The organism is Grimontia sp. SpTr1, from assembly GCF_947387585.1.
In the GTDB taxonomy this organism is placed as follows: Bacteria; Pseudomonadota; Gammaproteobacteria; order Enterobacterales; family Vibrionaceae; genus Enterovibrio; species Enterovibrio indicus.
The window spans coordinates 1-115,343 of sequence record NZ_CANDOD010000001.1 but is presented as its reverse complement, the minus strand read 5'-3'; the positions used below and the strand labels follow the sequence as shown (position 1 = coordinate 115,343).

General features: G+C 48.7%; 110 protein-coding genes and 2 pseudogenes (1 of these 112 running past the window's edge). 49 read left to right on the top strand and 63 right to left on the bottom strand.

Annotation, left to right across the window (positions count from 1 at the left end; genetic code table 11):
• Positions 1-1,354, bottom strand: the 5' portion of a protein-coding gene (locus tag QL223_RS00560; RefSeq protein ID WP_281543545.1) for a prolyl oligopeptidase family serine peptidase. 695 nt of this gene lie to the left of the window's left edge; only the first 1,354 of its 2,049 coding nucleotides appear in the window; the start codon lies at positions 1,352-1,354; its stop codon lies off the left edge, out of view.
• A gap of 294 nt (positions 1,355-1,648) precedes the next feature.
• Between QL223_RS00560 and QL223_RS00555 the strand changes: the two genes are divergently transcribed.
• The 3 genes from QL223_RS00555 to QL223_RS00545 are packed head-to-tail and all read left to right on the top strand — an operon-like array spanning position 1,649 to position 3,813.
• Positions 1,649-2,065 (top strand): DUF350 domain-containing protein, encoded by a 417-nt coding sequence (locus tag QL223_RS00555; RefSeq protein WP_281543544.1) that lies wholly within the window; start codon positions 1,649-1,651, stop codon positions 2,063-2,065.
• A gap of 11 nt (positions 2,066-2,076) precedes the next feature.
• Positions 2,077-2,646 carry a DUF1190 domain-containing protein gene (locus QL223_RS00550; protein ID WP_281543543.1) on the top strand — a complete coding sequence of 190 codons (570 nt, stop codon included), beginning with the start codon at positions 2,077-2,079 and terminating at the stop codon, positions 2,644-2,646.
• Positions 2,647-2,649: 3 nt separating this feature from the next.
• Positions 2,650-3,813: a glutathionylspermidine synthase family protein gene (locus QL223_RS00545; protein WP_281543542.1), complete on the top strand. Its 1,164-nt coding sequence runs from the start codon at positions 2,650-2,652 to the stop codon at positions 3,811-3,813.
• Between the two features lie 342 nt (positions 3,814-4,155).
• Here the strand turns inward: QL223_RS00545 and QL223_RS00540 are convergent, their stop codons facing one another.
• Positions 4,156-5,601 (bottom strand): glyceraldehyde-3-phosphate dehydrogenase, encoded by a 1,446-nt coding sequence (locus QL223_RS00540; RefSeq protein WP_281543541.1) that lies wholly within the window; start codon positions 5,599-5,601, stop codon positions 4,156-4,158.
• Between the two features lie 570 nt (positions 5,602-6,171).
• On the opposite strand from QL223_RS00540, the gene ectA reads away from it, so the two are divergent.
• The 4 genes from ectA to QL223_RS00520 all read left to right on the top strand — a co-directional run bounded on the left by ectA (position 6,172) and on the right by QL223_RS00520 (position 9,895).
• The gene (gene ectA, locus QL223_RS00535) at positions 6,172-6,708 is read left to right on the top strand and encodes a diaminobutyrate acetyltransferase (RefSeq protein WP_046303713.1); all 537 of its coding nucleotides are present in this window, start codon (positions 6,172-6,174) and stop codon (positions 6,706-6,708) included.
• Between the two features lie 32 nt (positions 6,709-6,740).
• Positions 6,741-8,006, top strand: coding sequence for a diaminobutyrate--2-oxoglutarate transaminase (gene ectB, locus QL223_RS00530; protein WP_281543540.1), 1,266 nt, complete (start codon positions 6,741-6,743; stop codon positions 8,004-8,006).
• A gap of 14 nt (positions 8,007-8,020) precedes the next feature.
• Positions 8,021-8,407: an ectoine synthase gene (locus QL223_RS00525; protein WP_281543539.1), complete on the top strand. Its 387-nt coding sequence runs from the start codon at positions 8,021-8,023 to the stop codon at positions 8,405-8,407.
• Positions 8,408-8,476: 69 nt separating this feature from the next.
• Positions 8,477-9,895 (top strand): aspartate kinase, encoded by a 1,419-nt coding sequence (locus QL223_RS00520; RefSeq protein ID WP_281543538.1) that lies wholly within the window; start codon positions 8,477-8,479, stop codon positions 9,893-9,895.
• Positions 9,896-10,116: 221 nt separating this feature from the next.
• Here QL223_RS00520 and QL223_RS00515 read toward each other — a convergent pair whose 3' ends face one another.
• On the bottom strand, positions 10,117-10,989 hold the full coding sequence (locus tag QL223_RS00515; protein ID WP_281543537.1) for an NAD(P)-dependent oxidoreductase: 873 nt from the start codon (positions 10,987-10,989) through the stop codon (positions 10,117-10,119).
• A gap of 186 nt (positions 10,990-11,175) precedes the next feature.
• Between QL223_RS00515 and QL223_RS00510 the strand changes: the two genes are divergently transcribed.
• Together QL223_RS00510 and QL223_RS00505 are read left to right on the top strand one after the other, a co-directional pair.
• Positions 11,176-12,519, top strand: a complete 1,344-nt coding sequence (locus QL223_RS00510) for a PLP-dependent aminotransferase family protein (RefSeq protein ID WP_281543536.1) — start codon at positions 11,176-11,178, stop codon at positions 12,517-12,519.
• A gap of 72 nt (positions 12,520-12,591) precedes the next feature.
• Complete coding sequence (locus QL223_RS00505; RefSeq protein WP_002538220.1) at positions 12,592-12,945, top strand: DUF2750 domain-containing protein; 354 nt, start codon at positions 12,592-12,594, stop codon at positions 12,943-12,945.
• A 49-nt stretch (positions 12,946-12,994) separates the two neighbouring features.
• Here QL223_RS00505 and QL223_RS00500 read toward each other — a convergent pair whose 3' ends face one another.
• The 5 genes from QL223_RS00500 to QL223_RS00480 form a co-directional block, all read right to left on the bottom strand.
• A complete protein-coding gene (locus QL223_RS00500; protein WP_281543535.1) occupies positions 12,995-13,681 on the bottom strand; it encodes an MOSC domain-containing protein in 687 nt (228 codons plus the stop codon).
• A gap of 12 nt (positions 13,682-13,693) precedes the next feature.
• Positions 13,694-14,695, bottom strand: coding sequence for a cytochrome c peroxidase (locus QL223_RS00495; RefSeq protein ID WP_281543534.1), 1,002 nt, complete (start codon positions 14,693-14,695; stop codon positions 13,694-13,696).
• Positions 14,696-14,928: 233 nt separating this feature from the next.
• The gene (gene grxB / locus QL223_RS00490) at positions 14,929-15,600 is read right to left on the bottom strand and encodes a glutaredoxin 2 (RefSeq protein WP_281543533.1); all 672 of its coding nucleotides are present in this window, start codon (positions 15,598-15,600) and stop codon (positions 14,929-14,931) included.
• A 177-nt stretch (positions 15,601-15,777) separates the two neighbouring features.
• Entirely contained in the window at positions 15,778-15,927 is a 150-nt protein-coding gene (locus QL223_RS00485; RefSeq protein WP_002538214.1) for a hypothetical protein, read from the bottom strand.
• A gap of 95 nt (positions 15,928-16,022) precedes the next feature.
• A complete protein-coding gene (locus tag QL223_RS00480; protein ID WP_002538212.1) occupies positions 16,023-17,192 on the bottom strand; it encodes an MFS transporter in 1,170 nt (389 codons plus the stop codon).
• 276 nt (positions 17,193-17,468) lie between these two features.
• On the opposite strand from QL223_RS00480, the gene QL223_RS00475 reads away from it, so the two are divergent.
• The 5 genes from QL223_RS00475 (at position 17,469) to QL223_RS00455 (ending at position 22,793) form a co-directional block, all read left to right on the top strand.
• The gene (locus QL223_RS00475; protein WP_281543532.1) at positions 17,469-18,218 is read left to right on the top strand and encodes a calcium-binding protein; all 750 of its coding nucleotides are present in this window, start codon (positions 17,469-17,471) and stop codon (positions 18,216-18,218) included.
• Between the two features lie 451 nt (positions 18,219-18,669).
• Complete coding sequence (locus QL223_RS00470) at positions 18,670-19,749, top strand: ROK family transcriptional regulator (protein ID WP_281543531.1); 1,080 nt, start codon at positions 18,670-18,672, stop codon at positions 19,747-19,749.
• A gap of 21 nt (positions 19,750-19,770) precedes the next feature.
• Positions 19,771-21,558: a beta-N-acetylhexosaminidase gene (locus QL223_RS00465; RefSeq protein WP_281543530.1), complete on the top strand. Its 1,788-nt coding sequence runs from the start codon at positions 19,771-19,773 to the stop codon at positions 21,556-21,558.
• Complete coding sequence (locus tag QL223_RS00460; protein ID WP_281543529.1) at positions 21,555-22,352, top strand: AAC(3) family N-acetyltransferase; 798 nt, start codon at positions 21,555-21,557, stop codon at positions 22,350-22,352. The genes QL223_RS00465 and QL223_RS00460 overlap by 4 nt, the downstream gene beginning before the upstream one ends.
• Positions 22,353-22,553: 201 nt before the next feature.
• A complete protein-coding gene (locus QL223_RS00455) occupies positions 22,554-22,793 on the top strand; it encodes a hypothetical protein (RefSeq protein ID WP_281543528.1) in 240 nt (79 codons plus the stop codon).
• Between the two features lie 52 nt (positions 22,794-22,845).
• Here QL223_RS00455 and QL223_RS00450 read toward each other — a convergent pair whose 3' ends face one another.
• From QL223_RS00450 to QL223_RS00410, 9 genes are all read right to left on the bottom strand, one after another.
• Positions 22,846-23,244 carry a GFA family protein gene (locus QL223_RS00450; protein WP_002538202.1) on the bottom strand — a complete coding sequence of 133 codons (399 nt, stop codon included), beginning with the start codon at positions 23,242-23,244 and terminating at the stop codon, positions 22,846-22,848.
• Between the two features lie 142 nt (positions 23,245-23,386).
• Positions 23,387-23,935: a hypothetical protein gene (locus QL223_RS00445; protein ID WP_002538201.1), complete on the bottom strand. Its 549-nt coding sequence runs from the start codon at positions 23,933-23,935 to the stop codon at positions 23,387-23,389.
• A 216-nt stretch (positions 23,936-24,151) separates the two neighbouring features.
• Complete coding sequence (locus tag QL223_RS00440) at positions 24,152-25,336, bottom strand: tetratricopeptide repeat protein (protein ID WP_281543527.1); 1,185 nt, start codon at positions 25,334-25,336, stop codon at positions 24,152-24,154.
• A complete protein-coding gene (locus QL223_RS00435) occupies positions 25,333-25,992 on the bottom strand; it encodes an energy transducer TonB (RefSeq protein ID WP_002538198.1) in 660 nt (219 codons plus the stop codon). The genes QL223_RS00440 and QL223_RS00435 overlap by 4 nt, the downstream gene beginning before the upstream one ends.
• Positions 25,992-26,396: a biopolymer transporter ExbD gene (locus tag QL223_RS00430; protein ID WP_281543526.1), complete on the bottom strand. Its 405-nt coding sequence runs from the start codon at positions 26,394-26,396 to the stop codon at positions 25,992-25,994. The genes QL223_RS00435 and QL223_RS00430 overlap by 1 nt, the downstream gene beginning before the upstream one ends.
• A complete protein-coding gene (locus tag QL223_RS00425) occupies positions 26,393-26,944 on the bottom strand; it encodes a MotA/TolQ/ExbB proton channel family protein (RefSeq protein WP_046304216.1) in 552 nt (183 codons plus the stop codon). Before QL223_RS00425 ends, QL223_RS00430 begins: the two co-directional genes overlap by 4 nt.
• Positions 26,941-28,275: a MotA/TolQ/ExbB proton channel family protein gene (locus tag QL223_RS00420; protein ID WP_281543525.1), complete on the bottom strand. Its 1,335-nt coding sequence runs from the start codon at positions 28,273-28,275 to the stop codon at positions 26,941-26,943. The genes QL223_RS00425 and QL223_RS00420 overlap by 4 nt, the downstream gene beginning before the upstream one ends.
• Positions 28,272-29,042 (bottom strand): DUF3450 domain-containing protein, encoded by a 771-nt coding sequence (locus tag QL223_RS00415; RefSeq protein WP_281543524.1) that lies wholly within the window; start codon positions 29,040-29,042, stop codon positions 28,272-28,274. The genes QL223_RS00420 and QL223_RS00415 overlap by 4 nt, the downstream gene beginning before the upstream one ends.
• Before the next feature lie 130 nt (positions 29,043-29,172).
• On the bottom strand, positions 29,173-29,550 hold the full coding sequence (locus QL223_RS00410) for a DNA-binding response regulator (RefSeq protein ID WP_281543523.1): 378 nt from the start codon (positions 29,548-29,550) through the stop codon (positions 29,173-29,175).
• 251 nt (positions 29,551-29,801) lie between these two features.
• Between QL223_RS00410 and QL223_RS00405 the strand changes: the two genes are divergently transcribed.
• Together QL223_RS00405 and QL223_RS00400 are read left to right on the top strand one after the other, a co-directional pair.
• Positions 29,802-30,131: a hypothetical protein gene (locus QL223_RS00405; RefSeq protein ID WP_281543522.1), complete on the top strand. Its 330-nt coding sequence runs from the start codon at positions 29,802-29,804 to the stop codon at positions 30,129-30,131.
• Positions 30,132-30,249: 118 nt separating this feature from the next.
• Positions 30,250-30,531, top strand: coding sequence for a VF530 family protein (locus QL223_RS00400; protein WP_281543521.1), 282 nt, complete (start codon positions 30,250-30,252; stop codon positions 30,529-30,531).
• A 219-nt stretch (positions 30,532-30,750) separates the two neighbouring features.
• Here the strand turns inward: QL223_RS00400 and QL223_RS00395 are convergent, their stop codons facing one another.
• On the bottom strand, positions 30,751-30,879 hold the full coding sequence (locus tag QL223_RS00395; RefSeq protein WP_281543520.1) for a hypothetical protein: 129 nt from the start codon (positions 30,877-30,879) through the stop codon (positions 30,751-30,753).
• Positions 30,880-31,006: 127 nt separating this feature from the next.
• On the opposite strand from QL223_RS00395, the gene QL223_RS00390 reads away from it, so the two are divergent.
• The 4 genes from QL223_RS00390 (at position 31,007) to QL223_RS00375 (ending at position 34,848) form a co-directional block, all read left to right on the top strand.
• Complete coding sequence (locus QL223_RS00390; RefSeq protein WP_281543519.1) at positions 31,007-32,281, top strand: amino acid deaminase; 1,275 nt, start codon at positions 31,007-31,009, stop codon at positions 32,279-32,281.
• Positions 32,282-32,500: 219 nt separating this feature from the next.
• On the top strand, positions 32,501-33,811 hold the full coding sequence (locus QL223_RS00385) for a molybdopterin-dependent oxidoreductase (protein ID WP_281543518.1): 1,311 nt from the start codon (positions 32,501-32,503) through the stop codon (positions 33,809-33,811).
• Positions 33,812-33,815: 4 nt separating this feature from the next.
• Positions 33,816-34,475, top strand: a complete 660-nt coding sequence (locus QL223_RS00380; RefSeq protein ID WP_281543517.1) for a c-type cytochrome — start codon at positions 33,816-33,818, stop codon at positions 34,473-34,475.
• 193 nt (positions 34,476-34,668) lie between these two features.
• Positions 34,669-34,848: a hypothetical protein gene (locus tag QL223_RS00375; protein WP_281543516.1), complete on the top strand. Its 180-nt coding sequence runs from the start codon at positions 34,669-34,671 to the stop codon at positions 34,846-34,848.
• 300 nt (positions 34,849-35,148) lie between these two features.
• Here QL223_RS00375 and QL223_RS00370 read toward each other — a convergent pair whose 3' ends face one another.
• The gene (locus tag QL223_RS00370) at positions 35,149-36,681 is read right to left on the bottom strand and encodes a cytochrome c peroxidase (protein ID WP_281543515.1); all 1,533 of its coding nucleotides are present in this window, start codon (positions 36,679-36,681) and stop codon (positions 35,149-35,151) included.
• A 158-nt stretch (positions 36,682-36,839) separates the two neighbouring features.
• Here QL223_RS00370 and QL223_RS00365 point away from each other — a divergent pair, with 158 nt between their 5' ends.
• The 3 genes from QL223_RS00365 (at position 36,840) to QL223_RS00355 (ending at position 39,978) form a co-directional block, all read left to right on the top strand.
• Entirely contained in the window at positions 36,840-38,336 is a 1,497-nt protein-coding gene (locus QL223_RS00365) for an ATP-binding protein (protein WP_281543514.1), read from the top strand.
• Positions 38,329-39,000, top strand: coding sequence for a response regulator (locus QL223_RS00360; protein WP_002538178.1), 672 nt, complete (start codon positions 38,329-38,331; stop codon positions 38,998-39,000). Before QL223_RS00365 ends, QL223_RS00360 begins: the two co-directional genes overlap by 8 nt.
• A 510-nt stretch (positions 39,001-39,510) precedes the next feature.
• Positions 39,511-39,978 carry a DUF302 domain-containing protein gene (locus QL223_RS00355; protein ID WP_281543513.1) on the top strand — a complete coding sequence of 156 codons (468 nt, stop codon included), beginning with the start codon at positions 39,511-39,513 and terminating at the stop codon, positions 39,976-39,978.
• 71 nt (positions 39,979-40,049) lie between these two features.
• Here QL223_RS00355 and fusA read toward each other — a convergent pair whose 3' ends face one another.
• Positions 40,050-42,137: an elongation factor G gene (fusA, locus tag QL223_RS00350; RefSeq protein ID WP_002538175.1), complete on the bottom strand. Its 2,088-nt coding sequence runs from the start codon at positions 42,135-42,137 to the stop codon at positions 40,050-40,052.
• Positions 42,138-42,603: 466 nt separating this feature from the next.
• On the opposite strand from fusA, the gene QL223_RS00345 reads away from it, so the two are divergent.
• On the top strand, positions 42,604-43,683 hold the full coding sequence (locus QL223_RS00345) for an acyltransferase family protein (RefSeq protein WP_281543512.1): 1,080 nt from the start codon (positions 42,604-42,606) through the stop codon (positions 43,681-43,683).
• A gap of 26 nt (positions 43,684-43,709) precedes the next feature.
• On the opposite strand, the gene QL223_RS00340 is transcribed toward QL223_RS00345, so the two are convergent.
• The 6 genes from QL223_RS00340 to QL223_RS00315 form a co-directional block, all read right to left on the bottom strand.
• Positions 43,710-43,985 carry a DUF3081 domain-containing protein gene (locus tag QL223_RS00340; RefSeq protein WP_002538173.1) on the bottom strand — a complete coding sequence of 92 codons (276 nt, stop codon included), beginning with the start codon at positions 43,983-43,985 and terminating at the stop codon, positions 43,710-43,712.
• A gap of 153 nt (positions 43,986-44,138) precedes the next feature.
• A complete protein-coding gene (locus QL223_RS00335; RefSeq protein ID WP_002538172.1) occupies positions 44,139-44,924 on the bottom strand; it encodes an FCD domain-containing protein in 786 nt (261 codons plus the stop codon).
• Positions 44,896-45,849 carry an oligopeptide/dipeptide ABC transporter ATP-binding protein gene (locus tag QL223_RS00330; protein WP_281543511.1) on the bottom strand — a complete coding sequence of 318 codons (954 nt, stop codon included), beginning with the start codon at positions 45,847-45,849 and terminating at the stop codon, positions 44,896-44,898. Before QL223_RS00330 ends, QL223_RS00335 begins: the two co-directional genes overlap by 29 nt.
• Positions 45,846-47,723, bottom strand: a complete 1,878-nt coding sequence (locus QL223_RS00325) for a dipeptide/oligopeptide/nickel ABC transporter permease/ATP-binding protein (protein ID WP_281543510.1) — start codon at positions 47,721-47,723, stop codon at positions 45,846-45,848. Before QL223_RS00325 ends, QL223_RS00330 begins: the two co-directional genes overlap by 4 nt.
• Entirely contained in the window at positions 47,720-48,667 is a 948-nt protein-coding gene (locus QL223_RS00320) for an ABC transporter permease (protein ID WP_281543509.1), read from the bottom strand. The genes QL223_RS00325 and QL223_RS00320 overlap by 4 nt, the downstream gene beginning before the upstream one ends.
• Before the next feature lie 69 nt (positions 48,668-48,736).
• Positions 48,737-50,320: an ABC transporter substrate-binding protein gene (locus QL223_RS00315; RefSeq protein ID WP_281543508.1), complete on the bottom strand. Its 1,584-nt coding sequence runs from the start codon at positions 50,318-50,320 to the stop codon at positions 48,737-48,739.
• Between the two features lie 160 nt (positions 50,321-50,480).
• Here QL223_RS00315 and QL223_RS00310 point away from each other — a divergent pair, with 160 nt between their 5' ends.
• The 3 genes from QL223_RS00310 to QL223_RS00300 all read left to right on the top strand — a co-directional run bounded on the left by QL223_RS00310 (position 50,481) and on the right by QL223_RS00300 (position 53,180).
• Positions 50,481-51,134 (top strand): DUF1028 domain-containing protein, encoded by a 654-nt coding sequence (locus tag QL223_RS00310; protein ID WP_281543507.1) that lies wholly within the window; start codon positions 50,481-50,483, stop codon positions 51,132-51,134.
• A 3-nt stretch (positions 51,135-51,137) separates the two neighbouring features.
• A complete protein-coding gene (locus tag QL223_RS00305) occupies positions 51,138-52,361 on the top strand; it encodes a M20 family metallo-hydrolase (RefSeq protein WP_281543506.1) in 1,224 nt (407 codons plus the stop codon).
• A 279-nt stretch (positions 52,362-52,640) separates the two neighbouring features.
• Positions 52,641-53,180 (top strand): hypothetical protein, encoded by a 540-nt coding sequence (locus QL223_RS00300; protein WP_281543505.1) that lies wholly within the window; start codon positions 52,641-52,643, stop codon positions 53,178-53,180.
• Positions 53,181-53,319: 139 nt separating this feature from the next.
• Here the strand turns inward: QL223_RS00300 and QL223_RS00295 are convergent, their stop codons facing one another.
• Positions 53,320-53,856 carry a DUF924 family protein gene (locus QL223_RS00295; protein ID WP_281543985.1) on the bottom strand — a complete coding sequence of 179 codons (537 nt, stop codon included), beginning with the start codon at positions 53,854-53,856 and terminating at the stop codon, positions 53,320-53,322.
• Positions 53,857-54,111: 255 nt separating this feature from the next.
• On the opposite strand from QL223_RS00295, the gene QL223_RS00290 reads away from it, so the two are divergent.
• Positions 54,112-55,632: an FMN-binding glutamate synthase family protein gene (locus tag QL223_RS00290; RefSeq protein WP_281543504.1), complete on the top strand. Its 1,521-nt coding sequence runs from the start codon at positions 54,112-54,114 to the stop codon at positions 55,630-55,632.
• 155 nt (positions 55,633-55,787) lie between these two features.
• Here QL223_RS00290 and QL223_RS00285 read toward each other — a convergent pair whose 3' ends face one another.
• The 3 genes from QL223_RS00285 to QL223_RS00275 form a co-directional block, all read right to left on the bottom strand.
• Positions 55,788-55,991, bottom strand: coding sequence for a hypothetical protein (locus tag QL223_RS00285; RefSeq protein ID WP_002538157.1), 204 nt, complete (start codon positions 55,989-55,991; stop codon positions 55,788-55,790).
• Between the two features lie 564 nt (positions 55,992-56,555).
• Positions 56,556-57,389 (bottom strand): hypothetical protein, encoded by an 834-nt coding sequence (locus tag QL223_RS00280; protein WP_002538155.1) that lies wholly within the window; start codon positions 57,387-57,389, stop codon positions 56,556-56,558.
• 285 nt (positions 57,390-57,674) lie between these two features.
• The gene (locus tag QL223_RS00275; protein ID WP_281543503.1) at positions 57,675-58,931 is read right to left on the bottom strand and encodes a hypothetical protein; all 1,257 of its coding nucleotides are present in this window, start codon (positions 58,929-58,931) and stop codon (positions 57,675-57,677) included.
• Between the two features lie 385 nt (positions 58,932-59,316).
• Here QL223_RS00275 and QL223_RS00270 point away from each other — a divergent pair, with 385 nt between their 5' ends.
• Complete coding sequence (locus tag QL223_RS00270; protein WP_281543502.1) at positions 59,317-61,431, top strand: methyl-accepting chemotaxis protein; 2,115 nt, start codon at positions 59,317-59,319, stop codon at positions 61,429-61,431.
• Positions 61,432-61,436: 5 nt separating this feature from the next.
• Positions 61,437-61,595, top strand: a pseudogene (locus tag QL223_RS00265) (alkyl sulfatase C-terminal domain-containing protein); the annotation flags it as partial.
• Positions 61,596-61,780: 185 nt separating this feature from the next.
• On the opposite strand, the gene QL223_RS00260 reads toward QL223_RS00265, so the two are convergent.
• A complete protein-coding gene (locus QL223_RS00260) occupies positions 61,781-62,773 on the bottom strand; it encodes a nitrilase family protein (protein WP_046304190.1) in 993 nt (330 codons plus the stop codon).
• Positions 62,774-62,835: 62 nt separating this feature from the next.
• Between QL223_RS00260 and QL223_RS00255 the strand changes: the two genes are divergently transcribed.
• The 4 genes from QL223_RS00255 (at position 62,836) to QL223_RS00240 (ending at position 67,085) form a co-directional block, all read left to right on the top strand.
• Positions 62,836-63,714 (top strand): LysR family transcriptional regulator, encoded by an 879-nt coding sequence (locus QL223_RS00255; protein ID WP_002538149.1) that lies wholly within the window; start codon positions 62,836-62,838, stop codon positions 63,712-63,714.
• A 387-nt stretch (positions 63,715-64,101) separates the two neighbouring features.
• A complete protein-coding gene (gene opgC, locus QL223_RS00250; protein ID WP_281543501.1) occupies positions 64,102-65,652 on the top strand; it encodes an OpgC domain-containing protein in 1,551 nt (516 codons plus the stop codon).
• Between the two features lie 146 nt (positions 65,653-65,798).
• A complete protein-coding gene (locus tag QL223_RS00245; protein ID WP_002538147.1) occupies positions 65,799-66,113 on the top strand; it encodes a hypothetical protein in 315 nt (104 codons plus the stop codon).
• Between the two features lie 282 nt (positions 66,114-66,395).
• A complete protein-coding gene (locus QL223_RS00240) occupies positions 66,396-67,085 on the top strand; it encodes a YadA C-terminal domain-containing protein (RefSeq protein ID WP_002538146.1) in 690 nt (229 codons plus the stop codon).
• Positions 67,086-67,144: 59 nt separating this feature from the next.
• Here the strand turns inward: QL223_RS00240 and QL223_RS00235 are convergent, their stop codons facing one another.
• Complete coding sequence (locus QL223_RS00235) at positions 67,145-68,527, bottom strand: DUF2314 domain-containing protein (protein WP_002538145.1); 1,383 nt, start codon at positions 68,525-68,527, stop codon at positions 67,145-67,147.
• A gap of 325 nt (positions 68,528-68,852) precedes the next feature.
• On the opposite strand from QL223_RS00235, the gene QL223_RS00230 reads away from it, so the two are divergent.
• A complete protein-coding gene (locus QL223_RS00230) occupies positions 68,853-69,362 on the top strand; it encodes a MerR family transcriptional regulator (protein ID WP_281543500.1) in 510 nt (169 codons plus the stop codon).
• A 38-nt stretch (positions 69,363-69,400) separates the two neighbouring features.
• Here the strand turns inward: QL223_RS00230 and QL223_RS00225 are convergent, their stop codons facing one another.
• The 9 genes from QL223_RS00225 to QL223_RS00185 all read right to left on the bottom strand — a co-directional run bounded on the left by QL223_RS00225 (position 69,401) and on the right by QL223_RS00185 (position 75,873).
• Positions 69,401-70,150, bottom strand: coding sequence for a class I SAM-dependent methyltransferase (locus QL223_RS00225; protein WP_002538142.1), 750 nt, complete (start codon positions 70,148-70,150; stop codon positions 69,401-69,403).
• Positions 70,151-70,162: 12 nt separating this feature from the next.
• Positions 70,163-70,801, bottom strand: a complete 639-nt coding sequence (locus QL223_RS00220; RefSeq protein ID WP_281543499.1) for a glutathione S-transferase family protein — start codon at positions 70,799-70,801, stop codon at positions 70,163-70,165.
• 140 nt (positions 70,802-70,941) lie between these two features.
• The gene (locus tag QL223_RS00215) at positions 70,942-71,469 is read right to left on the bottom strand and encodes a hypothetical protein (protein ID WP_002538139.1); all 528 of its coding nucleotides are present in this window, start codon (positions 71,467-71,469) and stop codon (positions 70,942-70,944) included.
• Between the two features lie 214 nt (positions 71,470-71,683).
• Entirely contained in the window at positions 71,684-71,821 is a 138-nt protein-coding gene (locus tag QL223_RS00210; protein WP_002538138.1) for a hypothetical protein, read from the bottom strand.
• A gap of 93 nt (positions 71,822-71,914) precedes the next feature.
• A complete protein-coding gene (locus tag QL223_RS00205) occupies positions 71,915-72,847 on the bottom strand; it encodes an alpha/beta fold hydrolase (protein ID WP_002538136.1) in 933 nt (310 codons plus the stop codon).
• 54 nt (positions 72,848-72,901) lie between these two features.
• Complete coding sequence (locus tag QL223_RS00200) at positions 72,902-73,405, bottom strand: anthrone oxygenase family protein (protein ID WP_002538135.1); 504 nt, start codon at positions 73,403-73,405, stop codon at positions 72,902-72,904.
• A gap of 129 nt (positions 73,406-73,534) precedes the next feature.
• Positions 73,535-73,975 carry a peptide-methionine (R)-S-oxide reductase MsrB gene (gene msrB / locus QL223_RS00195; protein WP_002538134.1) on the bottom strand — a complete coding sequence of 147 codons (441 nt, stop codon included), beginning with the start codon at positions 73,973-73,975 and terminating at the stop codon, positions 73,535-73,537.
• A gap of 442 nt (positions 73,976-74,417) precedes the next feature.
• Positions 74,418-74,864 carry a pyridoxamine 5'-phosphate oxidase family protein gene (locus tag QL223_RS00190; RefSeq protein WP_002538133.1) on the bottom strand — a complete coding sequence of 149 codons (447 nt, stop codon included), beginning with the start codon at positions 74,862-74,864 and terminating at the stop codon, positions 74,418-74,420.
• A gap of 160 nt (positions 74,865-75,024) precedes the next feature.
• The gene (locus tag QL223_RS00185) at positions 75,025-75,873 is read right to left on the bottom strand and encodes an AraC family transcriptional regulator (RefSeq protein WP_002538132.1); all 849 of its coding nucleotides are present in this window, start codon (positions 75,871-75,873) and stop codon (positions 75,025-75,027) included.
• A gap of 109 nt (positions 75,874-75,982) precedes the next feature.
• Between QL223_RS00185 and grxC the strand changes: the two genes are divergently transcribed.
• Positions 75,983-76,252: a glutaredoxin 3 gene (gene grxC / locus QL223_RS00180; RefSeq protein ID WP_002538131.1), complete on the top strand. Its 270-nt coding sequence runs from the start codon at positions 75,983-75,985 to the stop codon at positions 76,250-76,252.
• 42 nt (positions 76,253-76,294) lie between these two features.
• On the top strand, positions 76,295-76,792 hold the full coding sequence (locus QL223_RS00175; RefSeq protein ID WP_002538130.1) for a DUF417 family protein: 498 nt from the start codon (positions 76,295-76,297) through the stop codon (positions 76,790-76,792).
• A 45-nt stretch (positions 76,793-76,837) separates the two neighbouring features.
• Here the strand turns inward: QL223_RS00175 and QL223_RS00170 are convergent, their stop codons facing one another.
• Entirely contained in the window at positions 76,838-77,611 is a 774-nt protein-coding gene (locus QL223_RS00170; RefSeq protein WP_281543498.1) for a hypothetical protein, read from the bottom strand.
• A gap of 295 nt (positions 77,612-77,906) precedes the next feature.
• Here QL223_RS00170 and creD point away from each other — a divergent pair, with 295 nt between their 5' ends.
• Complete coding sequence (creD, locus tag QL223_RS00165) at positions 77,907-79,358, top strand: cell envelope integrity protein CreD (protein WP_281543497.1); 1,452 nt, start codon at positions 77,907-77,909, stop codon at positions 79,356-79,358.
• 31 nt (positions 79,359-79,389) lie between these two features.
• On the opposite strand, the gene QL223_RS00160 is transcribed toward creD, so the two are convergent.
• Together QL223_RS00160 and QL223_RS00155 are read right to left on the bottom strand one after the other, a co-directional pair.
• Complete coding sequence (locus QL223_RS00160; protein ID WP_281543496.1) at positions 79,390-80,136, bottom strand: phosphoglycolate phosphatase; 747 nt, start codon at positions 80,134-80,136, stop codon at positions 79,390-79,392.
• Between the two features lie 507 nt (positions 80,137-80,643).
• Positions 80,644-81,003, bottom strand: a complete 360-nt coding sequence (locus QL223_RS00155) for a hypothetical protein (RefSeq protein WP_281543495.1) — start codon at positions 81,001-81,003, stop codon at positions 80,644-80,646.
• Positions 81,004-81,269: 266 nt separating this feature from the next.
• Here QL223_RS00155 and yegD point away from each other — a divergent pair, with 266 nt between their 5' ends.
• The gene (yegD, locus tag QL223_RS00150; RefSeq protein ID WP_046304169.1) at positions 81,270-82,622 is read left to right on the top strand and encodes a molecular chaperone; all 1,353 of its coding nucleotides are present in this window, start codon (positions 81,270-81,272) and stop codon (positions 82,620-82,622) included.
• 63 nt (positions 82,623-82,685) lie between these two features.
• On the opposite strand, the gene QL223_RS00145 is transcribed toward yegD, so the two are convergent.
• Genes QL223_RS00145 through QL223_RS00110 form a run of 8 tightly spaced genes read right to left on the bottom strand, consistent with a single transcriptional unit; the run spans position 82,686 to position 90,661 of the window.
• A complete protein-coding gene (locus QL223_RS00145; RefSeq protein ID WP_281543494.1) occupies positions 82,686-83,486 on the bottom strand; it encodes an outer membrane lipoprotein-sorting protein in 801 nt (266 codons plus the stop codon).
• A 1-nt stretch (position 83,487) separates the two neighbouring features.
• Positions 83,488-85,842 carry an MMPL family transporter gene (locus tag QL223_RS00140; protein WP_281543493.1) on the bottom strand — a complete coding sequence of 785 codons (2,355 nt, stop codon included), beginning with the start codon at positions 85,840-85,842 and terminating at the stop codon, positions 83,488-83,490.
• Entirely contained in the window at positions 85,835-86,935 is a 1,101-nt protein-coding gene (locus tag QL223_RS00135; protein WP_281543492.1) for an NAD-dependent epimerase/dehydratase family protein, read from the bottom strand. Before QL223_RS00135 ends, QL223_RS00140 begins: the two co-directional genes overlap by 8 nt.
• A gap of 56 nt (positions 86,936-86,991) precedes the next feature.
• Positions 86,992-87,798, bottom strand: a complete 807-nt coding sequence (locus QL223_RS00130; RefSeq protein WP_281543491.1) for a ferritin-like domain-containing protein — start codon at positions 87,796-87,798, stop codon at positions 86,992-86,994.
• 12 nt (positions 87,799-87,810) lie between these two features.
• On the bottom strand, positions 87,811-88,275 hold the full coding sequence (locus QL223_RS00125) for an OsmC family protein (RefSeq protein WP_002538119.1): 465 nt from the start codon (positions 88,273-88,275) through the stop codon (positions 87,811-87,813).
• Positions 88,266-89,114: an ATP-binding cassette domain-containing protein gene (locus QL223_RS00120; protein ID WP_281543490.1), complete on the bottom strand. Its 849-nt coding sequence runs from the start codon at positions 89,112-89,114 to the stop codon at positions 88,266-88,268. The genes QL223_RS00125 and QL223_RS00120 overlap by 10 nt, the downstream gene beginning before the upstream one ends.
• Positions 89,115-89,128: 14 nt before the next feature.
• Positions 89,129-89,968, bottom strand: coding sequence for a transporter substrate-binding domain-containing protein (locus QL223_RS00115; protein WP_281543489.1), 840 nt, complete (start codon positions 89,966-89,968; stop codon positions 89,129-89,131).
• Between the two features lie 9 nt (positions 89,969-89,977).
• Positions 89,978-90,661, bottom strand: a complete 684-nt coding sequence (locus tag QL223_RS00110) for a hypothetical protein (protein WP_002538116.1) — start codon at positions 90,659-90,661, stop codon at positions 89,978-89,980.
• Positions 90,662-91,124: 463 nt separating this feature from the next.
• Between QL223_RS00110 and QL223_RS00105 the strand changes: the two genes are divergently transcribed.
• A complete protein-coding gene (locus tag QL223_RS00105) occupies positions 91,125-91,469 on the top strand; it encodes a metalloregulator ArsR/SmtB family transcription factor (protein WP_046308477.1) in 345 nt (114 codons plus the stop codon).
• Here QL223_RS00105 and QL223_RS00100 read toward each other — a convergent pair.
• Both QL223_RS00100 and QL223_RS00095 read right to left on the bottom strand, forming a co-directional pair.
• Positions 91,453-92,175 carry a hypothetical protein gene (locus QL223_RS00100; RefSeq protein WP_281543488.1) on the bottom strand — a complete coding sequence of 241 codons (723 nt, stop codon included), beginning with the start codon at positions 92,173-92,175 and terminating at the stop codon, positions 91,453-91,455. The genes QL223_RS00105 and QL223_RS00100 overlap by 17 nt on opposite strands.
• 15 nt (positions 92,176-92,190) lie before the next feature.
• Entirely contained in the window at positions 92,191-93,216 is a 1,026-nt protein-coding gene (locus tag QL223_RS00095) for a permease (protein WP_281543487.1), read from the bottom strand.
• An 88-nt stretch (positions 93,217-93,304) separates the two neighbouring features.
• Here QL223_RS00095 and QL223_RS00090 point away from each other — a divergent pair, with 88 nt between their 5' ends.
• Positions 93,305-94,540, top strand: a complete 1,236-nt coding sequence (locus QL223_RS00090) for a hypothetical protein (RefSeq protein WP_281543486.1) — start codon at positions 93,305-93,307, stop codon at positions 94,538-94,540.
• Positions 94,541-94,821: 281 nt separating this feature from the next.
• Here the strand turns inward: QL223_RS00090 and QL223_RS00085 are convergent, their stop codons facing one another.
• Complete coding sequence (locus tag QL223_RS00085) at positions 94,822-95,886, bottom strand: DUF3541 domain-containing protein (protein WP_281543485.1); 1,065 nt, start codon at positions 95,884-95,886, stop codon at positions 94,822-94,824.
• Between the two features lie 284 nt (positions 95,887-96,170).
• Here QL223_RS00085 and QL223_RS00080 point away from each other — a divergent pair, with 284 nt between their 5' ends.
• From QL223_RS00080 to QL223_RS00065, 4 genes are all read left to right on the top strand, one after another.
• Complete coding sequence (locus QL223_RS00080; protein ID WP_281543484.1) at positions 96,171-97,853, top strand: methyl-accepting chemotaxis protein; 1,683 nt, start codon at positions 96,171-96,173, stop codon at positions 97,851-97,853.
• A gap of 908 nt (positions 97,854-98,761) precedes the next feature.
• Positions 98,762-99,700 (top strand): glycosyltransferase, encoded by a 939-nt coding sequence (locus QL223_RS00075; RefSeq protein ID WP_281543483.1) that lies wholly within the window; start codon positions 98,762-98,764, stop codon positions 99,698-99,700.
• Between the two features lie 10 nt (positions 99,701-99,710).
• Positions 99,711-100,379 carry an acyltransferase gene (locus tag QL223_RS00070; protein WP_281543482.1) on the top strand — a complete coding sequence of 223 codons (669 nt, stop codon included), beginning with the start codon at positions 99,711-99,713 and terminating at the stop codon, positions 100,377-100,379.
• Between the two features lie 84 nt (positions 100,380-100,463).
• Positions 100,464-101,855: an MATE family efflux transporter gene (locus QL223_RS00065; RefSeq protein WP_281543481.1), complete on the top strand. Its 1,392-nt coding sequence runs from the start codon at positions 100,464-100,466 to the stop codon at positions 101,853-101,855.
• A 39-nt stretch (positions 101,856-101,894) separates the two neighbouring features.
• Here the strand turns inward: QL223_RS00065 and QL223_RS00060 are convergent, their stop codons facing one another.
• A complete protein-coding gene (locus QL223_RS00060; RefSeq protein ID WP_281543480.1) occupies positions 101,895-103,229 on the bottom strand; it encodes a DEAD/DEAH box helicase in 1,335 nt (444 codons plus the stop codon).
• 115 nt (positions 103,230-103,344) lie between these two features.
• Positions 103,345-104,544, bottom strand: a complete 1,200-nt coding sequence (locus QL223_RS00055) for an iron-containing alcohol dehydrogenase (protein ID WP_281543479.1) — start codon at positions 104,542-104,544, stop codon at positions 103,345-103,347.
• Positions 104,545-104,745: 201 nt separating this feature from the next.
• Here QL223_RS00055 and QL223_RS00050 point away from each other — a divergent pair, with 201 nt between their 5' ends.
• Complete coding sequence (locus tag QL223_RS00050; RefSeq protein ID WP_281543478.1) at positions 104,746-105,312, top strand: pyridoxamine 5'-phosphate oxidase family protein; 567 nt, start codon at positions 104,746-104,748, stop codon at positions 105,310-105,312.
• Between the two features lie 230 nt (positions 105,313-105,542).
• On the top strand, positions 105,543-106,505 hold the full coding sequence (locus tag QL223_RS00045; protein WP_281543477.1) for a nucleoside hydrolase: 963 nt from the start codon (positions 105,543-105,545) through the stop codon (positions 106,503-106,505).
• A gap of 107 nt (positions 106,506-106,612) precedes the next feature.
• Here QL223_RS00045 and galM read toward each other — a convergent pair whose 3' ends face one another.
• From galM to QL223_RS00030, 3 genes are read right to left on the bottom strand one after another with little or no spacing between them, the layout of a single operon-like run.
• Complete coding sequence (gene galM, locus QL223_RS00040) at positions 106,613-107,683, bottom strand: galactose-1-epimerase (RefSeq protein WP_281543476.1); 1,071 nt, start codon at positions 107,681-107,683, stop codon at positions 106,613-106,615.
• Positions 107,684-107,694: 11 nt separating this feature from the next.
• Entirely contained in the window at positions 107,695-108,852 is a 1,158-nt protein-coding gene (gene galK / locus QL223_RS00035) for a galactokinase (protein WP_281543475.1), read from the bottom strand.
• Positions 108,849-109,925 carry a UDP-glucose--hexose-1-phosphate uridylyltransferase gene (locus tag QL223_RS00030; protein WP_281543474.1) on the bottom strand — a complete coding sequence of 359 codons (1,077 nt, stop codon included), beginning with the start codon at positions 109,923-109,925 and terminating at the stop codon, positions 108,849-108,851. Before QL223_RS00030 ends, galK begins: the two co-directional genes overlap by 4 nt.
• A gap of 750 nt (positions 109,926-110,675) precedes the next feature.
• Between QL223_RS00030 and QL223_RS00025 the strand changes: the two genes are divergently transcribed.
• Positions 110,676-111,503, top strand: a complete 828-nt coding sequence (locus tag QL223_RS00025) for a hypothetical protein (RefSeq protein WP_281543473.1) — start codon at positions 110,676-110,678, stop codon at positions 111,501-111,503.
• A 44-nt stretch (positions 111,504-111,547) separates the two neighbouring features.
• Here the strand turns inward: QL223_RS00025 and QL223_RS00020 are convergent.
• Positions 111,548-111,923, bottom strand: a pseudogene (locus tag QL223_RS00020) (nuclear transport factor 2 family protein).
• A 24-nt stretch (positions 111,924-111,947) separates the two neighbouring features.
• Positions 111,948-112,163, bottom strand: coding sequence for a DUF3820 family protein (locus QL223_RS00015; RefSeq protein ID WP_002542846.1), 216 nt, complete (start codon positions 112,161-112,163; stop codon positions 111,948-111,950).
• 208 nt (positions 112,164-112,371) lie between these two features.
• On the opposite strand from QL223_RS00015, the gene QL223_RS00010 reads away from it, so the two are divergent.
• Entirely contained in the window at positions 112,372-114,618 is a 2,247-nt protein-coding gene (locus QL223_RS00010; RefSeq protein ID WP_281543472.1) for a DNA/RNA non-specific endonuclease, read from the top strand.
• A 59-nt stretch (positions 114,619-114,677) separates the two neighbouring features.
• On the opposite strand, the gene QL223_RS00005 is transcribed toward QL223_RS00010, so the two are convergent.
• Positions 114,678-115,205 (bottom strand): DUF4395 domain-containing protein, encoded by a 528-nt coding sequence (locus QL223_RS00005; RefSeq protein WP_281543471.1) that lies wholly within the window; start codon positions 115,203-115,205, stop codon positions 114,678-114,680.
• Between the last annotated feature and the right edge of the window lie 138 nt (positions 115,206-115,343).

Here is a 115,343-nt window from a genome sequence, read left to right as displayed (position 1 = left end):
CATAAAGAATGGTTGGATGTGAACCATCGAGCTCGATGCCTTTGCGGTAGCAAATGGTCATCGGTACTTTGGTGCCATCTTTGGAGGTATAAAACACCTGACGGGATTCAAGCTTCTCACTGTCTATGGTGCAGGCGCTTTGACGATAAAGTGCTGTCTCACCGGTGACAGGATCAAAGCGGTAAGTGTCTGCTGCTGTGGTGTAATTGGTGAAGGTGAAATACAACGTTTTGTCTTTTTCTCGACCTGAGAAGCCAGATGCCGTACCTACACCAGGCAGAACCACATCACGCACCTTCTCGCCACTCAGGCGATACTGCTTAACCTGGGTCTGAACATCGACGAGGTAGCTGGCGAACAAGTAGCCCGAACCCGTTGAGATGCTAAGTTCATGTTCAGTTTCCGCAATCAAATCTTCCCAATTTGTCTGCTGCGGATTTGCAACGTCCACCGCCACAATACGCCCCATCGGTGCGTGCCAATTCGTGTAGATAAGGAGTTTGCCGTCGTGATGATCGATAACATCACTGTCTGCGCTGTCATCGTCAGTCAGGCACACGCGTTCACCACTGCCTTTCAGGTCTTGAACATAAAGCATATTTCCTGAGGTGGCATTAGCACCAGAGATCACCAAATAGCGGTCATCCTCAGTGGTGTAGCCGCCAACATAACGGAACTGCGGATCATCATCTCCACCAAACACCAACACATCGTCCGTCTGTGCGGTGCCTAAAGTGTGGAAGTAAAGCTTATGGTGTTCAGTTCTGGCTGAAAGCTCACTACCTTCTGGCTTGTCATAGGTCGAGTAGTAGAAACCCTCACTGCCACGCCATTCGATACCAGAAAACTTCACGTTCTCGATTTTGTCAGTCAGCAACTCGCCGGTTTTTGCATCCATCACATAGATGGTTCGCCAGTCGCTGCCGCCTTCAGAGGTCGAATAGGCAATGAATTTGTCGTCGCGGGAAAAGCGCAGTTGGTCAAGTGATGTGGTGCCCTCTTCACTCCAGCTATTTGGGTCAAGAAACACCTCGGCGTCCGCACCCTCTCCGCTGGTACGATACACCACTGACTGGTTCTGCAGGCCGTCGTTGCGATAGAAATAGGTGTAATCACCGCGATCGAATGGTGCAGATTCTTTCACATAATTGTTAGCCGCTTCGAGTCGCTCACGAATGGCATGACGGAAGGGAATATTGTGCAAACAACCAAAGGTGACCGCATTCTGGGCTTCTACCCATTGCGCGGTTTCGTCACTTAAATCATCTTCCAGCCAACGGTAAGGGTCGGCCACTTTCTCGGAGAAATATGTATCGACGATCGTATCTTTGCGTGTTTTTGGGTAATCAAACATGACTTCTCCATCCATGGTTTGGGTCTAAATGAGCGAATTATAGAAAGTGGGCTTTAATGAGACCTTGGTCATACAATATTTTTCATAGGTCGCTCGCAAACTCACTCATAGGAACGTTGTAAACCAATAATTCCAGCAATAACTGAGTGTCTTTAACTTTGAGACGATTTACCTCGCAAAGTCGTGATAGCTTAAGGCCGTTTTTCGCTAACAAACATAAGCTTATACTTATCGACCCCAGCAAGCCTACAGCTTAAGTGGGGATAATGATTAAAGGACTGACAGGATACCACTATGGATATGCTCGCCGGACTGCTTTCAGGTCTGCCAAACTTCATCATCTATTTTGCTGCTTCGCTGGCATTTGTGCTGATTTTTAAGTTCATCTACATCCGCATTACGCCTTACGACGAGTGGTCACTGATCAAAGATAAGCAAAGCGTAACAGCAGCAGTTGCTCTTGGTGGTGCATTCTTGGGTTACTGCATTGCCATTGCAGGTGCGGCGCAGAACTCCGTCGACATTGTCGACTTTATGGTGTGGGGCGTGATCGCCATGTTAGCGCAGTTCATTGCCTTCGCCATCGTTCGTTTTGTCATGCTAAAAGAGCTGACTACTCGCATTGAAAACGACGAATTGCCTGCCGGTATTATTTTGGCAGTCGTTTCTGTTTCCATCGGCGTACTGAACGCTGCGTGTCTGACCTACTAACGGAGGCAGTCATGAAACGGAGTCAAAACGTTATTCGTCCAACCATGGACAAAGCCGCCAAAGTGATCCCTTTTGCGTTTGTCGGAGGTATCTCAGGTTGTTTCTTCGAACCTGAAACTGAAGGTTTCGTGTTCCAGTCTGCACAAGATTGTGCGCGCTCTTTTCCAGATCAAATTGAAGAGTGTCGTATCGCCTATCAGGATGCACTGGCGGATGCAGCGCAATCTGCACCCCGTTATAACAATGAATATGAGTGCGAAGCCGACTTTTTAGATGGCTGTGATCGTTACAACAACTGGTACATTCCAGCGATGGCAGGCTTTTTCTTCGCCAACATGCTGGATGACGACTACTTCAAGAAAAAGAAGAAACGTTACTATTCCAGGCCACTGTATGGCTATCGTGGCAAGTATTATTCTGGCGATGGTAACTTCTATAGCTCATCGAGCAACAAATCGGTGAAGGTCTCTACCAGCTCAATCACCAAACCAAAATCCAGCGGCACCATCGGACAGGTCATGTCTCGCGGCGGCTTTGGTAAATCCGTCTCTCGCGCATCTTCTTCACGTAGCGGCGGTTAGAACATGTTCCGGCGGGATATCCCTGAGCGCCCTCACTGGCGCGAACTGGCAAAGCAATACGGGTTTGGATTTCATACCATGTATGGCGAACCTTACTGGGATGAAACCGCCTACTATCAATTCAACCTCAAGCAAATTGAGGAAGATCTGGAAAAACCTACCGAAGAGATCCATCAGATGTGTCTTGATGTGGTAGAGCGTGTCACCCGAAGTGATGAACTGCTGACCAAGTTCGGCATTCCCGAAACCATGTGGGATTTGGTCGCAGGTTCCTGGCGACGCCGGGATCCATCGCTGTATGCCCGTCTGGATTTCACCTACGACGGCGTGGGTCCTGCCAAGCTTTATGAAAACAACGCTGATACCCCCACTTCTTTGTTTGAAACCGGCTTCTGGCAATGGGTATGGCTGGAAGATGTGGTGAACAGCGGGCGCATCCACCAAAGTGCCGACCAGTTCAATATCCTCCAAGATTACATCATGGAGCGCTTTGTCGAGCTTGCTAAACGCCAGCCTGGTCAGACGCTTTATTTCAGTTGCTGTAAGGATACAGAGGAAGACCGCGCGACGGTTCAGTACCTTGAAGACTGCGCCAAAGAGGCTGGATTACACACGGGCTTTGTCTACGTTGAAGACATTGGTGTGAATGATGGCGGCGAATTTGTCGACATGAATGGACGGGTCATTCGCTGGATGTTCAAGCTCTATCCATGGGAGTTCATGTTCGATGAGGAATATGCCCAATTCCTGGGGAACGCGACCATTAATTGGCTGGAGCCGATGTGGAAGTCTGTGCTTTCCAACAAAGCACTGCTTCCGATGCTTTGGCAGCTTCACCCGAATCATCCCAACCTGCTGCCTGCCTACTTCGCGGATGATCCTAAAGCCTCTTCGCTTGCTGACTATGTGGTGAAGCCGTTGTTTTCACGCGAGGGCGCCAACATCGAAATCGTCAGAAATGGCGCGTCGACCTTTAAAACTGATGGGCCTTATGATATTTCCCAAGCTATCGTCCAGCAGTACCAACCACTGCCAAAATTCGGCGACAACTTCACCCTGATAGGCAGCTGGCTGGTCAACGATCGCGCTGCTGGGATTTCGATTCGCGAAGATGCCTCCCTCATTACACAGGATCTTGCCCGTTATCTGCCTCATATTATTCTCTAGGGTCTGTTGATCTTTGGTGATGATTTTTGCAGCAGTTTGTGGGGACTTTATGCAAGGCAGAGGCTTCGATGTGTAGCTAGCCTACATGAGAAGCTGATAACGCAGCAGAAATTCCCCACAAACGCTGCCCGAAGGGTTCAGCTCTAAGCGTTTTATGCTTTGTTGAGGTGTATTTGCTTAGAATGACTAGGCGGCACACACCTCGCCGCGCCTAAAACGCTTATAGCCAGAACAAAATTTAACCACCAAAGGTCAACAGACCCTAAGGTCTGTTGCTCTTGGATATAAAAAAAGCGACTCAGATGAGTCGCTTTGGCTTAGGGGGATGTTTTCTTTAAATGATTACTGCTGATTTACCGCAGGGATCACTGGATATTGGACGCCCGCCATCTGCTCTATGCAGTGAATCACCTGACAGCTGTAACCGAATTCATTGTCATACCAAATGTAGAGCACGCAGCGATTACCGTCGGCGATAGTCGCTTCGCTGTCTACCACACCCGCATAACGAGAACCTACGATGTCTGAAGAGACGATTTCAGTGGATTGGGTGTAATCAATCTGACCCGCCAGTGGTGACATCAGCGCCGTCTCACGCAGGTAGGTATTCAGTGAATCGCGGTCCACGTCTTTGCCCAAGTTCAGGTTGGCAATCGCCATCGAGACGTTGGGGGTTGGAACGCGGATAGCATTACCCGTCAGCTTTCCTTTTAATTCAGGTAAAGCTTTCGCAACGGCTTTTGCAGCACCTGTTGATGTCAGCACCATGTTTAATGAAGCTGCACGTCCACGGCGATCACCGTTGTGGAAATTATCAATCAGATTTTGATCGTTGGTGAATGAGTGTACCGTCTCGATGTGACCCGACTCCACGCCATAACGATCGTTCATCGCTTTCAGCACAGGTGTAATTGCGTTAGTAGTACAGCTTGCCGCTGACACTATGGTATCGCTGTCTTTGATGTCACCGTGGTTAACACCAAATACGATGTTCTTGATGTCACCCTTACCTGGTGCGGTCAGCAACACTTTACCTGCGCCTTTGGCGGTCAGATGATTACTCAGGCCAGCAACATCGCGCCACATGCCTGTGTTATCAACGACAACGGCATTATTGATACCATGCGCTTCATAGTCCACTTCAGAAGGATGGTTCGCGTAGATGATCTGAATGTAGTTACCATTCACGATCAGAGCGTTACGGGCATGGTCTACCAAAATGGAACCGTTAAAAGGCCCGTGAACAGAATCACGACGCAGTAAGCTGGCGCGCTTTTCAAGATCGCCATCTTTACCGCCACGTACAACAATCGCGCGTAGACGCAGTGGGTAGCCTGGTCCGCTTTTTTCTACCATCAGGCGCGTTACCAAGCGCCCAATTCGGCCAAAGCCATACAACACGATATCTCTGGGCTCCTTAAGACTCGTGGACGGCGGCAGGTCTGCGATTGCTGTTTTGAGGAAATCATCTAGTTGGGCTAAATCTTCATGGTCACGCCAGTAAACGTTCGCAAGACGACCAATGTCGATTCGGCAAGGAGAAAGTGGCATTTGTGCCAATGCTTCCAGAATAGGGAGTGTGTGTGCGGTAGTGACTTCCTGTCCTGTGTACCAGCGCGCTACACGGTGTGACTTCAGCAGATCAATCGTACTAGCGTTAATCACAGCACGACCATAAATTTGAATTTCGACGCCCTTCTCACGGTACAGCTTGCTAATGAGAGGTGACATGGTTTCTGCGTCGGCCTGACTTTGTTGCCATTGGGTAAGATGTTGTTCTGGACTCATCGTGACTTTCTTTGCCTTTTTGGGATTTAGGGTATAAAAGTGTAATCAGTAACTGTTTTTATTATTTTGGCGACGAGTCTAACGGCCAGATTATTATTAACCTAGCAAAAATAAGTCATTGTTTATCTCATTAAAATTCAGCCAGTTACTCCTCTTTCTGTTAAAATATTACAAGTGTAAAACGCTTTCATTTTCTTTCTCTTAAAATCTGATTGAAAGTTTACTACGTAAACCTTTCAGTTCTTTCCTCCAAATCAACTTAATATGCCTCACTAAAAAACGACAGACCCCAGAGCCTGTTGATCTTTGCTCAGCGAAACAACAACAGTTAACACGGGATCTGTCGCTGTATTCGGTTTTCACCTCTTATCGATACAGAATGATTAACTTAAAGCACATTGATTACACATCTAAATGTTTCAATTTTGCGTCATTTTTATTGAGCACATATAAAACAGCAAGTTATAGACATAAATATGCTTATTTGTGACTCAGACTTGATAAAAATTCCATCAGATGTATCATTTAAAGGGCTTAAATGCTTAGACCTCTAAAGGATTAATTGAAACAATGAGTACCGAGACGATACACCAGAGCGCGACATTGACGCGTTTGAGGACGGAAAACGACGCCTGGGTATTTCGCACTCCGCGAATCGAAGATGGCATCAGGATCCACGAGCTTATCGCCAGTTGTCCCCCACTCGATGAAAACTCCTCGTACTGCAACTTTCTCCAATCTTCCCACTTTAATAAGACCTGCATCCTCGCAGAGCACAAGGGTTCCGTAGCCGGATTCATTTCTGGATACCTAAAGCCAGAAGCCCCTAATGAGCTGTTTGTCTGGCAAGTCGCTGTTTCTCCGGAAGCACGCGGAAAAGGTCTCGCTTTTCAAATGCTGCAAGAGCTTTTGATGCGCGATCACCTCTCAGACGTCAATGTTGTAGAAACCACTATCACTGGATCCAACAAAGGCTCCTGGAGCTTATTCCGCAAGCTCGACGCCGCACATGGTGAAAATGGTGAAGTCACAGTGTTTCTCGACGAAAAACAGCATTTCAAAGGAAAACACGACACGGAGTTTTTGTTCCGCATTCCTTTGAAATAAAACCATTCTTAAAAATATAAAATGGATTCCAAATGGAAATTTTTAACAAGCAAGAGTCAAACGTTAAGTCATATTGCAATAGCTTCCCTGTTGTCTTTACCTCGGCAAAAGGGTGCTGGCTGACCACAGACTCAGGAGCACGCTACATTGATTTTCTGGCCGGCGCAGGTTCGCTGAACTACGGCCATAACAACCCAATTCTGAAAGAAGCCTTGGTCGAATACATTTCCAACGACGGCATTACCCATGGCCTGGATATGTTTACCGAAGCCAAAGCTGCTTTCCTAACCGCACTCCGTAATCACATCTTCGCGCCACGAAATCTTGATTACAAAGTGCAGTTCACCGGCCCAACCGGTACGAATGCAGTAGAAGCAGCGATGAAGTTGGCTCGCAAAGTGACGGGCCGAACCAACATCGTGACTTTCACCAACGGTTTCCATGGGTGCACCATGGGCGCACTCACGGCTACCGGTAACCAACACCACCGTGGTGGTGCCGGCACTCCGTTGTTTGGCACTTCCCGCATTCCTTATGAAGACTACGCTGGCATTGATGGCCTTGCGCTGTTCGAAGCCATGCTGAACGACAACTCTAGTGGTCTTGATAAACCTGCAGCAGTGTTGCTGGAAACCCTACAAGGTGAAGGTGGTCTGAATGTCGCTTCAAACGAGTGGCTACAGAAGCTGAGTAAAATCTGTAAAGCCCACGGCATTCTGTTAATCGTTGATGATATTCAGGCTGGTTGTGGCCGTACTGGCACCTTCTTCAGCTTCGAACCTTCTGGTATCAATCCAGACATTGTGACCCTGTCTAAGTCTATCGGCGGATACGGTCTGCCAATGGCGCTGGTGCTGCTGAAACCTGAGTTGGACAAATGGCTTCCAGGTGAACACAACGGTACTTTCCGTGGTAACAACCACGCCTTCGTTACGGCAACAAAAGCGATTGAGCATTACTGGCAGAATGATGATTTTGAAGGCCATATTGCCGAGCGCAGCCAACAGGTCTCCAAGACTATCGACCGCTCGCTGAAGCAACTTTCTTCGCTGTTCGTTCGCGCAAAAGGCCGCGGCATGATGCAAGGTATTGAGTGTAAAAGCGGTGACATCGCCAGCGCGATTTCGCGTCGTTGCTTTGAGAAAGGCATGATCATTGAAACCGCAGGTCCTGACGATGAAGTCGTGAAGTTCTTCTGTCCGCTGACAATCAGTGAGTCAGAGCTTGAGCAAGGTCTGCACATCTTTGAAAAAGCAGCTCAGGAAGTTGCTAATGAACTTACCCGCAAAGCGTCTTAAGGGAAATAAGAAACATGATCGTAAGAACTCTGGAAGAGTGTAGAAACAGCGAGCGCCGCGTAGCATCCAAAACCTGGGAAAGTGTTCGTATGTTACTGAAAGATGACCAGATGGGGTTTTCATTCCACATCACGACCATCTTTAAAGGCACTGAAACCCACATTCACTACAAAAACCACTTGGAGTCTGTTTACTGCATGTCTGGTGAAGGTGAAATTGAAGTGGTAGGTGGCGAAACTTACCCAATCAAACCGGGCACACTTTACATTCTGGACAAACACGATGAACACTTCCTTCGCGCTTACGAAGGTGCGGACATGGTAATGGCATGTGTATTTAACCCACCAATTACCGGACAAGAAGTTCACGATGAAAACGGCGTTTATCCGCTGGTAGATTAATAAAAATTAGCATCTTTTGGGGGCCATTTGCCCCCTTTTTTCTATTTACGACAGACAAGGATTGCAATTATGACTTACACCGTTGAGAAAATCGGCGGCACGTCTATGTCGGCATTTGATGCCGTATTGGACAACATTTTCCTTCGCCCCAAGAATCCGTATAACCGTGTATTTGTGGTTTCAGCCTATGGTGGTATTACCGACGCGCTTCTTGAGAGCAAGCGTTCTGGCGAGCCAGGCATCTACCAACTGGTTGCCAAGCGTGATGAACAATGGGCCGATGCCATCGATGCGCTCGAAGTGCGTTTGAAAATGATCAATGAAAACCTGTTTGCAGATCCGCTTAACCGAGCCCGTGCAGACAACTTCATTGCTGAGCGTCTGAAAGATGCCAAAGACTGTATTTCAAACATTCTGGCGACCTGCAGCTATGGTCAGTTCACGCTGCGCCAATACTTGCCACAGATCCGAGAGTTTTTATCTTCAATCGGCGAAGCCCACAGCGCTTACAACACTGCTCTGAAGCTAAGAACTCTTGGTGTAAATGCCAAGTTTGTGGATCTCTCAGGATGGGACAACAAGCTTTCCGGCACGCTGGATGAAGTGATTGTTGAAGCGTTTAAAGAGATTGATGTCACTACCGAGCTGCCAATTGTGACTGGCTATGCCTACTGCGACGAAGGCCTGATGAAGACCTACGATCGCGGTTACAGCGAAATGACCTTCAGCCGCATTGCCTGCCAAACCTCTGCAGATCTGGCGATTATCCATAAGGAATATCACCTCAGCAGCGCAGATCCTCGCATTGCAGGCCCAGAAAACGTTTTGCCAATCGGCCAAAGTAATTTTGATGTCGCCGACCAGCTAGCCAACCTCGGCATGGAAGCCATCCACCCGAATGCAGCTTCCGGTCTTCGTAAACAAGAAATTCCGCTACAGATCAAAAACACCTTTGAGCCAGAGCACAAAGGCACGTTGATCTCTCAGGCTTACCAGCCAGATTCCGAAAAGATCGAAATCATTGCAGGTCGCGACAAGGTTTTCGCCCTGCACATTTTTGATCAGGCGATGGTGGGTAACGTCGATAACGTCGGTTATGAACTGATGGAGATGATCGCTGACGAAAGCGTGAATCTGGTCGGTAAGGAGATGAGTGCCAACTCTCTTACTTACTACCTCAGCGGCGTCGCCAAGAACCTGAACAAGCTACTTTACCGTGCGGAAAAACGCTTCCCTGACTCGACAATCACGAGCCACATGGTTGCTCTAATTTCCGCGATTGGTTCACAGATCAATACCAACACTACCTTGAGCAAAGGTGTCCTGGCGCTGATGAACAGCGATATTTCACCGATTGCTGTTCACTCTTCAATGCGCAACGTCAACGTGCAGTTTGTGGTAAAAGACGAGATGTATGAAGGTGCTATTCGCGCATTGCACGACGAGTTTTTTGTGCAAGCAGCGAAGAAAGACAAGCAAGTCGCTTAATACCAATCACAGTAGGTAGATGGTCAGAAATAGCGCAGGAAAAATGCTCGAGAACAAGGCGAAAAATTTCGATAAGTAGTATTCTACAATCAAATTTTTCAACGCAGTTATCGAGCATTTTAACAAGCTAGGATGAGCAGATATTTACGACGATTGGTATAACACTCAAAGCAACTAAAAAAGGCCAGAGCAATCGCTCTGGCCTTTTGTGTTTTCAGTTCTTATTTCTGGCTGGCTTTAATCAGCACCGAGGTATCCATTCTTCCAAGCCCTTGCGCTTGAAGGCTGGCGTATTTTTCATCTACCTCTTTGGTGAGTGGTAATTCAATACCCTTGCCAGTGGCCTCATCCAAACATATCCCCAAGTCTTTACGCATCCAGTCGATAGCAAATCCAAAATCGAATTTGTCCTGCGCCATGGTGACAGCACGGTTTTCCATCTGCCACGAACCCGCTGCGCCATGCTTAAGCACGTTGACCATTTGTTCGATATCCAAACCCGATGCTTGCGCCAGAATTAATGCTTCACTTAATCCTTGCAAGATACCCGTGATGCAAATTTGATTGGCCATTTTACAGCGCTGACCCTGACCATTTTTACCCATCAAAACGGCTTGTTTGGCGTAAGCATCAATCACAGGCTTCACCGCATCAAATACTGTCTGGTCGCCGCCACACATCACGGTTAATACACCGTTTTCTGCACCTGCCTGACCGCCTGAGACTGGCGCGTCAATAAAGTGCACTTTTTTCTCCTGACACGCTTCGGCGAGTTCTTCAGCCAATGCCGCGGATGTGGTGGTGTGATCAACCAGCACACTCCCTGCTTTCATACTGGCCAGTACGCCATCATCACCATAAATCACACTGCGGACATCATCATCATTGCCAACACACACAAAGACCACATCACAGCCTTGTGCCGCCTCACATGGCGTAACGGCAAAGTCACCTTTGTATTCATCTGCCCAGGCTTGAGCTTTTGCAGTGGTACGGTTGAAAACGGTGGTGTTGAACCCAGCATTTTTGAGATGGCCAGCCATCGGATAGCCCATAACACCGAGACCGATAAATGCGACTTTTTCCTGAGCCATGATGACTTCTCCTTTTGGTATTCGTTGATGTCCGTAATGGAGGTTGTTTAACTATCTCTTGAGCGACTATAATTGCATCAATTGACATATGTCAATTTTAAATAATGACATAATTAAGTTATTTCAATTATTCGTACCTTTGGTCATAATTTAGTCCATGCCGCGAGCAGACACAGGGAAGACCTTTTGAGTGAAACCAAATTCAAAGACATTGCCAATCAGATAACCTCTCGAATCGAGCAAGGTATTTACGCTGCTGGGGCCAAACTACCGCCTCACAGGGAATTGGCCAATGAACTTGGCACCACGCCAGCCACTGTTTCAAAAGCCTATAAGCTGCTGGCGGAGTTAGGGCGCGTTGAATCATTTGTTGGGCGTGGTACTTTCGTTCGGGACAAGTCTGCTCTTAGTCAGGTTATCCAACCTCAGCATCAGGAATTAGATTTTAACTTTTCTATTCTCCAGCCCTGTTTGGGTTTGAACCTCAATGCACTTACTCAGGCATACTCCCGGGCAGCTGAAACCCTTTCACCAACGTTACTCGCGTATGCTGATGACTCAGGCCATTCTTCCCACCGGGCGGCCGGAGCAATCTGGTTACAGAAACATGGCCTTCAATCTGCAAGCTCCGAAAATGTACTGCTAACAAACGGTGCGCAGCACGCATTGTCGCTCTTAGTTGAAACCCTGACAGAGCCAGGGGACACCATCGCGGTCGAAGCCCTGACATATCCTGGCATTCTGGCGATTGCCAATCTCGCTGGCCGAGAGGTTGTCGGTGTTAACCTTGATGAAGATGGCCTCTGTCCCAAACATTTGAGGAAGGTGATCAAGCAGCACTCTCCGAAGCTGGTTATCTGCATTCCCTCACACCAAAACCCGACTGGCATCACCATGTCTGTTTCAAGACGTCAGGCAATCGCCGACGTCATCAAAGCCTCTTCAACTTATCTGGTCGAAGATGACATCTATGCCTTCCTGAATAATGCTCCTATCCCGGCTATTTCTGACCTGCTGCCGCAGCAAAGCATCTATATCACCAGTTTGTCGAAAGCCGTCAGTCCGGCGATGCGCTGCGGTTATATCAAAGCACCGGATACCTTGCTGCCTGTTCTGGCCGCTCATATCCGCGCGAACATCTGGCTGGCTTCTCCCATTAATTTCGCCGCTGCGACAGACCTGATAGAACAAGGCACCGCCTTTGAACTGGCCAGCGCACAACTTCGCGAGGCTGAGTATCGCCAAACCGTGACAGCAAATATCCTCAAAGACTTCTACGAAACAGCGTCGGGTTTTCATATCTGGCTGAAGTTGCCGGAGCATTGGCGAGTAGACAGATTGGTAGAAGAAGCGAAAAAGAGAGCGATTCTTGTCAGTCACGGCGGGTATTTTTCAGTCGGTGACACCCCTAATTGCGTCCGACTGTCGCTGATGGCTATCAGCTCAAGAGATCGGTTTGAAGAAGGGCTGGGCCAATTCGCAGAATTATTGGCCAGTAAGCCTATGCCATTCAGTGATTTCCTGAATTAACGACACGGGAATAAAGCACCTTTGGAATGAAAGTGTTACTCTAACTGCGAAATTTCCCATGAGAATTGAAAAATGAGCAAACTAACTGCAGACGTTCAGGCAAATCTGATGTTGTTCGTTGAAGAAACCAAGCGTACTAACGTGGTTTGGGGTCTGAAAAACGAAGAGGAAGGCTGGCTAGCTTGTGACTCGAGCGAGTTCGAAGAAAGCGAAGTGATGCCATTCTGGTCTTCAAAAGAAGACGCTGCGCAACACAACGTCGATGAGTGGGCTGATTTCGAAATCACTGAAATTCCACTGGATGTGTTCGTTGAAGACTGGCTTATCACGCTGGATGAAGACGGCGTGCTGGTTGGTACCAACTGGAATGCAGAGTTGGAAGGCAAAGAAGTCGAGCCTTCTGAGCTGGCGAAGATGTACCTGTAAAGGTCATTACTTCCAAAAAAAGCCGCGACCATGTTCGCGGCTTTTTTGTTTAGGCGAAAATGCCTTTCAGCCTTGGCGTCCAGTCTTCTACTTGCTGCGTTTCCATGCGTTTGTGGACGGTACGCGTCCAGCTAGCGGACAACCCTTCCTGTGCGGCAATTAATCTCAAGCCTTCCAGGTTTAGTGGATCACCAAAGTAGTAATCGCAGGTTTGTTTGATGGTCAAAGCGTTTTCGGCGCGCTCAATCAAAATCAGTGGCTCCGCAGCACTGACAAACCCGGGCGTGATCACACGGTACAACCAGCCGCATTTGGCTGTTTCCTGCATCACCTCTGAAAACGTCTCTACATCCCAACGCTTGTTGAGCTTGTAACAAGGTGACCGGGGCTGACTTACCTGAATTACGGCTTTACCCCACTGATATTTATCACCAATGCAGACATCGTCTTCTGTCATGCCTTCAGTGCTGACGTTTTCACCCATCCCTGCAGGCTGCCAGTCGGCCTTATCACCAAACTTCGTGCGCCAAAAGTCATAATGCTCAGAAGGATATTGATGCAATGCCCTTTCAACACCACCATGGTGTTTATCCGACGCGCACTCATCCCCTTGAAGCCCCAGCGCGGATAGGAATATTTCCCCTTCGATCGGTTGCTTTCCCATGGCGGTCATCATGCCAAACTGACTTTTCACTTTTCCGGTAAAGACCTTGGTGATGGGATACATTTTTTGCATCGTCCTTCCCTGTTATTCGTGATTCAAGAATTCGATTTTCTTTTTATTGTCGAGCGATCGCAGAAATGCTGTCATGTCGTCAACATCCTGCTCATTGAGTTTGACACCCAGTTGATGCCACGCCGTATCACGCACAGCCTGTTCCAGCGAAAATACTGCGCCATCGTGGAAGTAGGGTGAAGTCTGACCGACATTTCGCATCGTGGGAACTTTGAAGATGAAATTATCTGCGCTGTTTCCAGTCACTGACGCTCTTCCCTTGTCGATTTCATTGGGATATGGATTCACCAACCCCATTTTCATAAAGAGTTGGCCTCCCATCAAAGGGCCATTGTGGCATGCATGACATCCCACTGTAATAAACCGCTTCATTCCCCGCTTTTCCTGCGCTGAGAGTGCGGTGTCGTCACCCATCAGCCATTCATCAAATCTGTCTTGCGTCACCAATGTACGTTGGAACGCCGCTAAAGCTTGCGTGATGTTATTGAACACCAGTGGGTTTTCATCCTGAGGGAAAGCAAGGTCGAACTTGGGCTGGTAGCCTTTCTCTTTCAGTTTTCGCACTGCTTCTTCCTCGGAAGAAAGCGCCATTTCAACCGGGTTCAGAATTGGGCTTCTTGCCTGCTCACGCAACGTTTTCGCTCTGCCGTCCCAAAATTGTACGAATTGGAAACCTGCATTCCAGGTAGTGAGGCTATTACGGCTACCCTGCTTCCCTAATGCCCCTACAGACACCGATAACGGCTCTGTACCCGAGCCAGATTTATCCAGATCATGGCAACTGTTACACGACTGACTGTTATTGCCTGAGAGCGCGGTTTCAAAGTAAAGAGTCTTTCCCAAGGCAACTTGTTCTGAAGTGTCTTTCTCACTACCGGGCATAGCAGTCGGCATGACGCCAAACACACTTAAGCCCAATTGCCGCAGATCTTCTGATGCCATGACATCCAACGAAAACAACCACCCAACTGCCAACGCAGCTTTGCTTAACCTTGCCAAACTGTTTCTTTTCATGTGTTTTTTCCTTTCGCTGAGGATAGAAAAGACTTAACACATGGTTTCGACTCAATACAATTAATTTATCCGATAGCCATCCTCGGAATTATCAATGAAGATGATTCGCATCAATTTTGGACTGTTCTAGTTCATTGATTAAAAAGAAATATCGATGAGAAGTGCAGAATAGGCGGAAGAAAGGTCAAAAAAGAAGGAGCGCTATTTCGCCCCTCTTTTCTCAATTTTGCTAGTTAGGCTGTCGCGACCGGCGCCCCAACTGCCACACTGTCGAACAGCGCAACCCCCGTCAGTTTGGACACTTCATCCAAGTACTGACGAACATTGCCTGGATAGCGCAAACCTTTCGTCACTGTGTAGTTTCGAAGGAATGGGAATATATTGATGTCGTCATAGGTCAGCACGTTGTTGCGCTGTGAAGGTGGGACCAACCAATCAAGTTTCAGCAGTTCAACATTCAGCTTAGCAATGTACTCTTCGCTGTTAGCAAACGCCTCATCGAAAGACATTTTGATCATGGCTGATTTGTTTTTAGTAAACCAGGCTTTCGCTTCTTCACTCTGGAATTCCGGCAACTCAATCATCGTCCAACGCGGATAAATCAGGCGTGAGCCGAACTGGCCAGCAATGTTCATCCAAGCTGAAATACGCTCATCCATTGTACCCTCAGCAATCGCTGGATTACCGTCGAGATTGTCGAGGTATGAGGCGATATCCAGACTCTCTGCCATGTAGCTACCGTCTTCTTTTTGAAGGATCGGAACCAGGTTGGCGCCGACTTTTTCGATACGGGCGTCGACGTCGTGGTTTTGAAGATAAACCAGTTCCAGGTCTATCTTCCTCAAGCCTGCAACCATCATCGCTTTCACGCAGAACGGGCAGTGGTCAAACACAAACAGTTTCATGAGACATCCTTTTTGAAACAGGTGCGCCTACACTCTTGTGGCACAAATATGACGCGCAGATTGTAGAGCGTTTTCTCTCAAAGGAAAATGATGATGTTTCAAGGAGGATCACACCGCGATTAATTCGCGAACAAAATCTCATCGTCACAAAAAAGCCCCTTGTCGGGGCTTTTCAGATTATTCGAGTGGCTCTGTGGGAATCCAGCAGTTTTCAGCGTCATCGTTGGCATCTGACAACACCACCAGAAGCCCCATATCAACCATTTCTTTAAGCGTTAGGTCGTCGGCAAGATGCATGGTTTCTCCACGCTCGTTTTCCAGTTCCATATCACTCACTCCTCAACGGTGATTCACTAAAGATAGCAGTCGAAAGCCACTGAAAGCGGGTTTTCTGAACCCGAAAAACTGAGTAAAAGCGGAGTCTAAGCCTCCACTTTTTTCGGGGTTCGTGTAAACAACAGATAAATAAGAGGAACCGCACAAACAAAAGGCAGCATCACCAAATTCAGGGTCTGCCAACCTAAGTTCACCTCAAGGTTACCGGCCATCAATGCTGTCAGCGTGACGCTACCAAACACGGCAAATTCGTTGATTGCCTGGGCACGTGGCTTGTCTTGAGGCAGGTAAGTTTGGGTCAGTTGACTGGTCGCGCCGATGAACATGAAATTCCACCCGACGCCCAGCAATACCAGTGCAATACGGAAATGCCATTCAGAGACGCCGTTAAGGTTCACCAGAATACAGCCAACGAAAAACAGACTTCCAAGAAGTATCGTCATGCGTGCACCAATTTTTCCGATAATACTGCCGGTAAAGAAAGAGGGTACAAACATCCCCAGTACGTGCCATTCAATGACTAAGGCCGCCTGCTCAAAATGGAAACCGTGTTTATGCATGGCAATCGGTGTCACTGTCATCAACAGATTCATGACCGCATAAGCGACAACGGCTGCGATAACAGCCACTAGGTAACCCGGCGCTTTAAGAATTTGACCCACTGGGCTCTGGGCTGGTTGGTCTTGTGACGGTACAGCTGCGGGTAAGGCAATAAAATTCAATACCAGTAAAGAGAGAATATAAAGGACAGTGATTCCGATAAAAGCGCCACTGAAATGGGTACCAGGTAGCCAATGTTGGCTGGCAATAGCAAGGTTAGGTCCAAGAATCGCTGCTAACACGCCACCTGCCATGGACAGAGAAATCGCCTTGTCACGGCTTTCCGGGTCGCTCACTTCTATCGCTGCAAAACGATACAAGGTGCCAAAGCCAATGCCGATACCTAGTAACAAGGTACTAAAGCAAAACAGCCAAAACGCCCCTTGTTGCAGGGCATAGACACAAAGTAGCGCCCCGAAAATACCGATGATATTGCCCAGTCGGAAGCCATTCTTGCGTCCAATTTTCGCCATGATAAGAGACGCAGGAATCGTCGCCATCATCAGGCCGACAAACTGGGTTGAAACCGGCAGCGTCACCCAAGTGTCGCTGGGTGAGAGTTGTTGGCCTATCAATCCGTTTACAGATATCAGCACAATGTTGCCGCTCATTAACAGCGCCTGACAAAGTGCCAACAACCAAACATTTCTATTCATTCCATGAAATTCCTGAAAAGGCGGGACGAAGTTTCGAGTATCCCGCAGCATGTGATATACAGCAACCTCTTGGCCTGACTTTATCGACACTGAAAACCATAGCTTCCAACAATATAGTCATCCGGAAAATCTGCGAATCCGCTCAAACCCGCGCTCTACTTGGTGTAAGGAGTTCTAACACGCCTGTCTCGAAATTAGTTCATGCAAATCCGACAATTTGTGTGAATCTGTATGTGGTAGGAATTCACTATCAAATCAACAAGGAAGGTGCTGAACATGTCGGTGATTTCGAATGAGCCAGTTGAGATTTATGGCGAGTCTGATGTCGATTTCCTTTACGGGTCAATCCAGCGCGATTATTTCAACTTGGAACAAGACACTGATGATATCACTGTCATTGCTTACAATGGCGATGACGATATCTTTGGAAGCTACGGCGACGACCTGCTCGTTGGCGGCGCTGGTAATGACTTCATCTATTCTCGCTATGGTAGCAACGTCATGCGCGGAGGCTCGGGCGACGATCAACTGCTGAGTAAAAACCACCCCAGCGATGATCGTGGTGAATACCGTGATGTGCTTTCAGGTGGCTCAGGTAACGATGTGCTGTCATCAGAAAGTTCACAAAACTGCACCATGGATGGCGGCTCAGGCGACGACATTTTCTCCTTCCGCGATTTAGGGGCGGCGCAGTCTGGCGTCAGCTTTTGTATTGGTGGAGAAGGTGCGGACATATTCCGGTTCTACGAATTCGAAGCCCATGAAGATATCGACCCGACTAACTCAGTGGTTCGCATCAAAGACTTTGAAGTCGGTGTCGACAGCCTCAACTTCCACTATTACAGCGATGAATACCGCACGGATGAGGATACCTCCTACATCATCAAACAAATGGGTTCTAATATGGTCATCGACTTTGAGGACAAAGTGACCATTATGCTGCACGGTGTTGATAGCAATGCCGTTACCATGAGCGATCTCTTCGCCAACAACCAACCCGACCCAATAGACCCGATTTTGTATTGAATAGAAACAACAAGAAAGCATCGCTCAGGCGATGCTTTCTTGTTTGGTGACTGCGAAAAAAAACCTCAGCGCAAAGAGGCTGAGGCCATGGTCTGTGACCGTGGTGTTCAATGCCCTTTTCAGGAACATAACCAGAGAGTGAATGATGTATCGGAAAGCAGGGGTATCTTGATGCTCCCATGTTTCAGTGACATGAAAATAGAGTCACTGTTTCATGACACTGGCGCCCACGAACGCGCCTAATTTTCCCATTAACATTTGGTTGCATCCTAAGATGTCACCACTCGAAGGTATTTGATATTCAACTCGCTTATTTCAAAATCAATTCGACTCACTTCAATCTATTGAATTTATGTAGTGAAACACGCCGTGAATTCTGGGCATTTCGTTGTTTTTTTAAACACCACCAATAACATATTCGATAGTTAAGTTGTTTTTGGAAACTAAAGCCTTGTCGATCAAGTTAAGCCGCACGACAAATACGGCTGGCATTATCAATTCCCTTTGGCAATCTCCGGGCGTCTCACGCATTGATGTCGCAGCCAAGCTGGGGTTGGATAAATCCACCGTCACCAAAACCGTCAATCACCTGCTGGATATCGGGATGATCCTCGAGCAACCGCAAATGGTAACGGGTAAAGGCGGTCGCCCTAAGGTTTCCCTCGTCTTCAACCCCGACTTTGGTGTGCTCATCGGTGTAGATGTTAACTCTGACACGTTGAAAGTTTCCGTCGTCAACTTGCTAGGCCAAGTCGTTTATCACGACATGTTACCCATAGACACTCAGGCTTCTATCGATAAGGCCCTGTTGGATGTCCTCGTTCCCTGTGTCGATACCATACAAAAACTGTTTCCGCGGATTCTCGCCATCGGTATTGGCATGCCGGGCGTGATCGACCCCGATAAGAGCCAGCTGTTGGTTTCCCATGCACTGACTGCCCGTACTAACATTAACTTCGCCAATCAGTTCAAACGCCTGTTCCCCTACCCTGTTTTTCTCGACAATGACGCCAATTGCGGAGCCTGGGGCGAATTGATGCAACAACGCAGCCTGCCTTACGATCATTTCCTCTATGTGCTGCTTTCTACCCACCATGCCCGGGAGCTTTACCATCGTCTTGGCATTGGTGTTGGCGTTATCCTCAACCGCCAACTCTTCTACGGTGAGAACTATATGGCGGGCCAGTTCAATAGCCAGCAGCTAATGCGCGGCGCAGAGCCAACACCCACGGTGATCATTGAAGAGTTCTCTTCCCTTGCTGTAAACCTTTGCAGCTTGATGAGCATCCGCCGCATTGTTATTGGCGGCAATGGCCTCTCTTTCGGTTCTGAGCTGGCGTCTTCCCTTCGCAAACACAGCGACGCATTGACCGGCTCTCTGATCGTGAAACCCAATATTGAATTTTCGTTGCTGGGGCCACAGGCCGCAGCGATGGGCGCGGCCTCAATGGCCTGGCAAAAGTTGCTTACACCAGAACTAAAACTGGCAGAGAGCCTAAGTCTCAAACAGAACGGTAATCTTTCAATTTAGGGTTAATGACAAGGACGTCTGATGGTAACCATATTTCCTGCACCAAAACGTTATATCGCTGGATATGCCAGTAAGCGTATTTGTGTTTCAAGTTTTTTGACGACTTGCCCGGTTAATTTTGGCGCAAAATTGCATCATGCAGCGCTCACTTACCGACACGACCCTTCTTTACAGGAACAAGGTTTTAGAATCAGCTTTGCTGACAACAGTGTTTTAATTGAATACAGCGATCTCGAAGGTATTCGTTACGCACACCTTGCGGTCAACCAATTGATAGAGACACAAGCGGTCGTCAGAGAAGACGCGGTCATTGAAGATTGGCCCGATTTCCCAACACGCTCAGTATTGCTGGACATCAGTCGGGATCGCGTTCCAACCATGGAGACGCTGAAAAGGTTGATTGATTACTTCAGTGCCCTACGCTTCAACCAATTCCAACTCTATACCGAGCACACATTTGCCTACCAAAAGCATGAAACGGTATGGCGCAACTATTCGCCGATGACAGCGGAAGAAATCCGGGAAATCGATGCTTACTGCCACCAGCAAGGCATCGAGCTGGTGGCAAATCAGGCGACGTTCGGGCATATGGAAAAGTGGCTGTGTCACCCTGAGTATCAACATCTGGCAGAGCAAACCAGCGGCTTTTTGGATCAACGCGGTGACTTCAGGGCCGGTGCCTTTGGCTTAAACCCCATCAGCGAACAAACCGCAGAATTTGTGGACGGATTACTCTCAGAGCTCACGCCCAATTTTTCCAGTGATATCCTGAACATTAACTTCGATGAAACCATGGATTTGGGGATTGGCGCGAGCAAATCCGCCTGCGAGATTTTCGGCAAAGGAAAAGTATTCCTAAACTATCTCAACACGGTGCTCAAAATCGCCGAATCAAAGGGAAAGCAATGTCAGATTTTTAGCGACATGCTTTTCCGCTACCCAAACCTTATCGATCAGTTGCCCAGCAATCTCACTTTACTGAACTGGGGCTACGAAGCAGACCACCCCTTCGATGCAGAGCACAAGCAGTTGGCGCTGTTCAGATACCCATTCCACGTCGTGGTTTCCACAGACTGCTTTGCTTCTGTGGCAGGCAGATGGGACGCCGCCACGACACATATGCGTCGCGCCGCTAAATCTGCAAAACGGTATGGGGCAGAAGGCTACATGGTGACCGAATGGGGTGACATGGGACACGGCCAACAGCATGCCATGCCGATTCCTGCCTATGCTTTCGGCGCTGCCATGGCATGGGGGGAAGAGCAGCAAACTGACAGTGATATGATTATTCCACTCAGTTGGTATTACCCTGACGCGTCTGAGATTGAATTGAATGCGTTGACTGCACTGCAAGATATTTACCGAACCACCGGGATTGAAACACCTAACTGTGCCTTTTTTGGTCCCGTATTGTTTGACCAGCAATCAGGACGCCATATTAAGCGGATGAAGGGGCTCAGCACCCATAATCTTGATCACTCACTCGCTGAACTGAACAGCTGGAAGGCACGGCTCGGCCCACTCCCAGATAACGAACTGAGAAAAGACCTTCTTTGGACTATTGATGCGTTAGAGATGGCATGTCTCATTGTGAAAGGGTATACAGAGGAAGAGCATCGCCTTACACAGAATTTCAGTGATGAACGCAAACAGATGTTGCAGGCGAGTTTGCAGCCGTTGATTCAGCGTTATCGCGAACTTTGGCAAGAACATTACCGACCCGGAGGCATGATGCAAAGTAGCAGTCGTCTTGAGTATTTGTCTTCGCTTCTGACGATCAAAGAAACTGATAAGGAAACCTCCCTGTGAGTACCACAGTGAATGACATAAAGACGGCAATCGAAGCACTTAATCTTTCAGGCAAAGTCGTTTTTGCACATTGCGCAATGCGTTCGTTTGGCGGATTTGAAGGCGGCGCAGAGTGGCTGCTGGAGACTTTTCTCTCTGCCGGTTGCACCGTGGTCGCGCCGACATTTACCTATTTTCCTATGTGTCTGTCACCCGATGGTGTCGAATACTCGCAAAATGGTTATCGTGGAGAACTTGAAACAGATCCCTCTCCTTACGACGCCGATGCTAATGACATTGAGCCTTCAATGGGCGCTTTTGCCAAAGCGGTACTTAACCACCCCAAACGCTTCAGAACTGAGCATCCGATGAATAGCTATGCGGCAGTGGGTCCGCTCGCTCAAGCAGTGCTCGCACCCCAAGACGATTTCAATGTCTACGGTGTTTACCAATCTCCTCAAGCCAGAAATGCCGTTGTGCTTTCAATAGGAGTCACCCCAAACAGCATTACACCTATTCATTATGCAGAGCAATTGGCTGGAAAAGCGCTGTTCCGTCGCTGGGCGCAAACAGCCCATCGGGGCGTCGTTGAGACATGCGTAGGGTCATGTTCTGAAGGGTTTACCCATCTTCAGCCTTACCTATCAACAATCCAGTCTGAAAAACTGGTAGGGGAAAGCACTTGGACAGCATATCCACTCGAAGCGTTACTCGACGTATGTACTCAGGCATTTCGCACGAGTCCCTCCATAACACGTTGTTCTGATGATTGTCCGAGATGTGAAGATATGGCACTTGGTGGAGTTAGAATCTAAAACTACCCCCCGGGAATCAGAACCTGAACCTCCTTATTTCTGCCCTTAGCCCGAAGAGCGTGACACTGTCACCTTTTGGTTTTTTTTATGCAGTTAGTTCAAGTGAATGCATATACCAGCACTTATACTGAAAGAACTTTGACGACCTCAACTTTTATGTCTACTTTGTTAAACAAATGTAACAATAAAAGGACAAAGAGCATGAAAGGAACGCACAATAATATCAGTTACATAGTGAAGGTTAACGAAAGGGAAGATCTGGGAGGGTTCGCTGCCTCATTTTCTTTCACTTCATCTTCAGGACAAGGTGAAGCCGAATCAAAAGCCTATGAGCTCATGAACTCTGATAAATCACTATCAATATTCAAGAGTCAGGAAGATGCGACCAAGGCTGCAGAGCGCTGCGTGAGAATTTGTATCGATGATGGCTTTGTCCGATAAGCCTAAACCCAAACAACATGAAGCTAAAAAAGCACCTTTCGGTGCTTTTTTGTTATCGGCCAGGCTGCCACTCATCATATTGTGGCATGTCGTGTTCATAACTCAGCCAACTGACTTCATCTGACTTCCATATGCGAAGCTCTGGGATCTGCCCAGGATCTTCATCCAGCGATGCAACCCGCAGTGCGTGAAAGGCACCGCCCTTTTTCATTTTCACCAGTGGACTGCCGCACACCGAACAAAAGTGGCGTTTTGTGCCCGGTGAGGATTCAAACTGAGAGACTTTCTCTTCACCTTTCAACCATTGAAAATCTTCTGGAAGAACCGCCGCCGCGGTGTTAAACGCAGCCCCGTTAGATTTTCGGCAGGCACTGCACGAACAGTGCGTAATGGGTGAACTTAACTTTTTAACTTCATATTGAACAGCACCACAAAGACAGCTTCCTTTCATCGCTTCTCCTTATTGAGTCATTACCTTTCTACTGCTCCGGTAATCTTTTTATAATTCAGGCAACAATCTCATCGTTTTATTGATAAATCAACAGCATAAAAAAGGCATCTCTATGAGATGCCTTTTTTACACTTCTATCAGTTTATGCCGCTTCGGCCGTTTCCAGTTTCTGCGATTTATCAAACATCAGCTTGTAACTCATGATGCCGATAACCAGCGCCTTGATGATCATCATCTGCGGGTTGCCATAGTAAGCCGCCATACCAATAAAGCCAGATAGCAGCATCAACTTGCGATAGTTGGTTAGCGTAGTCATGTAGAGTGCTAACAAAATGATACCTAGGTCAGCGAACTGCAGTGCCACTGGCAATGTCGGATCGGCAATAAAAGCGGTAACCGCCACATAAGCAATATAAAGGATACCCGCTGCCATCACGCCACCTAACGCCAATATCACTGTCTTAGAGGCATTGGTGAAATCTTTCGCATAGCGGTAAGTGTTCAGTGAAGCAACTGAAAGGTTCAGAATAACTTTCGGCCACCAACCCATAAGAAATGCCCACAGCGTGTCATTTGCCGCCGAGCCGAACGCGGCAAAGCGGGTGAATTTCATGCTGTTGAAAATCGTGATACCAATATAAAAAGCGACAGAGGTCCATCCTAGGATTTCTGTGATGAGGTCTAACGTCATTCAGGGTACTTCTCTTACAGGCGAGCGGTTTGCTCTGGGGTGTGTTTTCCATAACCGACAGATAATCATGCCGAATCTTTAACCAATCATTAACACATTTACAGAGTGTTATCAGGCCGAAGCCTGATAATAAAGTGATATTGATGTACTAATCAACGAGTATTTTGGAATTTGTAGTGTGGTGGTGGGAAGGCTTGATGCCCAGTTAAATCAAGCCTATTTCGTTTTCTGGCTAAGGTACTGAATCCACGAATGGCTTTGCGATGATGGTTTAAGCGCATCGGCTCTTTTCGCATGGAGGAGTGCTTTATCGAGCTCATCAAGCTTGTCGTAGGCCAGCGCGCGGGCAAGCTCTACGTCTGAGGCTTTTTCGGGATTGTCGACTTTATCAAGCAGCGATAACGCCTTTCGATAGTGGCCATGTTGAAGCGACAACTGCGCAGCGACCCAGTAATACTTGGGGGCATCTGTAGCAGCACGTTCCCAGGCACCAATCGCCTTATCCCACTCTTTGGCTTGCTGCCAATAAGATGCTTCCATCACAAGGCGCGTCGTATCTTCACCGCCTTGATTCACTATCGCCATGACTGCGGCAGCTTTCTCCGGCACGCCCTGTTGCTGATAAAGCTGTGCCATCATCATCTTTTCAGAGTCGGACAGCTTTATACCTTCGCGCGTTGCCAGCACCAGAGTATTGAGCATCTGATTTTTGTCGTTCAAGCGTTGGTAACTACCCACCAGCTGTATCCACCAGGTTTTCTTGCCCGGTTCAATCGCGATCAATTGCTTAAGCGTGCGGGTCGAACCTTTCCAGTGTTTAAGCTTCAGTTGCGAACCTAATTTCAACGACAAAGAAGAGGGCTTAGCAGATGCTAGCTTCAAGTGGGCATTGATACCTTTAAGCGCTTTACTGTACTGCTCATCCTGATAATGGGCCTGAGCGATACGCAGCCATATCTCGCCATGGTCTTTGCGGGACAGTTCCGGTGTTTCTGACAGCGGATAGTAAAGCTTGAGTGCATCCTGGTAACGCGATTGAGTCATTAGCAAATCTGCCAACATACGTTCAGAATCTTGCTGCGCTTCTGCTTCCAGCACATGACTGTTCACCGCCGCATAGAGGGCATTGATGGCTTTGAGTGTCTCGCCTTTTTGCCAATAAACCACCCCGAGCATACGATTTACGAAGGCGTTGTCATAGTCGGTGGGTTTCGCTGCGCTCTCCAATGCCTCAGCGGCTTGTTGCCACTGTTCTTCCGCTTGGAATTCGAGCGCCTTCTGCAATTGCCTCGCCGTCACAGCGGATAGCTCAGCGGCATTGGAAGAAGGTAAGAACAATACGCCCACCAGCAAAATAAGCACTGAGCGACGACTCACTAATTGTTGGATGAAACGCTTCATTTTGTGAGTGCAAACTCCAGTTTTACTGTCTGACCCGGCTGAGGAACAGGTTTTCCTTCAACCAACAACGGCGAGTATTTCCATTTTTTCAGTGCCTGCAGCGCCTCTCGGTCAAAGATGCGTTTTGGAGACGCCTCGATGATTTTCAAGCCGGTGGGGCGGCCTTCTTCATCAATCGTAAAACTCACCACCACATAACCTTCAATACCGCGGCGTAAGGCTTTGGCAGGATAGCTAGGTTGAACACGCACCAGTGGCATCGCGGCCTGATTACCCTGTCCAAATGACGGCGTTAATTCGCCAACGGCTGGTGCAGGCGCAGCTTTTATCGCAGGCATGTTAATGTTCATACCATCGACCTGAATATCCATCGCAATATCCGGCATCACTGCCTGAATGGAAGGGGTGGTCGCTGCCGCTGTAGGCGCGCTCATTTGCATACTTGGCGGTGGAGGTGGAACGTCAGGCTTAGGCGGTGCAACGCGGTCACGGCGTTCTATCTCACTTTCCGGTTCAGTCATGAAAACGTCGAAAGCAAATGGCAAATCTTCGTCTTTTGAGGAACCAGAAGGTGCAGCAACCATGGTAGCCATGAGCGCGAAAAGACCAAACGCGCTCAGCAACCCCATCGGCATTGCTAATAGCATTCGCAGCATTAGGGTTTCTCCGCTGCCAACGCAATCTTCACGATGCCTGCACCTTTCGCTGCATCAATCACTTTCACAACCGTACCGCTGTAAGCGTGCTTGTCCGCCTGAATCACCAGTGATGCTTCAGGTTGCTCGCTCACCAAACGGGTCAATGTTGCCTCAACACGTTCTTCATCGACACGTGTTTTGTCGATGTAGATATCATTGTTTGCCGTTACCGCCACATAAATGCCAACGCTTTTTTGTGCGGTCGCATTGCTCGCTGTTGGGCGGTTCACATCCACCCCGGATTCACGTACAAAGGTGCTGGTGACGATAAAGAAGATCAGCATAATGAAGACGATATCTAACATCGACGTCAGATCGATTTGTGCATCTTCACGCTGTTTTTGATGACGTTGAAATCTCATGCCTGACTCCTTAGTGCCTGAGCCAATGAAGCCTCACGGCGTTCACAGGTTTTCTGCAAACGGGCATGGGCAAATAACCCTGCCAATGCGATGACCATACCTGCCATGGTGGGCAAAGTCGCCAGTGAAATCCCCGCTGCCATTGAACGGGGCTCTCCCGTCCCTTCCAGCGCCATTAAGTCAAACACAGATATCATCCCTGTCACTGTGCCCAGCAAGCCAAGCATGGGGCAAATTGCCACCAGCGCTTTCAGGAAATTAAGATTACGATAAAGCTGGGTATGAGCTTCAAACAACCAGCTTTCACGCATAGAACGCGAAACCCAGGAAGTTTTGTCTTCCCTTGATTGCCACTTAGCAATGGTTTGTTTCTTCAAGCCAGGATAAGCGGCAATCAGAAACAAAAGGCGCTCAAAGACCAACAACCAACTCAAGGCCGCCACCAAGGCTAAGCCCCATAGCACTGGGCCGCCTTGCGTCATAAAATCATTCAGAGAGAGCCACCAATCTTGAACGCTCGGCAGCTCCAGAAACGTCACTTCTGTCATGCCAGCTTCACTATTGGTCGAACGTTATTCGAGGTTTCAGATTGCTCCGCTACAAGGCTAACACCCACTTTTTCCAGCGTGCCACGCAGCGTATCTGCCTGAGTGCTTAAAATGTTGTGAGCAAGCAGAAGCGGGATAGCCGCGACCAGACCCAATACCGTTGTCACCAATGCCATCGAGATGCCGCCCGCCATAATTGTTGGGTCGCCATTACCGTACTGAGTGATCACCTGGAAGGTTTCAATCATCCCTGTCACTGTGCCAAGAAGCCCCAGCATTGGCGCCAGTGCTGCCAGCAGTTTCAGCATGGATAAGCCTTTCTCGAAATGTTGCTGTTCATCCATGATGGCTTCCATCAGGCGAAGCTCCAGCGTGTCGAGTGAGCGATCTGGCTCATTTCGGTACACATTAAGAATACGGCCTAGCGGGTTGTTACCTGGCTGCATTGGCGTTCTGATTTGTTTGGTGATGGCAATACGCGCACGGAACATGCTGAAGCCACGCACCAGTGCGATGATGAGTCCTACCGCCAACAGCGCTGCGATGATTTTCCCAACGACACCACCTTGATCAAATCGGTCTGCCAATGACGGTGTGTTTGCTAACTGTTTGATCACAGTGCCACGGGTGGGATCCACCAGTGCAAGTTCTCCACTTGGCAATGAAGAAACCGACGCGCTGTTCAGCCCCCCATCTACAACTGGAAGCTCATTAGCTTGCTGGCGGGTGCTGTCCCACTCCAGATAACCGTCATTGTTAATAAGGCCAACATTACCGAGGCGCAGCACCTCCTGAGGCGTTACCACACCGCTACCGTCACGTACACTGACGGTTTCAGACCCAATCTCACCACTGTTTTTAAGCTCTTGCAGCATGCCTTTCCAGAAAGCCCTTAACGTAGGTAAAGAAGGTAAAGATTTCGCATCGGAGATGGCATCCAACGCCTTGTCCATGTCAGGTTGATTGATGGTTGCCGGGGCATTATAACGCTCAGCATTCACTTCACGGCCCGCTTGACGCACCACGCCAAACACTTCGCCTAAGCTGCCGGTTTCCAATCGCAGTGTTTCTTCCAACGCTGCCAGCGTTTCTTCATTGGTACTGAACGTTTTGCTCAGTTGTTCCGCTTCTGTTTCCAATGCAGTTTGCTGGGCTTGCAGCTCTGCAAGTTTGGTTTTCAGTGCTTGCTCGGCCGCGTTGAATCCGGCTTCACGGACAACATTGTGCTGTTTTGATTCAGCTTGAGCGGCTTTAGTGTCACTCACCAGATTCGCCGAAGCAGGTGAACTCAGAAGTAATGCACTCAGCACCAATATGGAGAAGTTTTTCATTGTGCTGCCTCCTTCACCATAGAAATAGACAATGGCAAGGCCATCAGTGTAGGAGGCTTCTTTTTATTGGCGACATCAAACGCTTGTTGAATGGCTTCGTAAGCTCGCTTATCAACCGGTAGCCATTTAGTGGTCGACTGATCGTAGAACCAGAAAGCATCACCATTGAGACTTCTCGCCACGAGAGACAGACGCCCAAGGTGCAAAATGTCGACATCTCTTTCGACACCATCCAGAGGCAGCGTTTCCTGATAGATGCCAAGCTTAGCGCCGTAATCCAGTTCGATTTGGTAGGCTTCGAGAATGCGACGGAATTTTTCCGCATCTGCCACATCGGCGCGTGTCATCAGGGTTTTCAGACCATCCACGCGGTTTTGGCGCTGTGCTGATTTAATAGGAAGATCCTGACTGACCCAGACATCGAGATCATCAATCATGCGATACATCAGAGGGACAATACCCTGACGTGTCTGAGCGATCTCTTCCAACTGCTGGTTAAGGCTTGCCTGTTCCTGTTCCTGATTTTCAACCAAGGATTTAAGATGATTGCGGTAAAGCGTGAGATTCTCAATTTCACGCTTCAGCTTTTCAATTTCCGCTTTGGTTGATTGGGCTTGCTCATCGCTGACATCAATACGTTGTTGCGAGGCCGCTGCCGCTTTCACCGTTTGGGTTTCAATAGCAGCCGCTTTATCAATGTCCGTTGCTTGGGCAAGTAAGGGCAGGCTTAACAAGGTCACAGCGCCGAAGCGCTTTACAGCATTCATGAAGTTGTGTCTCTCTGGGCGTAAAGCATAGTGTAAAACAGCACACATATTTCAGGGTTAATTGCCAAACGGATTTTAATCCACCCGGCAACTGGCGTCAGAACTATGTGCGTCAGATACCCTCACTCCGTCAGACATCGACAGGCTTAGGCGGTGTATTGTCATAAGCAGTTTTAGCGGTTTCCCATAACTCATCTCGGGATGACGTTGCGCTGACCAAGCCGTTAACCCCCGCATAATGCAGTGTTGATAAATCCTCAGCACTGGTCTGCGGCAGCATCACGACCAAAGGCAAAGACGTTGACTGACGAAGCCTTTTTACATCGGTCACGCAAGGCAAAGCACCTTCTCCTGCCAACAGGATCATATCGAACCGGGTCTGGCTCAGCGCCCGCTCGGCCTGTTTAACATGAAGCACTCTTGTGACCTTACAGCCATGCTCGGCAAGTACACTTTTCATCCAGCCACAAGGCGACAGCACATTTTCGATAAGCAGCAGTTCACGCATTGCATTCAAAACCGCTAATGATATTCATTCTCATTACTATCTCACATCCCAAGTCACAAATACAACTCAATTTATTTGGACTATTCCCCTATTTCTCTCTGATTAAGAGTAACTTACTGTTTTTAGATCTTGGTCTCATATTTTCGCTATTTATAAATTTGAAACTATTGATAACACAATGCCCAGAAGCGTAGACTTTACGCATTAATAATTAGAAACTTAATTTCACTTCAGTTGGTATGAATAGCGCTATGTCTAACAACAAACCTTTAATTATTGCCACCGCAGTGTTGCTGGTTGCGATGATTGCTCTGACACTTTCTTCCATCACCTATTCCAGCAAAATCTACACAATCCAGATTCAGAAGCAGCATGAGAAACTGCTAAAAGATCCTGAAGATGCAAAGATTGCCGATCTGATCGGTCTGGCAGACATTTGTGAAGACATCCGCTTCAGCGGTACGCTTTCTCTGCACATGAATGACGAAGATACCTTTAGTATTCAACGTGCCTGTGAAGACATCAAAACCCGTCTTCGCATGAACCAATTCAGCGACCAAAGCCTTTCAATGCGTCGCTAAGTTCAGCCCCGCTGAAACATAAAAACTTAGACAGAGGCTTCCGAGCCTCTGTTTTTCGTTGAACAGCCCCACTCATTGTGGCACATTCGCCGCTGTCATTACCTATTCAAGCAGTATTATGGACCATCAACCAAACAACCCGCTTCATGGCGTGAAACTCGAACAAATCATCAACAAGCTGGTGGAACACTATGGTTGGCAGGCACTTGGCAATGAAATCGCCATCAACTGCTTCCGAAGCGATCCTTCGGTGAAATCCAGTCTGAAATTTCTGCGCAAAACACCTTGGGCGCGTGAGAAGGTCGAGCAACTCTATGTCGACACCTTCGCTGGCAACGCAACGACCGAAAAAGCCGATCCTTGGGCTGCCGCACTCAAAAAACTAGATAGCGACGCCTAGGTTCTATTAGCCTTGGTGGCTAAGTTTTGTGCTTGCAAAAAGCACTTTTAGCAGAATGCTATGGGAAGCGCTGATCCCTCAGTTGCCCAAAAGCACAGTCGTCACTACTAGACTGATCTTTGGCAAACATTCCGGTTGGCGGATCACATTGTATCATCGTGAATGTGAACATCGATAAAGCCGGGAGCCAGCACCAAACCTTTCCCGTTTATCTGCTTCTCAGCGGAGAGAGCCCGGGCTGCTGATGGCTTCTTTCCGGTCATCCTTCACTGCCACATCGGCCTCAAAGGCTGGCTTACCTGAACCGTCAATTAGATTTACTCGACTTACCACAACATCGAATTCCATCGATCTGTCCTTGTTGCTTGTCGAATTGGGAGAGATTTGCTGTAGCCAGCACCGCATCGAAGCCTTAGTATTTTGAGTACTTATCAGCCAGCGCGATGGCATACAGTGGATGTTAGGAGAATAAGGAATGAGTCACTCTGCGGAACAACCTATTGATAACTATCAAGTGTCACTCCAAAAAAACTTCCCGTCGGGTACAAAAGGTATTTGGGCTGAACAGAAAGACGATGGATGTTACAGCCTGACTTTGGAAGAGATCAGCCTACCCGCAGCCGTCATATTGCAAAGCGCGGTCGATAGCAATATCCAGTGGATGCAAGCGTTCGCTGATCAGCATCAGGTTAAATTATGTCCTCATGGTAAAACCTCCATGACACCTTACCTCTTCAAGCGCCAACTTGAACAAGGCGCCTGGGGCATGACAATCGCCACACCAGCTCACGCAGAAGTTGCAGCCATGACAGGCGCACAAAACATCATCATGGCCAACCAGTTGGTGGGGAAAGCCAACATGGCCGAGGTTGCCAGACTCCAATCCTGCTTCGATGTGAATTTCTACTGCAGCGTTGATTCAACATTGAATGTGGAGCAGCTATCGAGCTTCTTCGCAGAACGTGGCCAGCAAGTGAATGTTTTTATTGAGTTGGGTGTCGCTGGCGGACGGTGTGGGGTGCGGGGAATTGAAGCAGCGACTGAGCTTGCTAAATGTATTCATCAATTACCTGGTACAGCCCTCGCAGGCGTCGAAGTCTATGAAGGCGTCATTTCAGGTGACGATGCCGAAGCGCGTGTCCGTGCCTTCATTGCCGAAACTGCTGAACTTGCGAAATCCCTCAAAGATCAGGGGCTGATTGACACCAAAGATGCCATCGTCACTGGTGCAGGTTCGGCTTGGTATGATGTGGTGGCAGAGACCTTCTCCCAATGTAACGACTTACTCCCTGTTATCCGCCCCGGCTGTTATCTCACCCACGACACCGGTATTTACGATGTTGCGCAGAAGAAGGTGATGGCCCGTGCAGAGAAAAATCAGGGAGTCGCTTGCCGCTTGGGTGGCGATTTGAAGAACGCGCTGGAGGTATGGGCTTGCGTGGTTTCTACTCCAGAGCCGGGCAAGGCAGTGATTGGTATGGGCAAACGTGATGCCTCCTATGATGCAGGATTACCTATTGCAGAGCGCGGCTTCCGAAACGGCTCGCCAATTGATATCAAAGGGTTGACGGCTACCGCCGTGATGGATCAGCACACCTTTGTCGATGTCCCAGAAGAATGCGATTTACAGGTAGGTGATGTCATCGCTTTTTCCACGTCACATCCTTGCCTGACTTTCGATAAGTGGCGCTATATTGCGTTAGCTGATGACGACTTTACTGTTGAGCATTGGTTACCCACCCAATTTTAACTTCCTAAGATGCTCACATCGGTGAGCATTTTTTTGTCTCTATACGCATCTAACGACTTTCTTCCACCGTCCCTTTGTTTGTACCTCACTGTTTTATCGGTTCCGAGAGATCCGTCTCTCCAGGTGCTGACTACGCTTTTTGCAGCACATTTAAAACGGGCTTGTAGATGAGTAACTGACACTAGTTACCGGGATGTTGGCTAAAAGAAGGAACGCAGCATGAAAGAAGACAAAAACGCACCAAAAGGTATCTACGAGTACTACGAAAAAAATCCAGAAACAGCGGATGGCAAAGTGTTCGGAAGGGTTAGTTACCCAGACAGACGAGGCTTTTTGAAAGGCGCAGGGTTAGCCACTATGGCAGCCGTGTTGGGAGGAGCTATTCCCTTTCACCGAAATATGCCTGCGGGCATGATTCCCGCCGCTTTTGCAGAAGGCCTTGAAGATGTGGTGATTGAGGGAAAAGACGGTTTGACCGTTTTAAACGACAGACCCATGAATGCAGAAACGCCACCTCACCTTTTGAACGATGACATCACACCCACCACACGACACTTTATCCGTAATAATGGTATTCCCCCAACAGATGTCGATGCAGATAGCTGGACACTGACCATTGATGGTCTGGTTGATAAGCCGATGACGTTGACCATTGGGGATCTTAAGAAAAACTTCGATGTGGTTGAACAGCAACTCGTGGTGGAATGTGGAGGCAATGGCCGCGCTTTCTTTGAGCCCAAAGCCAAAGGCAACCAGTGGACTTACGGTGCCGTGGCATGCTCAAACTGGACAGGCGTTAGGCTCGCAGATGTGCTCAAAGCCGCGGGTGTTCAGGACGGCGCCGTATACACCGCACACTACAGCGCTGACAAACACCTTTCAGGGAAAGCAGATAAGCTCCCTATCTCCCGAGGATTACCCATTGCTAAAGCGATGGGTGGAGAAAATCTGATAGCCTTTGAACAAAATGGCGAACCGCTTCACCCAATGAACGGCGCACCACTTCGTCTGGTGGTCCCAGGATGGCCAGGCTCCTGTTCACAAAAATGGCTAACACGCATTCAGGTAAGGGATCAGGTTCATGACGGCCCGAAAATGACGGGCAAGGCTTACCGCGTTCCCAACCGTCCTGTCGCACCGGGCGAGAAAGTGGCGAAAGAAGATTTCGTCATCATTGAGCGCATGCCAGTGAAGTCGCTCATCACATCACCACAAACCAACACTGAAATCAGTGGTAACGAGTTAATGGTGAAAGGCCACGCCTGGTCAGGAGACCGCAAAGTAGACAGCGTACAACTCTCCACAGACTTCGGAGCAACATGGATGGATGCGGATTTATCAGATCCGGCAAATGAAGGCGCATGGCAAACCTTCAATGCTAAGGTGCAATTCCCCCAACCTGGCTACTACGAAGTGTGGGCAAAAGCCACTGACGACCAAGGCGTCAGCCAGCCCTTCGCCATTGCATGGAACCCCAAAGGCTATCTCAACAACAGCTTTCACCGTGTTGCAGTTGTTGTGAAGGGGTAAGTGGATGCATGGATTCAACATCATTGAGCGGTTTAATCCGCTCTCTCTATCATTGCTTTTTATCTTCAGTACTGCGCTTTTCGCCAATGAAGAATTGATAGCGTCAGGAGAACAGCAAGCGCTGGTTTGCAAAGCCTGTCATCAGGTAGGGCCTGATGGTGTTGCGGTTGTCGGCCCGCCCCTGTGGGGGTTGGCGGACCGTAATATCGCCTCTTTTGAAGGGTTCAACTACAGCGGCGGGCTCATAAAGCATCAAGGGCAATGGGACGCAGAAAAGCTTGATGCCTTTTTGCAGTCTCCAGCAACATTCGCTCCGGGTACCAATATGGTGTTTCCCGGTGTTGAAGACCCGGGTGCAAGGGCTGCCATTATTGCCTGGCTTGCCAGTAAAAATCCGAATCCTCCACTATGGACAACCGCTGCCGCGGGAGCTCCTGTGAAGTCTGTTGGAGACGGTATTCTGAAACCCGGAGAAAACATGGCACTGGTTGCTGCTGTTTGTTCAGCCTGCCACTCACTTCATCTTGTCGTCCAGCAAGGTTTGAGCAAAGACAGCTGGGATGAAACCCTCGAATGGATGGTGGATGAGCAAGGCATGGACGAATTAGATCCTGATGATCACGAAGCAGTACTGGTTTATCTCTCTACGTACTACGGTTTATAAATCCCACCGCTGGAGACGTTTGTCATTATTGGCAGACGTTTCTATTTTCCAATTCAAATCTCACCTCCCGCAGCCTTGAATACTTCAACTTACATAGCAACGTTATTTGCCTCAAAAAAGCCAACAGTTTGCTAGATGCTGGCCACCTTTGCGTATATACATTGTATATCTAATGGCGATACGGATTTTGTACATGGCCAGTAAAAAGAAAAGCGACACCAACAGAAAAGACAGCCAACTCATCATCCGGATCAATGGCCAACAAAGGGATGAATTCGTGTCGCTCTGTGAAGAACTGGACAGTTCGGCGGCACGGGAAATTCGCAAGTTTATTAAACAGTTCCTAAAGGAAAATGGGTCAAATGGCCTTTAACAGGAGTTCTTCGGATTAAGTTGTACCTAAGGGCTTCATTTAAGAAATAAATGGAGATTGCATCATGGCAAAGTCAAAGAAAGAACTGAAAAAATCACTGAAGAAAGCAAAAGCGAAAGTGAAGAAAATCAAAAAAGCGCTTAAGAAAGCCTAAGCTTTTTCTCGCTCAAGAAAAAATGCCCCATTCGGGGCATTTTTTGTTTCTGCGGTCACCCTTGGCGTTGAAGGTCAAAGTTCCTTTTTCCAGAACAATAACCTGGTCAAGAGAGAATCTTGCCAATTCGGGGCAGTATTTAAACACTATAGTGGCGACCCAAACTGGTCAGTCGCAATCAGTACATTATCATCGGGGTTATCCACCACTTCATCTGCAATCCACGGGCTCATGCAGTCCCTGTCCCTCACGCAGGGATCGGTCAGCGCATTCAGAAACGCTTCGAGTTGGTTTCTCTCGTTGCCGTTAATATTAATGTTGCCAAAAAGCGATGTACCTTCATCCTGCTCATCATCCAACTTGTTCAATGCGCGGAATGAATTCTGGCGGGCATCGGGGTATAGACTGGTGCAACCCGATACATTTTCAAACTGCGGTAAATCGCATAATTCACCGTCATCAAAGAAGTCATCGACGGTATTTCTGGGGTTATTGTAGTGACGAAGCACATCATTCAAATCAGCATACGCGCCAGCATGACCATAAGGCGCGGTCACTGCGACGTTTAATAATGAGGGTGTACGGTAGCGATACCTGTCGTCACGATCTCCAGTGATGGACTCACGGCCAAAATCGTCATCATTCCCTACTCCTTTGCCTGGGCCAATTTGCGGAAAGCCAATGGTGTGCTGTTGACCATCACTAAACAGCGACCCACTGTGGCAGTTTACACAGCCTCCGCCATCGTCGTTTGTTGAGGTATAAAACAGAATGGCTCCTTCAATGGCATCATCACTTAACGCGCTGGTATCTCCATCGAGATAGTTCTGCCAAGGCGAATTCACAAATACCATGGAGCGTTGATACTCAGACAGAGCCAAAGCAATGTTGTCGAAAGTAATCAGTGTTGCTGCGCCATCACTGCTGCTAAAAGCAACCTGAAAAGCCGTCAGCCATTCGTTAGTAACAAGTTCGCCAACACCTTCACCGTAGTCGCCGATCCGTGCGGCAAGGTGGTCGCGAATTGAATCATTGGTTTCCCCAGACTCAAAGGTGGTGTCTTTCATCTCTTCATCGGATGTCACTGGAAATCTAGCCTGTGCCATAACAAGGTTGTTACCCGCATTGGTATCTGCAACACCAAAACCGGAATCCGGCGTACTGATGCCAGAGACTGAACCATTTTGCCCAGCCTCTTTGCCTAGACTTTCGACACGAGAATCCCAAAACAAGCTGGTATCCCAAAGCGCGACATTGAAAACGGTTGGGCTATTTCTCGGAACATCTGGCAGATTGTCCCCATCTACCCGACCCTCTCCCATGACCTCCGGCTGTATCGCATTGACACCAACAGGAAGGCTCAGTCCATCAGCACCACCCAACATGGGGTGATGGCAGCTTGCACATGCTACGTCCTGATCGCCGCTCAAGCTTTTACTGAAGAACAGCTTTTTACCGAGCTGAGGAAGCGGATCACTGATATTAGGAAATGTCCTGCCCGACAATGGGCTCTCCGCTAATCCCAGACTCTCGATTATCCCCGCCAGTTCAGTTTGTTCTGCTGTCTGCATCGTTTGGGCACTGACTTCATCACCGCCCTCGCCGCCACACCCTATCAACGCACTACTACATAACATCAGTGCAGCCCAATGACTGTTATTATTTGCTGCAATTTCCATTGTCTTTCCCCTAAACACACCTGTGCTTTCTTAGGTTACAAAGGAAAAGTGCAGGCCTTGTGCAAGAAATGTGGATCAATTGTGCAAGTTGGCCACGAGGTATTCGCAGCGACACCACTCAACTTATACTCTTGTTAAGTCAAAGAATTGGAGTTTTCATGTCACTGTTTGTCCGCTTATGGCTTAGTTTTCTCATTACGTTGGGTGCGATTCTCATGCTGCTCTACATCGCTATTCAATGGAGCTTCGACCAAGGTTTAATCCGCTATATTAATCAACGTGAAGCCGTCGTTTTCCAAACATTGGCTGACAACATCAAGCACTTCCATGAGTTAAATGGCAACCTTTCCCTCATTGAGGAAGAACCCTATTACTGGCACCAACTTGTGGAGAGTTCAAAGCAAGGTGAAACCCTCACCGATGAGTTGATGGCCAGCTGGGTGATGAGCATGCTTTTTGAGCCAGATAACGCTCGACGGCCGCCACCAAGGAGCAGAGAGTTTGGCAGCAAACCACCGCCACCTCACGAGAGGAAGCGGGGTCGACATCCTCCCCCACAAGATCAACTTCGTGTCTCTCTGCTCAATGAAGATCACGTCCCCGTCAAAGGACCTTATAAGAAAGACTTCTCAACATTACCCATCACTGCCGATGGCACCCTAATCGCTTACCTTGCCTGGCCGCCATCCAAGGTGCCGGAAGCTTCTTATGACGTAGCTTTCGCAGAAAGCCAGAAACATGCATTTCTTTTGTTAGCTCTGGTTGCGCTTTTGTTGGGTGCCATTGCTGCTCTGTTCTTCTCAAGAGCTTTTATTCGACCTGTCACCCAGATCGCCTCGACCACAGGGGAGATCGCAAAAGGTAACTATACTGCCCGCACGAAGGTTTATGGAAAAGACGAAGTGGCCAAGTTAGCGGCTGACATTAATACGCTCGCAGCCACACTAGAGTCCGCAGAAAGTGCCCGCAAAGAGTGGTTAGCCAGTACAGCTCATGAACTCAGGACGCCTCTATCCATCATCAAAGGAGAATTCGAAGCAATCATTGACGGAATCCGACCTGCGAACCAAAAAACGTTAGCCTCTATTGAAGAAGAGATCGTTCATCTACAGAAATTGATCGAGGACTTGTATGAGCTGACAAATGCAGACATAGGCGCGTATCGCTACAAAATGTCTGACTTGGATATCAGCGAACTGGTGAAAGAATCCTGTCGGCGACGCGCGCTTCAAATGCAAAAGCTTGGGCTAAATCTGGAATGGGAAGTAGGCGATGAATCAATCTGGATTGACGGTGACGAGACTCGAATACAACAGCTTATTGAGAACCTGCTGAGCAATAGCGAGAAATATACCGATTCTCCGGGCACTGTTCGATTATCTCTGGCAAGAGAACATAACCTAGTTAGTCTGATCGTCGAAGACTCCGCACCCGGCGTACCAAATGAATCTTTACCCCGTTTATTCGAAAAACTCTACCGGGTAGAAAGCTCAAGAAACCGGGAAAAAGGCGGTTCAGGCCTTGGGCTCGCTATCGTGCATAAAATTGCCGAAGCGCATGCTGGAAGTATTCAGGCCAGCCACTCACCATTAGGCGGGTTAAGGATTACCGTGAATTTACCCAATGCCTTTAACTCAGGAAAAGAGCATGGCTAAGATACTTGTTGTTGAAGACGAACCTAAAATTTCTCAACTGATCACAGACTATCTCCTTCAAGCAGGCCACGACGTTACCCAACAGTTTACTGGTGCTGAAGCGGTAGATTGGGAGCAAGTTCATCGGCCGGATTTGATTTTGTTGGATCTGATGCTGCCAGAGAAAGACGGACTGACTGTATGCCGTGAAATCCGACAGCAAAGTGATGTTCCCATTATCATGATTACCGCCAAAGTCGAAGAGATTGATCGGTTACTCGGATTGGAGTTGGGTGCCGATGACTATATCTGTAAACCTTTCTCCCCCAGAGAGGTGGTTGCCAGAGTAAAAACCGTGCTTCGTCGCCTTGGAAATCAGACGAACCAACAAGAAACCCCAAGTAATCTGGAGCTCGACGAGTCACGTTACATCGTGACGTTCAAACAACAGGAAGTGGCATTAACTGCCATCGAGTTCAACCTGTTGAATCTTCTATACAGCGACCCTGGGCGGGTATTTTCACGACAGCAACTTATCGATAATATTTATCAAGATCATAGAGTTGTCAGCGAAAGAACCGTTGATAGTCATATCAAAAAGCTGCGCAAAAAACTCAATGCTATCAGTGCTGAAGACGAAGTCGTGCAATCCGTCTACAGCGTCGGCTATAAGCTGGTACTTTAAACACCTTGCGTAGGGGCTGTTGACCTTTGGTGGTTGAATTTTGTTCTAGCCCTAAGCGTTTTAGGCGCGGCGAGGTTTATGCCGCCTAGTAATTCTAAGCAAATCCACCTCAACAAAGCATAAAACGCTTAGGGAAGAACCCTTCGGGCAGCGTTTGTGGGGACTTTCTCCTGCGTTATCGGCTTCTCATGTAGGCCTGCTACATTTCGAAGCCTCTGCCTTGCATAAAATCCCCACAAACTGCTGCAAAAACCATCACCAAAGAACAACAGCCCCTAGAATCCAACATTTGATTCTCAGTCATTTAAGTGACTTCTAAAACAATTTGCTAGTCTTTATGTGTCGGCATGCAGTTCTACTTCATCCATTTAAACGTGATGAATGGTGTCTTCTGCATACCTAACTATTCATTAACACTGATTTATTGGCATTTACCCATTGATGACAGTGCACATGAGGGGTTAGGTATTGGCGATTATTCAATTTGGTATTCGTAAAAAGGATTCAGCTATGAAATTGAACATCCGACTTTTTGCGTTCATTGCTGCCTTCGTTAGCCTGCCTTCAACGGCGCTGGAAGGAATGGTTCAGGTACAAAGCCAATACGATGTACGAACCACTGCAGACCGTCTTATAGCGGCAGTAAGAGCGCATGGTTTGAATGTGATAGGCCGTATTGACCACGAAGATGGTGCGCGAGAAACAGGCAGAGACTTGCGTCCTACGGAATTGGTCATTTTTGGGAACCCTAACGTCGGTAGCTCTCTGATCGAGTGTAATCAGACCGCTGGTATTGACCTGCCGCAAAAAGCCCTGATATGGGAAGACGATGATGGAACTGTCTGGCTTGGTTATAACAACCCCGCCTATGTCGTTAAACGCCATAGGTTGGATAAATGCGATTTGGCGGTGAGGAAAGTAGAGAAAGCGTTGGTGACTCTAGCAAGATTGGCCACGCAACCAACGCCTCAGCAATAAAAAGGCGTTCTTCAGGCAAACAAAAACCCCGCAGCAAGCTGCGGGTTTTTCTTTTAGAAAGTCGTTAAGAATTACTTCTTAGCGTTACGCTCTTTAACTTCAGCGATAACTTTCTCAGCAACGTTTGCTGGACATGGTGCGTAGTGTGCGAACTCCATAGAGAACTGACCACGACCTGAAGTCATAGTACGCAGGGTACCGATGTAACCGAACATTTCTGACAGTGGTACATCACCCTTGATGCGAACGCCAGTTGCGCCAGCTTGTTGGTCTTTGATCATACCACGACGACGGTTCAGGTCACCGATTACGTCACCAACGTGATCTTCTGGAGTGAATACGTCAACTTTCATGATTGGCTCAAGAAGCTGTGGACCAGCTTTTGGCATAGATTGACGGAATGCACCTTTCGCTGCGATTTCGAACGCGATTGCTGATGAGTCAACTGCGTGGAAGCCACCGTCGAACAGCTCAACTTCAACGTCCAGCGTTGGGAAGCCAGCCAGAACACCCGTTTCCATCATGCCCGCGAAGCCTTTCTCGATTGCTGGCCAGAATTCCTTAGGAACGTTACCACCAACAACAGTAGAAGTGAAAGTGAAGCCTGAGTTTGGCTCACCTGGCTTGATACGGTAGTCGATCTTACCGAACTGACCAGAACCACCAGACTGCTTCTTGTGAGTGAAGCTGTCTTCAACTGGCTGAGTGATAGTTTCACGGTAAGCAACCTGTGGTTGACCAACGATCAGGTCTACACCGTAAGTACGCTTCAGGATGTCAACTTTGATATCCAGGTGAAGTTCACCCATACCTTTCAGGATGGTTTCGCCAGAATCTTCGTCAGTCTCAACTTGGAATGATGGATCTTCTGCAACCATCTTACCGATCGCGATACCCATTTTCTCAGAACCGCCTTTGTCCTTAGGAGACACAGCGATAGAGATTACTGGTACTGGGAAGATCATTGGCTCAAGCGTACATTCGTGCTTAACATCACACAGAGTGTGACCAGTTTGAACGTTCTTCATACCAACAACAGCGATGATGTCACCCGCTTGCGCAGACGTCAGCTCGTTACGCTCGTCTGCTTGCATCTCAACCATACGGCCGATACGCTCAGTTTTACCCGTCGCTGCGTTCAGGATGGTGTCACCCTTCTTCATAACGCCTGAGTAAATACGGATAAAGGTCAGGGCACCGAAACGGTCGTCCATGATTTTGAACGCCAGCGCGCGCAGTGGCTCGTCAGCAGAAACAGTTGCAACTTCACCAGTTGGCTCACCAGTTTCTTTGTCAGTCAGCGGCTGTGGGTCAACTTCTGTTGGAGACGGCAGGTAATCTACAACTGCGTCCAGTACCAACTGCATACCTTTGTTCTTGAATGCAGAACCACAGAAAGTTGGGAAGAATGAACAGTCGCGAGTACCTTTACGCAGGCAGCGCTTGATGTCTTCGATAGAAGGCTCTTCGCCGTCCATGTAAGCCATCATCAGATCATCGTCTTGCTCAACAGCAGTTTCGATCATCATCTCACGGTATTCTTCCATTTGCTCCAGCATATCTTCTGGAACTTCTTTGATTTCGTAGTTTTCTGGCAGACCAGTGTCATCCCAAACGTATGCTTGACGGTTCAGAATGTCTACAACACCTACGAACTCATCTTCACGACCGATTGGCAGAGTCATCACTACTGGGTTTGCACCCAGAACGTTTTTAACTTGCTCAACAACGTTGAAGAAGTCTGCACCCATACGGTCCAGCTTGTTTACAAAGATGATACGTGCAACTTCTGATTCGTTAGCGTAACGCCAGTTGGTTTCTGACTGAGGCTCAACACCGCCAGAACCACAGAAAACACCGATACCGCCATCAAGTACTTTCAGAGAACGGTAAACTTCAACGGTGAAGTCAACGTGTCCCGGAGTATCGATAACGTTGAAGCGGTGGTCTTTCCAGAAACAGCTTACAGCTGCAGACTGGATAGTAATACCACGCTCAGCTTCCTGTTCCATGAAGTCAGTAGTCGATTCACCATCATGAACCTCACCAGTCTTGTGGATTTGACCGGTTAGCTTCAGGATACGCTCGGTAGTAGTGGTTTTACCCGCATCAACGTGCGCGAAAATACCAATGTTTCTGTATTTACTTAGATCTGTCATTGTTCGTCTCTATAAACAATTACTGGCTTATATCAGGGCCGGGAGTATAGCAGGCGTCGTCGCGTAAAGAAACATGTAGAACACAGTGATATCAGATAAGTTTTCACTGATAGCCGATTCGATACATTTCTGCGCATCTTGGTGCCACTTTCCTCGCTTCTAGTGCTTGCCTTCTGCAGTTTCGGCAAGCTCAGAATATCCAAACACCCTTCATGAGAAATCGCTTCCCACAGGAATAGGGGCGTTCGACTATACAGGGTAGACCCGAATGCGTGATTAGGTTTGGCTTTTCTAAGTGGAGATTTGCCGATGCTTTTTCAACCAATCACTTACAATTTGCAACGCTTTTAATTTCTGTCTTCGCATATTCGAGAATCACGCCTCAGATTAAGGACGAAAATTACATATAGTTCGCGTTCACTCTGCTTTTTCTACTTGTGCACGCTGTGCAATTTGAGGAGACCACATGTCCAACGCCCGTATCCCTTCATTAGAGATGGGTCGTTTATTGGCTATTCTGGCCGTTGTTATCATCCACGCAGGCCCTCTTCGTGGGGAGGCTTACAGCGAAAGCATCAACACACTGTCCGATGTAATTAACCAAATCTGCCGCTTCGCCGTTCCTTTCTTTTTTGTTCTGACGGGTTACTTTGTCCAACCTAAACTGACTGAAACCCCAACCCGCACGTTTATGCACTATGCCAAGCCATTGATGATGATTTGGCTGGCGTGGAGCCTTATTTATCTTGCGGTACCTTTCCGGTTGGATGTTGCCATGACAGAAGGCTATCTCACAGAGCGCACTGGATACTGGAACTATCTACTTCAAGCGCCGCTCAACACGCTTTTTGAAGGTGGCTTGGTGCATCTTTGGTATATCCCGGGGCTGCTTTCAGCGCTTGGTATACTCGCTTTGCTGATTAATAAGAACCAGCAAGGCCTTATCATGCCTCTGGCACTCGGTCTGTATGTTTGGGGACTGGGTGCGGGTAGCTACCAACCTATTATGGAAGGGGAAGCACCTATCTTCACCCGCAATGGACCCTTTTTCAGCTTATTGATGGTCACCGCTGGATTTGAAATGCGACGTCGCAATATCCGCTTCTCCAACAAAGCGGCTTGGACAATGACGATTGGCGGCATGGCACTCTGTTTAGCAGAAGGCGTTAACCTGTCTCGATACGATGTGTGGATGGCCAACCATGACTTCCTGATAGGCACGCCGGTGATGGCGCTAGGATTGTTTGCCCTTTTACTGAATCACCCGAATCTGGGCAACACGCCACTCACCTTTGCCCTTAGCAAGCGTGTTTTGGGTGTGTATGTCGCGCATTTCGTACCGTTGATCTTGCTGTTTAATCTGTTCGGCATGTACGCGATTGAAGGACCAGTGAAAGACATGCTTGTGGCACCTTTGACTATTTTGCTCTCACTGGGCTTGGTGTGGTGCTTAGAGAAGACACCGTTGACGAGGTTTCTGGTGGAAATGACGCAAGGAAAAAGAAAAACGCTGACGCCAGCAGAAACCACTATGACCGCTAAGTAAAAGATAGCCCGGGGATTCCGGGCTTTTTAATGGTGGTCATCAACGACTTTATCGGTCACCAAAGCCTCGACCTTTTTCAGAAAACTGTCTCTCAGGTGGGCTTGGTCGTATTTCAAATCATAGGTGTTGTGGAACCCGATATGCAGTTCCACGCCATTACCCCTCAGATAGACGTTGTAACCGTCGTAGTCTGTGGATGCTTCCACACCTTCATAAATCTTACCAAATTCGGTGTCTTCGCCTTTTTCCATCACCACTTCAAAAGCGGCCAGTAACTTCGCTGGGTTGAGTTCATTTTTCATTGCCATTCCCTCGCAACTGCCACGTTTTAGCAGCAAGTGCAGAGTGGTTTCTCTGCATTAAAATTATGATTTTCAATACAGAAACGTGCCAATCACGGATCACTGAAAGTTGATCAGTAATGGCATCTCATGAGGCAAGAATGAGAGGGTGACTTATTGCTGGGGAGCGTGAAGCATGAACCTGCGAGTCATTTCGACTTCCTGCGCTTCCATCAGCTTCTGAGCTACTTCCATATGTTCACGCATAATATTGCGGGCATCCCCAGAGCGTCCCTCTTTCAAGGCCAGAATCAAATCTCTCTGGTGATTAAAGCCTTGCTCCCAAAGCTCATGATTATGAGGTTCATAAAGGTGTCTGTTGACCGTGAGATCAGCGAGCATACGGGCCATAAAACGGATGATAAAGCCCAGTAATTCATTTCCGGCAAGCTCAGCCAGAATGATGTGGAACTGGAGAGAGTCGATATGCTGCGCGCGCTCAACTTCGGCATTGAGCGCGGGTTGGGCGTACTTTTGAATATTCGCTTCAAGCCTTGCCAGATCTTCTTCTGAAAGACGTCCTGCCAGTGAAGCGACAAGTTCCGGCTCTAACAGGCAGCGTAACTGATAGATGTCTTTGACAGAGAGTTCGTTAAAGAAGAAGTAGTTGCTCAGCAGGCTGCTTGCCATCGCTTCAGACACGGCATTGATAAACGCCCCGCCCTTTGGACCCGTTCGCGTCACAATGAGACCTTGCGCTTCTAGCACCCGCATGGTTTCGCGAATTGTGCCTTTAGACATGCCAAACAGCTCCATCAGTGTTTGCTCATGGGGCAGTTTATCTCCTGGCTTTAGTCCCTGTTCGACAATCCAGGTTTTAATGGCGTCCGCTACTTTATAGGGACGACGCATTTTTGCAGAAGGAGTTGGGTCATTCGAGCGGGAAGTAGCAGGCGACAAATTCATTCTCCTTAATTTGTGTCAGCGGCGGCGAAGCAGCAAGGCACTCAGATTGTGCATTGGGACATCGACCCGCGAATGCACAACCTTGAGGTGGATTGAGCGGGTCTGGCAGTTCTGCATGTTGTGTGGGTACCTGTAACGGCCTCCCAACAACAGGCGCACTGTTCGCTAATAACTGAGTGTACGGATGTTTTGGAGAATTGAAAATCCTTTCAGCAGGTGCAAGCTCAACCAGTGAACCAAAATACATCACTGCGACTCTGTCGCTCACCGCTTCTACCACTGCCAGATCATGACTGATAAACAGGTAAGTGAGAGATAACGTTTGCTTCAGTTCAGCCAACAGGTTCAATACCTGCGCCTGCACAGACACATCCAGTGCGGAGACAGGTTCATCAAGCACTAATATTCTGGCGTTCGCTGCTAATGCCCGTGCAATACCTATTCGCTGCGCCTGACCACCCGAAAACTCGTGGGGATAACGTGCCAAAAACTCCTCTCGTAGCCCGACCTGCGAAAAGATCTCGGCAATACGTTCATCCCGCGTTGATTTGTCCATACCGTGAAGATAAATAAGCGGGACTTCCATTAACTGACGAATGGTTTTTCTAGGGTTAAGACTACTGATAGGATCCTGAAAGACATATTGAATACGTTTCCCATTTTCTTCGGGGCGATCCGGTGACAACACTTCCCCTTCAACCAACACCCGGCCTTCGGTCGGTGTCGTCAATCCCACCAGCATTCTTGCCAACGTCGACTTTCCGCAACCAGATTCGCCGACGATGCCCAGAGTCTCTCCTTGCTGCACATCAAGATTAATCGTCTGTACCGCTTTTACACCCGGAAGTGCTGGTGCAAAAAGAGGTTTCTTAAAAAAGTACGTTTTCTTCAATCTTTGAATTTGTAGAGCCGCCGTCATGCCAACCTCTCTTCTGGATAATGACACAGCACCATGCGTCCTGACGCTTCGCTTCTTGCTACTTCACCGGTTTGGCAACTGTCTTGGGCTTTACTGCACCTTGCGGCAAACGCACAGCCTTGCGGCAGTTTGTCCACCACAGGTGGTAGCCCAGGAATCGCTTCCAAATCTCCTTTTCCTCGTCCAAGCTCAGGCACACAGGCAATCAGCTTTTTCGTATATGGGTGAGCTGGTGAATCCAGCACAGACTCGGTCGGCCCAGTTTCCACAATCTTTCCGGCATACATAACCGCCACCCGATCACAAAGCTGTGCCACTACCCCGAAGTCATGGGTAATAAACAACACCGAGACATTTCGGGTACGTCGAAGCTCGTCCAACAGTGCAAGAATTTGCCCCTGTACCGTCACATCGAGCGCGGTTGTCGGTTCATCAGCAATGATGAGTGAAGGGTTATTCACCAGAGCCATCGCAATCGCCACACGTTGACGCATGCCACCGGAGAGCTCATGGGGAAATGCCTTCATCCGTTCTTCAGCGTTGGGAATATGTACCGCGTCCAGTAAAGAAATCGCACGCTGCTTCGCTTCACTCGCAGGCAATTTTTCGTGCACTAAAATCGCTTCCATCATTTGTTCGCCGACACGATAGAGCGGATGCAAGGTCGCCAACGGATCCTGGAAGATGTATGCCACATCCTTACCACGCAGGCTTCGAAGTGTTTCGTAACTTGCCCCAATCAGGGATTCGTCTTTAAAACGGATATCACCGCCACAAATCACCCCGGGGGGCGAGGCTACCAATCCCATCACAGAAAGTGCCGTCACCGATTTCCCTGAGCCACTTTCACCAATCAATCCCAGACACTCACCCGGTGCGATCTCAAATGACACCTGATTCACGGCCTTATAGACACGGTGGATGATGTGAAATTGTGTCTCCAGTTTGTCGACTTTTAGTACCGAATGATTTGTTTCACTTGCTTCGACAGAATGGAACTCATCGCTCACTTTGGTGGCGGGTTGAGGACGGGTGAGTGCGCCTGATTTCAATCTTGGATCCAACGCATCACGCACACCATCGCCCAAGAGGTTAATGCTCATCACGATAAGGAAAATCATAATGCCCGGCACCACACTCGCATGGGGATCAGTGATCAACGAATTTCTCGCTTCGCCTAACATAGATCCCAAATCTGCTTGCGGCGGCTGGGAGCCCAAGCCCAGAAACGACAGTCCTGCCGTTTCCAGAATCATCCAGCCAATCGTGGTAGACATCGCAATAACAATCACAGGAACGATATTAGGTACAATCTCAGACCAGATAATGCGTCGGTCAGACATGCCACAAAGCTTGGCTGCTTCAACAAATTCACGTTGTGCCAGCGAGACGGTCACACCGCGGATGTTTCTCGCAAAGAAGGGAATATTGACCGCCGCGACCGCGATCAAAGCGTTCAGCAAACCGGGGCCCAGCGCTGCGACAATCGCCAGTGCCAACAAAATATAGGGAAAGGCCATCAACACATCGATACAGCGCATAAAGAGATTATCAACACGACCACCGTAATAGCCTGCGATAATGCCAATCGCTGAACCAATCAACGCAGCAATGAGCGCTGCTGCAAAGCCAACAGCGAGACTCAGTTGAGTACCCCAAAGCAAGCGGGACAGCAAATCACGACCCAAATGATCAGTCCCTAACAAGTGGCCATCACTGAAAGGGCGTAAAAAGCGGTTTGCAGTGTCGGTCACGGCGGGGTCTTGAAGCCCCAACAGTGGCGTCACCAATACCAGAAAGACAATCATCGACATCACAATGCCGCCAAAGGCCGCCAGTCGGTTTCGAACCAGAAGTTTCAAAAATGCCATCATGCTTTGATCCTCGGGTCGAGCCAACTTTGCAGCATGTCTACTGCAATGTTGAACAGCACGTAACAAGAAGCCACAAACACTACCCCGCCCTGTACCAGCAGAATGTCGCGTTTGAGGATCGCTTCCACCAGCATCTTGCCAACGCCGGGCCACTGAAAGACCATCTCGATATACACCGCGCCTGAAAGCACAAAGCCCGCCTGAATACCGAGCACCGGAATAATGCTGACCATGGCCGCTTTCAGTCCGTGCTTCCATACCACCTGACGCTCATGTACGCCTTTGGCACGGGCAGTGCGGATGTAATCTTGTCTCAATACTTCGAGCATGGCAGAGCGTGAAAGACGGGCGATAACCCCCGTAGCCACAGACGCCAACGCCACCGCAGGCATCACCAAATGTTTGAGCAAGTCAGGTAAATCACCACCGCCGTAGATCGCATACATACCGGAAACCGGTAACCAACGCAGATTGATGGCAAACAGCAGGATCATCATCATGCCGAGGAAAAAGGAAGGAATAGAAATACCAAGCAACACCACCAGAGTGATGCCTTTATCCGTCAACGAAAACTGGCGTGCCGCAGACACCGCACCAGCGATGATGCCAAGCAAAGAACACAGCACAAAGGAGACACCCGCCAGAATCAGCGTGGCATTGAAGCGTTCCAGCACCTCATCCAGAACAGGACGGTTGAGCGAATAGGAACGGCCAAAGTCCCCCTGAAGCATGTTCGACAACCAGATAAAATACTGGCTGACCAAAGGCTGGTCGAGACCAAGATCTTTATTGATTTTAGCGACATTATCCGGCGTCGCATATGCGCCCAAAATGGCCGTTGCCGGGTCGCCGGGAATCATCGACATGATGAGAAAGACGATAACCGTTATCCCGAGAAGCACTGGGATCGCGGACAGCAATCGTCGAAGAAAATAGTTACCCACGCGCAGTGCTCCTTTCTGCGTTCATCAACAGGAAAAAGCACTCAGGTCAAAGACCTGAGTGTTCGATTATTATTTTTGTACATCCTTGAGAATAAGGAAGAATGAAGGCTGCAATTTGAAATCCTGCACCTGATTATTGGTCACAGCATTCTGTTTCCAGTTCGCCACAAACACCCAAGGCGCATCTTCCTGCACAATTTCCTGCATTTCGCGGTATAGCTCCGCGCGCTCATTTTGGTCAGTTGCCTCACGCGCTGCTTCGAGCAGTTTGTCGACTTTAGGGTTTGAATAGTAACCCGAGTTGAAACCGCCTTTATCCGGCCATGCATCAGTGCGAAGCGCCAGGTATGGCAAGGTATCAGGGTCGTTGGTCATCCAAGCCATTTCCGCCATGTCGGCTTTGCCTTCCAGACCAGGGTTCACTTTGCCAAGGAAGGTATTCCACTCGTAAGTTTCAATCGAAGTATCAAGACCCACCGCTTTCAGATCTGCCTGAATCGCGGTACCCATAGGCACTGGATCCAACATACCGGAGCCACCTTCAGTGACATAAAATGTCAGCTTCGCGCCTTCCTGACCGGCTTCTTTGATCAACGCTTTGGCTTTTTCAGGGTCATACGGGTATGGCTGCAAGCTGTCGTTGTAAGCCCAAGCAAAAGCTGGCGGTGTTGGGCCAGCGGCCACTTCTGCTGTACCTTCAAGCACACCTTCTACCAAGGCTTTTTTGTTGATGGCATAGTTCACAGCCTGACGCATTCGCTTATCCGCGAAGGGGCCTTCCTTGGCATTCAGGATAAGGAACCATACGTGTGGGCCAGCCTGCTCAGCGACTTGATAACGGTTATTCTGGAACTCAGACAATGCGTTTGGCGGTACTTCCACCATCATGTCGATACTGCCTGCCAGCATTTCAGCAACTCGGGTGTTCGCGTCTGTGATCGGGCGGAATACCACCGCTTCCAACTTGGCTTTGTCGCCCCAGTAATCGTCGTTACGCACCACAACCACTTTGCTATTTGACGCCCACTCAGCGAAACGGAAAGGACCGGTTCCCGAAGGTTGACGACCAAATTCCTTACCATGCTTTTTCACCGCTTCAGGAGAGACAATTAAGCCCGTTGGGTAAGCGAGGTTGGAAAGGAAAGGGGCGTAAGGAGCATTCAAGGTGAACTTCACTGTCTTCGGGTCGACGGCTTCGACGTTTTCTACCGATGAGAAGAAGAAAGAGAGCGGGAAAGGACCCGTTTCATGATACGGATGTTTCTCATCCAGCATACGGTCAAAGTTGAACTTCACCGCATCAGCCGTCAGCGGTGTACCATCATGGAATGTCACGCCTTCTTGCAAAGTAAAGGTGTAGGTTTTGCCATCTTCACTGACTGTCCAACTCTTTGCTAAAGCAGGTTCCACTTCCAGAGTGCCATCTTTGTAACGGACCAAACCTTCATAAAGGTTCATCAGGATCCGGAAGTCGTTCACTGCGGTAACTGCATGCGGGTCGAGCGACTTAGGCTCAGCCACCTGACCGACGATCAACACGTTCGGTGGTGTCTGCGCCTGCACAGTTAAAGGAACGATCGCACATACCGCTAACAACGCGGTTTTCGCTGCACTCCGCAGCCTTTGCATGAAATCACTTCTTATTTGTTTCATGGGGAAACTCCTTCCCAGTTTGTGGATGTGATGTTAAGAGCTGTTTAACTTTTATTCACATTTATCACTATAAATTACTTGCCGCAAGTATTTATCATGATAAATTGACAGGACTGGGTGTTCAAATCACACTTAGATCACTGGCTCAGGAGCGAGACCTATGACTTATTCAATATTGGCACGAGATCCGGAATCTGGCGCGATTGGGGCTGCGGCGGCCACGGGCGCACTCTGCGTCGGAGGTTGGGTGATCAGAGGGAATTTAAAAGCTGGCATGTCAGCCTCACAAGGTGCGAAGCCCAGCACACTCTGGGGAGATAATGTGCTGTCCCAAATGGCGTCGGGCGTCAGTGCGGTCGATGCGGTCAATGCCATCACCTGCGCAGACTCTGGCGCAGCGCACCGTCAACTTGCCGCTCTCGACCTTCACGGTGCCGGGGCGGTGCACACAGGAAGCGAAAATGGTGCCGCTCGAGGCAGCCTGATCGAGCCCAATATCGTGGTTTGTGGAAATCTGCTCTCAGACACACTGGTGTTGGATGCCATGATGAGAGCTTACAAAAACAGCGAAAAAAGCTTTGAAGAAAGATTAATCGCTGCCTTGTTTGCCGCAGAAAAATCAGGAGGCGACTACCGGGGCTTATTATCTGCAGCTTTGCTTGTTTACAGGCCCGACTCGCCACCAACAACCCTGCGTATCGACTACCACGATTCGCCCTTGCTCGCCTTGCAAACGCTTTATGAACGCCACAGCGACCCCGACTATCAGGCATGGAGGGATACCTTGCCGACACAAGAAAATCCGGAGCGATAATCAATGACTCACTTTATAGGCCAACGAGCCCAGGAATATTTAAAGCAACTTGCCGAGTGTACGGACTCAGAAATCGGTGTGACTCGCTTTCCTTTTACGCAAGAACATAAGTGTGCCAACGCGCTACTGACGGTATGGATGGAAGAGGCCGACCTAACCGTTCACATGGATGACGCAGGCACGTTGATTGGTCGTTACGATGCAGGAAAAGGTACCAAAACGCTGCTGATGGGAAGCCACCAGGACAGTGTCAAACAGGGTGGCGCTTATGATGGAATCATGGGGATTGTGTTGCCAATCATTGCGCTTGAAGCGCTGAACCGTCAGGGGAAAAAGTTACCTTATTCTGTCGAAATACTCGCTTTTGCTGACGAAGAAGGTGTGCGTTTTCCCACTGCGCTGGTCGGCCCACGAGCACTGGCAGGCACTTTGGATAAGAGTGTCATCAACCGACCAGACAAAGACGGAATCACTTTACGTTCGGCACTTTCCAGTTTTGGTGTTCAACCGGAGAACATTGACCGACTCAAACGCAATCCTGAAGATATTCTCGGCTTCATCGAAACACACATCGAACAAGGACCCGTTCTCGAACACGAAGGCTTGCCTTTAGGAGTGGTTTCGGCCATCTGTGGTATTGAAAGGCATCAACTCACGTTTACCGGCCAAGCCGCCCATGCTGGCACAGTACCCATGCACCTTCGTAAGGATGCTCTGACTGCAGCCGCGGAAGTCACTCTGGAAGCAGAAAAGCTCGCGATAAAACTGCCGGATTTACTCGCCAATGTTGGGCAATTGGACGTCACACCCAATGTGCCCAATGCCGTTCCAGGCAAAGTTTCCATGATGATCGAGCTGCGTTCTCCCGTCGATGAAGTCAGGGAGAAAGCGGGAGAGCTACTGCAAGCGTTTGCGAAAGAAACAGCACAAATTCGCGGGCTGGGCTGCGAAGTCACCCGAATTTACAGCCAACCTGCTACAGCCTGCGACCCTGCACTGCAATTATCGATCGCAACAGCGATTGGTAGCCTTGATAAGCGTGTATTTACCTTACCTTCCGGTGCCACCCATGACGCCTCAGCCATGGCTGACCTTACCCGTGTCGCTATGCTATTTGTTCGATGTAAGCAGGGGATCAGTCATAACCCAGCGGAATACGCCAGCGACGAAGACATGGGGTTGGCTATTGAAGCCTTGATGGCACTGCTTCTCGATTTACAGTGTTAACTCTTTAATTCAGAGAATAACCAAATCACAAGCGAAAGGCCTTTCAACGGATGTTCCGGAAGCAACGCTACCACGCTTTCGGACATCTATTGCACTTGATATAACGACTCAGGTTTCCACCTTAACCATCATCATTGCCTATCCACTAAGAAGTTCAGAAAAGACAAAGTCCATAAATTGATCCTTTAGGTATCAAAATGTGCAACTTATCAATCCGAAATTGAACCTCGTTTTATCGTGATTAGAATGGCGCACTCTTGTAACAAAGGGTGAATAGTGATGAAACTTAAAACCATTCTTCTGGCCAGCGCTGTCGCAATTGGCCTTTCTGGCTGCGTAATTCCAACGGACAGAACTTACTACAAACCAGAGGACAGTTTTGGTGAAGCTGTTGCTTCGCAAAGTTGCGGTTACCTGCGCACAAATCGAGATGCGCTAAAGCAGTCTTTCGATGACTACAGTATAAAAGTCAATGCCAGCCAGGATGGTAGAAATGGCGTAACCATAAGCGTTTCAGCCCTTGTTGATAAACCGCTACTCGACATCAATGACATCTTCTTTGATACCAATAAAGTGCGTCTTATCCAGCCTGAAGATCGTGAAAAACTGAAGACTAAAAACGCCTTCAGACATCAATCTGATGGCACCATCTGGCTCTCACGAACCTTTTTGCTGCCTGATGCTCCTTTCGAACAAGTCATAGAACTTGAGTTAGCCCCTGGCGCTATAACCATAAAAGGCAGCCCTTCCGAACGTATGGTATTCAAGTTTTCTCTAACAACGACCTTCGACGTATTGTATTTTTCGATAAACTGCTGATAGGAAATCGCGAAGGGCTGCACCATGCAGCCCTCTCTATATCCTTCCTTCTGACCGAGATGACTCCCCCACAAAGGAATGCCGCGCTCCCAATGCCAGCCAAACTCGCTAAGTTCTTCGTCTTTAGTTTGTTTACCTATCAGAAGCTTGAGCCTGGTTGTTTCAGGAACTCGACTTCCTCTGGCGTACTTTCGCGCCCCAAAATCTCATTTCGGTGCGGATAACGACCAAAACGATCGATGATTTCTTTGTGGCGGATTTCGAACTGATAGTTGTCTTCAAGACCCGGCTGATTGAATAAGCGCAGCGCCTCCTCGTGAACAGTCTTAGACTCGCTGTGCATGTATGGCATATACAAAAAACTACGTTGGGCAGGCGGAAGTTCCCGGTCAATACCTAAAGAAACCGCTTCCTGCGCCAAAGCTAAAGCAAGAGGGTCCTGAGCAAAAGAACGCGGCGTATCGCGATGAATATTACGCGAAAATTGATCGAGCACGATGATTTCTGCCAACCGACCTTCCGGATCTTCCCGCCAGTTAAAACACTCACAGATCGACGCTTGCTCTAATACCTCTCCAAAACGCGCCTCAATGGTGCGATCCAACTCATCACTCTTGGCAAAGCACTGCTTTAACGTAAGTTCCTCAAACCAGAATGTCAGCACCTTTCTGTACATCGTCTCTCTCCCTGTTCCCATTCATTCCTTGTTTTCAGCTTCATAGGGTATAGCGCACAACTTTCAGTACGACTGTCTCCAAGACCGGATTATTTGAGTTTACTTCAAATAGTGCCTGTTACTTAAAGAAAACGATTCTTATAAGCCCCAGAACGAGCCTCCGGAAAATATCAGAAAGCCTAAGCTACTCCATCCGGTCTATCGAATCGAGAGCAATAAATCCCATCAAATTGGGTAAATGAATAAGGATATAAAATGGAAGTTGTTACCAGCTGGGCATCCCGCGTGCTTGAAATCAGCGCAGCGCTATTCGTCTTTCTGATCGGGTGCGGTGTCCTTGCACTCATCTATATCTACATTCGGGACATCACCCAAACCAAACAAGCCATTCGCCGTAACTATCCGGTGGTCGGCCGTTTCCGCTATTGGTTTGAACACATGGGCGAGTTTTTCCGCCAATATTTCTTCGCGCAAGATCGCGACGAACTTCCGTTCAACCGCGCCCAACGAAGCTGGGTCTACCGCGCGGCGAAAAATGTCGACAGTACCATTGCGTTTGGTTCAACACGGGCACTCAACCAGCCTGGCGATATCATCTTTCTCAACTGTCCTTTCCCAACACTTTCTGAGGATGCCGTGCCAGCCAGTGCTGTCACTATCGGAGAAGGGGTAGCAAGAACGCCGTTTACCACATCAAGTTTTTTCAATATCTCCGGCATGAGCTTTGGCGCTTTGAGTGTGCCTGCCGTTTTGTCGCTTTCTAAGGGCGCAAAGAAAGCGGGAGTGTGGATGAACACCGGCGAAGGTGGCCTTTCCCCTTACCACCTTGAAGGGGGCGCAGATATCGTATTCCAGGTTGGTACCGCCAAATACGGTGTGCGGGACGAAAACGGCAATCTGAGCGATGCAAAACTCAAACAAATCGCCGCCCATGAACAAGTGCGGATGTTTGAAATCAAAATGAGTCAGGGTGCAAAACCGGGTAAAGGCGGTATTCTGCCGGGCAATAAAGTGAACGCAGAAATCGCGGCTATTCGCGGTATTCCCGAGGGGAAGGACTCCATCAGCCCGAATGGACACACGGACATTCAAAGCATTGACGACCTGTTGGACATGATAGCCAGAATCAGAGAAGTCACAGGTAAGCCTGTCGGTTTCAAAATGGTGCTGGGCGCTTATGGTTGGCTGGATAATCTGATGGAGGCCATTCATGCCCGTGGCATAGAATCCGCGCCGGATTTCATCACGCTCGATTCAGCAGATGGCGGCACCGGTGCAGCACCTCAATCGCTTATGGATTTTATGGGTTTGCCGATCAAACGCAGCCTGCCTATGTTGGTTGACGTATTGGAACGCTATGGCTTGAAGCAAAGGGTGAAAGTGATTGTTTCCGGAAAACTGGTTAACCCAGCGGAAGTCGCCTGGGCCATGTGTATCGGTGCTGATTTCGTGGTTTCCGCCCGAGGCTTCATGTTCTCGTTAGGCTGTATTCAGGCACTTCAGTGCAATAAAAACACCTGTCCAACCGGCATCACCACGCATGATCCGAAACTACAAAAAGGATTGGTGGTTACCGACAAAGCTGAGCGTGTTGCCCACTATGCCAAGAGCATGATGTATGAGGTCGGCGTAATTGCCCATTCCTGTGGCGTGACTGAACCACGCAGACTGCGTCGGTTCCATGCCCAAATAATCAATGATCATGGCCTACCAAAAGCACTGGATGAAATCCATCCCCCAGCGGAGGTGAAACCAGAGTATCGGACAAACTCTTAGAACGGATGTTGAAGGTGATAGCCCCAGTAGAGAGCAGGAAAGTTTTCACCGTGAGGACATGACGGAAAGATAAGGTTTAAGCCCGAATCCTGCCGGGCTTACCTCTGACGCAATCAGACAGTTGAAGATGCCTGCATCAGCTGCTGAGTCTCAGATTACTGGTGTTGCTTGAAAAAGCGCTCTGCATTAGCAAACAGTTTTTCACACAACTTCTTTTGCTGGTCATATTCTTCAGAGCCCGCAGTCATGGCTTCCAGTACGGCTTTTTCTTTGTGGTATTCGCTTACCATCTGCTCAAATCTGGCTTCATTGCCATTTTTCCATGCTTGTTTCTGAAGGTTTGCTCTTTTCTTTCTCATTGCTAGTTCCTTTTTTGAAACCCATGAAACTTGAAGGTTCTCGTGAGGGATTTTCACTTTGAACGGCGGAAATCAGGCTCGTAGAGAAAGCTACTAAATGGTCGATTAAGAAGAAGAATTTACTGAAGACGAAATGAATCGAATGGAAACTGAGAAAATACTTGGACTAAATGTTTCATTCATAGCTCTGACTCGAGAGCTCGCGACACTATACAGGTTGTTTGAGGAATAGATAGGCATTTCTTTGTATGATTTATTTTCGCCAATTTATTCAGCAAGTTAATGGGGTATCATTAACCTCTTAATTGGCCTTTGTTGCCATCCTTCTATGCTATTGATTCGAAGTCCTTAAGCGTTCTACTTGATGATGTTTAAAAGCCTGGTTATCCTCTTTTTCATCGGGAGTCATGTCTTGTCCGGTTTAAAAGCGCCCAGAGCGCAAGCTTTTTTGCTCTTGGTGCTGGAGCGTTTTGAGCAGAAACACTCCAGAGCAAACACCTGACACGAGCTAAGACAACTCAATTAGGCTGCCCGCTTAGTGATTGTCTTTTTGTTGCTCACCGACTACCTGTGCCATACACCAAGATAGATTTCTCGATCACCAAATCGCTCAGCTTCGATATCGACGAGGTAATAACCTTCGCGATCAAGTTCAAGCCATTTATTCATTAGCGATGGCCAGCTAGAAAATTGGTACAGGGCGTTCCCTGAACCTTTTTCCCACACTCCTGTGTAGTAGAGGCTATTTCCCGCTTGATAGACTTCAATATCGATTAAGCGTTGGCCTTCGAGGTTTAGCGCCTTCCATTTGTCGGTCAATGAGCGCCAATTACCGAAACGATACAGCGCACCACTGGTCGCGTCACCTTGCCAAACACCAACAAATGTTGTGTTGTCACCCACACTACTGACTTCCAAATCAATGAGCTTTTGATGACTCAGTGCATTCCATTTATTAACGAATGACTGCCAGCTACCAAAGGAATAAAGCGCCCCGCTCGGCGCACCCAACTGCCAGCTACCGGTATACCAAGTGGTATTTCCGACCTTGGAGATATCAATATCAATCAAGCGTTGGTTATCAAGCTCATTCCATTGATCAACGAACTCCGCCCAACTCGGGTATCGGAAAAGAGCGCCCCCTTTGCCGTCTCCGAGTTTCCAAGCACCTATATACCGATATTCACCATCCGAGGTGAACTTGATGATTTTAAAATCAATGAGCTGACCATCCAGGTTTTTCCATCGGTCAACCAAATCTGCCCACGAGGCAAACGCTTGTAAGTCGGAGTGCCGTTTTCCTGAGCTGTCGTGCGTCGCATGGACGCTAGTGATTGAAAGTATCAGCAAGAATGCGCTAGCACCGATTGATGCTATTAGTTGGCTTGGGATCTTCATTTTACCCTCCTATTTGCTTTGCAAACCGGATTGAGAGACTGAAGATATCACCGTGATGTCTGGCACTTATTACACTGCCTAAACCGCGTAACTCCCTTCAATGAAACGTGTTTTGGCGAAGAAGTGAGGGCTTATCGCATCCGTTGACGCCCTTTTTAGAGATCACCGTCCACTCGATACCTATGGCTTTACTTACCAAGTATGTGTCTACCTGCAGTTAACGGGCTGTATCATCGGTGGAAAATGGGGGAATGGATCTACGAATAGAGCCTTCGCCCATTGCCCTCAAAACACACTGTCTTGACGACAATCCGTCACCACAAGCAAGTTGGCAGTTTCTAACGCTTCATCACTTACCGTATCCTGCTCATCATCCACATATTCGACAGTGACAGCGCCGGAGCCAAGTAGCGGAGACAGCTCGCTGCAGTCGTGCGGTTGTTCAATGGTGATGTAATCAAGGCCGGATTGAGCAAGCGAGCCCCAGTTGCTGGCTGTTACATAGGAAAACACCACCGAGGCCGTCATATCAGACAAATCACCAAAAGATTGAATAGTGCTGTCTTCCACCGTGATTTGGGACAGGTAAGTGGCGTTTGTCAGTGGTGCCAGAGATTCAATATCACCGCCACTGAGTATCACCATATCCAGATAAGGAAACTGAGCCAGATCGTCTAGGCGAACCTTTGCGTTTTTGGGCAAATCACAGATAAACATTGTTATGCCATTCACACGTTCAACCCCGCTCGCATCCGCAGATTGTTTCATACACTCCGCTATCTTTGGCTCTAAGAAGGTGATCTCTGATATCAACGGGGACGAGTCGTCTTCGTCATAGCCGTCCTCCTCTTCAAAGAAAGCATCACCCTCGCCTCCATTGAGCATCTCTGGCGGCAAATCAAATTCCCCTTCTTCATTCAACATCGCTTGACCAATCAGCGCATTGACGATGGCTCCTTCCACTTCGCCAAACTGCTCAATGACAGGAGCGGCATCCTGCGCGATACACATGTTTTGTATGGCGAACAGAGAAGGCACCGCAGCGACTAACACGCTATTGGCGGATATCGCCATCATGGCTTCATAGGCTTCACCTTCATCGCTGACTGACGCGTAATCCGTCACTGAATCGGCAAAGTCACGAAGCTTGCTGACTTCGGTTTGGTACTCGTCGACCATATTCGGCGTATAGCAGGCCGAGTTTTTATCAAGCTCACCGAGGAAATCGCGGTATTCGGCGATGTATTTATCCCCTAAAGCGGCGTTGTCGTTCGCAATCACCGACAGCTTGCTGAGATCGATGCTGGATACCGCGGCCTTGGCACTTTGAGTTCGCTCCAGCACATCACCAATCCCCTCAACCAGATCTGAGTAGGCAACGCCATTGTTTTGGGAGGCTTCCAACAAGGGCTCAGTACGCTGGCTGAACGCTTCGATGGCTTGCAGATTTTTATCCAGATCCGTGTCTGCCTGCGCGTAGAAAGAAAGCGTGGCAGTCAGCAGGGAAATGGCAAACGCCCCCTGAATTGATAACTTTGACATGTTCATCCTGATACCTGGCTTTAGGGTCTGTTGAGGTGTTCAGAAAACATAATCGTGCAGGGTTTCTGGGTCGAGATGCCTAGTGTGTTATTCATTGGACTGGCCGTTAAATGAGAAAACACACCGTTCAAAAACAAAGCTTTTCGGGCACTTCGATGAAGAAATTAAATTAAAGATTTATAAAAAACGGAAATAATTCACCTTGTCGCACCAATGAAGCAATCACTGTTAAATAATCAATTTATTTCATGCCGAAGATATAGACATTTATAAAGACTTCATCGAATATTGCGCGCCTTTTATGCTCAGCAGACGAAATAAGCACCATTTTCCGATGTTGGGTTTATTTAGTTCCTTCCTCTTTCGGATCTAAAGACACATTTTTATGAAGTCGATTAAGCTAAAAATCAGTACGTTTACTGGTATTGCCACCCTTGCCGCGATCAGCGTGATGACGGCATTTTCGCTCTATTTCTCTACCCAGTTACAAACCCATTCAAACCAGCGTAACCAAACCTTGTTGTTGGAGATGTTCAACAATGGTCTGCAGGCAGAATTAAGCTCTGCCGCTGAAATGATCGCCGGCGAGCTATCGGACAGCTTCATTCAAACTTCCCTGATGGCAGAAAATTTCTCCCGCCAACAGAAAGCCAGCGATCAGGATACCCGCGATACCTTGCGCGCCAGCTTGAACCACCAACTGAAAGGGTTACTGGAAAGCAACCCTAACGCATTGGGTGTGTTCACGGCCTGGGAACCCAATGCTCTGGATAGTATGGATAGCCTTTACGCCAGCCAAACCGGTCATGACCGCAGCGGGCGCTTTATTCCTTATTGGAACCGTGATGCTGCTGGCCGTTTCCAACTGGAACCGCTGGCAGGCTATGCGGATGAAACCCGCACTGATGGCGGCGCGCGTGTCGGTGAATACTACCTTTGCTCCCGCGACAGTCGCCGAAATTGCCTGCTCGACCCTTACGTGTACCCCGTTAACGGCCAGAATGTGCTGCTGACTTCTGTGGTCTCCCCGGTCATGGTGGATGGTCAATTTGCAGGTATCACAGGTCTGGATATTTCACTGGCAGCCCTTTCGCACGTCGCGGAATCGCTCAGCCAACGTCTGTATCAAGGCCAAAGCCACGTCATGCTGGTGACGGATCGCGGCACCATTGCGGCAGACAGTGAAGACCGTTCGCTGGGTGACTCAGTCAAATCATTAGGTGGCGATGCAAATCTTTGGGCTAACCGTCTGGGCCGAGACGGCTATCAAAGCTTTACCAGTGCCGATGATCAACGCATTACGGCGATGATTCCGGTGAAGGCCAATGCCGATATCGCACCGTGGACACTGGTAGTGACACTCGACAAAGCCTTGGTGCTAAAAAACGTTATCGCACTCCAGCAACAAGCACAGGAAGACCAGCGCGAACAAACCCTGATTTCCCTGCTAATGGGTGTGGCGGTGTTGCTGGCAAATATTGCCCTGATTTGGGTGATTGCAGGCCGAATCGCTGCGCCTATCCGCAGCACGTCTGAGTTTATGCTTCAGGTGGCAGACGGTGATTTTACCCGACGTTTGGGCAGTGAGGCAGACGCACCGGATGAAACCGGAGAGCTGGCGCGTGCTTGTAACACCTTCCTTGACCAGACTCAGGCGGTGGTCAAGCAAGTGACCGCAACCAGCCATACGGTGTCTGACAACGCTGTTCAGTCTTCTGCGGTTTCCCAGCAAACGCTGGAGGGTGTCAGTCGCCAAATGCAGATGGTGAATCAAGTGGCGACAGCAGCGACCGAGATGAGCACCACCGCACAAACCGTGGCCCAACACGCAGAGAGCGCCGCGAACGCCGCAACATCGACCCAGAACGCCGCCGCTCGCGGTCAGCAAATGCTGAACGAGGTACAACAGGCGATCGAGAAGCTGGAAAGCGAAGTGTCAGAAGCGTCTAACGTCATTACCCGCCTTGGCGAAAACAGCCAGAACGTGCATGGCATTATTGATGTCATCAAAGGCATTGCAGACCAAACCAACCTGCTGGCTTTGAACGCCGCCATTGAAGCCGCCCGCGCCGGCGAATATGGCCGTGGTTTTGCCGTGGTGGCTGACGAAGTGCGGTCTCTTTCGCTTCGCACCCAATCTTCTACCCAACAAATCTACGATTTGATTAACCAGTTGCAGGTTGATGCGGAAAGCGCGGTTGAAGTGATGGATGCGGGCAGTCAGAGTGCGCAGGCTTGTGTTGAGCTAGCAAACGATGCGGCTGCACAGCTCACTCAGATGACAGATGAAGTGGACAACATTTCGATGCTGAATACCGAAGTCGCGAGTATCGCGATGCAGCAAAGCATGGTGTCAGAGCAAGTCAGTCAGGATCTGGTGGAGATCAGCCAGATGGTGACCGAACTTTCCAGCGCGGCAAACCAATCACAAAGCAGTAGCCAACAGCTGAAAGAAACCGCTGAATCTCTCGACAAAATGGTCAGCCATTTCACGGTCTAATCTCGCTGAACAAAGTGCTGATGGGCAAAAGCTCTATCACCAAACTGGTTGAGCGGGGCAACGCGAAAATAGACGGTAACAGTAAAGCACTGACCGACATCGTGGGAATGCTGGATAACTTCGAATTCAGGTTCAATATTATCGAGCCAAAAGTTCAGAAGTAATCGTCACATACTGACATGCAAAAGAGCCTCAATTGAGGCTCTTTTTTTATTGAAATTCGCAACCTAATTGGCGGTTTGTTCAGGCTGGATTATGCCCCAAAGTTTGTTAGGGGCTCTTTATGAAACAATATATTAATGGTCGCCAACGTATTATTCGTTGGCGACCACTCAATAAGTTACGTCATCTATTTTAGTGTCGAGAATCTTGCCTGATAAGGCGTCAATTCATTCCCTTCCATCGTTAAGGGAGCGTATAAATTAGGTCTACGACCTCTGATCCAGCGTCTGCCTGTACACATATTTAGATCTTTCGCATTGAGATCAGCAATAACCATATCATTATCGACACAGTCAGTTTCAGCGATAATTTCGCCGTAGGGATTGAGCACCATCGCATTCCCCGTTCTAACTTCATCCATATCAACCCCAACACCGTTACTAAAGATCAGGAACATGCCATTATCATGGGCACGCGCGGGTAGCCAACGCATTAACCATTTTCTTCCTTTAGAACCTTGCATTTCAGAACGAATCGAATCTGGATTCTGTTTGCGATTATGCCAAAGCTCGGGATCAATCAACCCCATCGCATTGGGGCTGCGAGAGTTCGTGCCGCCTGTTTGATGAGGCGCGACTAGTATATCAGCCCCTTTTAATGCTGTTATTCGAACATTCTCGACTAAATTATTATCCCAGCAAATCAGGATCCCTACGCGGCATCCATGTGGCGTATCAAATACAGTGTATTCATTACCACTTCTCATGTGTTCGCTGACAAATGTATGCAGCTTTCTGTGTTTGGCTATCTGGCCATCAGGCATGGCCATTATGTAAGAATTATAGAAATTTCCGTCCTTGTCCTTTTCAATTAAACCTGCTCCTATGCTGAGTTGGTATTGTTCAGACATTTTTAGCAAGCGTTGAGATGTTTCCCCTTGTGGGATGAACTCGGACAAATCATTGATCTCTGATTTTTTAAGTTTCGAAACATGCCAATAACCAGTCACACACATTTCAGGGAATGCGATGATTTTTACCCCTTGTTTAGCCGCCTTTTCTACGTAACTTTGAATGACCGATAAGTTGTAGTTTTTATCGTTCGCATGGTGGTTAAATTGGACAGTCGCAACACGGATATCTTTCATAATTGTTCCCTTTACTTGGTGAATATCAACCATTTTAAAAAGGTCGTTTAATTCCGTATAATGAATAAAATTCCTATATTTAATGAGCTTATGGAATGGATTTTATCGATTTACGCGCATTCTGCCAGTTAGCGTTAGATGGTAACTATCGAGTAGCTTCAGAGCACTTACACATCACTCAGTCAGCTTTAACTAAGAAGATTCAGCGCCTTGAAGCTTTTTGTGGAGTAGTTTTATTTGAGAGAGGAAGACAAGGAGCCAGTCTTACTGCGGCAGGCGTAGCTCTTTTACCTGAAGCGCAACGAATTGTATCGAGTTTTGAATCTTATAAATCTCTAACTCAACGAGTCGCCAAGGGAATTGCAGGAACTCTTAATATAGGTTTTGGTATATCTTCCTACCACCTTGCACCAGATTACATAGCTAAGTTTAAAAAACACTACCCAGAGATCCACATTACACTTAACGATATACCATCTCAAAAGCAGTCAGAGTTCCTACTTCTGGGGGATCTTCATCTTAGCTTTAGTCGACTACCAGCTGTAGCTCCGCTGACGGGCGTGAAGCTCTGTACAGATCAATTAGTGCTTGCGATACATAGAAGCCAAATCATAGACAAAAACAAATTATGGTCTTCGTTAGATTCAATCGATTATTTACAGCTTAACCCTGAGCGAGGTAAGGGGCTAAGCCAACAAATTAACATGCTATTAGAGGAGCATGAGAAAAAACTTAATGTAGTTCAGGAGGCCGATGATATTCAAACATTGTTGGCACTAGTATCAGCAAATTTGGGCTTCACTATTGTTCCAGCAAGTGTAAAGCATATTGCGAATGAGCACGTCGTTTTTTGGGAACTGCCCGGGGAAAGTAGCTCATGGGATGTCGGCCTAATTTGGAATAAGCAGTTAGAGAGCTTTGCAAAAGATAATTTCATTCAATTTGTTGAGAAGATGCAAATTGAACGTAGTTGATTCTATAGGTGAATGGCCACCGAACTCGTAGGCTGTAGTAACCTAGATTTTCCCCTACCCCAGTTTATCTGATCTGTATGGCTTAGAGTTCCAACTCTAAGCCATTTTTGTCCCAAAACCAATTTAGCTCAAAGGAGCAGGACTTAGGTTCAGTTTGGTTGCACGCTCGACAGCGTCGAATCTAGGTTCAACATCATCGAACCAAGAATCCAGAAATAACCGTCACACACTGGCATGCAAAAGGGCCTCTACTGAGGCTCTTTTTTTCGACGCGTCTATCAATCCTTCCTACAAAGCCCTTTCTAAATTCAATACCGCAATTTTTGTCAGATGCTCTCTTTTTGCTTGCGACACAATCAGTTGTATTAAGAAAAGTGGAGACGAGTTATGAAAAGAATACCTGCGCTCGATAGCCTGCGCGGTTTGCTGCTGGTTTTAATGACGATTAACCATCTGATATGGCTCAGTGGCGGTAGAAGCCTGCTCCAATATTTCACCCTTCAACCCCTTGGTCAGTTTGGTGCGGCGGAAGGCTTTGTGATGATTTCCGGGCTGCTGGCAGGCGCGGTTTATAGCCGCACTGAGCTTTCAGACAGGGAGGCCACAGGTAAAGTCCTGCGACGTGCTTTTACCATCTACAAATACCATATGGTCAGCCTGCTTCTGGTAATGGTGTGGTTCTCTTACTGCGCGTTTGCGTTGCCTACCGTCGCGCAATCCCTCGGCAGCAGCTTTAACAATCTAGGGGAAGCACCACTCATTACCATTGCGTTGAGCGCCCTGTTGATCAACAAACCGGACTACCTTGAGATACTGCCTCTGTATGTCATTTTCATGCTGATTCTACCCATCGCGCTATACGCGTTTCGCCGTGGGTTGATGTGGCTGGTGCTGGCAACCAGCGTCGGGGTTTGGGCAGTCAGCACACAGATTGAGGCCAGCCTCCTTTCCTCACTGTTTGAGACAAATATTCAGGTCGGCTACTTCGATCCGTTTGCATGGCAGTTGCTGTTTATTGGTGGCGCAGCCATTGGCTTTTCGAATGCCAAAGGCAATCTGCGTTGGTATCACCCTGCCGTTGCCACGGTCAGTCTGGCTCTCGCTGCGTTGCTATTTGCCGCTCACCACGGTGCGTTTCTTTCAATGGGTATCCATCAGGGCGTGTTGTATTCCTTTGCTGATAAGCCCGAGCTGGGTTGGCTGCGCATGCTGAACCTGATGGTTTGGGTGTACCTTGTCGCGACAGTCATCCGTAAGTGGCCTTCAGCACTGGTTTTCCGCCCATTGAGCTACATTGGTAAAAACTCACTTCAGGTTTTCACTTGGCACGCTGTTCTGATTTACTTTACCGCACCTTTCCTGAGCGAAACCGTTCTCAGTGGTTATTTCACCCTGTTGGTGCTGCTTCTGACGGCGACATTGTGGATGTCATCCTGGCTTCAGGAGTGCCGTAAGCAGGCTGGCAAGACCTTGATTCCGGTTACAGCTCTGGCGTCTGTTTTTGTTGTGGTATTAAGTTCCAGTTTAATCAGCAAGCAGCCCAAAGAAGTTCCGACATTCGCACAGGGTGAATCCTATCCGCTGACGATTAAAATCACGGACATTCGTGTGGAAGAAGCGGGTGTGGTTGTGTTGGTTTACAGCGAAACAGACAACCTGATGGGAGGCGCGCCAACTGCTCATGCCAACCATTACACATCAGACGAAGCCCGCGAGGGCATCACATTGGAAGCTCTGCCATCAGGTTTTTACGGCATCATGGCGTATCAGGATGTGGATGGTAACAACACGCTGTCGTTCGGTGCGAATGGGATCCCTTCTGAAGGATTTGGTTTTTCAAACAACCCTGCGCCGCAAGGGCCACCCTCTATGGCACTGATTAAGTTCGCCCACCATGAAGCACAAGACCAAACCATTCACTTATTGAACTTATATTGATTCCCAAACAGGCATTTCGGCTCAAGACTGAGTCGAAGTGCCTTATTTTCACCCTCTAATTTATACACCTCCGACCACAAACCATGTGAAAACGTGATAGAAATCACGCCGCGCTATAGATTCCATAAATATGAGACCACGGAAAAGTGATTATTTTTAACATTGATTCAGCCGGACATATCCATCCCTTGCTGAAAAACAACGCTTTCGACCAAGGCATTGCCCTTTACTTTAACGATGGAAAAACCAATCGCCGCGTAAAAAGCTGTCGTGAAATTCATGAAGATTTTGAGGGGAATGGCATGTTCACCAGTGTGTTCATGGGCTTTCGTCTTTCCTTTACTGACGGTCAGGAACTGCATATAGAGGCTGATACCAATCGACCAGCCCGACTGCTGGGCCAGCCTTATCAAGTGAACAACGTCAGATCAAAAGATCTAGTGGATTGGGTGGCAGGTTAAACACCCATTCCTACAAACAATCAGCAAAGCCACCAGAGCATTTATCTGGCGGCTTTTTCTTTTCATAAGCCAAGCAGATGAAGTGCTGACCTTGATTAAGAAGAAGTATTGAAAATTTGATTCCTTCTAATAAGTAATGCTTATTATCGACATCACCACACCTACTTAGAAAACCTGCCCTCCCCTCCGTAGACTTGCAGTCAAAGATAAGGAATCACAACGAGTTATACACTCGATGCAAGGATGCTCTCGCTGATTGAAACTTACTAAGAGAGCAAATTTATGAAAAAGACTGTAATCGCACTTTCGCTTGCTGGCCTGTTTTCTGCTGGCGCAATGGCAAACTCTATCAATATTGATATCGACAACAGCGTGCCTGGTGTATCTGACCGTCCTACGCCAGATTATTCGGTACCTGATCGCAATGGACCAACGGTTGACCGTCCAAGTCCAGACGCAAATGTACCAGACCGAAATGGTCCTACCGTTGACCGCCCAATGCCGGACAATACACCCGACCGTGATGGCCCAGTTGTTGACCGTCCAACACCAGATGGCACACCGGACCGTCCTGAGCCAGTAGATCCGGACTTTGGTTTTACTCCTGAAGCAGACGTGCCTGACCGTGAGCCTGTTGACCCGTCATTCGGTGTAACACCTACATCAGAGCGCGAACTCATTGCTGACCTTCAGCAACAAATGAACGAGCGCTTTGCCGAGATGGACGAACAAATGGATGGTGTTCGTGCTGGTATGCACGCTATTACTAACGCACGTCCATTTGTGACCGAAGGTGAATTTGCAATCGGTGCCGGTGTCGGCTTCTCCGGCAGCAAAGAGGCCCTGGCTATCGGTGGTGCTTATGGCTTCAACGAGAAGATCAGTGTTTCAGGCACCTTCCACTACGAGACATCTGGCAAGGTGTCTGGTTCAGAAGTTGCTGGCGGCGTCGGCATCCAATACAAGTTTTAAGTTCTCTCAGCGAACTTAGGCCCCGGAGACGGGGCCGCTTTGTTTTCAAAAACATCAGTCTATCTAACCTGATATTTTTGAATGAGTTCCCCGGTTTCGTTGCCCTCTCGATTACCATTCGCGTCAGTACGGATGTAGTCAAATACGTCATCTTGATTGATCGAGACTTCCATTCCTGCGCGCAGACTCTCGATAAAGTAAGGCTCATTTTTTAACAGACCTTTGATTTCAGAGTTAGACCAAGCCAAAACCTCCACCCACATCCATTCAACGCCCTCATCATCTGTATCGAATGGAGCCTTAAGTTGAATATATTCTCCTGGCGCTAGTCCTTCATTAAAATCCTTCTTAAGGGAGGGAAGCTTTTCCCGAGCTCTCTTGCTAGCTTCTTTGATGAGTTGGTTATGTCTAACATAAGCGATATCGTCTTCCCAACCAAAAAGTGCATGTACAAAGTTACTTTGTTTCTCTGAGAGAGAACTACCTTCAATATGGTCGAATGTAAGCTCAATAAGGTAATTGTTTGGATCACCAGACTCCCATTTACCTTCCCTGTAGCCAACATCAATTCTTTGAACAGCATTTTCCTTCAAAGAATTTTTCACCCTTGTTTTGAATTCACCATCACGCAATTTATCAATATCAACTCTTATGAAACTGTCAGTGACTTCTGTACCCTCAAATATCGACTGGGCCACCACGTTTATTACGCTCCCGACCTCTCCATTCAGCGACCATGAAAACTTGTCAACAACAATATCAGGAAGGCCAAACTTACTCATGCCAAGCGTTATTGCTCTTACACCTTCCCCGGCCTGATATGCATGGATCACTATTTGGTCTTCGATAACTGGAAAGCCTGACTTATCCCAGCTAGAAATACGCTTTTCCTTCCAGGCAATTGGAGAGAAGAGCTCTCTTGTTTCAGAATCCCAAATCAGCCCATGTTCCTGATTAGCGAATCGAAATACTGCATTATTCAAACCATATACATTTTTAATTGCTGTCGAGATTGGAAACATTGCATCAATAACAACTGCCAACTTTGATCCCTGAATGCTCTCAGCTTCTGCCTTAGTTACCCCCCTACCGAAGTAAGCGAGATAACTCATGTCTGGCACAGGATAACTTTCGTCAAAATTCTTGATGACTTCATAGGTATAAAGGGGGGTGTTGTTTTCTGTTTTCTCAGGAAACTCGCTGACGAAATCGAAGTCCTTAAATGCCAGCTTCAGCTCATCCTCTCCAACAATCCTGTCGTCAGGGTAGAAGTAAACAATCGACCGCCAGTAAATCGGAGGCTCATTTTCCGAGGAGTGAACTTTAGTACTAACAAGGAAAAGCAACATAGCCAGAAGCAGAATTAGAAATTGCAATTGGCCAAGTCCGAAACGAAATGTCCAAGAATAATCTCTTAGACTTTCAGGGTATTTGACGGTCAAAACTCATATCCTTAATCAGTATGATGACAGCAAGCTGGGTAATTGCCTGACTGGCACCCAGCGTCATACATTCCATCCCATGGTTTGTAGAGCAACTAGATGCTGTACTGCAGCATCTAGTTCTCTATATTTGCAAGCGTAACTCAGCGGACAAAATATTTATGTTTCATTAGTGAAGTGAATCTAAAGGGATAGGAAGTCTTTGATACTCTAATCACCGAAACACAGTTTCCACTTCCCTCAATTTTCACGCCATAATGCTAGCTTGACCCGACTATAAGATCAGGGTTCACGATGCCTGTTCTTTCAGCCAAACGGTGTGCTTATGTTAACGGTGACCCAACTTGCTCGGGAGTTTGATATCTCCCGCGCCACCATTCTTTATTACGAAAGAGAAGGCCTCCTAACGCCTGCCTGTCGAAGTGATAATGGCTATCGCTGGTACGGAAAAAAGGAAGTTGAAAAGTTAAGGAATATCGCGGCTTATCGTGCTTATGGGTTACCGGTTTCCAGCATTCGGACATTGCTTGAGCAGAAAGATAAGGATCAGGCTCAAATCCTCAAAGCGCATTTCCATGCACTTGAGAAAGAAATCCAGAGCCTGAAAGCACAGCAGAAAGCGATTGTCGCGCTGCTGCATGCACCCCATCTTTTGGAGGAAAACATCGTGAACAAAGAACGTTGGACGCAGATTATGGCCGCTGCCGGATTTTCAGAAAATGATATGGTCAAGTGGCATCAGAAATTCGAAGAAATGGAGCCAGCAGAACACCAGAAGTTTTTGGAATCACTTGGCATTGGGCCGGATGAAATAACCCGAATCCGCGCATTATAGGTGAATAACAAAACCCGCCTTGCTGGCGGGTTTTCATTTTACTCGGTATTCCGACCGGCATAAAAAACGAATTCAAGCGGAATGACCCTCGCCTTTTCACCGGCAGACCAAAAAGTTTCAATCTGCTCATAAGCAGCATCAAGAAATGCCTCGCCATGTTCCTCAATGCACCGTCGGGTGGCAGAGAACGTCTTAATAAAATCGAAGAATTGATCGAGGTCCCATTCAACCTTCATCTCAAATTTTGGTGAACTCAGTCCTTCAAAAGGAAACTCCACATCCTTGTAGTGACCGGTCAGAAGTGAATTTTGGGTCGCCCAGTAAGGCGCAATCACATTGAGAATTTGTTCGTGGAAAATTCTCTCTATTTCATCTGGTAACACTGGCCATGTATATCCCCAAGCAGCGAATACACCATCAGGCTTCAATACACGTTTAACTTCCGGCCAGAAAACGGGGAAATCGAACCAATGGACAGCCTGAGCCACACATACCAAATCAAAGCTATCGTCAGGGAAATCTGTACTTTCCGATGGCATAACACGGTAGATGACGTTGTCGAATGGCTTTGCATTCGCAATCTGCTGTTCGCTGACATCCGTCGCGATCACACCTTCAAAATAATGCGACAGCCCTTCTGACACCTGTCCGTTTCCACAAGCACAATCCCATGCTTTGAGATTCGATGGAGAGATACTTACCAGATACCGATAAATCTCATCGGGATAGACGGGCCTCGCTTTCTCGTAAAGATCTGACTTATCGTTAAACAGGCTGTGTATCTTCATTTCCCCACTCCTTTAGCGATAGATGTCCAAGTTGGTACCTTCCAATTCACTCGCTGCAACCACGGACTTCCGCTTCGCCAAATTCCTTAAATATCGACCTAAATGCTCAAAGCTCAACGGTGGTTTATCAAAATCGCTGGCCCAATGGGCGAACATGAACAGGAAGAAGTCGCACATACTGATTCGGTTTCCCGCCAGAAAGTTTTTGCCTTCCAGCTCACGATCAATCAAAGCAAACATGTCTGTCACGCGGGCTTCTTGGGCTCGTTTGATGGCTGTCGCTTCATCGGGGTTTTCTGTGTGGCGTTGCGGGTAGAAATAGACCATCAGCTCTGACTGTAACGACGAAGTCAGGTAGAACAGCCATTGAAAAAATATCGGCCTTTCAAGGCTTCCCATGTCGGGAATCAGGCCAGAATCAGGGTGATTTTCGCAAAGGTGGAGCCCAATAGCTGCGCTTTCATGAATGACCAATTCTCCATCAACAAGCACAGGAATACGGCCAGTGGGATTGAGTTTCAGATAGCTTTCGGATTTCTGGGCGTTGGACTTCCTGTCGACCAAAATCAGCTCGTGTCGCAGTCCCATTTCCACCATCATCATATGAGGTGCCCAACTTGCGTTGCGTGGGTAGTAAAACAGTTGATACAAGGCTATCTCCTCCGAATCCATTTCAACGGAATATTAGCATTAGGTCTTCAGGTAATAGCCGAATGGGCTTGGGAAGATTCGTCCGAATTCACAAACACAAAAGGCAGGTGCTGACACCTGCCTTTCTTTATTGATGATGATTACTCTACTGTTATTGCTATATAGTTGGTGACAAAAGGGACGATGTTCACTTCACCCGTCGCATAGTATTCTGTACGCGTATCGTCTGATTCAAACTTTGCGTAGTACTTTCCTGCAGCAATGGAGTAAGTTTTATCGTCATAAACAAGAATACTGTCTTCCACCAGCCAACCTTCAGCGGTCACTTCGAACATCCACCCTTCGCAATCGACAGAACCAATCCTTTGGTGAACACAACTTTCAACAAAAATTTCTGTTCTCCCTTTTGGATTTTTCTTTGTCTTAGCGACTTTAATCTCACCATAGTCTCGACGGGTTCTTTCAGGTCTATGAGGCCAGACTTCCTCTTCCTCAACACTGAATCCGCCATCGCTATTTTTGACTACGGTGCCATTCCCTACACCGACTGAACCAAGCACACCGTCGATAGCGCCGTTTACGCCGTCATTAACCACTTCGCCGAAGTCTTTGTTCGCACAACCTGATACCAATGCAGCCATTGCCAAAGCCATGATGAGTTTTTTCATTATTTGTCCCTTTTAGTGCTTTTATTTCCAAGCCATCTTTCGGGAGATTAACACCGCTATAACGATCGAAGATGTCTCAAAATAAAGCCTCAAGACCATCAGCCTCACGTCAGATCACAGAAGCCTCTTCTTGGCTGAGGGAAAACTAATCATTCATAAAGGGCACAAACAAAAAGAGCCACACAATGTGGCTCCTTTATCAAAGTCATTAGCATTAATGATGGCTACCATGCCCACAGCCAAACAATGAGAGTTCTGACATTTCCCAGCCATGCATCCAATGCGCATCAAATGCATAGGCGGTGCCCATCAAACCAAACAATACCAAAGCAGCAATCGCTAATTTTTTCATTGAGTTATTCCTTCTTATTCATGCTCAACAATACGCGCAAGTATCGTGATTTTTTCTGGAAAAAGAAGGCGCTTTACTTAGCTTTACCTTGCTTTACGCTTGGTCAAATTGAAGGAATTGCTTCGCCGTTTGGGAAGGCGCTTCAATCATCGGAAGATGCCCCATATCCTTCATCACGTGCACTTCCGACTGAGGGACTAATTTGCCAAGGATGTCTGCACCGGCAACATGCAGGACTCGGTCCTTATCACCCCAGGTAATCAGTGTTGGTCGCTCGAAGCCTTCGAGCACGGTATCCAGTGGCACAGTGAAATGGACTTGCCCGTCATTGAGGTGGTGGATCTGTTGGAAGATTTGGCTATTCAGCGGAAAGCTGGCTTCTGCCCGTTTAGCGAGTTCTTTGATCATCACCCCAGGGATAAATGGTGGTTTATGAAACGCAAACGCCAAAAGTTCTCTGTATTGTTCGGCATCGCCTACCAACACAGCGGGGCGTTCTTGCTGGCGTAACATGGCAAACATCTCGCTGTCTGGCGAGGTTGCGACGCCTAACGGGTTAAGAAGCCACAAACTCAGCACTTGATCAGGGTGTTCCACCGCGTAATTTCCCGCAATGTAACCTCCCATAGAATTACCGCCAATGTGAAACTTCGACAAGCCAATAGACTCTGCAAAAGCTTTAAGGCGTGCCACCTGAGCAGGCACATCATAGTTTAAGTCAGGCTGTTTGAAGCTTTCTCCAAACCCCGGCAGGTCCGGCGCAATCACCCGGTACTTGCCAGTGAGGTGCTTCGCCATTCTCACCCAGTTGTCTTTGTCTGCACCGAAGCCGTGAAGCAACAGAAGTGGCGTACCCGACCCACCTTCTAGATAGGCAATTTCGCCTTCTTCGATATTCGATGTCTTTAAGGTCAAACCCGATATTCTTCGCTCAGCAGAAATGCCAAGTTCGAACAGCTTTTCCGGTGGGGTCATTCGGTAAGCGACAAACCCAATCAGTATCAGTATTCCGATGAAATAAAGCATGGTGAACCCTTCCCTGTAGAGAGTGGCAGACCGGTATTTCCATCCCGATCTTATTTAAAGCCTGAAAATGAGGGCCAGCATCAAGCCAACCGATATGCAGGAAACAACAGTCCTGAACTGATTCCAACGGTTCCAGTTGGGTTCAAATGTCTCCCTTGCGTCGCGTAATTCGTTTGCTTCCATTGTGTCCAGATTTAGACGTTGAATCCGGTTGTTGAGAGGTATATTGAAACGGATTGTTGGTAGTTGAACACCGAGTAGATATAAGAGTGTGGCCGCCAAAAGCAATAGCTGGCTTAATCCCGACGTATTCCCTATTCCCAGAGCCAGAGTCGCCACAACTGCCAAAATAGAACCGACCCATACGAACATAAACAAGGGTTGGTTGTTTTGAATCACACCGTCCATCACCTTAAATGTACGCAGGAATTCTCTGTCTTCCAGTCGACGGATTCCAGGCATCACCACCACCGCAAAACCGAGTACCAAACCTGCAACGAGGGCGCAAAGCAAGGTTGCGGAAAAGAGAGAAAGTTGAAATAAAAACGGTGTGGTCATCCCTGCCTCAAGGTCAGTTTATTGTTGTGTTCCTCAGTCATAGTAAGTTGCAATGTACAACTTTTATACCGAGAAACCCGCAAAAACCAACGATAGTCAGGATAATCCACACCGATTTAGGAGGGGGTATTACTCGACTTGGTCTAAGTAATCTCCGAAGCCTTCAGCTTCCATTTCTGTTTTTGGAATGAAACGCAGGGAAGCGGAATTAATGCAGTAACGTAAGCCACCCTTATCTTTAGGACCGTCCGTAAAAACATGGCCTAGATGGCTGTCACCATGTTTCGAACGCACTTCTACACGTCGCATTCCGTGACTGGTATCGAAATGTTCTGTGACGTTATCTTTGACGATGGGTTTGGAGAAAGACGGCCATCCACAGCCAGAACTAAACTTTGCTGAGGACGAAAATAAAGGCTCACCAGACACAATATCTACATAAATGCCTGATTCAAAATGGCGATTGTACTCCCCTGTAAACGGGCGCTCCGTGCCGTTTTCTTGTGTGACACGATATTGTTCCTCGGTGAGGTTTTCTATCGCAGTCTGGTCTTTTGAGTAGGTCGTCATTTAAGCACCCAATAAATTAGCAAATTACGAATATGTTAATTATCAGATAAGTTCACATCACGCATCCAAATTGACAGAACTCTAACATTACTTGAGCCAATATGTGACGCCAGTGAGCATATCAGGCCTTTCCTGTCATAAATTTAACTCACTGATAACACATATTTTTTATGCGGCTTTTTGCAATAAGATCAACAATGAAAGACATCTATCATCAAGCTGTTATTTTTACCACTTCATGCCTAATTTCCTAGCGCTTTGTGCCGATTTTATGTTCACACTTCCTGAAAGACATTAGATGTCAGGCTCTTACTGGTTTTATCCCTGATATTTATCTGAATAGACGCGATTATTGCGTGTACCCATCAGTACGGGCGTTAAACCCGGAAGGACGGTATTTCGTTGAAGAAACGATTCAGGGACGGTTCAAAAAGACGGAGCTTTAGCGGCGAACCTTATAGGTTTTCAGCGCGCTCTCAATCTGACTTTCTGGCGTTGTTTCTGAAAATAGGAAATAGCTTGGGGCAAGGATTCTGGCGCTGGATGTTATCTTCACTTCAAAGATATTTTTGATAGGGTAGCGTTCATCTGCCAGCTTACGAAGTGCTGCTAAATAGCCCGTCCATTCTGTGCTTTCAGGTACAATCACTCGCGCTATTCCCTTCACTTTGAAACCTCGTTGCTCAAAGACTTCCACAAAGGAAACACACACCTTATTGTTCGACAGAATATTCTTTTCACTGACGGGGGAAGCGACGTTGGCAATCAGTAGCGTGTCATCATCAAGCACGGTAAAAAGCTCTTTGGGGGAAACATTCGGCACTAAATCTTCGTCAACTGTCGCCAGCCAGCAAAGCACGCTTTTCTCTGCGTATTCTTTCATCGTCATTTGAACCTCCTAATTCCTATCGCTGACATCCTATAAAGGTTTACCCTCTTTTCTACGACCATTCTCTTGCATGTACGGCTGAGAGAAACGCTCCATTTATTTGAATTAAATGAAAAAATTGTCATGGTGACAATTGGGCAGCGCACTATTGGACAGGGAGCTATTGGGCCCGAAACCGCTTAGGCGTGGTTCCCGAATGCTTTTTAAAGGTGAGCGTAAAAGCACGTTCTGATTCATAACCCACCTGCTCGGCAACCTCATAGATCGGCAACAGAGATTCGCGCAGTAACTCCTGTGCTTTTTGCATACGGAGGTTGGTGAGATAGCCAAACATAGGTTGACCGACTAACGAGGAAAAGCGGTTGGCAAATGCTGCGCGGGACATGCCGATTTGGCTGGCGACGGATTCCAACGTCCAGCTGAGCTCAGGGTTATCGTGAAGAAGCTGCAGCGCTCTGGAAATCCGCTTGTCGTTCAACGCATCCAAAAACGGGCTGGATTGCTCGCGCCCAAAGTTAATGCGGATAAGTTCAACCAGAATGATCTCCGTGAGCTTATTGACGATAAGTTCAGAACCCGGCCCTTGCGACATATATTCCGCGCTTAGCTGATCAAAAGTGCTGCGCAGCCAAGGGTGATTGGCAAAGTCTTTGTCGCGCACAATCGTCATGCGGGGGAACACATCCATCAGCGGTGTTGTCGCGGTACGTGAAAAACTGAATGAGCCGCATAGCAGCAAGGTGGTGTCATTCAGATCTGGCTTTCCGTTAACAGGAGACAGGCTAGAAAGTTCGTGATTTTGTCCCGGACCGAGGAAGATCAGATCCCCCGCTTCCAACATTTCAATCTGCCCATCAATGTTCGCCCAGCAGGCTCCACGACGAATCATGTGGAAGCTGGCGTAATCCAAATCCTGAAAGGTTTTCGTCCACGGCGCTTCTACCTGACTGCAGAAATACACACTGCCTACCACCCGAATGGCGCGGAGAATATCGCTCATCACTTCCACTGATAGCCCACCTATACGATCGATGTATTTAATCAAGATTATTATGCATAGATAGTCCCGACCGCAACACCTAAAGTAAAGCCATACACAAACACAACGGAGCACGACCATGCCGAAGATTGAAATTTACACCAAGAGCTATTGCCCACACTGCCGAGCAGCGAAAAAGGCACTGAGACTCAGAGGACTCGATTTTCTGGAAATTGAAGTCAGTGATGATGCTGCGCTGCTTGACGAAATGAAAACGCGCAGCCAACGCCGCACGGTGCCGCAGGTTTTTGTCGGAGACGTGCATGTCGGCGGTAATGACGACTTACAACGAGCCATCAGAAACGGGCAATTCGAAAAAATTCTGGAAAGCCAAACCAACGCGGTTTAATCCAAACAAATACGACGACATAAAAGTTTAAGGAGAAGCATCATGACGACGATTAACAATGTACACGGCCGAATCAACAACCAACGCGCTAGCTGGGTTTATACACTCGATAATATTGCGGACAACGCAGTGCGATTCTCTATCGTTATCGTGCTGGCATGGATTGGTGCCATGAAGTTTACCGGCTATGAAGCGGGCGCGATTCAAGGTCTTGTTGCATCAAGTCCACTTACAAGCTGGTTGTATAGTGTATTTAGCCTGCAAGGTGCTTCTAACCTGATTGGTACGGTTGAAATCGCTACGGCTGTTGCTCTGCTGCTGGCGCCGTTAAATCGCACTATTGCCATTGTGGGTGCAGTGGGTGCGACCGTGACATTCGCGGTAACCACCAGCTTCTTGTTCACCGCGCCGATCGCTGAAGCTAGCTTAGGTGGTTTCCCTGCTATCTCCGTGGTGCCAGGACAATTCCTGCTGAAAGATATCGTTTTGTTGTCAGCAGCGGTTTCCCTGCTTGCCAAAGCGCTGTTGAGGGATGAATAATCGCAAACGAGAGGAGAGGCTAGTTGCCTCTCCTTCCGTTTAGCGCTAGTTCAGATCAAAACGGATATTCCGCCGCTGGGAAACATCAACCAATATATTCTCAGACGCTTTATTGAGGTTTACCTTAAAACCAAGCACCTCTGCTTCGATGTAGCATCCACTTTTCCCAGCAACTAACTGGCTCTGATTTAGATTGAAAATCTCGGTCAGGCTCTTGTTGTAAACGCCATTTAGATCTCCCTCAGACGGATGACCACCTTTGACCTCTACCGTATTTCCGCTATAACAGAAAAACGTTGGACCCAGCAAAGTATATGAGTGGTCAGCCTCTGGAGACCATCTCAAGTCAATAACTTCATTAGAAAGCGTTCCCTGTAAAACAAAGGGCGTCGGAATATCATTTTGACTAAAAGTGAAAGCATTTGAATAAGAGCCTTGTTCACGGACAAAGGTGAGTGTGTATTCAGGATAATTATCCCGAGACACTAACGAATAATATTCTCCACCAAACGACCCAGAGCCCTCGATAATTTCATCTTTTGTTAATTTTAGACTTTGCGTTTCATCGTTTGCTGTTAGTAAAACACTGTCTCCTGCGCCGAGTGGAATAAAGCTTTCTCCCGTCGATGTATGGACATAGGCATTCACTTTTGCCGTACCGTCGCCCAGCGCATTAAAACTGACGTTGACCCTTATCTGTTCAGCGGGAAAATCCGAAGAATCTTTCACCTGATTCGGTGTGGGATTATCTCCCCCACCACCTCCGCCACCGCATCCTGCCAGTAACATGGTGAGAGCGAAAAATGAGTACTTTTGCATACATCCGTGTCCTTATCGCTTCGTCCAAGACTTCCTTTCACCTACACATGGCAGGCTAAGCAACTTATTGCACCTTACGATAAGTGGTCGTCTCAAAATTGACCCAATATTGAGACAGAAAGAGAGTTTGTATTTAACACCCATGGCGGAAAGTCATGCGTTGAATCTCCCTTCCCAAACATTGCCCTTTTTCCGCCACAATTGATCAGCAGTCTGCCCTCCTGTGAGTGACTTCCTTTGGTTTAATGGCATTCACTAAATCCATGGATACCTCACTCATTACCAAGGAAGCATCATGATTGAATTCTTCGCAGGGATAGTCATCCTCGTTATTCTCGCCGTATTCGGCTTTGGCGCTTTCGCGCTGATCAAAAGCGGAATAAGCCGCTTTGGAGGCAATATTGAAAGCCCCGTTATCAAAGCCAAAAGTTCGCTGTTTCTCAAAGGCGTCCTCGCTGCCATTCTTTGTGTATTGATAATCGCGCCACTGACCTTGGTGCAGGATATGGCGTGGGAAAGGGAAAGCCTTTATCGAGACGTGGTCAATGAGATTGGCGAGTCTTGGGGCTGCGAACAATTACTGGCAGGCCCAGTGTTAGCATTGCCCTACAGCTATGTAGTGATCACCGAAGAAACCAACGATGACGGTGAACGAAAAGAGCGACGAACCGTGATGCAGGATGAGTTGATCATCCTCCCCAAAACCCTTGATATCAACGCCCAGCTCAACCACGATTTCCGCGACCGTGGCATTTACCACTCGCTTGTTTACCAAAGCACGATTGAAGGTCAGGCCAAGTTCGATTTCGAGCTTCCTACCATCAACAACGTAGAACACATCTATTTTAATTCGGCGCGTCTGGTGTTCGGCCTTTCAGCAAATAAAGCGATTGATGGCGTTGATCTGTTTGAAGTGACAGGTGAAGGGTTGGAACCTCAAGCCAACCTGATGTCTGGCACTGGCGTGACCACAGAGGCACTTCGACGCGGCTTTCACCGCCCGGTGGCTCTGGCTGACAACCCCGCTCCTTTCACACTGGATTTTAAAATCCGCCTGCGCGGATCGCAGGGGATCGGCTTTTTGCCTCTGGGCGAAACTTCCACCTTCAATCTCACAACAGATTGGCCACACCCAAGCTTCAGCGGCATGTTACCCACAGAAAGAAACATCTCAGATTCAGGCTTTTCAGCGACCTGGGAAATCAGTCATCTCAGCCGCAACTACCCGCAAATTTTTAAGGAAACACGCGGCGCAAATCTGGTCGAAGCACAAGCCCACACCCAGCTTTTTGAGCCTGTGACCCATTATGGAAAAGTCGAACGCTCCCTCAAATATGGTCTGCTGTTTGTCGCGCTGACGTTTATTGTGCTGCTGATGTTCGAGCTCAGTCAGGGTCACAGCCTTTCAATGCTGCAATACGTGATGGTGGGCGCGGCAATGACCCTGTTCTATCTGGTGTTGCTGGCACTTTCTGAACACTTGGGGTTCACCATGGCGTATGTTGCGGCAGCTATTATGCCGATACTCAGCATCCCTGCCTATGTCGGCAGCGCAACAGGAAGCCGACGTGCTGGATTGCTGATGTTCTCTATGTTGCTTGGCCTCTACATCTTGCTTTATTCCATCCTGCGTCTTGAGGACTATGCCTTGTTGATGGGAAGCGGATTACTAGTTGCCGTGCTACTCACCCTTATGTTCTTAACCCGAAAGCAGGCGAAGAAAACTGAAGAAGTGTCGCCGCGATAACGAGGTCGCCACACAAAAAGAAAGGCGCTTTTCAGCGCCTTTCTCGTGCAGATTGGGTTGACGTTTTTCGTCGTGCCCTTGGTTTTCTTGCCCTTGGCTGCTCGTCCTCTAAGTAGGTTGAGAAATCTGCCAAGGAATCCAGCACAGCATCCGGCGCGGCATAACGGATATCCACGCCGTAGTTGTAGCCATAGCTGACACAAACCGCCCCGCAACCTGCTGCCCTTGCCGCGTTAACATCGTTAACACTGCCTCCCACCATCACTAGCTGATCAGGGTTGATGTGTAAGAGCAATGCCGCTTCCAACAGACCATCGGGCGAGGGTTTCGGCTCTTGTAACGCATCTTTGCCCAGCACCAGCGCGAAGTGGTTTCTGATCCCCAGTTGGGTCAATAAGTCATTAGCCAATGACGTTGCCTGATTGGTGACCACCACCATCGGCACTTTTTTTCTTGTTAGCTGACGCAAGCACGCTTCAACACCGGGGTAGAGTGCGGCGCTGGCATGGTTCCGTCTTTGGTAAGCTTTGAGGAAAAGCGCACTGCCGAGCCGGAAAACCGGATCTGGCACTGAGCCATCTATTTTTCGCGAAAGAATACGGTGAATGAGCTTGTCTGTGCCATCGCCCAACCAGTCGCTCACATGCTCGACGTTCAGGCTGGGGAGTTTAAGATCTGCCAGCATTTCTTCCGCTGCGTAACGGACATCTGCTGCTGTGTTCACCAAGGTACCATCTAATTCAAAAACGACTGCTTTTACCTCTGTTGCTGGCAACATAGGTCACTCCATGTTTTTCTTATGATAAGAGCCCGGTTATTGACTCCAGAGTTCGCCAGAGCCAATTCTGGCGCGCGTTTTTGGTGTCAGCCTTTTCAGTTCCATAAAGGCGGGGAGGATCGAGAATGCACTGTTCTTGTTTGCTAACCCTGACGACGTATGACTGCAAAATGGAAGGCGGCAGTGAGAACAAAGTGACGTCGTATTTCTAATTTAGCAGAGTCGTGGGAAAAGCAAATCAGACTGCTTTTCCGTACGTTGTCTATGTTGTTGATCTTTGACAGCACAACAGAAAAAATCAACTTACCCACCTGTTTTTAAAAGAGATTAATTTTTTAAAAATTATTCAATTTGTCTCATTTCAGCGCATCATCCCACCAAGACCCCTAGATACCCAAACAACCCGAAGATGTTCGTATTCAGCGGTCACCAAAAAAAGAAGCCTGCTTACACAGGCCTAAGATAGAAGATCAAAGAGAAACAATGGCAGTGGAACAGAACGGACAGTTATTTGCGCAAAGGCCTCACCCTGCTGTTTTGAGCATCACCGGGGAAGCGTTCAACTGTGTTGGCTGAATTTAGGGTTTTATTGGTTTGGTCTGCTTTGTTGGTTTGCTCTGCATAGATGTCACCGACATCTTTCCAATAGGTATCGCTTAAGGAAACCATGTAATACCGGTTGTTTTTGATATCAGCGATAAGGGCGCGGCCATAGTTCATCAATTCACAGTGAACATCATGAATGAACTCACTTCGCACCGACTGGCGGCTGGTGAGCTCTGTAATGTCGTTTCGTGTCAACCACACATTCGAATGGGATTCGAAACGCTCCATCAACCATGCCGCGAACTCTTTGGCGCTTTTCATGGTGTCCTCCTTTGATTCGAGGAATTACACTTCCACTTATTTGAAGTGATATGTCTAAAGCCTAATTTGATCTTCATCACATCATGTATCGTTTATGCAACTTCACTTATAAAGCTTCACGACATCCATGTAATCAATTGATTAGCAAGCGCTAACATTTGCTATGAATTTCTCAGTCAACACTCAGGCAGAAACCCATCTGTCTCTCTTGCTATCGTGATGTATTGACGTAAACTAGCCCGCTTTTTTGACGCTGGAGATCTCCGATGTTTATCGGCTTCGACTACGGAACAGCGAACTGTTCTGTCGCCATGATGGAAAACGGCACACCGCGCCTGTTAACCCTTGAAGGCAATAGCCCATTTATTCCTTCCACCCTCTGCGCGCCTACCCGTGAAGCAGTGAGTGAATACCTTTGGCGTCACTTCAACATCAAACCCACCGATCAGGTTGGCGAGCAACTCCTGCGTCGTGCGGTCAGTTTTAACCGCGAAGAAGGTATTGATGTCGAGCCGGGTGATCTCCGTTTTGGCCGATCAGCACTCGATACTTACCTCGAGGATCCGGAAGAGGTTTACTACGTTAAATCCCCCAAATCTTTCCTCGGCGCCACCGGACTGCGCGATGTGCAAATCAGCTTCTTTGAAGATCTGGTCTGCGCCATGATGGCGAACATCAAACAGCAAGCCGAAGCTGAAACTCAGCAGGACATCTTGCAGACCGTTATCGGCCGTCCTGTTAATTTCCAGGGTATCGGTGGCGATAAAGCCAACGAGCAGGCTGAATCTATTCTTACCCGTGCAGCAAAACGCGCGGGCTTCAAAGACATTATTTTTCAGTTCGAACCGGTTGCCGCTGGCCTTGAATACGAAAGCACACTGGAAAAAGACAGCACCGTGCTGGTTGTCGATATTGGCGGCGGTACGACCGACTGCAGCTTGATTGAAATGGGACCAAGCTGGCGAAACCAAGACGATCGTCGCGCGTCATTGCTGGCACACTCAGGCTGCCGTGTGGGCGGTAACGATCTCGACATCCATCTGGCTTTCGAACAACTGATGCCGATGTTTGGTAAAGACTCGACCCTGCAACGCGGTATTGCGATGCCAGTAACCCAGTTCTGGAACCCAATTGCTATCAACAACGTGGTCGCGCAATCTGACTTCTATGCCTCCGCTAACCGCGCTGTGCTGGAGCAACTTATGCGTGACGCCAGTGAGCCAGAGAAAATTGCACGCTTGCTACGTGTTCACCGCGAGACACTGGGTTATCAGATTGTCCGCTGCGCGGAAGAGCTGAAAATCCGCCTCTCTGAGCACGATAGCGCACACATTGATCTGCCGATTGTTCAGGAAGTTCTGAGCGCGAATGCGACGTCACAACAGTTAGCTGAAGCCATCGCCAATCCAGTGGCGAAAGTCAGTGAACTGGTCAACGATGCCTTAGCGCAATCGGCGACCAAACCCGACGCTATCTTTATGACTGGCGGCAGTGCACGTTCGCCTATTTTGCGCGCGCTGTTAGAAAGTACATTGCCTGGCGTGCCTATCGTTGCGGGTGACTTCTTTGGCTCAGTCACCTCTGGCCTGGCACGTTACGCTGAGAAATCGTTTCGATAGCATATGCTCACAGACACAGACTAAGGCGGGCATCTAGATGACCGCCTTTTTCGTTTCAGCTCGCTACCGCGAAAGCGTCTTCAAACGCTGGCTCATAAAATCCTTCTTGCCCAAGGGCTCGCCAAACTGGTAATTCGACCACACCATCACGGTTCTTCGTCCATTTAACTCATTGGTCATATCCAAATTCAGCGGACGCCATCGCCCGTTGTCCGGCAAGGTGTAATCGGTCAGCAATAAGGTTTTCTCATGAACGCCGCGCCGGTTATAGAAATCCACTTTTTGCGCTCTGAATTCGTCTGTGTCCACCCAGATCACCCGTTTGGTATAGCCAGAGTTTTCGTTTTTCGGGTAGGTTTCGATCACTTCACAGGTCATGTCACTGCCGGGGCAGGATTCGGTGCGCAACCATTTGTAGGTGTATTCATCCACTTCCTGCTTCGCCAAGTCCTCATACGAAAATTCGGACGAGACAAACTTGCCGGACACGTTGGAGCTGGAAATGCGCTTGGTTCGCGCAGCAGCGGGAAGGTAGAGCCACTGGTTATCATCTTCCGGTTCCGTTTTGGCATGGGTTAACAACGCAATCCCCCGCATGTCTCCGGGCGATTCAAACACCAGTACATTGTACTCGCTGGGAATGTTACCCAGATCTTCCAGCGTTAAGCTTCGAAACGATCGTTTCACTTCCCGGTTGCCCAAATAGAGGATCATTTCCCCATCAGCGCGGGACGTACCATATCCGCTGTAGGATTGATCCATCTTCTCTGCTATTTCCCGCCCTTTCTCGGCATCGTTCGCCATCACGCTCACTGACAATGGCATGAGCACTGAGAGCAGCATCCAAGGTAGATATTTCACCATCTCAAACCTCCTGTACGGTGTGTTGTCGCAACTTTCGATCGGCGGTGATCAGCAATGCGGGAACAAAGAGAAAATCGTAAAGCAACGCGGTAATCACCACGCCAAACGCCAACAAACCCAAGTTAGCGTTGATGGCAAAGCTGGATGTCGCCATCACGGCGAAGCCAAGGGCAATAACGACCGTGGTCACCAGCAGCGCCAAACCCACACCGGAATACACGTCAGTGACCGCTTGCTCAACCGTGCTGCCTTTCCGCCTCGATTCTTGATACTTGGTCAGGATATATACGGTGTCATCCACCACGATCCCCATCACCATGGCACCAACCACGGACACCGCCAGATTAATTTCGCCAACGAAATACCCCCAAAGACCGAACACAATCAAGATAGGCAGTAAGTTCGGAACCAGGCTGAATAGCCCCATCCGCCAGGATCGCCATGCCAGAGAAAGCAGGAATGAAATGGTAATGATGGTCACCAAATTTCCCATCAGCATCGACTGGCTGTTGCGCTCTGACACGTAAGCAAATGCCAGCGACAGTCCTGTGCCTGCGGTTCCCGAGAGTAGAGGGGCGTTTTCCAGCATCCATTCGTTGGCCGCTTTTTCAATGGCAATGGTTTCTGCTGAAGACAGGTTGTCTGTCATGATCGATAAGCGAGACGACGCGTAATCCGGCGTCACCCGATCACTCAAGCTGTGTCCATAGGGCGCCGAGATCTCATAGGTTGTCAGCAACTGAGCGCTCAGATAAGGGTCGTCCGGGATGATGGCGGAAGGCGTGTTGTTAAATGCCTGATGTAGTCTGGCAAGATGATCAGGCAAGGCAATCACGGCATTGACATGGGGTTGCTCTCGCAGCCAATCCGCAAACGCATTGAGCTGTTTGAGATAATCCGGATCAGCGACCGTTTTTCCTTCCGGCGCGTCAAACGAATACTCAATCAAGCCCATGCCACCCCAGTGATTCTGCACAAGATCTGTCTGCACACGGAAGCTGTTCCGGTTATCAAAATACTCCACGAAATTGTCGTTGAACTGGATAAGCTGCAGCCCCAGCAACGCAGTGGCAGCAAGCGTCGAAAAGACAAACAAAAGCCAACGCGCATGGCCGATAACCTTTGCCGCCAGCTGCCCAAACTGGATTTTCGGCAGCTTTGGCAGTGGCTTTTTCCTGCGACCTAACCAGGACTTCAACACCAAAGGCGTGATAGTGAGGTTCACGACAAGACTGGTTAACACCCCCAAGGCTGCAATGGTGCCCAACTCACCGAAGGGTTCTACATCAGAGAAGTTGAGGCTCATAAACCCAACGAATGTGGTCAGGTTGGTCAAAGAAAGGGGAACCACGTTATAGGCCATGGCACCCAACACCACGTTGAGAGGTTTGGCATTGGGCATGTTTTGTCTGAGGTGATAGGTTTTCGAAATAATATGGACGACGTTCGCTACCGCCAGTACCAGTATGATCAGCGGGGCAGCGCCGGAGGCGGTATTCAGTTGAAAGCCCATCCAGGCGACCGCGCCAATCGCACCGATAATGCTGAGCAGGATCACCATCAACACGGTAAGCGAAGGCACGACGGCGCGAAATAAAACGCCGATGAGCACCAACACCAGCACAATCATCGCGGGTACCAGAGAACCTGAATCCGCATCGCTGGCTTCATTCAGGGCGTAATCAAGCATGACCAAGCCCGTGAGGTAGATTTGATAGCCGGGATAAGCGTCGAGGTATTTTTGCTGCAACTCGCGGGCATGAAGCGCCACTTTCTTCACGGCCAATAGGTCTTCACTGGACATGGCAACAGTCAGAAACACCGTGGTCACTTCGCCGTTTTTGTCTGTCAGATTACCTTTTACGTCAGGCCGTTCCCTGAAAAATGTTGCCAATGTTTCCTGAGTTTCGAGTTTGGCTTCGTCCCCCGCCAGCACCAGATCATCAACAATCATCCCGCCGCCTTCGGCATCAGCGACTGGGTCAATAAAATTCACCAAAGAGGTGACTTTTCGCGCATAAGGGGCCAACCAGAGTTCGTCCGTCAGGTTTCTGATCAGCGCCAGTGTCTCAGGGCTCGACGCCGACTCACCCTCTGGCGGCACCACCACGAACATGACATTTTCATCTTTGGAATAATTGGCTTCCAACTCATCCAACGCGATTTTTTCCGGCGATCCGACGGCGAGGAAAACCCGCGCTGAGTTGTTCACTTCCAGCTTTGCCAGTCCACCCGCCAGTAGCAGTAATACACCCAGTACAAGCAGCAACGTCAGTTTTGGACGAGCCAGTGCTGAAGAAACCAAACGCATCAGCCACTGCTCCATGCCCTGCGTTTTAGTCTGGTAATTACTCATTAAACACGCGTCCTTTTTTCTCGTTGTACAACGCCATAAAGTGCGACTGACAAATACGGATGGTTGGCAGCAACGCTTCGGCAAAGTCGAGCCCTTCGGCTTTCATGACCGTGATACTGGGACGATCAAACATCCAGTTACGGCTGGCGATCTCTAAATTGGTGCGACAAAACGCATTGAACGCCCGCACGCGAGGCGACAGGCCGCGATAGTCGAGCGCATCATTGGTGGGTGCCCATTCCAGCGAATCGGGATGGCCGATATCGTTGAAAAGCAATGCCCAGAGCGCTTCCATGGTTGGGGCGTGTGAGGAATCGGATGCCAGGTTGATGATCCGGCTATGCCAAGGTTTTCTGAGGGTGAAACGCATGACTGCAATGACTGCGTCCTGATGGACAAAATTCATTCTCGCCTGCGGGCAGGCAAGACGCATCACATCGATATGGCCGGGCAGTAATCGCTTGGCGCCATCCCACAGTTGGTAAATGCCATAGCGTTTTCCGGCATAGTGCCCGGTGCGGCTGTCGCCAATCACAACAGAAGGGCGCACGATCAGATAGTCGAGCCCGGACGCAGCGACCAGTTGTTCGGCTTTCCGCTTGGTTTGGGTATAGAAGGTGGGGTCATCCCCTTCATCCCCGTATATCCGCTCTTCAATTTTCCCGGTACTCACGGCAGGTGCAAACGCGGTGGAAATGTAGATGTGCTTCTCGATGCCTTTTGCTTTGCACTGCGCCAATATCCAGTCCGTAAGCGTGATATTGACGGCATTGAGGTTTTCTTCATTGAAGTATTCCACCGACCCAATGCAATTAATCACCATCTCAACCCCTTCAAGTTCCGGGTTGTCAAACAGGTCATCATTAAACTGAACCGTGGTGAATCCTTTGGTCATATCACCGTCAATTTGCGGCATAGGTTCACCTGAAGCCTCGAGGGTGTCGCAGGCCAGCTTTGAGATGTCCTGCTTCAGTTCCTCAAAAGTTTCAGGATCCCGCGAAGCAATCACCAGTTCATGATGGGCTTCCATTAGCACTGATGCCGCGACAAGACGGCCAACATATCCATTTGCCCCGAGCACGAGAATTCGCATAGGCATCCTTCCTTGTTAGGGCCGGACGATGTCTTCGCTCCGTCCGGCTTTTCACCTCAGTGACAGCAGCGGTTGCCTGAGAGATCCGCTTTGTCTTTTGGTTGCCATTTGGAGGAATCATCATCCACCAGCGAAGAGAGCAAAGGCGCGACACGGTTTGGGTCCAAACCAATGCGATCGATTTTCTCCATGTAGGTGTCAATGGCATCAATCCGCAGCTGATCCAAATCTTGCTCAATCACACCCAGAGAAACGGTGGAACATTTGATGCTGAGTTGGTCACACAGGCTGAAGCAGTTGTAGTTCACCATGCTCATCATGGCGGGCATCACGGCTCTGTGTGCCAGATCAAAGGCGCGATGCACCTCTTCGGCATCATTGTCGAGCATACGGTGAATTTCATCGACGCCATGTTGAAGGTGCGCCACTTCCTCGGCATAAATGCTGGCAGCAAGACTGGTGGTGTGTTTATCGGTGTTACGTTGAAGGGCGGTGTAAGCCACGGTAGCAAAGGTTTCGACCATGATGTCCTGCGCGATAATGCAGGAGGTTAAATCGCCCTCACGCGCTCGGTCTTTGACAAAGCGGCCGATCTCTTTCCATTGCGGTTCAACCATGGTTTTCATGGTGGGAAAGTTGATGTGCTGGCCAAGTTTGGTCAGGGCATTGATGTGTCCGCCTTCGTCTCTCGCCTGCTTCACCACGTGGATTTTTTCATCCACATCCTCGATAAGCGGCACCATGGTGGTATAGTTGTTCACCGCCATGATTTCACCGGAAATGGTGTTGGTAACGACATAGGCAAGCAGGTCTTTGTAGGCTTGGTTTTCAACACGTTGTGTTTCAGTCATTAGGTTTGACACGTCTTTTCTCCTTCATATCCACTGAACAGTGACGTTGATAGGGAAAGCCGGCGACAAAGAAGCAGAGACGGTGCAATGCTTCTTGAAATTCCGTTCTATGGACGCGCGGTTCTGACTGCTTAAGCCGCCTCCATCATTCGCCTTAATCGCCACATTAATTTCTTTGATCCTCGGGTAACCCTCTGGTCCCTTGTAAACCGTGATTTGCGCATCGGTTACGATGCACTCCTGCTCTGTTTTGGCGCCATGAAAGCGCATGTGCTCCAGCAAAGAAGCTGACAGGCAATGCCCAACCGCGCTTCCCAGTAGCGCCGGGGTTGAAGGGCCGCTGTTGTTGCCAACAGGATCGGGTTCGTCACTCAAATAAGGCTCGCCCGCCTGGTTGCCATGCTCACTGGCGACATTTTTAAACTGGTAGTCCGATTGGTAGGTCAGCTGCACATCGAACAGCCGGGTGTCTTTCGATTTCAGTTCCATACACTTTCATTCCTTGCCATGGAGGGGTTGAGAGCAACAGCATCCTGGTTCTCTGTCGCCGAGGGTAAGTGGTTACAGGCTTGAATCGCGGTGACGACGCCCTCTTTCATGTCCACTCTTGCGGTGCATGCTTCCAGGCATCCATCCAAACGGTGGGATGCCATCAAGATCGTCGTGCCAGCCTGCTGACGTTCCAGCAGGATTTGATTCACCTTTTGAGCATTGGCTTCGTCGAGTGCTGACAAGGGCTCGTCCATCAGCAATAGATCCGGGTCGCCCACCAGCGCTCGGGCAATGGATACCCGCTGTTGCTGGCCACCGGACAGCTCCGGCGGATAACGATGGGCAAACTTGGCGATACCCAGTTCTTCCATCACCAGTAAAGCCTTCTGGTGCTTTTCGTGAAGGCAACGTTTCTCGCGGCACTCGAAGCCCATGCAGATGTTTTCCAGTGCGGTTAGCTGGTCAAACAGAGCCGGCGTTTGGAACACAGTGCCTGTTCGGGTGCCGGGACAGCACTCCCATTTGCGGCACCAGCAATCGACAGGCACCCCGAATTTCAGCGCCTGTCCGCCGCTGAGTGGCGTGAGGTTATTGAGCACACTCAGCAAGGTAGATTTCCCGCAACCGCTTGGCCCAACCAACATGTACCAGGCACCGGTAGGCACAGTCAGGTTGACGCCATTGAGCACCGATACTGAGTCCTGACTGGATGATTGGCCGAGCCAATTACCGAAAAAGCCGGATGTTTCACCAGACCCAACGTTGACCTTGGCTTCCTGAAGCACCAACGCGGGCAGCGAGAGGTTGGGGGCTGGTGAGGGTTGGCGTGAAAACATATCTGTTTCTCCCATTAGCCTTGCGGCCAAACCTCAATGCGGTTTTCGAGCGGCATTGGGGTTTCGCTGTCCGGGCCAAACCAGCGGTTATAGATAGTGAGGTATTCGCCGCTTGATTCGATTTCCTGCAACGCGCGGTTCACGGCATCACGCATCTTGCTGTCGTTTTCAATCACCCCGAGACCGTCTTGTTTCATCCCGATCGCTTCGCCGGTCAATACAGTGAGTTCGGGGTTAGGTTTGGCGTAACTGACCAAGACTTCCGCATCTTCCGCCCAGCCGGCAATCTTGCCTGAGAGCACCGCATTCATGGCGATTTGCTTATTACCAAACTCGATGATGTCTTCTTCGTTGACCGGGTGGCCGTTTTTCTCCAGCCAATGCTTCCAGTTGCCAATCGAGTGACTACCACGGTTCATGCCCACCTTTTTACCCACCAGATCTTCCAGTGATTTTGCGCCGTCCTTTCTCACCAGAAAGGTTTGGGCCGACCAAAAGTAGGTTTGAGAAAAGTCCACCGCATCATCACGTTTCCAGGTATGGCTCATGGATGCTGCAGCCATGTCTATCTTGCCGTTTTGCAGGTAGGTGATGCGGGTAATTTCATCCACGGGAACGCGCTTCATTTTCACGCCAAGCTTATCGGCCACGGCGCTGGCGATATCGACATCAAACCCTACCCAATCACCCGCTTCATTGATGAAAGAGTGGGGAGGGTTATCCTGACGGATACCGACGACGAGCTCTCCACGTTCTTTCACCCTGTTGATCACAGATCCTTTTTCATCTGCCTGGGCTGGGGAAAATACAAGGGTCATCCAAGCACAAATAAACAAACCCAATTTGCGGAACATAAACTCTCCTTAGTTGATGCTTCTTGTCATCCGGTGCGTTGACCGGAAAACAGTGTGGCGCAACCTGTCACCGACAAGGTTCAAGAGCTGCACGTTGAAGAAATACAGGGCAGAGCAAATAGCAAAGATGGTCAGCCAATCGGAAAGGCGGTAAGCCCGGCTAGCAAGCAAGTTGGTTAATGCACTCAGTTCAAGCAGCCCGATCAGGATGACGATACTGGTGTCCTTAAACAGTGAAACAAAGTGGGTGTGCATGGCAGGAAAGCTCTTTTTGAACACCCAATGCGCCCGAAGTCGGGCATAACGTGCCAAAAGCCCTAACTTCAGCACGTTTTCCACCCGATCCAGATTTTCCGGATATAGGTGGATGTATTTGGCAAAGATGGGAACCAGATGAGACATGGAGTACACCGTCAATGCCAGAATGCCTTTGGTAAAGGTTTCAAGTGGAAGAAAAAAGTCGATCGTAAAAATGATCACCAGCGGTGGAATCGCCCTCAACAGCGCAAAACTGGCCCCGGATGCCACCTGAAACCAATGGCGCTTGCTGCATAGGCATACCAAGAGATAAGAAAGGGGAACAGACAGGGCGATGGTGGTGACAAACAGGCACCAAGTCAGTACCAATCCACCCGGTTGCGCATGGGGCAAGCCAAATAACATCTTTTGCGCTAATGCTAAGCTGCCTTCCATCCACCGAAGCCTCCTGCCCCTGACCCAAATTCCACGATGTGATTCATCATGTTAAGAATTCCATACATTCATTATATCTAGATATACTGATATGTTGATATCAAATATGAGAAAAGTGATAATGATGCTTAACATCAATGGGTTATAGAACTGTGTGATTTTTGTGGCAGCATGTTAGTATTCACTTAGCCACACGTCCGATGTGTTGATAAAATTGAAAGTAATACCAATCACAGTAGGTAGCTGATCAGAAGTAGCGCAGGAAAAATGCTCGAGAACAAGGCGGAAAATTTCGATAAGTAGTTATTCTACAATCAAATTTTTCAACGCAGTGATCGAGCATTTTAACAAGCTAGGATGAGCAGATATTTACTACGATTGGTATAACACCACGCATCGAACGTATGTAACTTATGGGGCCTGGATAGGGTCTGATTATTTTAAAAAGCAAAACCCTATAACTATGAATTCTGAAGAATCCGCAAAAATATTTTCCGCACTGGCGCAGGAAACAAGATTGGACGTGTTTCGTCTCCTCATTAAGGCAGGAGATAAGGGACTCTCTTCAGGAGAGGTCGCTGAAAGACTGAATATCCGTCAAAACACCATGTCTACCAACCTCTCCATTTTGCACAACGCAAAGCTGGTTCGCCGAAAGCGCGAAGGCAGAATGATCCATTACTCGGTCAATATGGAGACCATCGGACATCTTCTCACTTTCTTACTTGAGCATTGCTGTGGCGGCGAGAGTGATATGGTCAGTGAGTTGGTCAGCAACCTGCAGTCAGGCTTTAACCAGTCAAAGTAACCGTTTCACCAAGATCGGTCGGTCTGCGCTGCAATCGCTTCACCAAACCATTCCCCATTATGTGAATGCAGGAGCCCAGGATCACAAACAACAGGGTGGCAACCACCAGATAAGGGATCACCAACGCCGTCTCGATTACTCCTGTCCTCATGGCAGCAAAAATGCCAGTTATAGGGAACATGGAGATAAAGGCTGTGTTGTGAAGGTGATGAACCAAGCGCGCAGACACCGTAGGGATCAGCGCAGGCGCGCATTCTAAAAAGGTCAGCTTGATTTTGAGCCATACGCCGGGGTGTAAGGTTGACATGTAGTCCATCGTGTCGAATTTGATCGTCGAGATTGCCGCTTCGATAATTTTCGCCAGATGCCCTGAACTGGAAAATGCCAGGCCAACAACAATAAACGTTGCCGCAACACTGAAACCCCACGACACACCAGGAATCACCCCTTCCAAATCCAAGCCGGAAAAATAAGGAGCCAAGCCAAGATTCCCCATTAAGAGCACAAACACCACCGTAGGAACACCGCGGGAAACCTCTATCAGCAACCCTACGAAACCACGAATCAATACGTGCCGACTCCTTGTGCACAGCACGTAAATCACTGCCATGACGAGACTCAGCGCGGCTGAAGATAAGAAAAAAATCACAGTAGTGAGGGTTGGCTGCAGAAAAGACACCAACAACTCGCTCAGATCACTGCTCACCAAATTCTCCTTGCCCTAAGCCCAAAGTTGGTAGAGCAGTCCCCAAGCGAATGACCCTATCAGCGCAAAGCCGACGTAAAACATCACCACCTGAACACGGGCAACCGCCACGACTGCAATCATGGCAGGGATGGAGGTGATACCGCCCGCGATGAGAAACGCCATACCCGCACCAGGCTGCATGCCTTTGTTGATCAATTCAGCGATTAAAGGCACAGCCACATAACCGTTGATATAGGCAGGTACACCGATTATCGTCGCCCATAGGATAGGTGATTGAGTATCACCGCCAAACGAGGACGCCACCCATTCAGTCGGCACATAAGCCACCAGTAGGCTTTCCAGCAGGAAAGCAAGCGCCAACCACTTCAGCAGCAACAGCATAATGTTGGTGGTTTTTTCTATAAAAACGGCTTTACGCGGTGCTTCTTCCCAAAAACGCCAGACTGGCTTATCCACCTGACTCAGTGTGGTGGCATCCCCGGTGACAGAAGGTTTCAACGGCTCTATCAAGTAACCAGCCTGCTGCGCAAGATACACTGCCCACCCCGCGGTTAACCCAAGCACAATGGCGCCAAGCGCTTTCGCTGTGGCAAACTCCCAGCTGACGATACCGGCCGTTAACAGGTACATGACAGGGTCGATAATTGGGCTAGCAATCCAAAAAGCCATCACAGGTGCCAGCGGCACACCCATGGCTAGCATGGCCGCGATCAGCGGGATAACCCCACAAGAACAGAAAGGCGACAGCGCACCAAACATCGCCGCAGTGAGAATCACCACACCTTGCCTACCCTGCAACGCACTGGCAATCAGGCTGTCTGCCTGCGTGGCGGAGACATAAGCATAAATCAGCGATGAAGCCAGGATGAAGGGGATGATCAGGACAAAGGTGTCACCCATAAACCGAAGTGAGACCGGTAACTGCTGAGGATCGAACACTGCGATAGACAGCAGCGCCAGCAAAAATACCGTCCAAACGGGTTCGAGGAAGGTTCGATTGTAGCCAAAGTTAATCAGCCCAGAAACGATACTGGTCATGGATTCCCTCTCCTGTGGGTTCACTTTTCATTTCCCAATGCCTATCATTCAATGTATCAGGAATTCTCGATATGTTATGGATGGCGACATGTTTTTAATGAAGGCGCTCAGTTTTGAGATGATTCGGCGGCAGGCTTTCGTTACTTGGTTATCGGCTGGCTGTTTGACGGTTTCATCGCTTTGCGTCCCTTTCACTTTCGCCGCTGCACCGACTGGAGAGATCTCGCTGGGCTACACACACTTTTGGGAACACCCCGAAGATGTCGCGTCCTACCAGACCAACAAGGCCGTTATCCCCCGCTTCTCGTCTGATATTGCCGATGCCTCCACTCTCATCATCGAGCCAGCCTTAAGGGCAAGAAGCGATACCGATGACTCTCCTTTTCTCGACCCGTACAAGAGCCGGTGGCTGAGTGACTTCGATGATTGGGAGCTGGTAGCGGGCTACGACATTGTGTTCTTGGGCGCGACAGAAGGCGCCCAAATTTTGGATGTGTTGAATCAAAAAGATTTGGGCGCAGCATTCGACGGTGACATCAAACTGGGTCAACCTATGCTCAATCTTTCTGGGTATGTCGGAGAAGGGCTGGCAAGCTTTTATTACCTTCCTTACACCCCCAAACGCCGATTTCGTGAATACGAAGAACGATTGTCAGCCGGCTTTGTTATTGATGGCGACAGCGAACGCTGGAAAAACAGCCATCAGGCTTACTATCCGGGCTTTGCCGCACGATACGTCTATTCGTTCGACAGCATTGATGTCGCACTGTTTGGCTTTCATGGCATTAACCGCGAACCGGCATTTTTATTTGAAGCCGGTCGATTGATACCAGAATATGCGGCGGCAACCCAAGTTGGCGTCGACATTCAATGGGTGATGGGGAATATGCTCACTAAACTGGAAGCGCTGAATGTATCGAACGCGCCGACTCTCAACGGCGAGTTCAACGAGACCACACAATATGTGGTCGCTGGTGAATACAGCATGTTTGATCTGTTTAACAGTGGTATCGATTTACGATGGGTTGGAGAGTATAGCGACAATTCAATGGGAGACATGCTGCTCTCGCTTTACCAGCACGATGTCTTGCTCGCGTTGCACACTGCATTTAATGATGTGGATGACACTCAGCTGAGCATTTCTTTGCTTCATGATCTGGATTATCACAGCAACATTCTGGAAGTCACTCTGACCCGGCGTTTTAACCAGAACATTGAACTGGCATTGTCGCTGTTCGACTTTTCAGCCTTGTCTCCCAGCGACTTTTTCTATGGATTGGAGCCAGACAGTTACGGCGAAATCATGATGACGTATTACTTTTAGGGGCTGTTGACCTTTGGTGATGATTTTTGCAGCAGTTTGTGGGGATTTTATGCAAGGCAGAGGCTTCGAGGTGTAGCTAGCCTACATGAGAAGCCGATAACGCAGCAGAAACTCCCCACAAACGCTGCCCGAAGGGTTCGACTGCACGTCCCGTACTCTAAGTGTTTTATGCATTGTTGAGGTGTATTTGCTTAGAATGACTAGGCGGCACACACCTCGCCGCGCCTAAAACACTTATAGCGAGAACAAAATTTAACCACCAAAGGTCAACAGCCCCTAGCTTATTCGACCGCTTCAAGTCCCCAAGGGATATTCGAAACCACACGGTTGACCTGTCCGGCCATTGGTACCGCATTCGCTCCCTGCCAGTCCAGTAACATGATAGCGAGAACATTGCGGTGCTCTCCCTTCGCCAAATCCGTACTGCCAGAGACCGACGGCACCATGCCCTTATCGCGGTTAATCGCTTCCTGGATGATGTCCTGACTACGCGTGACAACCGGGTCGTTATCTAGCCCTGCCAGCAGGAAAGTAATACCGATCTCTGCAATCACGTCCTCTTTTGAACGCGCTGCAATTTCATCGAAATTGTCTCGGAAGTAGTCGTAAATCCACTGGAAGTCCGCTTCATTCACAGGCTTTCTGTAGTACTCGGAAGCCGCCAGAATGATATGAGTCATTCCATACAGCTTGTTGTTGTATTGCTGGGTAGAGAGGTTTGCGTCTTCACTGTCCGGATATGTGTCGCGGAAGGCTTTGTCGAAGGCAGCGGTATGATCTGTCTCACCCAGCTGTTTCAGCCAGTAAACCTGATTGGCGAGTTGCGCAGCCCAGGCACGGATCATTTGTGGGTCTGTGGCATACTCGCTGAAATCATACCAACTGAGGATCTCATGCAGCTTTTCATCGTCGATATGCTCCAGCCCATACTCGTTTGCACGCGCCATGCTGCTGATAAGCCCCGCCCCTAGAACAAGATACTCTTCGCGCCCTTGCGCTGCGGCGTGGCGAATTTCATCGCGCTCCGAGTCTCCAGAATCGTAGGCTTTCAGTCTTTTCTGGCCCTGAGCCAACACATCTTCTTTACTGTGAATCGTGGCCGCGTACTCATTCAGCTTATCCGCTACCCGCGCCATATCAGTCCATACTGCTGCCTGATATTTATCATCTTGGGTCTGGCGATACATACGAAGACCATAATGGCCCAATTGATAGGCAGACAACTCAGCCAGATGACTGTCATAAGTCTGTTTGATGACGTCAGCATCCTGTTTTTCCGTCGTCGGCTGCGCGCATCCACTCAATAGCAATGCTACGGTCAATAAACCGCTAACCACTCTTATCATTCGTTTTTTCAATTCACTGTTCTCGATTCGGGTCACACGACCACTTTTTCGCCCACAAGCTAGCGCGACCTTGTCAGTAAACCAACAAGTCTATGCAAAGTTTTCTGACAAGGCATGGTCACGCTGACTTTCCGATAGCGAAGATATTGATGTGACCAATACAACAAAACGCAGCGTGCTTTTCTATATCGCAACAAGTCATTGATCTAAATCAATTTTACCGTCAGTGGTTTCTCTGGCAGCTTCTATACTGGTTGCATATCAGCGCATTGGAGAAAATCACCATGACAACAAAAAGGAAGGAAGAAGGATTTTTTGCGAAGTTTCATTCGGTCACCTACCAGCTGAAAGGGATCGTTTTGTTGGTTGCACTGGCGCTCTGTTTTATCGGCTACAAAGGCATTTCCGGGATGAACAGTGCAGCCCAATCGATGGACGATCTTTACTCACAAGGTATGCAGCACGCGATTCGCGCGGGAAATATCCTTGATGAACTGGGTGATGCTCGCAGCCACCTGTTGCTCGCCATGCAGCATGATCCGGCCAGTAAATTTGCAAACCTGCATGATCACCCCATTGCTCTTCACTACGCACAAATCAGTGAAGCGCTGGATACCTTGCATCAAACTGTTGATAACGAGATTGTTCCTTCCGAGCTGAGCAGTGAAGAACGCCGTGAAGTGAACCGTATGGTCGAAATTTTGGATACCATTACAGACCGTGGTTTTGTGCCCGCGGTGGATGCGCTGAAAGCCGGTCAGTTTGAAACCGCCAATCTGGTGCTGCTCAACACCATCAACCCGCTGTTTGAGGATATTTCAGCCGAAGCCGAAGCTTTCCTAAACCTTCAAAATCAGGAAGGCCGCACAAACTACCAGCTGGCGCTGGAAAATGTCAGCCATTTTCTTTGGGTCGTCGGCACCACCATCGTGCTTTCACTGATTGTTTTGGGGGCGCTTTTTACCAAGATCATCTCCCGCATGAATCGGGCTATTTCAGAGCTTGAATCCACTTCCAAGGCGATTACGCGTGGGGATCTTACCCGACGTGTCGATATCGAGGGGCGAGATGAATTTGCCCGAATCGCGGATTACGTCAACCGCCTGGTGGGCAGTTTCCAAAGCGTGGTGAAATCCACGCTCGACTCCACGGGATTGATCGCCACTTCTGCATCAGAAAGTGCAGTAGTCACTAACCAAACCCAGAAAAACGTATTGGATCAGCAAGCGCAAACCCAGATGATTGCCGCCGCCATCCATGAATTTACCGCCACTGTCCACGAGGTTGCCAACAACACTGCCTATGCAGCGACCGCCTCGCAAGAGGCTGACACCGCCGCCTCTGATGGTCAGAAAGTGGTGCTCCGCAGCATTGAAATGATTGAGCATCTTTCGCAAGACCTTAAAACCACCGTCGATGCCATGCAGTCACTTCAAAAACACACCGACGCCATTGGCAGTGTGGTCGATACCATTCAGGAGATCTCAGAACAAACCAATCTGCTTGCTCTCAATGCTGCCATTGAAGCCGCACGTGCTGGCGATCAGGGCCGTGGCTTTGCGGTCGTCGCCGACGAAGTGCGCTCTCTCGCGCAGCGTACCCAGTCTTCAACCATCGAAATTCAGCGTACGATTCAGCAGCTTCAGGAAGGCAGCAGAGACGCGATGTCACGCATGGAGAAAGGCAACGGACAGGCACAGGAAACGGTGCAAATGGCGCAGGAAGCTGGTGAAGCACTCACCCGCATTCTGAAGAGTGTGGATGAGATCAATGCCATGAACACACAAATCGCGACAGCCGCAGAGCAGCAAAGCTCGGTCACCGAGGAGATTAACAAGAACATCACAGTGATCAGTGGTATATCGGATCAAACCGCGACGGGCGCAGAGCAAAGCCGCATTGCTGCGAGCTCACTGCAAGAGCTGTCGGACGAAATGAAATCGAAGATCCAGAAATATACGGTGTGATGTAAGAGAAGAAAGAAGGAAGGAAGAAACCACCCGCGCTGAACCTATTTTCGTAGGGAGAAATGTTCAGCGTGGGTGTTCGCCAAGTATTGACGAAACCTCTCCCGTGCACCAAAGGACAACATATCAGTGACAAGAGAGTCATCAGCAAACAAAAGGCAGTGGATAGCTGATAGTTAAAAAGTACCTCAACGCATTCTGCTATTGAGATGGACATCATTTATGACACAAATTAAGTTAATTTGGAGCTCAATAGACCCTTAGTGCGGCGCACATCTACGTTGAGACAGCTTTCACTCGTTCCAGTGCGACATCTTTCACATTATCTTTCTTAGATGATTAGTTGGTAATAGTTATCATTACCAAATTATATTCTGGCAATACCTCTAATCTCACGACTAGACCAAACAAAACATTATTTTGAGCCACAACCCAGTTTTCTTGAACAGTGGAAATACAATTTTCAAGACACACTAAAGTTCTAGAGATTTTCAATTCTTATCACTTAATTGTGTGTGCCAATAATTTAAAAAAATAAAAAAACAGCGATTTATTTAACGACAAACAACCCTATTCATTCCTAATCCTCTCATTCACAATCTGTATATAAATTCAACAATGGATATATCTAAACTATTCCCAGATTGATTAAAATAACCACAATTAATGAGATTTCAAAATGCTTTCAATGCAATATATTGTAATTAAGAAAACCCTTAGCGTGATATCAATCGCATATATTAAAACAAAAACAAACACACAAAACCCCAATAAGGCACTGTTTATTAACGTTTTTTGTTGGATCATTGGGTTTGAAATTGTAAATAATTGAAAAAATGTGATGTTGATTCTAAAAACACAGCTCTTATTATTCCTTCAGTTGGTTAGAAAATAATAGAGAAGTAAAAATGATCGAATTAAGTGTTGTTATTCCCACCTATAACAGAAGAGATCTTCTTTCACATACGTTAACGGCTTTATCTGAACAAACCCTTCCTAAAGAAACTTTTGAAGTTATTGTTGTTGACGATGGTGGAATGGATGACTCCGAATATATTGCGCTGTCTTTTTCAGACCGACTGAATATTAAGTACTTCTGGCAAGAGGACAAAGGCTTCAGAGCAGGAAAAGCTAGAAATGTAGGCACCGCTATTGCAGAAGGGAAGTACATCGTTTATCTCGACACTGGTGTCCTTCCAGGCACTGGCACCTTGGAAGAACATCTGTTCCGACATAAGGTTTCCACGCACCCTATCGCGATTGTTGGTTATGTTTACGGCTTTGATCTTGATGACGAAGGCATTAAGAAAATGGAATCTGTCATCACACCAACGAACGTTGACCAGATTCTGGCTGAGCTGGATTCTCAGGGCGCTTACGATATCCGCCAATCTCAGTACGATGATCTTGGCCACAACATCTGCGACTGGCCTGCGCCTTTTGACTTATTCTGGACTTGCCATGTTTCGGCAGAGCGCGAGCAACTGATCAAGGCTGGTCTGTTTGACGAGGGGTTTAATAGCTGGGGGGGCGAAGATGTTGACTTGGGCGTTCGTCTTTTCATCAACAACAACATGTTTATCGTTGATAAAGCGATGTCTTCCTTCCACTGGCCGCATCCTAAAGAAGTGAAAGATACCGGTGAAAGCTCACGCAGCGCTGCTGAGCGTATTCACAACAAATACAATATCTGGCAAACCAGCTACTACGGCTTGGATCATGAGATTAACGATCTCCCTTTAAACAAGCTGATAAAAGTGCTGAAAAGCAGCCCTAATCATCCTATGGCTGATCCCTCTTTGTATAAACCACAACCTAAAACCCAGCCAATCGTAGAGCAGGAATAAAACCAGATTTATGCCGTGTGTTTATGAAAATATCTTCCCCGTGTCTGAAGGACGAACAACGGAAGATGTCAGAACTCTTTTTCGCGAACAGATAGCTCTGGATGAGGATGCCACTTTTATCGGTGCCCCCCATATCGCATTTACGCTCGCAAGGGATTCCGATAACTACGCCCGAGATGCTCAGTACTCGCTGATTGATGCGCAGGATTTCGCCGAAAGCATTTCCATCGGTAAAGGAACGGTTTTGTACTCCGAAGACAATCTAGCCTTCGAAAACCGCGCAGTACGTCTGACGGTTGTGAAGGTAAATAGCAATCAGTCTGGCAAAATTTCTATTGGTGAAGGTTGTGTCATGCAAGGCACAGCAATTGTTTCTTACGACGAAGTAGAAATTGGCGACAAAGTATTGTTTGGCCCAAAAGTCACCATTATGGACAGCAGTGGTCATCCGGTAACAGGGCGTTGGAGTGATGATGAAGCAGCGCGCACGCGCGTTGCCAAAGTCACCATCAAAGACAATGCCTGGATTGGGATGGGAGCCACGATCCTCAAAGGCGTGACCATTGGTAAAAATGCCGTCGTTGGCGCAAACAGCGTCGTCTACCAAGATGTGCCTGACAACTGTATAGCAATAGGAAACCCCGCAACCATCGTTAAACAGTTGGACGCAGTTTCCTAACCTTTTCGCAGATCCTTCATTCTTCAAACTGAAGTCATTAAGCCCTCGAAAAGCTCGAAGGATCTGCTTTTTCCGGATACTCCTATGTCAAAAACTCACGCCTTGTCTTCAAAACTTCTTGCGAATGGACCTTTGTTCGCTCTCGCTCTACCCGTCGCTCTCCAAACCGCAGTATTCTCCAGTAAGAGTGTCGTTGACACCTTGATGCTTGGCGGAATTGGAGAGCTAGAAATAGCCACTGTCGGCCTCGCTGCCAAAGCGCAAATGATCATCAGTTTCTTCATCATTGGTTTGAGCATTGGTGGCGGTCAGGTGGCTGCGCAATGCTTTGGCGAAAAGGGAGCAAGCGGCGAGAAAAAGCTCCTCAACACCGTTTTAATCACTCTGTTGCTAAGCCTGGCGACAGCAGCATGTTTCTTTGTTCTGCTGTTCATTTTCCCGGAAGCCCTCATGGCATTGGGCACCCAGTCGCCTGATGTTATTGCGAAAGGTGCCGATTACCTCAAGCCGATCGCATTCACCCTTTTCTGCTTTGCAATAACATCATCTCTGGCATGCGGCCTGCGCGCCATGCACCAACCCGGCATCGCCACTAAAGTGAGCCTTATTGGTGTCGTCCTCAATCTGTTCCTGAATTGGGTTCTGATCTTTGGTCACTGGGGAATGCCAGCCATGGGAATTAAAGGCGCAGCTATCGGCACATTGATCAGTGCCGTTTTTGAGTGTCTGCTGCTCATTGGCTACCTGAAACTCACCAAGCACCCTCTCGCTATCATTCGCCCTGCACAGTTCATCACATTGAAAGTCAGGGACATTCAGATAGTAGGCAAGCTTTCAATGACTGCCGCGATTAATAGTGTGGTTTGGGCTGCTGGCCTTTTCGCCTTTCATGCAATTCTTGGATACAGAGATGCGGATCTTCTGGTTGCGCTTTCCGTATTAGCACCTATTGAAGCCTTAGCCATGTCCCTATTGATTGGATTGGCAACGGCAGGTTCGATTCTGGTAGGAAATAAAGTGGGCGCAGAACAGCAAGGCGAGCTTCCCGATACTGTGCGTGCCAACCTCATTACCAGCTTGGTGGTTGGGGTATGTTCAGCGGTGTTACTAATGATGCTCAAAGCGCCTTTGGTATCGCTGTTCTTCCACAATGACGTTCCTTCAAATGCAGAAGCTTTGGCACTCACCCTTTATGACATTATGGCGTTTTCATTGGTCATAAAGAGCCTTTCTATGATGCTTATCGTGGGTGTACTCAGGGCTGGCGGAGATGCCTCGTTTTGCCTGTTTACCGATATTTTCGCCCAATGGATTGTGCTATTACCCTGCGCCTTTCTGCTGACTCACTGGCTTCAATGGCCTGCCACTTACCTGTTTGGTTTAGTACTTGTAGAAGAAGGCTTAAAGCTGGTTGTGTGCCTTTGGCGACTCAAATCAGGAAAATGGATTCGTAACCTCGCCGCTGCGATGAGTTGATCAAAAAAGGAGCCAATTGGGCTCCTTTCTCAATGTAATTCACTTGGTGTTTTTAGGGCTCAATGTTGCCCAAGGATTAGCGCGATCTTCGCCTGATGGTTTGCGTTCACCACGTTGCTTGGATTGCGGCTTTCTTGGTCGCTTTGCCGCCTGCTTGGGCTTGCTGTTTTTCGCAGACTTTTCGCCGCCCGCTTTTGGCTCTCGCTTATTCTTCGGCACGTAATTCAGAATAGAAATAGGCACGGGTTTTCTTGGGGCAAAGCCCTCGATTTCACGTCGTTCAATCAAATGCCCCAGACGGCTTTCAATCATGCAAAGGTTCTTGAAGTCATCTTTTGAAAGAAAGGAAACTGCTTCGCCTTTTGCCCCCGCACGGCCCGTACGGCCAATGCGGTGGATATAGTCGTCCGCTGGGAACGGCAGGTCATAGTTGATCACGCGCTTCAGTTCTTCAATATCGATACCACGCGCTGCAACGCCGGTGGCAACCAAGAATTGCAGCTTGCCAGATTTGAAATCTTCCAGTAACTGCTCGCGCATTGCCTGGCTGCGACCACTATGGAAAGACTCTGCTTCAATACCGCGCTTACCCAGTTGCTCCACCAGCTTGGCGGCGCCATGTTTGGTTTCAATAAAGATCAGCGCCTGATCCCAACCATTTTCGGTGATGAGATGCGCTAAAAGCGACGATTTCTTGTCTTTGTCTACGGTTGTCAGCCATTGCTCGATGTCTGCTTTACTGTTCCCTTCTGAACTGATTTCAACCGGGTTAGGCACGGCGGTTTTGGCAAGAAAACGAACCTTGTCTGACAAGGTTGCAGAGAACAGCAGGTTCTGGCGTTCAGCAGGCAGGCGCTCGATGATTTTGTTGATGTCTTCAATAAAGCCCATGTCCAACATGCGATCGGCTTCGTCCAACACCAGACATTCCAGCTCATCAAAATGCACAGCGCGCTGGGACATCATGTCCAAAAGGCGACCTGGCGTGGCCACCAAAATATCGACGCCTTCAATCAAGCGTTGCTTCTGTGTTGCTGAGTCCGTACCGCCATACATCGCCAGTGTTTTCAGCGATAGATGCTTGCCGTATTCGTTGGCATTCTTCTCCACCTGACCTGCAAGTTCGCGAGTCGGTGCCAAAACCAGTGCCCGCACACGCTTTTTGCGTTGAGTTTCACCCTGGCTCAACATTTCCATTAGTGGCAGAAGGAAGCTGGCCGTTTTGCCCGTACCTGTCTGCGCCGTCGCCAGCAGGTTCTCGCCACGCAGAATCACAGGAATGGCTTTTTCCTGAATAGCAGTAGGATGTTGGTAACCCAGCTCCGTCACGGCGGATACGATAGGTTGGCTCAAGCCCAGTTTGGAGAATGACATGAGAAATCTCGGCATTGTAGGAAGACAAAGTATGGCAGAACCGCAATAAATGAGGCTGACCAAAGGGCGCGCATTCTACCATGCGGAAGATGAAATGACAGTTTTCGCTGAAAGGCTAACCTTTGATTTTGGCGATAAGCTGCTTGCACTCGCCAAGAGAGAGATAGTGCGGCACAGGATAATTCCAGTTCGCCTCATGAATGGCATTTTTGGCTATCTGGATGATATCTTCGGGTTTGATGTCTGGCAGGGTACGCGGCATGTTCATGGATTCCTGCAACGACACGACGTAATTCACAAACGCACTGGCATTGGTTTGGTCGTCCCAGCTTTCGTCACCAACATCGACCATTTTCGCCATGTTAGCAATACGCACTTTGGCAGACGGAACAGACGCTTCCAGTACATGGGGTAGTGCCAACGCATTTGCTGCACCATGCGGCGTGCCATACTTTGCTCCAAGGTGGTGAGCAATCGCATGGGTGTAACCCAAACTGGCTTTGGTAAATGCGAGACCTGCGTAATAGGACGCCATTGCCATGTTGAATCTGACTTTCAATGAGTGACCGTCTTTATAGGCCGCAATCAGGTTGGCATGGATAAGCTTTAATGCCGCTGTCGCGTACGCATCGGTTTCTGTGGTGGCGTTAAGTGAAAGATAGGCTTCAACGGCATGGGTCAATGCATCCATGCCCGTTGCGGCAGTGATGTGGGGAGGCAAACCTGTCATTAAATTTGGGTCCAGCGCTGCCATCAAAGGCACCAATTTCGGATCCATCAACGGGGTTTTCTGATGACTAGCAGGATCTGAAATCACTGCGGCGACCGTGACTTCCGACCCTGTGCCTGCCGTGGTTGGAATCACAAACAAAGGAGCGGGTGTGCGCCAGACCTTCAACAATCCTGCGAGCTTTTTGATTGCCTTGTTGTTGGTGACACGTGCAGCAATGACTTTGGCACAATCAATCGGTGAACCGCCGCCCACTGCGAGAATACCTTTACAGTTTTCCCGTTTATAAACCGCCAATCCTTCTTCTGCCTGAGGGTAAGTTGGGTCAGGCGTCACTTTGTCAAACCTTGCAAAATCGACCCCATGCCGATGCAGATAGCTTTCAATCTGGTCAACGATCCCCACTTCCACTAAGGCTTCGTCGGTCACAATCAGAAGTTTGCCGAGATTCATCAGGCTGATGGCTTCACAAAGTTGCTCTGCACTTTCCGCCCCGGTAAACAACGTCGGCCGCGGAATAGGAATGACACGCGCTGCGACTTTCAACGCTTTCATGTAGCTTTTGTGGGCTGCTTTCACCAGCATGGGTAGAATCTCCTTTCTTGTCATTTCAGACTAGGCAAGCATTGAAGCGCCCACTAGAAATTTTCCATAAAAAACAGCGATTCATCACGCAGAACTCATATTTTGGTAAGAGACAGATCTCAATAGGGCAGAGGGGATTGGTCATTAGTTCGCCGGGTGTTATGTTGGTTAAACTTCAGCCACAAGGACGGAAAGAGAGTAATGGGACAAACCACCAAATCACTCAGCGACAAACAAATCAGCTTTATCGAGCAGCAGAAAATCTATTTCGTCGGCACAGCAGCTGACTCCGGCACGGTTAATATCTCTCCGAAAGGTGGCGACTCCTTACGCGTGATTAACAACAAAACGTTGGCATGGCTGAACCTGACAGGCAGCGGAAATGAGTCAGCGGCACATGTGCTGAAAGACACCCGAATGACGGTGATGTGGTGTGCGTTTGAAGGCTCACCGTTGATCCTTCGTACCTATTGTCAGGCGCGGGCACTACACCGTAACGACCCAGAATGGGAAATCTATGTTTCGCTGTTTCCTGAAAGCGTCGCGTCCCGTCAGATTTTCTTGCTGGACATTGATATGGTGCAGGCGTCTTGTGGAATGTCTGTTCCCTTCTTTAGCTATGAAGGCGACAGGGACGAACTGGCGAAGTGGTCTGAGCGACAGGGAACGGAAGGTATTCAAAAATACTGGTTGAAGAAGAATCAGGTGAGCCTTGATGGTTTTGAAACCGACATCGCCGCTAAAGCTGGTATTAGCATCGACGAATAGCCATCTCGAGCGCGGCAAATGCCGCGTTCTCACTCCGCCTTTTTGTCCAAAAAATTGGCTTTTAGAACTAATTTTGCATATTTATTAGTTCTTCCTTGAGTAAAGGCATATACCTTACTCATGCTTGCTGCTGAATATTGAACGGAATCACAATATTAAGTCAATTCACAGACGGTGGTGTACCGCAAGCCGTCATAGAATATAGGAAGTTTTCCTGCCGGATATTCACAATGACAACAAAAATTATTCTAGACACTGATCCGGGCATCGACGATGCCATGGCCATCCTCTTTGCCGAGGCGAGCCCTGCGATCGAGTTGGTTGGCTTAACCACAGTCTATGGCAATGCAGACATCGACATCAGCACACGCAACGCGCTGTATCTCAAACAACGTTTTGGCTTTCAATGTGATGTCGCGAAAGGTGCATCAAAGCCACTCCAGCGTCCACCTGTTGGTGCCAGCGTGGCGGTTCATGGAGAAAATGGCTTTGGTGATGTGGCCATTGAGGCCCCGACCATCAGCGCCGATCCACGACCCGCCCACCAATACATCATCGACACAGTGACAGCCTCACCGGGTGAAGTCACACTCGTCGCTGTTGGCCCCCTGACTAACCTGGCAATGGCACTCAAGCAAGCGCCGGAGATCACCAAGCTGGTGAAAGAAGTGGTGATCATGGGTGGCGCGTTTGGGACAAACGGACACACGGGTAACGTCACTCCCTTTGCGGAGGCCAATGTCCATGATGACCCCCATGCTGCCGATATCGTTTTCACCGCTGACTGGCCAGTGACGGTTATTGGTTTGGATGTCACCCACGAAGCCTTTTTCTCTAATGACTACATCGACACCTTGCGCGAGACTTGCGGAGAGGTTGGTGAGTTTATGTGGGATATTAGCCGCTTCTATCTCGATTTCTACAAAACACGTATGGGCGTTGATGGCTGTTTTGTGCATGACCCTTCCGCGATTGCGTATGTGATTGACCCGAGCCTGTTCGAGGTGCGCCAAGGCGCTATTCGCGTGGTCTGTGACGGCCCAGCGGAAGGTTTAACGTTACAGAAATACAAAGACACGAAACACAAAACCGACGATTGGGCGGATTTCCCTGCACAGAATGTGGCAGTGAAAGTGAACGATCAGGCGCTATTGGATTTGTATCTCGATACCATCACCAGCTACAGCGATTGATTCGTTACCCATAAGATGCCAATGGAGTCTGTTATTACCTACAGGCTCCATTGTTCACGCAAATACACATATCTTATTTCTTCATCCCGAGGGATCTGCATAAGCACTCAAAAGAGAAACTGGTAGGCCGTGCGATGCCGATATGGCTGGTTGGCCTGATAGACGCCACTTTTCTCGCCCCATTCTGGGTGGTTGGGGCCATCCGGTAAGTATTGGGTCTCAAGCGCCAGACCATCAAAATTCTCATAGTCACCATGATCACCAGGCGCTCCTTGAAGGAAATTGCCTGAGTAGAACTGGATAGCTGGTTTTGTCGTGCTCACTTTCATGATGATAGATCGATCCGGCGCCAACAAAGATACCGCCAATGCCTCGCCGTCACACACGTCCGGGTCGAGAACAAAGGCATGATCGTACCCGCCCGCGATTTTCTGGTCTTCATCGCTCAGAAAATCACGTCCAATGACTTTGGGTTCGGAAAAGTCGAAGGCGGTTTCGCTGACGGGATTCCACGCACCAGTAGGAATGAGATCTTTTCGCGTAGGAAGGTAATGACCGGCTTCCATCATCAGTATGTGCTCAAGGCTTTTCACGCCTGACCCCACACCAGCGAGGTTAAAATACGCATGATTAGTCAGGTTGATGGGACAGGCTTTATCACACTCAGCCTGATACTGAATTTCAACACGGTTTTCTTCATCCAGCACGTAGGTCACGCTTGCAGAAAGATTTCCCGGAAATCCCTGATCACCGTCTTCTGAATCGAGATGAAATGTCACGGCGTTATGACTCTGTGCCACGATCGTCCAACGGCGTTTATCAAACCCCTCTTTGCCGCCGTGAAGAGTGTTTTTTCCTTCGTTACTGCTGAGGGAATACGCACGATCACTGAGAGAAAACTGGCTGGCATCAATACGGTTGGCATAACGCCCAACGATCGCGCCAAAATAGGCGGTTTGCTTTCGGTGAGCGGCCATGTCGGGGGCATGCAGTACCACTTCCCGGAAACCCGAAGTGAGGGGCAATCGACAACTTAGCCAAGTCGCGCCGACGTCCATCAGGGATAAGGTCATACCATGGCTGTTTTTGAGATGGACCAGTGTCGCAGGCAATCCATCATAAGATGGCGTGGAAGTGAACGCCTGTTCCAGCCTTTTCAAGTCAGCATCGTTACTCATGACATCACCAATCACTCTCTCACTTCACCCGCGCCAGCCTTTGCCTGACAGACATAAATATCCGCGTTCAATCCAGTCAAAGCGTGATACCTTTCTGCGACTACAGTCCGAACCGCATCCACGTTATCAGGCGCGACCAGCGCAACAATGCAGCCCCCAAAACCACCGCCAGTCATGCGCACGCCACCTTCATTTCCGATAACAGACTTAACCATCTCCACCAGCGCATCGATCTCCGAGACGGTGATTTCAAAATCATCCCGCATCGAGGCGTGAGACGCCGCCATCAAAGCCCCCATCGTTTGCAAGTCCCCTTGCTGTAGCGCAGTGGCAGCAGCAAGGGTTCTTTCGTTTTCGGTGATTACATGACGCGCCCGTTTCGCCACGGTTTCGTCAAGTTCTTCGGCAGCTTGCTCGAAGGTTTCCAAAGAAACATCGCGAAGGGCAGCCACATCGAAAAAGCGTGCCGCTTCTTCACATTGTTCGCGTCTGGTGTTGTATTCGCTATCTACCAACCCGCGCTTTTTGTTGGAGTTGATGATGACCACCGCCATATCCTGGGGCATAGAAACCGGGGTGGTTTGCAGCGTTCGACAATCGATCAACAAAGCGTGATCTTCCATCCCTTTGGCGGAAATCAACTGATCCATAATGCCGCAGTTACAGCCCACAAACTCGTTCTCCGCTTGCTGGCCGTTCAGCGCAATGTCTGACTGGGAAATATCCAGTTGGTAGAGGGTTTTGAAGGTTTGCCCAATCACCACCTCAAGGGCAGCAGATGAACTCAATCCCGCCCCCTGCGGAACGTTACCACTCACGGCCAGATCTGCGCCTTTGAACTCATAGCCACGTTGCTTGAGACATACAACAACGCCCCGAATGTAGTTGGCCCACATTTTCTCGGGCAGAAAAGAGATATCTTCCTCAAGCGAGAATTCATCCGTCGCATTGTCGTAGTCAGCCGCTACTACACGGATGATGTTGTCCTGACGCGGAGAAGCCGCCACAACGGTCTGATAGTTGATCGCACAAGGCAGCACAAAGCCATCGTTATAGTCGGTGTGCTCTCCAATCAGGTTCACACGTCCGGGCGCCTGAACCAGATATTCGGCCTTGTAACCAAACTTTGTGTGGAATGCCTGTTGCACAGTGTGGATGAGGTTATTCATTGGCCATTCCCTGCCTGTTCGGTGCATTCTTTATAATGGACATCGCTGACGGCGCGAAGACGTTCAGCGGCTTGTTCTGGTGTCAGGTCTCGTTGGGTTTCTGCCAACATCTCATATCCCACCATGAACTTTCGCACCGTGGCACTACGAAGCAGAGGCGGATAAAAATGCGCATGTAACTGCCAGTGATCAATGTCCGTCCCTTCCTCATAAAAAGGCGCGTAGTGCCACCCCATCGAATAAGGGAAAGGGCATTGGAACAAGTTGTCATAACGGCTGGTGAGCTTTTTCAGTGCCAACGCCAAATCGTCACGTTGTTCGTCATTCAACTCCCCCATTCGCCGTATCAATACTTTCGGCATCAACAGGGTTTCAAAGGGCCACGCTGCCCAATAGGGAACCACCGCCAGCCAGTGCTGGGTTTCCACCACGGTGCGGGAGCCGTCCGCCAATTCTGCCTTCGCGTAATCGAGCAACAGGTTCGTACCTTGCTCTTGATGATAAGCCTTCAGAAAGGTTTCCTTCCGGGCGATTTCATTCGGTAAAAAACTGTTGGCCCAGATCTGACCGTGTGGATGGGGTTGCGAGCATCCCATGACTTCGCCTTTGTTCTCAAATGCCTGCACCCAAAGGTAGGTTTTACCCAGCATTTCTATTTGCTCAGACCAAGTCTCAATCACGTCGCGAATGGTGGTAAGCGGAAGTTCCGGCAGGGTCTTACTGTGATCAGGTGAGAAACAAATCACCCGGCTAAGTCCCCTCGCTCCTTCCATTTTGAATAGCGGATTATCGGCTTTCGGCGCATCCGGGGTATCTGGCATCAGTGCAGCAAAGTCATTGTCGAACACATAAGTGCTCTCGTATTGAGGGTTCTGATCACCGGATACGCGCACGTTGCCAGGACACAGAAAACAATGCTCTTCATAGTCAGGCAACGCCGAATCAACAGGCTTCTCATCTTGACCACTCCACGGACGTTTTGCGCGGTGGGGAGACACCAACACCCATTGCCCAGTTAAGGGATTGTAGCGTCGGTGAGGATGATCAACCGGGTTAAACACAAGATTTGACATGGCTTTCCCTAGAACTACTCAAAAAAATCCGTTTCAAAACCAATCAGACAATTTGCTAATTACCGTTTCCATCTCAGGGTCTGTTGACCTTTGGTATTGTCAAAGACTTCCTCTCCGTAATCCAAATAGAAGATTTAAGGCGAACAATTAAAATGGAAACGTTTACATTAAATGTTAGCGTATTTGTGCCAGAACACAATTCCATTACATCGGCCTACTTGAGGAGGGCAATTCTCCTGTCCAGCCACCATCAGGAGTCTGCCCAAACGTCGTCCAGAAAAGCGTGATTTCTAGCAGAACTGATACGAGCCATAAACATACCAGCGGTATCGCTATTTGCTCAGGCATAAAAAACGCACTCCTATCTCGTCATTTTGAAAGAAAATTGGCTGATAACCCCTTCGATTTTTCCCTCACTCAACTTTCATACCGGCTCAGTCTTCTATCAATTTTTACAGTGATTTTCAGCCATCGAGTCACTTGATTCCTTGTGAAAAATCAACGCATTAAACCCTAATGAAAACTGATTTTTCTGTTGTCCTCCTCCGTCTAATTGAACAGTATTTTTTATGTGCCGCGCAGGCCAATTTAGCCTGCTGCTCTCTACCCAAAAGGAACGGCACATAGAGAAAGGACCACAGGCCGTTGGATTGTCATTCCAACGATTTGCAAAAGTAGGGCTCGGATTAGCAGTACGAGACAACGAAAAGAAAACGTGAATAACATTCACGACAAAAGGGGAAATTTAAAATGGGATTTTTCGCAAATCTATTTAGTGGAATTGGTGAGGCAATTTCTAAAGTCGGCGAAGCGATTGCAGAAGTCACAACGGGCATTGCGAACGTTGTAAGTACAGCAGTCAGCGCTATTGATGAAGGCTTGAGCTGGGTTGGAGACAAAATTGCGGAAGCTACCGCGGACATACCCATAATCAATGGTATAACCGCTGCCGTTGCTACCGTGATTGATGGCGTCACTGACGCGGCAGAAATTGTGACGCACCACTTTATGATGAACGTTGCGCAAGTTGGCCAAACCGTGGGTGAAGTTCTCGATACCACCGGTGAAGTGATTGAAGCGGTTGCTGAAGGTCATGGGGAGTGTGTACCGGAAATTATCAAAGAAGGTGTGGGTGAAATCGTTGAAACTGCGGAAGAACACTTCACCATGCATATTCAGCACGACATTGAACTTTTGAAAATTCCGGTTCAGGTTGTGTCAGAAGCGACCAGTGAACTACTCACAGGCATTATCGGCGAAAACCATATTTCTCAAGCACCATTGCTGCTTGATGATGCGCAGAGCTTTGTGTTCGACGACGTAATCCATGACGGTATTTTCGCTCCAGCGATTGAAGGTTGGGAGCACTTGAACAACGAAGTATTCGGCAACACAGTCGATGGTCTTTCCCACTCAGAAATGGGCATGGGTTGGTTGACTGGTGAGCATGACGGTCATGGCTCAGGCGAACACGGCTCTGGTGAGCATGGCGGCCATGGTGAAACAGCATGTGGTTGCGGTACGACTGAACCAATGCCTCCTATGCCAGCAGCAGATGATGAGTTTATGTGGGTGTAATTCACCTTCAGGCAAAGAAAACGCGAGTCAGAAGACTCGCGTTTTTATTTCTGAACCACCCATTGCTTTCGCCATTCCGGCGCTTCAAACGGGTCTGGCCAATACTCTGTCTGTCGACAGATTTTGCCATCTCTGACGGTATGAAAGGTTAAAGCTCTATCCTGTCTGGTTCCGTCGGTTACCGAGACATCAGTGACTACCTGCTCTCTCTCATGCACCAAAGAGTTAATGGTAAAGCGCCATAAACCCTCTGCCGGGTAAGCACTGTTGAGAGCCCCCAAAGCTTTCCCGGCCCTGAATAAGCTCACCGCTTTGCGGCCAATACAACTCAAAATCATCAGAAAGCCACTCACCCACCGCATAGAAATCATTGCTTTCCATTGCCTGCCAAAAGGCCAGCACCACATCCTTTTCGTTCACAATAGCTCTCTTTCAATTCTGTGATCACATGTTTTTCAGGGGTTTGACGACGGCATCCAGCCCTTCAATTTTCAGTGCCAGGCATAAGGCCAAGAGTTGACCCAACTCCCCTTTGGGAAACCCCTGCTTCTCGAACCAAAGCAAATATTCTTCTGGCAAATCAATCAACACCCTTCCGGCGTATTTGCCAAACGGCATTTTCATTCTCGCCAGTTTGAGCATGTTTTCTTTTTCGAGCATGGTCGTTTTTCACTTCCTATTGGGCAGAATGAGAGTCTATCACGCTGCGCAGTGCAGCTCGCGCGATCTTCTCCCCATCTGTCAAAGCAAGCATGAGATAGCGTCTCAGTTGTAGGGAAAACGGGTTATTCATCCTTAGTTAAAACAATAGCGACATAAACGCTGACTAATGTGTATCACTTCATGATGACAGCGAGAGGTGACTGCCATGCCTTCACAAGGATTTAATACCGAGTTTTTGAGTGTTCCTGTTTCACTGCCACGACTGGGCGAAAGCCTGTTAGAGGTAGCTTGGGAATACGGTGAACCTTTGCACTATGAACACTTTTCACTGGTGATGAACCGTGAAACCAAAATGGCGTTTTACACCGCCCACAATATCGACAGGCAAACACTCATGAGCCTGAAACGTGCCAGATGGAAGCTAGATCCCCGCGTCGATATTGATTATCAGGCTGGCCCCGAGGTTTATAAAAACAACGTCTGGGACCGTGGCCATATGGTGCGTCGCGCGGCGATTACCTGGGGCTCTCGCCCGGAAGCAAGTCAGGCGAACAAAGACTCTTTTTTCTACACCAACGCCAACTTGCAGCACGCGAAGTTCAACCAGGATGAATGGCTGGAACTGGAAAACTGGTTATTGGAAGAAGAAGATCTCGACGATAAACTTTCTGTGTTCACTGGCCCAATCAATACCATCAATGACCAACCTTACCGAGGCACTTACATTCCGTCTGCATTCTGGAAAGTGATTGTGTTCACCAAAGGTGGCGAACTTCAATGCCGCGCGTTTTTGATGAAGCAAAGCGAATTCTGGGACGATCATGACGGTCGAAATACCCTGAACCTGGAAAGCTATCAGGTTTCACTTACCCAAATCACAGAGCTCACTGATCTCTATTTCCAGCAAGAGCTCTACGATACGAACCCCATGTTCTACTCCCCAAACAACTTCACCACATCAAACGATATCGACACGCCAGAAATGCGCCCTATCGAATCGCCGACTGACATCGTGGACAACCGAGGAAAATATACCGACATCGTCCAGGAGCTTTGGGATGCCGATGACAACCGCTTCGATGTCACCCGTCTTGCGGACGGTCGCTGGATGAACGAGAACGCAGATATCCGCCTTTATGAGCAAGGCTACCGTCGTCCGGGTAAACGTGATTTGGCCAAGTTCTTCCTCTTCGATGAAGTGAATACCGACAAGCTGATGTTCCTGCCTTCTTATCAGGCGTTTAAGCGGTTGATTGATAACTACAACGAGCTTGAACGCGACGAAGAGAAATACAGCGATGTTGAACTGGCCGAGATTGAGCATTTCCTCGATACCTGTTTTGCCCGCTACGACGATGAAGACAGGATTTCACTCATGGAATCGGTCTACCAATACATCACGGATGATCAAAGTGAAGGCGGTCTTGGATTTGCTCAAGCCAAACTCACCGAAATGCCTTTTACCAGTGCCACGTTTGGTGAAGGACAGTGCATAGACCTAACCAGCATCGAGACCTTCCGCGAAACGGTCAGAAATATTTGGTTCGGGCTCTATACCAACAACTTTGGCAACCGTCAGGTGAAACATGCTTCGGGCTTTGAACATGTTTTTCTTGGTGAGATTAAACGTGAGGGCTCCCGCTATGAAATCGGGGGCTATCACTTCTGGGCGAAGTTCTTCTGGGATGAGCAAAATGGTAGCGGTGGAAAAGCCGATTTGGAGTATCTGGGCTCTTTTTATGATGGCCCAGAAGGAAACCTGAATACTGATGTCGCGACATTGGCCATGAGCTGGCGCGTGGGCGAGAAGATCGCATGGAAAGAGAAAGGCGGATTCTTCGTAGGTATGAGCCCAGAATGCCTCTTGGCACTGGGCACCATGCTGACATTTGAAAGCTTCCGCAACGACACCCAGCCACTGTCGTTTTTTGATGGCGAATCCAAGCGTAGAGCCGCCATCAACGGCTGGCGCTACGATTTGGTGCTATACCGCGAGACGCTAAAAAACCAGGATCGCGGCTTCCATTTGCGCTCTTTCTATCCGGTGCTTAAAAGTCGTGATAATCGCGATCCGTTATTGGCTCCGCATTCCAATACCGATGTCTTGCTGTATGACGAAGGCGATGTGGTCATTGCTTCTGCGATGCCAAATCCACCGGGTGTCGGCGATCAAAATGAGTGGGTCTCCATTCGAAATGAAACGCCGGGACTGATTGACGTCACTGGCTGGCAAATCCGCACTAAATCCGGCACCACAGTCCTTCGCGAGAAGACCAAGTTACCACCAGGTCGTGAGCACAAAATTGTTGTTCGCGCAGGTGGCGGCGGGGCAGCCCTTTCAAATAAAGGAACAGTGATTGAGCTGTTGGATACGGAAGATACTGTCATTTCCAAAGTGGAATACAAATCGGTGAGCCGTCGCGCTGAGGGACAGGTACTGAACTTCAGTTAACGAATCTTCGCAACCAAAGCCAAAGGCGCGGAACTCCGCGCCTTTCTTCTTTCAATACGTCAATCCAAGGCGCAGGTTTCGCATCCAAACATCTTGGCATGCATCCAACAGCCTACACAGAACCCCAGCACCGCTTCCAGCCAGGTCAACATAAAGCAGATACCCAACACAGCAAACAGCCAGATGTCCGACATTTCCAGCAAGCGAAATGTCAGACAGGTGATCCCCATAATGGCTCCGAGGCTCCATGCGAAGCGTTTGGGCTTTATCGGTTTCCAAATGGCCTTGGAGCGCATGGTCATCGCCGTTCCCAACAATCCTGACGGGCTCAGGGGTGTCAACCCGAAAATCGCTGCCATCAACATGTCGAAAATCACATAAGGGCCAACATAAATCACAGGATCCCATTCAGGACGAACCAACAAGATCACCATGGTGACCGCGGATAACACATTTAATAGCCCCGCCCGGGCTCGCGTGGCAGTCTCGTTGATCCGCAGATCGCTTTCACCCGGAATGCTCTGTCCCATTGCCAGAATCGGGGTGGTGAAGAAGGTATGGTATTGTTTTAATTCGTCAGCGCGCATGAACCTTTCCCGGAGTTATTTTTTTATAAGTCTATACGCTGGTTAAATTCCTACCTGAGTCTCGGCCAAATCTTGCTCGCTGAGCAACTTTTCGCCCAAACCACAAGCAATACCTTGCTCTCCTCTTTCCATGATTAG

Bases quoted from the DNA above. Each gene is read 5' to 3' on its own strand.
- QL223_RS00555 (WP_281543544.1), top strand. From the start codon at position 1,649: ATGGATATGCTCGCCGGACTGCTTTCAGGTCTGCCAAACTTCATCATC.
- QL223_RS00550 (WP_281543543.1), top strand. From the start codon at position 2,077: ATGAAACGGAGTCAAAACGTTATTCGTCCAACCATGGACAAAGCCGCC.
- QL223_RS00545 (WP_281543542.1), top strand. From the start codon at position 2,650: ATGTTCCGGCGGGATATCCCTGAGCGCCCTCACTGGCGCGAACTGGCA.
- QL223_RS00540 (WP_281543541.1), bottom strand. From the start codon at position 5,601: ATGAGTCCAGAACAACATCTTACCCAATGGCAACAAAGTCAGGCCGAC.
- ectA (WP_046303713.1), top strand. From the start codon at position 6,172: ATGAGTACCGAGACGATACACCAGAGCGCGACATTGACGCGTTTGAGG.
- ectB (WP_281543540.1), top strand. From the start codon at position 6,741: ATGGAAATTTTTAACAAGCAAGAGTCAAACGTTAAGTCATATTGCAAT.
- QL223_RS00525 (WP_281543539.1), top strand. From the start codon at position 8,021: ATGATCGTAAGAACTCTGGAAGAGTGTAGAAACAGCGAGCGCCGCGTA.
- QL223_RS00520 (WP_281543538.1), top strand. From the start codon at position 8,477: ATGACTTACACCGTTGAGAAAATCGGCGGCACGTCTATGTCGGCATTT.
- QL223_RS00515 (WP_281543537.1), bottom strand. From the start codon at position 10,989: ATGGCTCAGGAAAAAGTCGCATTTATCGGTCTCGGTGTTATGGGCTAT.
- QL223_RS00505 (WP_002538220.1), top strand. From the start codon at position 12,592: ATGAGCAAACTAACTGCAGACGTTCAGGCAAATCTGATGTTGTTCGTT.
- QL223_RS00500 (WP_281543535.1), bottom strand. From the start codon at position 13,681: ATGCAAAAAATGTATCCCATCACCAAGGTCTTTACCGGAAAAGTGAAA.
- QL223_RS00495 (WP_281543534.1), bottom strand. From the start codon at position 14,695: ATGAAAAGAAACAGTTTGGCAAGGTTAAGCAAAGCTGCGTTGGCAGTT.
- grxB (WP_281543533.1), bottom strand. From the start codon at position 15,600: ATGAAACTGTTTGTGTTTGACCACTGCCCGTTCTGCGTGAAAGCGATG.
- QL223_RS00485 (WP_002538214.1), bottom strand. From the start codon at position 15,927: ATGGAACTGGAAAACGAGCGTGGAGAAACCATGCATCTTGCCGACGAC.
- QL223_RS00480 (WP_002538212.1), bottom strand. From the start codon at position 17,192: ATGAATAGAAATGTTTGGTTGTTGGCACTTTGTCAGGCGCTGTTAATG.
- QL223_RS00475 (WP_281543532.1), top strand. From the start codon at position 17,469: ATGTCGGTGATTTCGAATGAGCCAGTTGAGATTTATGGCGAGTCTGAT.
- QL223_RS00465 (WP_281543530.1), top strand. From the start codon at position 19,771: ATGGTAACCATATTTCCTGCACCAAAACGTTATATCGCTGGATATGCC.
- QL223_RS00455 (WP_281543528.1), top strand. From the start codon at position 22,554: ATGAAAGGAACGCACAATAATATCAGTTACATAGTGAAGGTTAACGAA.
- QL223_RS00450 (WP_002538202.1), bottom strand. From the start codon at position 23,244: ATGAAAGGAAGCTGTCTTTGTGGTGCTGTTCAATATGAAGTTAAAAAG.
- QL223_RS00445 (WP_002538201.1), bottom strand. From the start codon at position 23,935: ATGACGTTAGACCTCATCACAGAAATCCTAGGATGGACCTCTGTCGCT.
- QL223_RS00440 (WP_281543527.1), bottom strand. From the start codon at position 25,336: ATGAAGCGTTTCATCCAACAATTAGTGAGTCGTCGCTCAGTGCTTATT.
- QL223_RS00435 (WP_002538198.1), bottom strand. From the start codon at position 25,992: ATGCTGCGAATGCTATTAGCAATGCCGATGGGGTTGCTGAGCGCGTTT.
- QL223_RS00430 (WP_281543526.1), bottom strand. From the start codon at position 26,396: ATGAGATTTCAACGTCATCAAAAACAGCGTGAAGATGCACAAATCGAT.
- QL223_RS00425 (WP_046304216.1), bottom strand. From the start codon at position 26,944: ATGACAGAAGTGACGTTTCTGGAGCTGCCGAGCGTTCAAGATTGGTGG.
- QL223_RS00420 (WP_281543525.1), bottom strand. From the start codon at position 28,275: ATGAAAAACTTCTCCATATTGGTGCTGAGTGCATTACTTCTGAGTTCA.
- QL223_RS00415 (WP_281543524.1), bottom strand. From the start codon at position 29,042: ATGAATGCTGTAAAGCGCTTCGGCGCTGTGACCTTGTTAAGCCTGCCC.
- QL223_RS00410 (WP_281543523.1), bottom strand. From the start codon at position 29,550: ATGCGTGAACTGCTGCTTATCGAAAATGTGCTGTCGCCTTGTGGCTGG.
- QL223_RS00405 (WP_281543522.1), top strand. From the start codon at position 29,802: ATGTCTAACAACAAACCTTTAATTATTGCCACCGCAGTGTTGCTGGTT.
- QL223_RS00400 (WP_281543521.1), top strand. From the start codon at position 30,250: ATGGACCATCAACCAAACAACCCGCTTCATGGCGTGAAACTCGAACAA.
- QL223_RS00395 (WP_281543520.1), bottom strand. From the start codon at position 30,879: ATGGAATTCGATGTTGTGGTAAGTCGAGTAAATCTAATTGACGGTTCA.
- QL223_RS00390 (WP_281543519.1), top strand. From the start codon at position 31,007: ATGAGTCACTCTGCGGAACAACCTATTGATAACTATCAAGTGTCACTC.
- QL223_RS00385 (WP_281543518.1), top strand. From the start codon at position 32,501: ATGAAAGAAGACAAAAACGCACCAAAAGGTATCTACGAGTACTACGAA.
- QL223_RS00380 (WP_281543517.1), top strand. From the start codon at position 33,816: ATGCATGGATTCAACATCATTGAGCGGTTTAATCCGCTCTCTCTATCA.
- QL223_RS00375 (WP_281543516.1), top strand. From the start codon at position 34,669: ATGGCCAGTAAAAAGAAAAGCGACACCAACAGAAAAGACAGCCAACTC.
- QL223_RS00370 (WP_281543515.1), bottom strand. From the start codon at position 36,681: ATGGAAATTGCAGCAAATAATAACAGTCATTGGGCTGCACTGATGTTA.
- QL223_RS00365 (WP_281543514.1), top strand. From the start codon at position 36,840: ATGTCACTGTTTGTCCGCTTATGGCTTAGTTTTCTCATTACGTTGGGT.
- QL223_RS00360 (WP_002538178.1), top strand. From the start codon at position 38,329: ATGGCTAAGATACTTGTTGTTGAAGACGAACCTAAAATTTCTCAACTG.
- QL223_RS00355 (WP_281543513.1), top strand. From the start codon at position 39,511: ATGAAATTGAACATCCGACTTTTTGCGTTCATTGCTGCCTTCGTTAGC.
- fusA (WP_002538175.1), bottom strand. From the start codon at position 42,137: ATGACAGATCTAAGTAAATACAGAAACATTGGTATTTTCGCGCACGTT.
- QL223_RS00345 (WP_281543512.1), top strand. From the start codon at position 42,604: ATGTCCAACGCCCGTATCCCTTCATTAGAGATGGGTCGTTTATTGGCT.
- QL223_RS00340 (WP_002538173.1), bottom strand. From the start codon at position 43,985: ATGAAAAATGAACTCAACCCAGCGAAGTTACTGGCCGCTTTTGAAGTG.
- QL223_RS00330 (WP_281543511.1), bottom strand. From the start codon at position 45,849: ATGACGGCGGCTCTACAAATTCAAAGATTGAAGAAAACGTACTTTTTT.
- QL223_RS00325 (WP_281543510.1), bottom strand. From the start codon at position 47,723: ATGATGGCATTTTTGAAACTTCTGGTTCGAAACCGACTGGCGGCCTTT.
- QL223_RS00315 (WP_281543508.1), bottom strand. From the start codon at position 50,320: ATGAAACAAATAAGAAGTGATTTCATGCAAAGGCTGCGGAGTGCAGCG.
- QL223_RS00310 (WP_281543507.1), top strand. From the start codon at position 50,481: ATGACTTATTCAATATTGGCACGAGATCCGGAATCTGGCGCGATTGGG.
- QL223_RS00305 (WP_281543506.1), top strand. From the start codon at position 51,138: ATGACTCACTTTATAGGCCAACGAGCCCAGGAATATTTAAAGCAACTT.
- QL223_RS00300 (WP_281543505.1), top strand. From the start codon at position 52,641: ATGAAACTTAAAACCATTCTTCTGGCCAGCGCTGTCGCAATTGGCCTT.
- QL223_RS00295 (WP_281543985.1), bottom strand. From the start codon at position 53,856: ATGTACAGAAAGGTGCTGACATTCTGGTTTGAGGAACTTACGTTAAAG.
- QL223_RS00290 (WP_281543504.1), top strand. From the start codon at position 54,112: ATGGAAGTTGTTACCAGCTGGGCATCCCGCGTGCTTGAAATCAGCGCA.
- QL223_RS00285 (WP_002538157.1), bottom strand. From the start codon at position 55,991: ATGAGAAAGAAAAGAGCAAACCTTCAGAAACAAGCATGGAAAAATGGC.
- QL223_RS00280 (WP_002538155.1), bottom strand. From the start codon at position 57,389: ATGAAGATCCCAAGCCAACTAATAGCATCAATCGGTGCTAGCGCATTC.
- QL223_RS00275 (WP_281543503.1), bottom strand. From the start codon at position 58,931: ATGTCAAAGTTATCAATTCAGGGGGCGTTTGCCATTTCCCTGCTGACT.
- QL223_RS00270 (WP_281543502.1), top strand. From the start codon at position 59,317: ATGAAGTCGATTAAGCTAAAAATCAGTACGTTTACTGGTATTGCCACC.
- QL223_RS00260 (WP_046304190.1), bottom strand. From the start codon at position 62,773: ATGGTTGATATTCACCAAGTAAAGGGAACAATTATGAAAGATATCCGT.
- QL223_RS00255 (WP_002538149.1), top strand. From the start codon at position 62,836: ATGGATTTTATCGATTTACGCGCATTCTGCCAGTTAGCGTTAGATGGT.
- opgC (WP_281543501.1), top strand. From the start codon at position 64,102: ATGAAAAGAATACCTGCGCTCGATAGCCTGCGCGGTTTGCTGCTGGTT.
- QL223_RS00240 (WP_002538146.1), top strand. From the start codon at position 66,396: ATGAAAAAGACTGTAATCGCACTTTCGCTTGCTGGCCTGTTTTCTGCT.
- QL223_RS00230 (WP_281543500.1), top strand. From the start codon at position 68,853: ATGTTAACGGTGACCCAACTTGCTCGGGAGTTTGATATCTCCCGCGCC.
- QL223_RS00225 (WP_002538142.1), bottom strand. From the start codon at position 70,150: ATGAAGATACACAGCCTGTTTAACGATAAGTCAGATCTTTACGAGAAA.
- QL223_RS00215 (WP_002538139.1), bottom strand. From the start codon at position 71,469: ATGAAAAAACTCATCATGGCTTTGGCAATGGCTGCATTGGTATCAGGT.
- QL223_RS00210 (WP_002538138.1), bottom strand. From the start codon at position 71,821: ATGAAAAAATTAGCGATTGCTGCTTTGGTATTGTTTGGTTTGATGGGC.
- QL223_RS00205 (WP_002538136.1), bottom strand. From the start codon at position 72,847: ATGCTTTATTTCATCGGAATACTGATACTGATTGGGTTTGTCGCTTAC.
- QL223_RS00200 (WP_002538135.1), bottom strand. From the start codon at position 73,405: ATGACCACACCGTTTTTATTTCAACTTTCTCTCTTTTCCGCAACCTTG.
- msrB (WP_002538134.1), bottom strand. From the start codon at position 73,975: ATGACGACCTACTCAAAAGACCAGACTGCGATAGAAAACCTCACCGAG.
- QL223_RS00190 (WP_002538133.1), bottom strand. From the start codon at position 74,864: ATGACGATGAAAGAATACGCAGAGAAAAGCGTGCTTTGCTGGCTGGCG.
- grxC (WP_002538131.1), top strand. From the start codon at position 75,983: ATGCCGAAGATTGAAATTTACACCAAGAGCTATTGCCCACACTGCCGA.
- QL223_RS00175 (WP_002538130.1), top strand. From the start codon at position 76,295: ATGACGACGATTAACAATGTACACGGCCGAATCAACAACCAACGCGCT.
- QL223_RS00170 (WP_281543498.1), bottom strand. From the start codon at position 77,611: ATGCAAAAGTACTCATTTTTCGCTCTCACCATGTTACTGGCAGGATGC.
- creD (WP_281543497.1), top strand. From the start codon at position 77,907: ATGATTGAATTCTTCGCAGGGATAGTCATCCTCGTTATTCTCGCCGTA.
- QL223_RS00160 (WP_281543496.1), bottom strand. From the start codon at position 80,136: ATGTTGCCAGCAACAGAGGTAAAAGCAGTCGTTTTTGAATTAGATGGT.
- QL223_RS00155 (WP_281543495.1), bottom strand. From the start codon at position 81,003: ATGAAAAGCGCCAAAGAGTTCGCGGCATGGTTGATGGAGCGTTTCGAA.
- yegD (WP_046304169.1), top strand. From the start codon at position 81,270: ATGTTTATCGGCTTCGACTACGGAACAGCGAACTGTTCTGTCGCCATG.
- QL223_RS00145 (WP_281543494.1), bottom strand. From the start codon at position 83,486: ATGGTGAAATATCTACCTTGGATGCTGCTCTCAGTGCTCATGCCATTG.
- QL223_RS00140 (WP_281543493.1), bottom strand. From the start codon at position 85,842: ATGAGTAATTACCAGACTAAAACGCAGGGCATGGAGCAGTGGCTGATG.
- QL223_RS00135 (WP_281543492.1), bottom strand. From the start codon at position 86,935: ATGCGAATTCTCGTGCTCGGGGCAAATGGATATGTTGGCCGTCTTGTC.
- QL223_RS00125 (WP_002538119.1), bottom strand. From the start codon at position 88,275: ATGGAACTGAAATCGAAAGACACCCGGCTGTTCGATGTGCAGCTGACC.
- QL223_RS00120 (WP_281543490.1), bottom strand. From the start codon at position 89,114: ATGTTTTCACGCCAACCCTCACCAGCCCCCAACCTCTCGCTGCCCGCG.
- QL223_RS00115 (WP_281543489.1), bottom strand. From the start codon at position 89,968: ATGTTCCGCAAATTGGGTTTGTTTATTTGTGCTTGGATGACCCTTGTA.
- QL223_RS00110 (WP_002538116.1), bottom strand. From the start codon at position 90,661: ATGGAAGGCAGCTTAGCATTAGCGCAAAAGATGTTATTTGGCTTGCCC.
- QL223_RS00105 (WP_046308477.1), top strand. From the start codon at position 91,125: ATGAATTCTGAAGAATCCGCAAAAATATTTTCCGCACTGGCGCAGGAA.
- QL223_RS00095 (WP_281543487.1), bottom strand. From the start codon at position 93,216: ATGACCAGTATCGTTTCTGGGCTGATTAACTTTGGCTACAATCGAACC.
- QL223_RS00090 (WP_281543486.1), top strand. From the start codon at position 93,305: ATGTTTTTAATGAAGGCGCTCAGTTTTGAGATGATTCGGCGGCAGGCT.
- QL223_RS00085 (WP_281543485.1), bottom strand. From the start codon at position 95,886: ATGATAAGAGTGGTTAGCGGTTTATTGACCGTAGCATTGCTATTGAGT.
- QL223_RS00080 (WP_281543484.1), top strand. From the start codon at position 96,171: ATGACAACAAAAAGGAAGGAAGAAGGATTTTTTGCGAAGTTTCATTCG.
- QL223_RS00075 (WP_281543483.1), top strand. From the start codon at position 98,762: ATGATCGAATTAAGTGTTGTTATTCCCACCTATAACAGAAGAGATCTT.
- QL223_RS00070 (WP_281543482.1), top strand. From the start codon at position 99,711: ATGCCGTGTGTTTATGAAAATATCTTCCCCGTGTCTGAAGGACGAACA.
- QL223_RS00065 (WP_281543481.1), top strand. From the start codon at position 100,464: ATGTCAAAAACTCACGCCTTGTCTTCAAAACTTCTTGCGAATGGACCT.
- QL223_RS00060 (WP_281543480.1), bottom strand. From the start codon at position 103,229: ATGTCATTCTCCAAACTGGGCTTGAGCCAACCTATCGTATCCGCCGTG.
- QL223_RS00055 (WP_281543479.1), bottom strand. From the start codon at position 104,544: ATGCTGGTGAAAGCAGCCCACAAAAGCTACATGAAAGCGTTGAAAGTC.
- QL223_RS00050 (WP_281543478.1), top strand. From the start codon at position 104,746: ATGGGACAAACCACCAAATCACTCAGCGACAAACAAATCAGCTTTATC.
- QL223_RS00045 (WP_281543477.1), top strand. From the start codon at position 105,543: ATGACAACAAAAATTATTCTAGACACTGATCCGGGCATCGACGATGCC.
- galM (WP_281543476.1), bottom strand. From the start codon at position 107,683: ATGAGTAACGATGCTGACTTGAAAAGGCTGGAACAGGCGTTCACTTCC.
- galK (WP_281543475.1), bottom strand. From the start codon at position 108,852: ATGAATAACCTCATCCACACTGTGCAACAGGCATTCCACACAAAGTTT.
- QL223_RS00030 (WP_281543474.1), bottom strand. From the start codon at position 109,925: ATGTCAAATCTTGTGTTTAACCCGGTTGATCATCCTCACCGACGCTAC.
- QL223_RS00025 (WP_281543473.1), top strand. From the start codon at position 110,676: ATGGGATTTTTCGCAAATCTATTTAGTGGAATTGGTGAGGCAATTTCT.
- QL223_RS00015 (WP_002542846.1), bottom strand. From the start codon at position 112,163: ATGCTCGAAAAAGAAAACATGCTCAAACTGGCGAGAATGAAAATGCCG.
- QL223_RS00010 (WP_281543472.1), top strand. From the start codon at position 112,372: ATGCCTTCACAAGGATTTAATACCGAGTTTTTGAGTGTTCCTGTTTCA.
- QL223_RS00005 (WP_281543471.1), bottom strand. From the start codon at position 115,205: ATGCGCGCTGACGAATTAAAACAATACCATACCTTCTTCACCACCCCG.